A 112,906-nucleotide genomic window follows, 5' to 3' on the forward strand; every position below is an offset into this window, starting at 1 on the left:
AGCCATGAAGCAGACCAAGACCCTCAAGGTTCGAGTGAAGGACAAACACGCCGCCGAGCTTAACCGCATGGCCCGCAGCGTGAATTTTGTTTGGAACTACCTCAACGAACTGTCTTCCCGAGCCATTCGGGAGAAAGGTCTGTTTCTGTCTGCCTACGACATGCACCCCTATACCAAGGGTGCTGGCAAGGACCTCGGCCTGCACAGCCAAACGCTGCAATGCATCGCTGCTGAATACGTTGCCCGCCGCAAGCAGTTCAAAAAGCCCCGCTTGAATTGGCGCAAGTCCGGCGGTGTACGCCGCTCACTTGGCTGGATTCCGGTCAATACCGGCGCGGCCAAGTGGAAGAACGGGCAGGTATTTCACAACGGCACCTACTTCAAGGTGTGGGATAGCTACGGCCTGTCGACATACAAGTTCCGTGCCGGCAGTTTCAACGAAGATAGCCGGGGCCGGTGGTATTTCAATGTTGCGGTCGAGGTGGACGTGCAGCCGACGCTTGGGCAGGGCGCCGTTGGCATCGACCTTGGGCTCAAGGATGTGGCCACCTGTAGCGATGGAGGAAGGCTGGAAAACAGCCGCTTCTACCGCCGCATGGAAGACCAGTTGGCGACAGCCCAACGTGCCCGCAACAAGCGGCGGGTAAAAGCTATTCACGCCAAGATCAAGAACCGTCGCCAGGACGCGCAGCACAAGTTTTCCCGGAAACTCGTCAACCAGTACGGCGAAATCGTCGTGGGCGATGTTTCCTCAACCAGGCTCGCGAAGACCAGGATGGCCAAAAGCGTCTACGACGCTGGCTGGTCACAACTGAAAACGATGCTGGAATATAAATGCGCTCACGCAGGCATCGTCTTCAAGGTCGTTCGCGAAACCAACACCACCCGCGCCTGTTCGTCGTGCGGCTCGCTTAGCGGGCCGCAGGGCGTCAACGGGTTGCGAGTAAGGGTCTGGGAGTGCGTGGAGTGTGGTGTACTCCACGACCGGGACGTGAATGCGGCCCGGAATATCCTCAGCCTCGGGGCAGGACGTTGCCCTCAAGAAGTTGGAATCCCCGTCCTTTAGGGCGGGGAGGACGTCAACGTGCTGTTGATGTTCCCGCTGGTGGGCTTGATTGCCTGGTTTTTGTTGGGGCCCAAAGGGTAGCGTAACCAACGGCTAACACTGTTGAACAGTCAGGTATTAAAAAGGCAGGCCCTACGGGTCTGCCTTTTTGCGATCAGTGCGATGGACGCGCTCGAGTCAGCTGTTACTATCGCTGGGTGGGGCCTTGTAATGCCCCGGGATTTTCAACTTCTCACCGTTGGGCAGATCGCGCACCTGGGTGGGTACATAAACACGCTTGATCACACTTTTTGCCTTGCCATTTTCCATGGCGATATCCTCCTGCCATATTGTCGACAGTTGCGCATTCACATTAGCGCTTGATGGTGGAAGAATCAAGCCACCCACGGAAACGTCAGGGAGATGGGTGCTGAACGTTGATCAAGGGGCAGGCGTTACCGCAGTTTTAGGGTATCCTGAAAGCGCTCACAACCTGCTGTTGCAGAGGGGATGTGCGGGTGACAACACAAACTGCCTAAGCGGAGTGAAGGAAAAGGATGGTGGATCACTTGGAACAGCAATTTCAAGCACTTGGATCGCAGGAGGCGGTAACGCCCGACTACCCCGACCAGGATCATGTGCTGATTATTGAAGATGATCAGCGCTTGGCGGAGCTCACCCGTGACTACCTGGAAGCCAACGGCTTTCAAGTGACGATCGAAGCGGATGGTGCCAAGGGGGTAGATCGTATCCTGACGCTGCAGCCGGATCTGGTGATTCTGGATCTCATGCTGCCCGGTGAGGATGGCCTGGCCATCTGCCGCCGCGTGCGACCCAATTTCGCCGGGCCGATCATGATGCTCACCGCGCGCACCGACGACCTGGATCAGGTGCTGGGGCTGGAAATGGGCGCCGATGACTACGTACCGAAGCCGGTACAGCCGAGGGTGTTGCTGGCCCGTATGCGTGCCCTGTTGCGACGTGCCGACGGCCCTGCTCCCGACGGTGAAATGCGCCTGAAGTTCGAGAATCTGGAAATCGACAACGCCACCCGCGAGGCCTGGTTGGCAGGTGATCGCATCGACTTGACCAGCGCCGAGTTCGACCTTTTATGGTTGCTTGCCCGCAATGCGGGGCGGGTACTGACGCGTGAAGAGATTTTCAGCGACCTGCGCGGCATCAAGTACGATGGTCAGGATCGCTCGATCGACGTGCGGGTCTCCCGTATCCGACCCAAGATTGGCGATGACCCCAATCAGCCTCACCGGATCAAGACGGTGCGTAGCAAGGGCTATCTGTTCGTCAAGGACAGCTAACCAGGAGAGGTCGCCCAATGCGGCGAGTGCTGAGTCACGGCTCGTTTTTACGCTTCTACCTGCTGCTCGGGTTGGCGCTATGCGCGGTGTTTCTGATTGCCCTGGGGGGGCGCTCGTTCATCGAGCAGGTGCGTCGCGAGGATTACCGAGAGCAGCTGGCTGCACTGCCTATGTCGATGATGACTCAGCGACTGGCCAGCGTGGCTGAGGAGGAGCGGGAAGCGCTATTGGGCGAGCTCTCCGAGCGCCTGGGCATGCAGCTAGCGCTGCGTCGCATGGCCGATACCCCGCTGGGCTATTTCGAACGATCACGCATCGAGCGGGGTCGTGTGCTGGTGGCGGAATCCCCCTGGCAACTGCGCCAACGTTTGCCGGATTCTCCACGCCAGCATGAGGTATGGCTGCTGGAAGCGAATTTTGCGGCCTGGGGGGAGCGCCAATGGCAGGGTAGCCTGGTGGCGTTGGGCGAGTGGCTGGCTAGCATGCCGCCTCAGGAACGGGCCGATACCCTCAGCCACTTGCGCCCTGGTAGCTGGCCATTGACGCTGCTGAGCGCACCGCCAGAGGACCTGACTGCCGAACAGCGCTTTCAGATGACGCTCGGGGGCGTCATTACCCGACTGATGTCCGACAAGCTCGCCATCACGCTGCTCTACCAGCTCCCCGTCCCGCCGGGTGACGCTCCCCAGTGGCTACAGGCAGGACCGGTGACCCGGGGCGACACCCTGCCGCTCAACTTGCATCTTCCTTTACTGGTTGGCCTGATGGCCGTGCTCAGTCTGATCGTTTATCTGATCATGCGTAGTATCGAATCACGCATGGCGCGACTGGAGTTGGCGGCAACCCGCATCGCCAGTGGCCGCCTGGAAACCCGTGTAAAAGTGGAAAGCGGTGATTTTCTCGGTCGTGTCGGCATGGCGTTCAACGGTATGGCCAATCAGGTGCAGAGCTTGCTGCGAGGCCAGCAGGAGATGATCCGCGCGGTCTCCCATGAGTTGCGTACCCCGGTGGCGCGTATCCGCTTTGCCGTGCAGATGGTGGAAGACATGACCGACCAGCCAGCCATTCAGAGGCAGCTACAGGGCATCGATGCCGATATCGCCGAGCTGGATGAACTGGTCGATGAGATTCTGACCTATGCCCGGTTGGGGGGAGACACCCTGCACGGTGGCGAGCTTGAAATGAGTCTGGTCGACTGCCGTGCCATGGCCAACCGGGTCATCGATACCCTGGCCCCGCTGCACGCAGGCCTCACGCTTGAGCTCGACCCTGGCCCAGACATCGAACTGCTGGCCGAGCCTCGCTATCTTCAACGGGCGCTACAGAATCTGGTCGGCAATGCCTGTCGTTACAGCAAAACACAGGTGATCATTCGGCTCTGGGATGAGCCCCACCTCGTGCGCATCGATGTGGAAGACGATGGGCCGGGCATACCGCTGGAAGCCCGGGCCGATATCTTCAAGCCGTTTGCCCGGCTGGACGATAGCCGCGCCCGCAGCTCGGGCGGGTATGGCCTCGGGTTGTCCATCGTGCAGAAAATCATGAGTGGTCATGGCGGCAGCGTCACCGTGGACAGCAGCCCAGCGCTGGGCGGCGCCCGCTTTACCCTGCTCATTCCTCGTCGCGATTCGCCGGCCTGATCCCGGAGAGTACCGCAAAGGAGGTCTCCTGAGCCGTGCGTAAAAAGTCCTGCATCCACGGCGCCTCCATGGTCTCTTCACGAATGGCCGCGTACAGCGTGCTCCAGATGCCCTGTTCGCCCAGCTTGACGGCACTGACGTAGTGGCGCTCCAGATACTCGGTCAAGGCCCAGTTGGGCAGCGCGCAAACCCCACGGCCGCTGGCCACCAGCTGCATCATCATGATGGTCAATTCGGCCGTACGAATCTCCTTGGGGCGCACATTAGCGGGCGTCAGGAATTGGGTGAAGACGTCCAGTCGTGACTGCTCCACTGGGTAGGTGATCAACGTCTCTTCGGCCAGCTCGGCGGGCAGAACATAGGCACTGCCCGCCAGGCGATGCTGGCGGGCTACGGCCAACAACCCCTCGTAGCGAAACAGCGGCTCGTAGTGGACCCCTTCCAGTGGCTGTGGGTCGGCGGTGATGACCAGGTCCAGCTGCTCGCGTGCCAGGGCAGGTAGCGGGTCGAAATGGTGGCCGCTGGGGATGTCGATTTCCACCTCTGGCCAATGGTCACGAAAATAGTCCACGGTGGGCATCAGCCACTGAAAGCAGCTGTGGCATTCGATGGCCATGTGCAGGCGCCCCTGCTCGGTGCCTGCCAAGCGCGCCAGGTCTCGCTCGGCCTTGCGTACTTCGGGCAAAATATCATCGGCCAGCGCCAACAGGCGCAAACCGGCGCGGGTAAATTCCACGGGGCGCGTCTTGCGCACGAACAGCGCGCTATCGATACGGCCTTCCAGGTCTTTCAACTGGTGAGAAAGCGCCGACTGGGTGAGGTGCACGCGCTCGGCGGCTTCCACCAGCGACCCCGTTTCCCTCAGCGCCAGTAGCGTGCGCAAATGGCGTAGCTCAATCATGGTGAGTAATTTTCATGTTTTATATTAGAATATTTAGTTTGATTCACTTTTGTGCGGTGAGCAAACTGAGTGACATCATTCGCATGGGAAGGATTCATCATGACAGTGTCTCATATACTCGGCTACCCCCGCATTGGTGCACGACGTGAGCTGAAGAAAATCACCGAGGCTTACTGGCGCGGTGAGGCCGACCGAGAAGCTTTGGAGAGCACCGCTCAGGCGCTACGGCTCCATCATTGGCAAATTCAGCAGGCGGCTGGGCTGGACATGGTCAGCGTCGGTGACTTCGCCTTTTACGACCAGGTGTTGAATGTTTCGGTCATGTTGGGGGCGGTACCCGAGCGCTTTGATGCTGCCGATGAAGTCAGAGACGGCAGGGTAGACCTGGATACCATGTTTCGCATGGCTCGCGGGCGAGCACCTGACGGAAAACCCGCTGCCGCTTGCGAGATGACCAAGTATTTCGATACCAACTATCACTACCTGGTGCCCGAACTTCACCAGGGCCAACGCTTCACACTGGCCTCGGAGCGGCTGTTCGATGAGGTCGATGAAGCGCTGCAGGCAGGGTTCACCCCCAAGGTCACACTGGTGGGGCCTCTGACCTGGTTGTGGCTGGGCAAGACCAAGGGCAGCCGTTTTGATCGACTCACGCTGTTGGATAGCGTGCTGGATGTCTACAGCGATATCCTGGCGCGCTTGGCGACCCAGGGCGTGGAGTGGGTGCAGCTCGATGAGCCTGCTCTGGTGCAGGACTTGCCCGTGGCTTGGCAGCAGGCGTACGAACGCGCTTATCATCGCCTTCAGGCGGCACCGTCGAAACTGTTGCTGGCGACCTATTTTGGCGCCCTGGGCGATAACCTTGCCTTGACCACTCGACTGCCGGTCGCTGGGCTGCATATCGATGCTGTGCGTGCTCCAGAGCAGGTCGAAAGTGTCATTGACCGTTTGAGTCCGCACCAGATTCTTTCGCTCGGTTTGGTCGATGGCCGCAATGTCTGGCGGGCCGATTTGGCCGCCTTGCGTGAACGCCTGCTGCCCATCAAGGTGCGTCTCGGCCGGCGGCTCTGGCTGGCGCCCAGCTGCTCGCTGCTCCATGTGCCCGTGGATTTGGCCCAGGAAGATAGCCTGGACCCGGAGCTGCGATCATGGCTGGCCTTCGCTCGTCAGAAATTGGACGAGGTGGTCAGCCTGGCGCGTCTGATCGACAACCGCGCCACGCCTGCCGATGAGCAGCGCTTGAACGAGGCCACACGTGCGCTGGACACGCGGCGTGAGTCGCGGCGTATCCACCAGCTCGAGGTAAGCACGCGCCTCGCAGGCATCACACCAGCAGATAGCCAGCGACGGTCAGCTTACCCCCAACGCGCGCTGGAACAGCGGCGTGCGCTGGCGCTCCCACTGTTTCCCACCACTACCATTGGCTCCTTCCCGCAAACCAGCGAGATTCGTGAAGCACGACGAGCATTCAGAGCCGGTGAGCTTGGACAGTCCGATTACGACGCGAGAATGGCGCAGGAAATTGCCTATGTCATCGCACGCCAGGAAGCTCTGGGGCTGGATGTATTGGTACATGGCGAAGCCGAACGTAACGACATGGTGGAATACTTCGGTGAACAGCTGGACGGCTTTGCCTTTACCCGATTTGGCTGGGTACAAAGCTACGGTTCACGCTGCGTCAAACCGCCGATCATCTATGGTGATGTAGCCCGCCCCGCGCCCATGACGGTGCGCTGGAGTGAGTACGCCCAGTCGCTGACGCAAAAGCCGATGAAGGGCATGTTGACCGGCCCGGTGACGATTCTCCAATGGTCCTTCGTGCGTGATGACCAGCCCCGAGCCCTCACCTGTCGCCAGATAGCCCTGGCACTGCGTGATGAAGTTCGTGACCTGGAAAGCGCGGGAATTCGGGTGATCCAGATTGACGAGCCCGCCCTGCGTGAAGGCTTGCCGCTGCGCCAGAGCGAGTGGCAGCCCTACCTGGATTGGGCCGTCGAGAGCTTTCAGCTCAGTGCGGCCGGGGTTGCCGACAGTACCCAGATTCACACCCATATGTGTTACTCGGAGTTCAACGATATCATCGGTGCCATTGCGGCCCTGGACGCGGACGTGATCACCATCGAAACATCGCGCTCTGACATGCAGCTGTTGGATGCTTTCCAGGACTTTGCTTACCCTAATGAAATTGGGCCTGGGGTATACGACATTCACACGCCCAACACTCCCGAGGTGAGCTGGATGGCCGCGCTCATGGAGAAGGCGTTGGAAAAGATTCCCGCTGAACGGCTATGGGTCAATCCTGACTGCGGGCTGAAAACCCGTGAGTGGGCCGATGTGGAGCCGGCCCTGGCCAATATGGTGAAAGCTGCCCGCCAGCTGCGCCAGCAACACACGTGAGAGGGAAGTGTGCCTGAGCCGCCCCGGCTGGGCGGCGGCCTCGGCGTCAGCTCTTCGTGGCGTAAGCGTAGAGCAGTGTTTCCTGGGCGCTGATGGCATCGCCGTGGCCCGGGTCCTGAAGCTGGTAGCTGCCATCGCTCTGCAGTAGCCAGCTCTGGCAGTTATCGACCAGGTAGGTCTCCAGGTCCTTGCGCACCCGGGTGGCGAGTTTCTTGTCCAGCAGCGGGAAGCAGGTTTCCACGCGGTGGAACATGTTGCGCGACATGAAGTCGGCGCTGGAGCACCAGATTTCCGGTTTGCCGTCGTTGTGGAAGTGAAAGACTCGGGTATGTTCCAGAAAGCGGCCAATGATCGAGCGCACGCGAATGTTGTCCGATACGCCCGGCACGCCGGGTTTCAGGCAGCACATGCCGCGAATGATCAGGTCGCACTCCACGCCCGCCTGAGAGGCTCGGTAAAGCGCCTTGATCAGCTTGGGTTCGGTCAGCGAGTTGCACTTGATGATGATATGGCCACGTTTGCCCTTGCGGGCGACCTGGGCTTCCCGGTCGATCATTTCCACCAGCCGCTCGTGCAGCGTGAACGGCGCGTGCAGCAGCGTATCGATCTTGCGCGCGCGGCCCATACCCGAGAGCTGCTGGAAGACCTTGTGCACGTCGGCACACAGCGCCTTGTTGGCAGTCAGCAGGCTGTAGTCGGTATACAGCTTGGCGGTCCTGGCGTGGTAGTTGCCCGTGCCCAGGTGCGCATAGTGACGCAGCTCGCCGCGCTCGCGGCGGACGATGTGCAGCATCTTGGCGTGGGTCTTGTAGGCCATGATGCCGTAGATGACGATGGCCCCGGCTTCCTGCAGGCGCGAGGCAAGCTGCAGGTTGTCCGCTTCGTCGAAGCGTGCCCGTAGCTCGATGACCACGGTGACCTCCTTGCCCTGGCTGGCGGCATCCACCAGCGCGCTGACGATGGAGGAGTCGGCCCCGGTACGGTAGAGCGTCTGCTTGATGGCCAGCACGTCCGGATCGCGTGCGGCTTCACGCAGCAGATCTTCGATGGGGGAGAAGGCCTGAAAGGGGTGGTGCAGCAGAATGTCGTTTTTGGCAATGGCGCTGAACAGGCTGCCGCCCTTCAAGCCCTTGGGCACGCTAGGGGTAAACGGGCGATAGAGCAGCTCGGGGCGGTCCACGTCGCCCAGCACGGCCATCATGCGGGTCAGGTTCACTGGCCCCTGTACGCGGTACAGGTCGTCGTTGTCCAGCTCGAACTGGCGCAGCAGGAAGTTGATGAGCTCATCCGGGCAGTTATCGGCGACCTCCAGGCGTACGCCGCTGCCATAGCGCCGTGCCAGCAGCTCGCCGCGTAACGCCGATGCCAGGTCGGAGACCTCTTCCGGGTCGACGGTCATGTCCGCATTGCGGGTCAGGCGGAACTGGTAGCAGCCGCGCACGCGCATGCCGGGGAACAGCTCTTCGGCATGGGCATGAATGAGCGAAGACAAAAAGACATACTCGGTGTAGCCCTCTGCACACAGCTCCCTGGGCAAGGCCATCAGCCGTGGCAGCGAGCGTGGGGCGGGTAGAATCGCCATGCCGCCAGCACGGCCAAAGGCGTCTTTACCGTCGAGCTCGACGATGAAGTTGAGGCTTTTATTGACCAGCCGAGGGAACGGATGAGAGGGGTCCAGGCCGATGGGGCTGATGACCGGCATGATCTCGTTATCGAAAAATTCCCGCGCCCAGGCCTTCTGCGCCTCGGTCCATTGATCGCGGCGGCGAAAACGTAGCCCCTGGGCTTCCAGGGCAGGCAGCAGGGTGTCATTGAGGATCGCGTATTGGCGGGCGATTTGCTGGTGGGCAATGGTGGAAATCTCCCCCAGCACGGCCTTGGGTAAACGACCATCGGCGGCGGTGGTGTCATCGCCCAGCGCCATTTGGTGCTTGAGCCCCGCGACCCTGATTTCGAAAAACTCGTCCATGTTGGACGAGAAGATCAGCAGGAACATGAGACGGTTCAGCAGCGGATGCGCATCGTCCAGCGCCTGCTCCAGCACGCGAATATTGAACTGCAGGTGCGAAAGCTCGCGGTTGAAGTAGAGCTGTGGGTCATCCAGGTCGGCTTCCGAAAGCACTTCACGGGCCTGTACTCCCGTCGGTGTACGGTTGACCCGTAAAGGCAGTGCCTCGGTACTGTCGCTCACGAAAGTCTCGTTACCGGGCACGGCACTGCTGACATCGGTGGTGGAATCGGCTGAGTTGTCTTCCATGCTGGCCCCCTGCGGTAATGGCGCTTGCCTGTGCTGCTTGTTATAACGCGAATTGCGTTAAGTATGCAGGGGCAAGATGACAAACAGGTGTCACCGATTTGTCATCCTGTTGGCATCAGCGCTGCAGCAGACGTGCCGCTTCCAACGCGAAGTAGGTCAATATGCCGTCGGCCCCCGCCCGCTTGAAGCACATCAGCGATTCGAGAATCACCGGCTCTGCGGCCAGCCAGCCGTTGTCGAAGGCCGCGCGGTGCATGGCGTACTCACCGCTCACCTGATAGGCGAAGGTTGGCACCTGCAGCTCGCTTTTGACACGCCGCACCACGTCAAGGTAAGGCATGCCCGGCTTGACCATCACCATGTCGGCGCCTTCGGCGATGTCCAGCGCCACTTCGTGCAGTGCTTCGTCGCTGTTGGCGGGGTCCATCTGATAGGTGCGTTTGTCGGCCTTGCCCAGGTTGGCGGCGGAGCCGACGGCATCCCGGAAGGGGCCGTAGTAGTTCGAGGCGTACTTGGCGCTGTACGCCATGATGCGCACATTGTGCAGCTGCTCCTGCTCCAGTACCTGGCGAATCGCACCAATCCGGCCATCCATCATGTCGGAGGGGGCCACGACATCGGCGCCGGCTTCCGCATGAGAAAGAGCCTGCTTGAGCAGCGTGTCCACCGTACGGTCGTTTTGCACGTAGCCCTGGGCATCGAGAATGCCGTCTTGACCGTGGCTGGTGTAGGGGTCCAGCGCCACATCGGTGATGATACCAAGCTCTGGCACGGCTTCCTTGAGAGCACGCACGGTGCGCTGTACCAGGCCACTGGCATTGTAGGCCTCTTCGGCCAGCTCGCTTTTTTGCTCGGCGCCGATCACCGGGAACAGCGCCAGCGCCGGTATGCCCAGGGCATGGGCCTCCTTGGCTTGCTCGATCAGCAGGTCGATGGACAGACGCTCCACGCCGGGCATGGAGGCTACCGCTTCGCGCTGATTTTCGCCTTCCAGCACGAACACCGGCAGAATCAGGTCGTTGGGCGTCAGGGTCGACTCCTGCATCAAACGGCGTGAGAAGTCGTCCCGGCGCATGCGGCGCATGCGGGTGGCGGGGAAGTGGCGCGGGCTTGAGGTGTTCAACGGCTCTCTCCAGACAGTCTCGAAAAGGATGCCCCACGAGCATTGGCCAACAGCGCGGCCAACTCTCTGGGCGTGGGTTGAGTATATCAGTCATGCCATGCAGCGAAAGCCGCCTTGTGGCCGCAGGGCAGACTGACTAAAGTGAGTCACTCAGCCATTCGCATGGCTTCGACAAGGAGTAGAGGTATGACCAAGCAGGTAGCGGTGGTATTAGCCGGCTGTGGCGTGTTCGACGGTTCGGAAATCTACGAAACGACACTGACACTACTGCGTCTGGATCAGTTGGGCATCGGGTATCGCTGCTTTGCACCCGATGTAGAGCAGCACCATGTCATCAACCACCTGGATCAGACGCCGGTGGAGGGTGAGCGCCGCAATGTGCTGCAGGAATCGGCCCGTCTGGCGCGTGGCGAGATCAGTCCGATCACCGAGCTGGTGTCCGATGACTTCGATGCGGTGATCGTGCCCGGTGGCTTTGGCGTTGCCAAGAACCTGTGTGACTTTGCCATGCAAGGTGACGAGATGCAGGTGCTGGAAAGCGTCAAGGAGGCGCTGGCAGGATTCAAGGAAGACGCCAAGCCGATTGGCTTGATGTGCATTGCCCCGGTCATGGTGCCCCGGCTGTTGGGGGATGGCATCGCCGTCACGGTAGGCCATGATCCGGGCGTATCCGGGGCGATCAGTGCCATGGGCGGGTTGCACCGTAGCTGCGGCGTGGAAGAGATCGTCGTGGATCTCGAACATCGCGTGGTCACCACGCCTGCCTATATGCTGGCAACGCGCATCAGTGAAGCTGCCACGGGCATCTTCAAACTGGTGGACCGTATCGATGAAATGATGGGCTAGGCTTGCAAGCCCGCCCGTAGGGAAAAAGCCTCTGTCATCGTGGGATGACAGAGGCTTTTTAATGGCCTTGAGCATACAGGAGCGCTAGTCGGTCTACTCTTCCTCGGTGGTTTTTGGCTTGCGCACCAGGCGGCCAAACAGCAGGCCCACTTCATACAGCAGGTACATGGGAACCGCCAGCAGACTTTGGGAAATCACGTCGGGTGGGGTGAGCAGCATACCGACGACAAAGCAGCCCAGTATGATATACGGGCGCTTTTTCGACAGGCTTTCCACGGTCGTCGCGCCGGAGAGAATCAGCAGGAAGGTGGCGATGGGTATTTCAAAGGCCACGCCAAATGCAAAGAACAGCTTGAGCACGAAGTTCAGGTACTGATTGATGTCGGTCATCACCGCGACATTTTCCGGCCCCGTCTGGGTAAAAAACTCGAACAGCAGCGGAAACACCACGTAATAGGCAAATGCAGCCCCGGCATAAAACAGCGCCACGCTGGAAACGAGGATCGGAATGGCCAGCGCTTTCTCGTTATCGTAGAGCCCCGGTGCCACGAAGGCCCAGGCCTGGTGCAGTACGAAAGGAATGGCAATGAAGACCGCCACCACCAGCGTCAGCTTGAAAGGCGCCATGAAGGGCGAGGCGACCTCGGTGGCAATCATCTGAGAGCCTTCGGGCAACAGCGCCATCAGCGGCTCGGCCACGAAGGTGTAGATATCGTTGGCAAAGGCGTAGAGCCCCAGGAAAATCACCAGAATCACCACGACCGCTTTCATCAAACGCGAACGCAGTTCGATCAGATGCTCGATGAGGGGCGCCTGGCCCTGGTCGTTGTGCGGTGGCTGGGAGTTGCCAGACGTGCTCATGAGTGGGGTCTATCCTTTTGATCGGCCGTGTCGGTGTCGCTCGGCAGGTCTTCACGTACGGTCTGCAAGGCGTCATCCAGTCGTGCGCTGGCCCTGGCGACCCGCTGCTCGGTGTCTGCCTGAGCGGAGGGCTGGGCAGACGAGGCTGAAGGGGCGTCTGCAATGCTCTCGACATCCTGTTTGGCTTTTTTCAGGCTGTCATTGAGCTTGCTCTGCTGCTCATTCAGCTTCTGCCGCAGCTCTTCGGCTTCCAGTTGGGCACTGATTTCACGCTGCATACCGGATACCGTACGCTTGATCTTGCCAATCCATAAACCCGCCGTGCGTGCCGCCTTGGGCAAGCGTTCCGGGCCCAGCACCAGCAGTGCCACCACGCTGATGAGCATGAGTTCAAGAAAGCCGATATCCAGCATGGGTTATTTGCGCTCTTCGTTGCGGTCGCCAGAGTGAACGTCTGCTGCAGATTTCTGCTCAGCTTGAACGTCATAGGTGTTGCCGTTCTCTTCGTGGGCGACCTTGGCTTGAGGCTGGTCAGAGGGCTTGTCGCCGTCCTTCTCTTCCTCGTGCATGGCTTTCTTGAAGCCCTTGACCGCGCCGCCCAGGTCGGTGCCCACGTTACGCAGTTTCTTGGTGCCGAAAATCAGGATGATGATGCCCAGAACAATCAGCAGCTGCCAAATACTGATACCACCTAACATATGCGTTTCCTCATGGATGCAGGGTTAACGTTGTGATCGGGACGCTTTTTCGTCGTGACCAGAGATTCCAAACCGTCGCGCAAGCTCGTCCAGCACGGGCTGATGGTCCAGATCCAGATGCGACAGCATGACCAGGCTATGAAACCACAGGTCGGCCGTTTCGGCGATCAACGCTTGGCGGGCCTGCTCATCGCCATGCTCGGCATCCTTGGCGGCCAGCAGCGTTTCGGTGGCCTCTTCGCCCACTTTCTCGAGTATCTTGTTCAAACCCTTATGATGCAAGGAGGCAACATAAGATTCTTCTGGTTGGGCATGGCGACGCTGTTTCAAAACGTCGGCCAGAGCGTCCAGTACGGGAGCTTGGTTGGCATCTGTCATGGTGTTCTCGTTATTCATCGCAATAGAGTGTCATCCGGCACGTGCTGGAAAGGCTCACTGCCAGATCAGCAGCAGCAACCCGGCCCCGGCAGCTGCCAGAATCGGCCAATCCTGGGTGGCGGCCCAACTGCTCAGCGGCTGCCAGGCAAGCGCGATGGCCACTAGTGCCAAACCGATGCGCAGCCGATGCTGGCGTTTGCCCTGTTGTTTCAACTGGTGGCGCATCTGGCTGAGCGCGGTGACCTGCTGATGCCGCTGGCGGTGTTCATGTTCCATGCGGCTGAGCGCCTGATGTGCCAGCACCGGCAGCTCTGGCAGCTGATGCGAAAGCTCCGGCGCCTGGCGCTTGAGCGATGCCCAGAGCCCGCCGATACCGGCGCGCTCTCTCATCCACTTTTCCAGGTAGGGCTTGGCGGTGCTCCACAGGTCCAGCTCCGGGTAGAGCTGACGCCCCAGCCCTTCGATGTTGAGCAGGGTTTTTTGCAGCAGCACCAGCTGCGGCTGAACCTCCATGTTGAAGCGTCGAGCCGTTTGAAACAGCCCCAGCAGCACCTGCCCAAAAGAGATGTCCTTGAGGGGCTTTTCCAGAATCGGTTCGCACACGGTACGAATGGCCGCGGCAAACTCGTTGGCACGGGTGTTCTCGCCCACCCATCCCGACTCGATGTGCAGGGAGGCCACCTCGTAATAGTCCTGATGGAAAAAAGCCAGCAGGTTGCGCGCCAGGTAATCCTGGTCTTCCCGGGTGAGGCTGCCCACGATACCGCAGTCGATGGCGATGTACTGGGGGTCGTCCGGGTCGTCACAGTTGACGAAGATATTGCCGGGATGCATGTCCGCGTGGAAGAAGTTGTCCCGGAATACCTGGGTGAAGAACAGCTCCACGCCGCGCTCGGCGAGCTTTTTCAGATTGGTGCCGCGGGCCCGCAAGGTCTCCAGGTCGGCCACCGGTACGCCGTGAATGCGCTCCTGCACCATCACGTGTCGCCGCGTGTAGGGCCAGTAGATGGTGGGCACGAAGAGGAGCGGCGAGTCCTTGAAGTTACGCTTGAGCTGAGAGGTGTTGGCCGCCTCCTTGTAGAGGTCCAGCTCGTCGAACAGGGTGGCTTCATAGTCGCGAATGACTTCTACCGGGCGCAGGCGTCTGGCTTCTGGCACTTTGGCCAGCAGCTTCGCCACCTGGTACATCAGCCCCATGTCCTGGCGCATGATTCGGTCGATGCCGGGGCGAATGATCTTGACCACCACCTCTTCGCCACCGTGCAGGGTGGCGGCGTGCACCTGGGCAATGGAGGCCGAGGCGAGGGGCACGCGGTCGAAGGCCGCAAAGGCCTCCACCAGGGTCATGCCCAGCTCTTTCTCCACCCGGGCCGCTGCCAGCTCGCCAGCAAAGGGCGGCACCTGATCCTGCAGACGTTTCAGCTCGTCGGCAATGTCTTCCGGCAGCAGGTCGCGGCGGGTCGAGAGCATTTGGCCGAATTTGATGAAGATCGGGCCCAGTGCCTCCAGCGCCAGCCGCAGGCGCTCGCCGCGACTGCGGCTGCCCACCGGCACCAGTTGGAGGGGCGAAAAGCGAGTCAGCAGCCGCAGCCAGAGCGGCATGCGCTCGGCAGGTACGAGCGTGTCCAAACGGTACCGCGTGACTACCCAGAGAATCTTGAACAGCCGCAGGCTCATTCGCTCGGCTCCTCGGGCACGCTGGCCTTCGTCAGCTGGGTAAGGCGCCGATTCAAGCGCTGCAGTCTGGCATCCAGGCGGTCGGTGGCGATTTCCAGCTCGGTGAGGTGATCGCGCAGCACGTCGCGCTGCTGACGGCCCGGCAGCAGGCGTGCCTCTTCGAAGACATACTCTGACACATCCTGCAGTAGCTCGTCCTTGGCGCGCAGGCCCCAGCGCGCGGCTCGGCGCAACCCTTCGGCCAGCGAATGGGCGGGCATGTCGCCCAGCCAGTGCGCCAGCTCGCCTTCCCAATCGATCTCCAGGTCCAGCAGCAGCTCCCGGGTGGCCTCCAGCAAGTGCACCTGGCCTCGAATGGCCAGCTTGCCCTCGAACATCAGCCGCTCCACGGAGGCACCGCTGAGCCACTCCGAGAGGGTTTCCGGGGTCAGTTCGACCACCGCATCCACGTCGCTTTCATCGACGTCGTCGCCGTGCTGCAGGTCCAGTCCGGCATTGTGATAGCAAAGCAGCAGCGCCAGCTGTGGCTTTTCCAGACGCACCAGCAGGCGGCCGCCCGCCAGCGCGGCCAGCCGCCCAGGGGCAGCAGGGTCACGGGCAAGCAGTGCGTTCAGCGTGCGTTCACAACCGGCCAGCAGCAGGGTCGGGGTGACTAGCATGCGGGCCTCATCGTCCGGTGGGTCAGCGTGCGAGGCGTCATAGCTTGATGCCGCGGTGCAGGGCGACGATGCCGCCGGTCAGGTTGGTGTACTCCACTCGATCGAGTCCGGCGGTTTCCATCATGCCCTTCAGGGTTTCCTGGTCGGGGTGCATGCGGATCGATTCGGCCAGATAGCGGTAGCTTTCGCCGTCGCCGGCGACCAGTTCGCCCATTTTGGGCAACAGTCGGAACGAGTACTCATCGTAGGCCCTGGAGAGCAACGGGTTGTTGGGTTTGGAAAACTCCAGCACCAGCAGGCGGCCGCCGGGCTTGAGCACCCGTGCCATGGAGCGCAGCGCGGCGTCCTTGTCGGTCACGTTGCGCAGGCCAAAGGCGATGGTGATGCAGTCGAAACTGTTGTCCGGGAAGGGCAGACACTCGGCATTGGCCTGGACGTACTCGACGTTGCCACCGACGCCGTTGTCCATCAGCTTGTCGCGGCCGACCTTGAGCATGGAGGCGTTGATGTCGGCCAGGACGACCTTGCCGCGGGGGCCGACCAGACGCGAGAACTTGAGGGTCAGGTCCCCCGTGCCGCCAGCGATGTCCAGCACATGATGGCCGGGGCGAACGCCAGCACGCTCGATGGTGAGGCGCTTCCACACACGGTGGATGCCCATGGACATCAGGTCGTTCATGACGTCGTAGCGAGCGGCGACCGAGTGGAAGACATCGGCGACGCGTGAGGCTTTTTCGTCGACCGGGACTTCCTGGTAGCCAAAATGGGTGGTGCGTTTTTCCGTGGGGCTCATGGGGCTTCAGCTCCCGAGTTCGAGGCGGTAGTAGTCGACCATAAGGTCATCGCAATCATTGATTGGCAACATTGTAGCCTTCTCGAGCCTGCTTTGTCTGCGCTTCACCTGGGGCGCGGCGTCACAGCTGCTTGAATTGAATGCCCGCAGGCTCGCGGGAGGCGCCTGCTGCTTCCAGCCGCTCGAGGTAGTTGTTCCAGTAGGCGTGTTGATGCGTCGCGAGGTCGTGCAGGTAGTTCCAGCTGTAGAGGCCGCTGTCGTGACCATCGTCGAAGTGCAGCTTGAGGGCGTAGTTACCCGCCTGGGTGATGTTCTGCAGGCCGACGTCCTTCTTGCCCACTTGCAGGACCGCCGTGTCGCCACCGTGGCCACGCACTTCGGCAGAGGGGGAGTAGACGCGCAGCAGTTCCACGGGCAGCCGGTAGGTGTCGCCCGAGGCGTAGCCGAGTTCCAGCTCGCGGGCCTGCTTGTGGTAGTGCACTCGGGTGGGGACCGGGGCATCGGGGGTAGAGGGAGTGTGGGTAGACGTGTGGGTGTTGGAGGCGTTCATGGTCGGGGCACTCATGGTTGGCGTTACGTCGCTCAGGCACGAGCGACACCTGGCCAGGGTAGCCAGGTGTCGGGGTGCGACAGAGGTTACAGAATATAGCGGGAGAGATCTTCGTCTACCGCCAGTTCTCCCAGCTGCGCGTTGACGTAATCTGCATCGATCACCAGCGGGCTATCCATATCGCCGCCCTTGAACGAGGCCTCTTCCAGTAGCCGCTCCATGACCGTGTGCAGACGGCGCGCACCGATGTTTTCGGTGCCTTCGTTGACCTGCCAGGAGATCTCCGCGATGCGCTCGATGCCGTCGGGAGTGAACTCCACGTCCAGCCCTTCGGTGCCCAGCAGCGCCTGATACTGCTTGGTCAGCGAGGCGGAAGGCTCGGTGAGAATGCGCTTGAAGTCGCCGGGAGTAAGGGCATCCAGCTCCACGCGAATGGGCAAGCGGCCCTGCAGCTCGGGGATCAGGTCGGAAGGCCGCGCCAGGTGGAAAGCACCGGAGGCGATGAACAGGATATGGTCAGTCTTCACCATGCCATATTTGGTCGACACCGTGGAGCCTTCGATCAGCGGCAGCAAATCGCGCTGAACGCCCTCGCGAGACACTTCTCCACCGCTGGACTGGCCGCTGCCCTTGGCCACCTTGTCGATCTCGTCCAGGAAGACGATGCCGTGCTGCTCGACGGCCTCGACGGCGCGGGCCTTGATCTCCTCTTCGTTGACCAGCTTGCCCGCTTCTTCGTCACGCAGCAGCACCAGGGCTTCCTTGACGGTAACGCGACGCGTTTCACGCTTTTGCTGGCCCATGTTGGAGAACAGGCTCTGCAACTGGCTGGTCATCTCCTCCATGCCCGGCGGCGTCATGATGTCGATGCCCTGGCTCTGGGCGGTGATTTCGATGTCGATTTCCTTGTCGTCCAGCTGGCCTTCGCGCAGTTTCTTGCGGAACAACTGGCGCGTGCTGCTATCGTCCCGGGGCTGCTCTTCCTGGCCGCGGGGCGGCGGCAGCAGCGCATCGAGAACGCGGTCTTCGGCGGCATCCTCGGCGCGGTGGCCGACTTCTTCCTTGGCGTGCTCGCGCACCATCTTGATGGCGGCTTCCATCAGGTCGCGGATGATCGACTCCACGTCGCGGCCCACGTAGCCCACTTCCGTGAACTTGGTGGCTTCGACCTTGATGAAGGGCGCACGGGCCAGTTTGGCCAGGCGGCGGGCGATTTCGGTTTTACCCACGCCGGTGGGGCCGATCATCAGAATGTTCTTGGGGGTGACTTCCGGGCGCAGGTCATCGTCGAGCTGCATGCGCCGCCAGCGGTTGCGCAGCGCAATGGCGACGGCGCGTTTGGCATCCTGCTGGCCGATGATGTACTGGTCCAGCGCATGGACGATTTCACGGGGTGTCATCTGAGTCATAAAGGGGCCTCAACGGTCGTCGATGTTCAGCTCTTCGAGCGTGACGTGGTGGTTAGTGAATACGCAGATGTCACCCGCGATTTGCAGGGATTTTTCGGTGATTTCACGGGCGGAGAGATCGGTGTTCTCGAGCAGCGCGCGGGCGCTGGCCTGAGCGTAGTTGCCCCCCGAGCCGATGGCGATGATGCCGCGTTCGGGTTCGACCACGTCACCGTTGCCGGTGATGATCAGCGAGGCGCTGTGGTCGGCCACGGCCAGTAGCGCTTCCAGGCGGCGCAGGGCGCGGTCGGTGCGCCAATCCTTGGCAAGCTCCACGGCCGCCTTGGTGAGATGGCCCTGGTACTTCTCCAGCTGAGCTTCGAAACGTTCGAACAGTGTAAAGGCATCTGCTGTGCCGCCGGCAAAACCGGCCAGTACCTTGCCGCGATAGAGGCGGCGAACCTTGCTGGCGTTGCCTTTCATCACGGTGTTGCCCAGCGATACTTGGCCGTCGCCAGCAAGGGCGACCTGGTTACCGCGGCGAACGGAGACAATGGTGGTCATGGAGATAACTCCTTGGGGGAGACGCGCTCCCGATGACTGATCGGCCACCCTGGGTGGCCGTAAAAAAAGCGATTCCCAACAAAATGCGGGCGGCTGATGAAAAATCAACCGCCCGCTCGAGAAAGCCAAGTGATAAAACCGCGCCTTCAGGCGCGGTCAGGGGATGGATCAGTTCTGCAGCTGTATCAGCAGGGGTTCGATCCCTTGAGTGCTCATCAGGTCCTGGGCGCGGTTCAGCTCCCGGGTATCCTCGTAAGGGCCCACCTGCACGCGGTGCCAGGTGTCGCCATTGGCCTGCACTTCGCTGATCTGTGCCAGCAAACTCAGGTTGCGCAGCCGGCCGCGCAGCTGCTCGGCGTCGCTGAGGTCGCGAAACGAAGCGGCTTGCAGCATGTAGCGATTCGGCGTGCTGGAACTGCTGCTGGTGCTAGTGCTGCTAGCGGCAGGCGGCTGGGTAGCCGCCACGGCGGCCTGCTCGTTGGGCCGCGTGTTGGCGGCAATGACCTGAGCAATCGGGTCGTTGGCGCTGCTGCCGGTGCTGCCCGGCGAGGCGTCGTCCGCGGCTGCCGCGTTGCTGGCGGCCTCTGCGGCGGCTTCGGCGATCTCAGGCCGAGTGATATTGGCCGGAATGGCGCCGCCTGGGGCGATGACCTCGGTTTCGGGGAGCAGCGTGTAGAACTCGAAGGTGGGCATGGCAGGCTCGGCCGAGGCTGCCTGCCCCGTGCCCTGGGCGTCTCCGCGCTCATCGCTGGAGGGCTTGGGCAGCACCGTGGCCTGGGGCGTGCTGCTCTGCTCCTGCCACGGGGCGGTGCCGTGCTGATGCTGCGCCAGGAAGAAGCCAGCGGCCACCCCGGCCACCCCCCACAGCCAGCCGGGAATACGCCACCCGTCGCCGGAGCGGCGAGCAGATTTACGCTGCGAGGTGGCGCCTCGGCGGGAAGGCTTGTTACGCGGGCTGGCCATGAATTACATCTCCTCTGGGGCACTGACCCCCATCAGATCCAGCCCGTTGCGCAGCACCTGACGCGTGGCCAGACCGAGCGCCAGGCGGGTGTTGCGCAGCGTGTCGTCCTCGACCATGACCTTGACGGCGTTGTAACAGGTGTGGAAGTCGCCCGCCAGATCCAGCAGGTACTGGGCCACCTGCTGAGGCTCGCGGTTGCGGGTCGCATGCTCCACCACTTCCGGGTAGCGGGCCAGGCGGTTGAGCACGGCTTTTTCCTGATCGCTGTCCAGCAGCGCCAGGTTGGCCATCGCCACGCCGTGGTCGAAGGGCTGGCCTGCCTCTTCGGCCTTGCGCAGCATGCTGCATACCCGGGCATGGGCGTACTGGATGTAGTACACCGGGTTGTCGTTGGACTGGGAGCGCGCCAGATCGATATCGAAGGTCAGCTGCGAGTCGGCGCGGCGCGCGGCCAGGAAGAAGCGGGTGGCATCGCGGCCGACTTCGTCGATCAGGTCACGTATGGTGACGTAGCTACCTGCGCGCTTGGACAGTTTCACTTCCACGCCCGATCGGGTCACCATGACCATCTGGTGCAGCACGTAGTCGGGCCAGCCCTGCGGAATGCCCACGCCAAGTGCCTGCAAGCCCGCACGTACGCGGGTAACGGTAGAGTGGTGGTCGGCGCCCTGCTCGTTGATCACGGTCTTGAAGCCGCGCTGCCACTTGTTCAGGTGGTAGGCCACGTCGGGCAGGAAGTAGGTGTAGCCGCCTTCACGCTTGCGCATGACGCGGTCCTTGTCGTCGCCGAAGTCGGTGGTGCGCAGCCATAGCGCGCCATCCTGCTCGTAGGTGTGGCCGTTGGCGACCAGCGTCTCGACAGTGGCCTCGACCTTGCCGTCCTCGTAGAGAGATGATTCGAGGAAGTAGACGTCGAATTCGACGCCGAAGGCCTTGAGATCCAGATCCTGTTCGCGGCGCAGCCAGGCCACGGCGAACGCCTGAATGGCTTCCAGGTCGTCGGCATCGGCCTTGGCCGTCACCTTGCGGTCGTCGGCGGTGACCGTCTTGCCAGCCATGTAATCGGTGGCCACATCGACGATGTATTCACCGCGATAGCCATCGGCAGGCCAGCTCTCATCCTCGGGGCCCAGCCCCTTGGCACGGGCCTGCACGGAGAGCGCGAGATTGTTGATTTGCGCGCCCGCGTCGTTGTAGTAGAACTCCCGAGTGACGTCATAGCCGCTGGCTTCCAGCAGGCGGCAGAGGCAGTCGCCAATCGCCGCGCCGCGGCCATGGCCCACGTGCAGCGGGCCCGTGGGGTTGGCCGAGACGAACTCCACCTGCACTTTTTCACCCTTGCCGATCAGGCTGCGACCAAAGGCGTCGCCGCTATCCAGCACCTGGGCAACGATCTGGGCGGCGGCATCGGCGGCGGCGAAGAAGTTGATGAAGCCGGGGCCTGCGATGTCGGTTTTCTGAATGGCGTCGCTGGCGGGCAGGGCGGCTACCAGGGCGTCGGCCAGCTCTCGGGGCTTCATGCTGGCGGGTTTGGCCAGCATCAGGGCCAGGTTGGTGGCGTAGTCGCCGTGGGCTTTGTCCTTGGTGGGGTCGACCTTGATGGCCGGCTGTACATCGTTGGGCAGCACGCCTTGGTGTTTGAGCGCATCAACGGCGCCTTCGAGCAAAGCAATAATCGTGTCTTTCATGTCAATATCCGGGTGTCTTCGGTGGCGGCGTGTGCAAGCGCCCAAATGGTGCAGCGTCAAAGCGGCCATTATCGGCAATTGGCGCGCAGTTTCAAAGCCGTATTCCAGGCCGGGGCAGGCTGGGCGTCGCGGGCGTTGTCATGGCTAGGCCAGTGTTTGCGGGTCGATGTCCACGGACCAGCGCACCTTGCGCGCATCGCGATGAGCTTCCAGCCACTGTACCAGCCAGTGGGCCGCCGTGTGTCGGTGGCTGCGTTTCTGGGCCGTGATCATGACATGCAGGTGGTAGCGATTCTGGCGGCGCTCCATGGGGGCTGGCACTGGCCCCAGGCAGCGTACCGGCAGGTTGGCATCCGTGAGCCACTGGCGCAAGGCCTGTGCAGCCTGTTGAGCCAGCGCCATGGCAGCAGGCTCCTGGGGGCTCTCGACGCGCAGTAGCGCCATGAAACAGAACGGGGGAAGCTGTGCCAGCCTTCGTTCTTCCAGCAGGTTGCGGGCCAGGGCGCCATAGCCATGTTCGGCCAGCTGGCCCAGATGGGGGTCGTCGGGGTGCAGGGTCTGCACCAGCACGCGGCCTGGATGAGCGGCCCGCCCGGCTCGGCCAGCGACCTGCTCCAGCAGCTGGGCGCTATGCTCCAGCGCGCGGAAGTCGGCGGCATAAAGGCCGCCATCGGCATTGACCACCACGACCAGGGTGACATGGGGCAAGTGGTGGCCCTTGGCCAGCATTTGCGTGCCCACCAGCAGGCAGGGCTCGCCGCGATGGATCTCCTTGAGCACCTGCTCGAAGCTCTCCTTCTTGCGGGTGCTGTCGCGGTCGATACGGTGTACGACGGTGTCAGGAAAGAGCCCCTGCAGGGTCTCTTCGGTACGTTCGGTGCCGCTCCCCAGTGCGCGCAGGTCGCCGCTGCCGCACTCGGGGCAGGCATTAGGCAGGGCGCGTCGGCTGTCACAGTGGTGGCAGGCCAACAGAGGGGGCTGTCTGTGCAGCGTCATGCGGGCATCGCACTGATGGCACTCGGCCAGCCAGCCACAGTTGTGGCACGCCAGGCTGGGGGCAAAGCCGCGCCGGTTGATGAAGACCAGCGCCTGCTTGCCAGCTTTCAGCGTCTGGCGGATGGCTTGCAGCGCCCCGGGCAGAAGGCCTCCCTGGCGACGCTGATGGCGCATGTCCAGGAGTTCCAGCTTGGCGGGCGGGTGGCGGCTGGGGCGCTGGGTCAGGCGCAGGTGCCGATAGACGCCCGAGAGCGCTTGCTGAAGGCTTTCCAGCGAAGGGGTGGCGCTACCCAGCAGCAGTGGGATCTGGTGGTGGTGTGCCCGGGCCACGGCGAGATCCCGGGCGTGGTAACGAAGCCCGTCGTGCTGCTTGTAAGAGCCGTCGTGCTCCTCGTCGACGATGATCGCACCAGGCTTGGCCAGCGGTGTGAAAATGGCCGAGCGGGTGCCGATGATGACCATGGCGCGCCCGCTGGCGGCGGCTTCCCAGACGTCCAGGCGCTCCGGGTCGGTGAGGCCCGAATGCAGGGCCACCACGGGCACCCGGAAGCGGCTCTTGAAGCGCGCCAGGGTTTGCGGCGTCAGGCCGATTTCGGGTACCAGCACCAGCGATTGCTTGCCCTTGGCGGCCAGCGCCTCGATCAACTGCAGGTAGACTTCGGTCTTGCCGCTGCCGGTCACGCCTTCCAGCAGGCATGGGTGGTAGCCGTCCAGCTTTTCGTGCAGCGCCGCCAGGGCCGTGGCCTGCTCACGGTTGAGGGGTAATGACGGCGTTGCCAGCAAGCTGCCGGAGACGGGCTGCCCCGCCGTCAGGGTGATCTCCTGGGGTTCGGCCAGACCCTTTTTTTGCAGCGCCTGGAGCTGTTCACGGGTGAACCCGTGGGCACTGATGGCCCGCCCTGCCAGCCCGTGGGGGTGCTGGCGCAACAGGCGGTAGAGCTCGGCCTGCCGCGGCGCGCGCTGTAGCGGCGTGTCATCGCCTTGACGCGCATGCCACAGGGTTTGCGTGCGGCCCACCATGGGGTGGCCCTGGCGCAGGCGTGCGGGCATGGCGTGCTGCATGGTGTCGCCCAGGCTGTGCTGGTAATAGCGGGCGGTGAACTGGCACAGCCACTGCCAGTCTTCGGGGAGCGGCGCGTCGTCCAGCGCTTCACTGACCGCGCGCAGCTGGGCGCGGGGCAGCTCGCTGCCGGAAGCCAGAGAGACGACGACCCCCACCACGTCGCGGCGGCCAAACGGTACCCGCACCCGCAGCCCCGGCAGCCAGCCGCAGGCGGGCGCGCGGGGGGCTGGCAGGTAGTCGAACAGGCGGCGCAGCGGCGATGGCAAGGCCACTTTCAGCACCTGAAAAGCGCCCGGAGTACGCTCTGCCGTGGCGGACGGGGAAGAAACGGAATCAGACAATTGGCCTCCGGCGTTTAGTTTGCTAGAATGCGCGGCCGCTCTCAATCTATCGGATCGAGCGGCTAACCGGTTAGCAGTTTTTCACACCCGTATGCGGTGCCTGGCAGCGGATCAGGTGGCGGCATATAGCTCATGAGGCTCAAGATGAAACAAGGTATCCACCCGAATTACAACACGGTCACCGCCAACTGCTCTTGCGGTGCCAGCTTCCAGGTTGGTTCTACTTCTGGTCAGGACTTCTCTCTGGACGTATGCTCCAACTGCCACCCCTTCTACACGGGCAAGCAGAAGCAGGCGAGCACTGGTGGCCGCGTAGAGCGCTTCAACAAGCGTTTTGGCGCTGCCGTCAAGCGCGGCTGATCCCGACGGATTCAGCCCATCGCAGGCACGCCATGTGCCCTGTGCAAAAACCCACGCTACGGCGTGGGTTTTTTGTCCTTGCCTTATTTGGCCGCTCCCTGGCGGCACCGGCATCTGAACGCTGGCCGAACGCTGTGTGATGAAGCCATGGCCCTGAGCCTCCTGTTGCGACGTTGTCCACAGCCGCTATCTCGCGGCGGGTGTGGATAAGTCTGCTCGTCGTTTTGGAATCTATTTCCAGCTTATGCTGCAGTGCATCCATAACGAAACCGTTATGGGTCAGTGTGCTATGCATAAGTTGCAGCAAATGAAGCTGAAAAGTTCCGAATGGATGGGAAAAGCCGCTAAAACGCACGTTTCATAGGCTGGTTGACTAGCTGCTTGAGACGCTTGGGTTTTTTCTATATTCTGATATGACTTTTCTACTTTAGGCTGATTGGACCTTGACCATGACGGATGCAAATAAGCAGGCAGCTCTGGATTATCACGCTAAACCGATCCCCGGTAAGCTCTCTGTTGAGCTGACCAAGCCCACCGCGACGGCGCGGGATCTGGCCCTGGCGTATAGCCCGGGGGTGGCTGAACCGGTTCGCGAAATCGCTCGCGAAGCGGAAAATGCCTACCGTTATACCGGCAAGGGAAATCTGGTGGCGGTCATTTCAGACGGCAGTGCCATTCTGGGCCTGGGTAACCTGGGGCCGCTGGCCAGCAAGCCGGTGATGGAAGGCAAGGGCGTGCTGTTCAAGTGCTTCGCGGGCATCAACTCAGTGGACATCGAAGTGGATGCCGAGAATCCGCAGGCGTTCATCGATACCGTGGCACGCATCGCCGATACCTGGGGCGGTATCAACCTGGAAGACATCAAGGCCCCCGAGTGCTTCGAAATCGAAAAGGCGCTGATCGAACGCTGCAACATTCCCGTGTTTCATGACGATCAGCACGGCACGGCCATCGTCACCGCTGCCGGTATGCTCAATGCCCTGGATATCGCCGGCAAGCGCATCGAAGACGTGAAGATCGTCTGCATGGGCGCAGGTGCTGCGGCGATTGCCTGCATGCGCCTGCTGATCTCCTGTGGTGCCAAAAAAGAGCATCTGGTCATGCTCGACCGTCGCGGCGTGATTCACACCGACCGCGATAGCATCAACGAGTACAAGGCTGAGTTCGCCCGTGATACCGACATGCGCACCCTGGACGATGCCATCGACGGTGCCGACGTGTTCATCGGCCTGTCTGGCCCCGGGCTGCTGTCTGCCGAGCAGGTGAAGAAGATGGCGGCGGATCCGGTCATTTTTGCTTGCACCAACCCGGACCCGGAAATTCATCCAGAGGTGGCTCGGGCAGCGCGCCCAGACGTCATTATGGCCACCGGCCGCTCGGATTTCCCGAATCAGGTCAACAACGTGCTGGGCTTCCCGTTCATCTTTCGTGGTGCCCTGGACGTACGCGCCACGCGTATCAATGAAGCGATGAAGCTGGCCGCCGTGCATGCGCTGAAAGATCTGGCCCGCGAGCCAGTGCCCCAGGAAGTGCTGAACGCCTACGAGCGTACCGAGATGAGCTTTGGTCGTGAGTACATCATCCCCACGCCGGTCGATATTCGCCTGCTGGAGCGCGTCTCCTCGGCGGTGGCCCAGGCGGCGGTGGACTCCGGGGTTGCCCGCAAGCCCTACCCGGCGCACTATCCGCTCAAGACCATCAACGATGTCTACGGCAGTTGAGCGCCGCTCGACACGAGATTGGCTGTTCGAGACGTCATGACGACAACGCCCGCAGAAGCGGGCGTTGTCGTGTGTGGTGTTCGTGTGGGTGCCGGGCGTCAGGTGAGCGGGTAGCGCACCAGCCCCTCTTGTGCCGTCGAGGCAATCAGCTGCCCATCGCGGCGATAGATATGGCCTCGCGCCAGCCCTCTGGCACTGCCGCTCCAGGGAGAGTCGATGGCGTACAGCAGCCACTCGTCCAGCCGTGTATCTTCGTGCAGCCACAGCGCGTGGTCGAGGCTGGCGATGCGCAGCTTCGGGTCCGTGTACTTGATGCCGTGAGGGATCAACCCGGTGGTCAGCAGGTTGAAGTCCGACGCGTAGGAGAGCAGATGGCGATGCAGCGCGGGGTCGTCGGGCAGCGGGCCGCCCGCGAACCGGAACCATAGGCACTGCCCGGCAGGCGAGGCGCTGTCCGGATTGTTCTTCAGGTGCAGGAACTCGATGGGGTGGCCTGGGAAACGAGCATGTTTGGCGTCACCGCTCTCCAGCAGCGCTTCGGGTGTGGGCACGTCAGGCATGGCGCGCTGATGGCTGATGCTCTCTTCCGGGCTTTGAAACGAGGCGCTGCAGAAGAAGATGGGCCGTCCCTTTTGGATGGCGGTGACCCGGCGGGTGGTGAAACTGCCGCCGTCGCGAATGGTATCGACCTGATAGACCACCGGGCGATGGGGGTCACCGGGGCGCAGAAAGTAGCCGTGCTGGGAGTGAGGGCGACGCTCCTCGGGGACGGTGCGGGCGGCGGCGGCCAGCGCCTGGCCAAGTACCTGCCCTCCGTACAGCTGGGGAAACCCAAGGTCCTGGCTTTGGCCGCGAAACAGCGTCTCTTCCAGGGGTTCCAGCTCCAGCAAGCTAACCAGTGACTTCAGCGCATCGTTCATTCTCGGTATCCTTGGTGCTGTCTGCTTGATCACTGAGGAGGCCGCCCTCAGCGTTTGGCGATCACGCCATTGAAACGATCGTTTCGCTACCTTAACGGAGTTTGTCTTGATACGCAGCGATGAATTTTACATGCACCGCGCGCTGGACCAGGCGCACCTGGCGATGGCCGCCGGAGAGGTACCGGTGGGGGCCGTGGTGGTGGACGCCGAGGGGGAGATCGTCGGGGTGGGCCACAATGCGCCGCTGTCCAGCTGCGACCCCAGTGGCCATGCGGAAGTGCGTGCGCTGCGCGATGCCGGGCAGCGGCTGGGCAACTACCGTCTGGAGGGCTGTACGCTCTACGTGACCCTGGAGCCCTGCATGATGTGCACCGGTACCATGGTGCATGCCCGCATTCAGCGGCTGGTGTACGCTGCCGCCGAGCCACGGGCGGGAATGGTGGAGTCAAAGGCCAATCTGCTCGCCCAGCCTTGGTTCAATCACCATGTCGACGTCACCGGTGGGGTGCTGGCGGCGCAAGCCAGCAAGCTGCTCAAGCAGTTCTTTGCCGACAAGCGCTAGCGCCGTCCCCGGTATCACGGGGTGAGCGGCGGCACGATCTCGAACAGCAGCAGCGGCTCTTCACTGGCCGGTGTCTGCTCCAGTTGGAAAAACTGCTGTCGACTGCGCTCCACGTATTCGATCATTTCGTAGTAGCGGCGAATGTTGCGCACGTAGATCACCGGCTCTCCGCCACGGGCGTACCCGTGGCGCGTCTGGCTATGCCACTCGCGCTGCTGCAGCAGCGGCAGCGCGGCACGCACGTCCTGCCACAGGTTGGGGTCGCCGCCGCGTCGTTCGGCAATGTTGCGGGCATCATAAAGGTGGCCAAGCCCCACGTTGTAAGCAGCCATGGCCATATAGAGGCGGTCTTCGCCGGTGATGCTGTCCGGTAAGCGGTCCTTGATGCTGCGCAGATAGCGGGCTCCGCCGTCGATGCTCTGGGCGGCATCGGTGCGGTCCGAAACGCCCATCTCGCTGGCCGTAGGGTTGGTCAGCATCATCAGGCCCCGCACCCCCGTGGGGGAGACGGCGTTAGGGTCCCAGTGGGATTCCTGGTAGCCCACGGCGGCCAGCAGTTTCCAGTCGAACCCCGTGTCTCGGGCGGCCTGCTTGAAGAGCTCGGTGTAGCGGGGCAGGCGCTCATCCAGATGGTCCAGAAACGTGCGCGTGCCCACGTACTCCAGGTAATCGTCATGGCCAAAATAGCGGCTGATCAAACGGTCCAGGGTGCCGTTTTCACGCAGCTCCTGCAGGAACTGGTTGGCCGCCTCGAGTAGCCCCAGCCCGCGCCCGCTGGGCAGCGCCCAGACCAGCGAGAGGGGCTCGCCCAGATAAAAGCCGCGCTCGACATTGGGAAAGAACAGCCGGTTCAAACGAAACTGGTGATCGAAGATGATGGCCGCATCCAGGGTGCCGTTTTCTACCCTGGCCATCAATTCGGCCACTTCCAGTTCGTTGGACTCCTTCCAGCTCAGGCTGGGGTAGTCGCTTTGCAGGGCTTTCAGAGCACCGCTGGTGCCCGCTTCGCTCTGGGTGCCAATGGACAGGCCGACAAGATCTTCGGGTGCGTTGATGCCATAGAGGCCGCGCCGGTAGACCACCAGTGGCTGCATCTCGATGATCGGACGGGTGTAGTGAATGCCGGGGGTATCGGCCATCAGCGGCAGCGACGCCGCCCCCAGGTCGCCCTGTTCGCGAACGGCAGGCAAGACGCCATCCGGGTGGTGGCTGGCGTTCAGGTTGAGGCTGACCCCCAAGGCGTCTGCAAAACGGTGCATCAGTTCATATTCGAACCCGGTTGGCCCCTGGCGGCCTTCGTAGTAGGTGGTGGGGGTATTGCGGGTATGTACGGTGATGAAGTCTTTGGCCAGCACGCGGGTGAGGTGTTCGCCGTCAGGAAAGGTCGATGGGCGCGGGATCAAAACCAGCAACAAAGTCGCGATCATCGCGAAATATGCCCGATAAAAGGCGCTAAAATGTCGGCAAATCAATGTCGGCATGGTGTCTTGTCGGCGTGGGACGAGCTGCCACGATACCCAGCCTTTATCGCCGTGTCACCTTGTTGATTTCGTGTGGCCGCCGCTTTCCAGTATCATAGTGCGCAGTCCGTGTGTCGGTCGCTTAGCGGCCCGGTGATTTCCTGCTCGACTCTTCCTGCTTTAGAGGCTCCCAGATATGCTCGAACTTCGAGGCGCGCCCGCCCTTTCTGCCTTCCGTCATGAACGGCTGCTAACGGTGTTGCGTGAATGTGTTCCAGAGGTGGAAGCGCTATCCGCCCACTACGTCCACTTCATTGACCACCACGAAGAGCTCGATACCGCCTCCCAGGAACGGCTGGCCAGGCTGCTCGATTACGGCAGCCAAGCCGCCCAGGAACCCCTCGAACAAGCCCAGCGTTTTCTGGTGGTGCCGCGCCTGGGCACCCAGTCGCCCTGGTCTTCCAAAGCCACGGACATCGCCCATAACTGCGGGCTGAGCCAGATCCATCGCATCGAGCGCGGCGTCGACTACCGCGTCGCATTGCGTGGCACGGCCACGGCAGAGCAGTGGGACGCCATCGGCGCACTGCTCCACGACCGCATGACCGAAAACGTGCTGGCCGACACGGCGGCGGCCAGCCAGCTGTTTGCCCACCACTCACCGGCACCGCTGGGCAGCGTGGATATTCTGGAGGGCGGGCGTGCCGCGCTGGAAGTCGCCAACCGGGAGCTGGGTCTGGCGCTGGCAGACGACGAGATCGACTATCTGGTGGCGGCCTTCGTCGAGCTGGGGCGCAACCCCAGCGACGTGGAGCTGATGATGTTTGCCCAGGCGAACTCGGAGCACTGCCGCCACAAAATCTTCAACGCGGACTGGATCATCGACGGCGAAGCCCAGCGCCATTCGCTGTTCAAGATGATCAAGAACACCTTTGCCACCTCACCGGATAACGTGCTGTCGGCCTACAGTGACAACGCGGCGGTGATCAAGGGCAGCCACGGCGGTCGCTTCTTTCCCACACCGCTGACCGGTGCAGAGGGTGAACGCGCTCACTACGATGCTCATCAGGAGCCCATCCATATCCTGATGAAGGTGGAAACCCACAACCACCCCACAGCGATTGCGCCTTTCCCGGGGGCGGCCACCGGCTCCGGCGGCGAGATTCGCGACGAAGGCGCCACCGGTATCGGCGGCAAGCCGAAGGCGGGCCTGGCGGGTTTCACCGTCTCCAACCTGCGTATCCCCGAGTTCGTGCAGCCCTGGGAGGCCTTCGATTACGGCAAACCCGAGCGCATGCAGTCGGCGCTCAACATCATGCTGGAAGGCCCGATTGGTGGCGCGGCCTTCAATAACGAGTTCGGCCGCCCCAACCTGACCGGCTACTTCCGCACCTACGAGCAGGATGCCCTCAGTGCCAATGGCATCGAGCGTCGCGGTTACCACAAGCCGATCATGATTGCCGGTGGATACGGCAATATTCGTGCCCAGCACGTCCAGAAAGGCGAGATTCCGGTGGGCGGCAAGCTGATCGTGATGGGCGGCCCGGCGATGCTGATCGGTCTGGGCGGCGGTGCCGCGTCCAGCATGGCGTCGGGGGAGTCGAGCGCCGACCTGGATTTCGCCTCGGTGCAGCGGGAAAACCCGGAAATCGAGCGCCGTGCCCAGGAAGTGATCGACCGCTGCTGGGCAATGGGTGAGAAAAACCCCATTCGCTTCATCCACGACGTGGGTGCCGGTGGCCTCTCCAATGCGTTGCCGGAGCTGGTCAAGGACGGCAACCGTGGCGGCCTGTTCGACCTGCGCGCGGTGCCCAACGCCGAGCCGGGCATGAGCCCGCTGGAAATCTGGTGCAACGAAGCCCAGGAGCGTTACGTGCTGGCCGTGGCCCCGGAAGACCTCGACACCTTCGATGCGCTGTGCAAACGCGAGCGCTGCCCCTATGCGGTGGTGGGCGAAGCTCAGGCAGAGCACCATCTGGAAGTGCGCGATGGCCACTTCGAAACCAAACCCGTCGATTTGCCCATGAGCGTGCTGTTCGGCAAGCCGCCGAAGATGACCCGCTCGTTCGAGCGCCAGACGCCCGAGCTTTCCGGCGTGATGCTCGACAACCTGGACCTGCGCGAAGCCATGGACCGGGTGCTGCGTCTGCCCACGGTGGCCTCGAAAAGCTTTTTGATTACCATCGGCGACCGTTCGATCACAGGCCAGGTGGCTCGTGACCAGATGGTCGGCCCCTGGCAGGTGCCGGTCGCCGACGTGGCAGTGACCACCGCCAGCTTCGATACCCATGCCGGTGAAGCCATGGCCATGGGCGAGCGCCCGCCGGTGGCGCTGATCGATCCGGCTGCCAGCGCCCGTTTGGCGGTGGCAGAGGCGATTACCAATCTGGCCGCCGCGCCGATCGCCAAGCTCTCGGACATCAAGCTCTCCGCCAACTGGATGAGTGCTGCCGACCACCCTGGCGAAAACCAGGCGCTGTACGACGCCGTGCACGCGGTCGGTATGGAGCTGTGTCCGGCGCTGGGGATTGCCGTGCCGGTGGGCAAGGACTCCATGTCGATGCGTACCGCCTGGCAGGAGGGCGATGATGCCGAAGAGAAGAGCATCACCTCGCCGCTGTCGCTGGTGGTCACTGGCTTTGCGCCGGTCACCGATGCGCTGGCCACGCTGACCCCGCAGATCAACCTCGAGCAGGATGAGTCGGACCTGATCCTGATCGACTTGGGCAACGGTCAGAACCGCCTGGGCGGCTCGGCGCTGGCCCAGGTGTATGGCCAGGTGGGCGACGAATGCCCCGACGTGGACGACCCGGAGGACCTGAAAGCGTTCTTCGAGGTCATTCAGGGCCTGAACCGGGATGGCAAGCTGCTGGCCTACCACGACCGCAGCGACGGTGGCCTGCTGGTCACGCTGCTGGAGATGGCCTTTGCAGGTCATGCCGGTCTTGAAATCAAGCTCGACTGGCTGATCGACGAGCCGGTGGAAGCCTTCAATGCGCTGTTTGCAGAAGAGCTGGGGGCGGTGATCCAGGTCAATCGCCAGCACACCGAAGAAGTGCTGACCCAGTTCGCCATGGCCGGTATCGAAACCTGCGGGGTGATTGCCCGCCCGCGTTACGACGATCAGGTGCGCGTGACGCTGTTCGAAGAGCCGCTGCTGGAAACCACCCGTCAGCTGACCCAGCGCACCTGGGCCGAGACCAGCTACCGGTTGCAGGCGCTGCGCGATAACCCCGAATGCGCCAAGAACGAATTCGACAACCTGCTCGACGTGCGTGACCCCGGTCTCAGCGCGGCGCCGACCTTCGATGTCAATGACGACATCAGCGCGCCTTACGTCAACACTGCCAAGCCAGCGGTGGCCGTCCTGCGTGAGCAGGGGGTCAATGGCCAAGTGGAAATGGCCTGGGCCTTCCACAAGGCCGGGTTCGATGCGGTGGATGTGCACATGAGCGACATCCTGGAAGGTCGTGTCTCGCTGGATACCTTCCAGGGCCTGGTGGCCTGTGGGGGCTTCTCCTATGGCGACGTGCTGGGGGCAGGCGGCGGCTGGGCCAAGTCGGTGCTGTTCAACGAACGCGCCCGCGAGCAGTTTGCGGCGTTCTTCACCCGGGACGACAGCTTCTCGCTGGGGGTGTGCAATGGCTGCCAGATGCTGTCGCAGCTCAAGACGCTGATCCCGGGCGCCGAAAACTGGCCCAGCTTCGTGCGCAACGAATCCGAGCAGTTCGAAGCCCGCGTGGCCATGGTGCGGGTAGAGAAAAGCCCCTCGATTCTGCTGGCCGGCATGGAAGGCTCGACGCTGCCCATCGCCGTGGCCCACGGCGAAGGGCGTGCCGAGTTCCGCGATACGGCGCACCTGCGCAGCATGCAGTCGAGCAGCCAAATTGCCCTGCGCTACATCGACAACTACGGTCAGGTCACCACTCGCTATCCGGCCAACCCTAATGGTTCCCCGTCGGGTATCACGGGGCTGACCACGCCGGATGGCCGTGTGACCATCATGATGCCTCACCCGGAGCGGGTGACGCGGGCAGTGACCAACTCCTGGCGTCCGGCAGAGTGGACCGAGGACGGCGCCTGGCTGCGGCTGTTCCGCAATGCGCGGGTATGGCTGGGTTAAGCGACCTTAAACGGCAAGGCGATCCCTACCCTAACGGCGGCTTCTGGCCGCCGTTAGCGACTGTGCGTTCGATACCCATGGTTTGCTGTGAGACGCTATCAGGATGCGCTGGCGGGCGGCTCCTCGGTGCTGGCCGGTGTGAGCCCCAGCCTGGATTCCAGCGTTTCGAGTTCCAGGCGATAACGCTCGACGAGATACTCGAAGCGTCCCAGGTCGTGGCCGCAATCCATGCAGAAAACATGTGCCGTATCGCGACGGGTGGCGGGCAAGCGCTTCTGGCGGCTACCGCATTTTGGGCATTCGAGGCTGAAATGTTGAGTTGCCATGGTAAACCTCTTTCTCAAGCGACTGCGTAATGGAAGGAGTCGTCAGCGGGGAGCAATAGCCCCTCACTGCTCAGACGCGACGAAAGTCGCAATAGTTCAATAGCAGGCTAATTAATTTGCCGATACCCAAAACACCCACGTCCTCCCCGCAGCTGCGCGCCTACCAGCAGGAAGCGGTCAAGCGGGTGGTTCACCACTTTCGCGCCACCAGCGACCCGGCGGTGGTCGTGCTGCCCACGGGCAGCGGCAAGTCGCTGGTGATTGCCGAGCTGGCGAGGCTGGCCCGTGGGCGGGTGCTGGTACTGGCCCACGTTCGCGAGCTGGTGGAGCAGAACCACGCCAAGTACCAGGCCTATGGTCTGGTAGCGGATATCTTCAGCGCCGGGTTGAAGCGCAAGGAGGCCAGTCGGCAGGTGGTGTTTGGCTCGGTGCAGTCGGTGGTGCGCAACCTGGCGCAGTTCAACGACGCCAGCTTCACGCTGCTGGTAATCGATGAGTGCCATCGGGTGTCGTTGGAGGAGGATTCCAGCTACCGCCAGGTGATCGACCATCTGCAGCGCCAAAACCCGCAGCTGAAGATTCTCGGCCTCACCGCTACGCCCTTTCGGCTGGGCCAAGGGTTTATCTACCACCGCCACTACCACGGTATGGTGCGCGGAGGAGAAGAGAGTTTCTTCACCGACTGCGTGTTCGAACAGCCGCTGCGCCTGATGGTCAAGCAGGGTTTTCTGACTGCCCCTCGGCGGCTGGACATGGCCATTGAGGGGTACGACTTTTCGGCGCTTGCTCCCTCCTCTAGTGGGCTGTTTCGGGAAGAAGAGCTTAATCGGGTGGTGGCCGGAAGTCGCGCCACGCCGGGCATCATTGCCCAAGTGGTCGAGCAGGCGGCCGACTGCCAGGGCGTGATGATTTTTGCCGCGACGGTCGCCCACGCCGAAGAGATCATGGGGTATTTGCCTGCCGACCAATCCGCGCTGATCACCGGCGCGACGGTCTCCGCCGAGCGCACCGCGCTGATCGATGCGTTCAAGGCGCGCAAGCTCAAGTATCTGGTCAACGTGGCGGTATTGACCACCGGGTTCGATGCCCCCCATGTGGATCTGATCGCGATCCTGCGCCCCACCGAGTCGGTGAGCCTCTATCAGCAGATCGTGGGGCGCGGACTGCGCCTCTCGCCGGGGAAGGAGGCGTGCCTGATCCTGGATTATGCGGGCAACCCCTGGGACCTCTATGCCCCTGAGGTAGGCGAGCCGCGTCCCGACAGCGATAGCGAGCCGGTGCAGGTCGAGTGCCCCGAGTGTGGGCATGCCAACCTGTTCTGGGGCAAGCGCGACGGCGAGCTGGTGATCGAGCATTTTGGCCGTCGCTGCCAGGGGCTGGTGGAGGACGGCGCCGGACGCCGTAGCCAGTGCACCTTTCGCTTTCGCTTCAAGGTCTGCGATGCGTGCGGGGCAGAGAACGATATCGCTGCCCGCCGCTGCCATGGCTGCGAGAAGCTGCTGGTGGATGCCGATGACAAGCTCAAGGAGGCGCTGCGGCTCAAGGACGCCAAAGTGCTGAGGGTGAGCGGCATGCAGCTGGAGGCGACCACCAACGGGCGCGGCTTGCCGCGCCTCAAAGTGACCTACCATGACGAAGACGGTGCCAGCCTGAGCGAATGGTTTGCCCTGGAGACTGCCGCCCAGCGCCGCGCCTTTTATGCGGTCTTCTTGCGCAACCACCTGCGCGCGCCGGGCGTGCCGTGGCAGCCAGCAACGCCAGACGACGTGGTGGCTGCCCAGTCTCGCCTGCGCCATCCCGACTTTGTGGTGGGCAGAAAGGTAGGCCGCCACTTTCAAATCCGCGACAAGCTGTTCGACTATCAGGGCCGCTATCGTAAAGCCGTCGAGGCGGCCGAGATGCCGCATTGATGGAGCGCTGTTACACTGCCGTTTTCAACTGACAAGGACTCGACCCGCGTGAGCGAGACGCCCAGCGCCGTGCAGGATCAAGACGCGATGCCCTCTACGGTGGAGCCCACCGTAGAGGGCCTTGGGCGCCTGTTCGATGAGCCCATTACGCAGCTGCCGGAAGACCTCTATATTCCCCCCGAGGCGCTACGGGTTTTCCTGGAAGCGTTCGAGGGGCCTTTGGATCTGCTGCTGTATCTGATTCGTCGGCAGAATCTCGACATTCTGCGTATCAACGTGGCGGTGATCACCCATCAGTACATCGAGTACGTGGAGATGATGAAGGCCATGGAGATCGAGCTGGCCGGCGAGTACCTGTTGATGGCGGCCATGCTGGCCGAGATAAAATCACGCACGCTGCTGCCGCGCCCCCCCAAGGCGGAAGGCGAGGAAGAAGAGGACCCCCGGGCGGAGCTGATACGCCGATTGCAGGAGTACGAGCGTCTCAAGGAGGCCGCTGAAGCGCTGGATGCCCTGCCCAGGGTGGGCCGGGACTGGTTCAGCGTGCAGGCGGGCCTGCCACCGCTGGAAACCCGCGTGATTCATCCCGATGTCGAGCTGGACGAACTGCTGGGCGCGCTGTCGGACATTCTCAAGCGGGCCGAGCTGGCTCAGGCCCACCAGATCAGTCGAGAGGTGCTCTCGACCCGGGAGCGCATGCTGAAGATCATGGAGCGCTTGCACGAAGATGGCACCCATGGGCGCTATACCCCCTTTGAAGCGCTGTTCTCCCTGGAGGAGGGGCGGGCAGGGGTCGTCGTGACGTTCATGGCCATTCTGGAGCTGGCCAAGGAGTCGATGATCGAAATCGTCCAGAACGCGCCGCTGTCGCCGATCCATGTGCGTGCTCGGCAGGCGGCGCTGGCCGATGAGGACGAGGACCCCTTTGCGCGGGAAAGTGATGACCCTGCGGACGAAGAGTCTGCCTTCGAACCTGACGAGGAGTCACGGTGAGAGACACCACGTTGGACGATATTGTCGAAGCCGCGCTGCTGGCGGCCGGAGAACCGCTGCCCGTGGAGCGGCTGGAGACGCTGTTTCTGGCGGATGAGTGCCCGTCTCGCAAGGCGCTGCGCGACGCCCTCGCGCGGTTGGCCCGGCGCCACGAGGACGGGGCGCTGGAACTGGTCGAAACGGCCTCGGGCTTTCAGCTGCGCATTCGCCCGCGGCTGTCGCACTGGGTGTCGCGGCTGTGGGATGAGCGCCCCCAGCGCTACTCCCGTGCCTTGCTGGAAACCCTGGCGCTGATTGCCTACCGTCAGCCGGTGACCCGGGGCGATATCGAAGAAGTGCGGGGCGTCAGCGTCAGCAGCTCGATCATTCGCACGCTGATGGAGCGGGGCTGGGTACGCATCGTCGGGCACCGCGACGTGCCGGGGCGTCCCGCCGTGTATGCCACGACGCGCAGCTTTCTGGATGACTTCGGGCTCAAGACGCTGGATGCCTTGCCGCCCATGCACACGCTGGTGGCCGCCGACGAAGCAGCATTGGCTGAGGAACCGCCCGCTGCGACGCATGTCGCACTGGACGAAGCCGTCGAAACCGTGCAGGATGCGCCACCCCAGCAAGATCAGAACACGTCGGCAGCGAGTGCCGACCCCCACGCCGAGACGGCGTTAACCCAGCCGCTGAGCTTTGCCGATCTGGAGGCACGGCTTGCGGCACGTGCCCAGCGTCGAGATGAGGACGCGGGCACGCAGACCAACGATGTGAGGTCAGACGACCATGAGTCAGAGTAACAACACCACGCCGCCCACCAGCGAAAAACTGCAGAAAGTGCTGGCCCGTGCGGGCCTTGGCTCCCGCCGTGAAATGGAAACCGCGATTGCCGATGGCCGGGTGAAGGTGAACAGCCAGGTGGCCAAGCTGGGTGACCGCGTGGAAGCCCGCGACAAGGTCAGCTTCGATGACCGCCCGGTCACGCTGCGCCCGGAAGAAGAAGTGCCGCGTCGGGTCATCATGTACAACAAGCCGGAAGGCGAGCTGTGTACCCGCAAGGACCCGGAAGGCCGTCGCACGGTCTTCGAGCGTCTGCCGCGCCTGAAAGGCGAGCGCTGGATTGCCATCGGGCGGCTGGATATCAATACCAGCGGCCTGCTGCTGTTCACCACCGACGGTGAACTGGCCAATCGCTTGATGCACCCCTCCACCCAGGTGGAGCGTGAGTACGCGGTACGGGTCATGGGCGACGTCAAGCGAGAGCATATCGTCGCCATGGTGGATGGCGTCATGCTGGAAGACGGCCCCGCCCGTTTCACCGACGTGCAGGAGTTTGGTGGTGAAGGCATCAACACCTGGTTCCACGTGGTGATTCTGGAAGGCCGCAACCGCGAAGTGCGCCGCTTGTGGGAGTCCCAGGGGCTCACCGTCAGCCGCCTGAAGCGCGTGCGCTACGGTAATATCTTCCTCGACAAGCGTGCCAAGGCGGGCGAGTGGGTAGAGCTTTCCCAGGACGAAGTCGACGATCTGGCGACCCTGGCCCACCTGGAAACCCGCAAGGTGCCCGAGCTGACGCCGGACGAGAAAAACCGCTGGAGTCGCGACAAGCACAAGCGTCGCCCGGTTCAGGCCATGCGCAAGCCCAAGCGTCGTTAAGCGATGCTCGCCGCGCGGTGTGGGGACACCGAGCACCGCGCGGTTTTTTTAGACGAAAGACAAAAAAGGCTTGCTATTGTCGGGTGTGATCCGTACTATATGCATCCGTTCGGACGGGTCGTTAGCTCAGTTGGTAGAGCAGTTGACTTTTAATCAATTGGTCGTAGGTTCGAATCCTACACGACCCACCATTCGAACAGCGGCGATGTTATCAGGTGATACACTACGGTAACGCCGTACAGAGCGGCGAAAGCCCTCAGAAAAGCAGCAGGATTTGGGTCGTTAGCTCAGTTGGTAGAGCAGTTGACTTTTAATCAATTGGTCGTAGGTTCGAATCCTACACGACCCACCAAATTCAACGCCCCTGGTAGCTTGCTGCCAGGGGCGTTCTGCTATGCGCGTTCTGCCCTGGCGATGGGCAGGGTGCATCGGCAAATCATGCCGCACTGCAGCGTGCGGTTCTGCTTGCAGCAGGCAATACTTGTCCACCACAATGGACCTGTAACGATGTGTGGATTTGGCTGTCGATCATGCTCGGCAGCGCTGGCCCGCAGTAGCAGGCCAGATCGGCAACCGGCGAGTGCGACAGACGCAGCGGCCAGTTGCCCCGAGGGCGGCGCATGCGGAGCGCATACGTCGCAACTGGTGTTTAACGGGGGGATTCCCTGTTCGTCACAGTGGTAGACACGATGACTATTCTGACTTCTCAAGTGGCGCTGGAAGCACCGCTTCCCAGCCCATACTGCCCAACGCGCATCCCGGCGGAAGACGAAGCCCGCGTGGCCGAGATCAAACAGCTGCTCAAGGCCCACAACGCCGTTCTGGTGGCGCACTACTATACCGATGACGCCATTCAACAGCTGGCCGAAGAGACCGGTGGCTGCGTGGCAGACTCCCTCGAAATGGCCCGGTTTGGCGCTCGCCACGACGCTACTACCCTGGTGGTGGCTGGGGTACGCTTCATGGGCGAGACAGCCAAGATCCTCTCCCCGGAAAAGCGGGTGCTGATGCCCACCCTGGAGGCCACCTGCTCACTGGATATCGGCTGCCCCATCGACGAATTCAGCGCGTTCTGTGACGCCCACCCGGACCGCACGGTGGTGGTCTACGCCAACACTTCGGCGGCCGTCAAGGCGCGTGCCGACTGGGTCGTGACCTCCTCGATCGCCGTCGAGGTGATCGAACATCTGCAGGCCAAGGGGGAAAAAATTCTCTGGGCGCCCGACAAGCATCTGGGGGGCTACATCCAGAAAAAAACCGGCGCCGACATGCTGATGTGGGATGGCGCCTGCATCGTCCATGAGGAGTTCAAGGCCAGGGGGATCGAGGACCTGAAACGCCTGTACCCCGAGGCAGCCGTGCTGGTGCACCCGGAGTCGCCGGAAGCGGTCGTCAAGCTCGCCGATGTGGCTGGTTCGACCTCGCAATTGATCAAGGCGGCGCAAACGCTGCCCAACGACAAGCTGATCGTGGCCACCGACCGCGGCATCTTCTTCAAGATGCAGCAGGCCGTGCCGGGCAAGACGCTGTTCGAAGCGCCGACCGCAGGCAATGGAGCCACCTGCCGTAGCTGTGCCCACTGCCCGTGGATGGCGATGAACGCGCTGGATAACCTGGCGGGCGCGCTGCGCGAAGGCAGCGGCGAAATTTTCGTCGATGCGGCCTTGCGTCAGCAGGCGCTCAAGCCGCTGGAGCGGATGCTGAACTTCAACGCCTAGGTTCTGCCTGGCGTGAATGCACAAGGCCCGGCGCCCTTTGGCGCCGGGCCTTGGCGTATTTGGCTGAGCGGTGGCTGGGCGGCGTGGCTAAAATTTTTCCAGCGCTTCCCGGTACTCGATGAACGCTTCGCGGCGCTGCTCGATGCGCGCCAGTGCCTGCTGGTCGTTCTCCTGCTGGGCAGCGTCTCGGGCGATGCCTAGCTGGCGAATGCCGCTATCCATTCGGCCGGTGAGCTGCAAATGTTCGGCCCGGGCCAGGTGCCCCCAGCCATTGTGGCCACTGCGGCCAGCCGCTTCCGCCAGCAGGTTGAACCCCTGAGGGTTGTCCGGGTGGCGCGCCGTGACTTCTCGCAGCAGCGTGTAGGCTGCCTGAGGGTCGCGCTGCAGCTGCGCTTCTGCCAGGGTGAGCTGAGCGGGCAGGTAGTTGGGCATCAGCCGCAACAGCCGCTGGCTGCGCTGGATGGCATCGTCATAGCGCTGGGCCTGCAGGGCCACCTGGGCGGCCGAGGCGGGCAGCATGGCGTAATCCGGCAGCTCGCTGGCCAGCCGATCCAGAGTCTGGAGCGCCTGATCGGTCTGGCCATTCTGCGCATCGATCAGGGCTGAAACATAGCGCAGGGCGGGCTCCTCGGCGCTCTCCTGTTCGAGACGGGCCGCCGCTTGTTGAGGGCTGTTACGATGGATGCTGAGCAGTGCTCGGGCGCGCATCATGTCGTACAAGGTATCGCTGGTGTATCGATTGGCGACGCTGAGCTGTGCCGCCCGGGCCTGGGCATCGCTCAAGCGGCTGTCGGAGACCGGGTGGGTCAGCAGAAATTCCGGGGGCGTGCCGCCCTGCAGGCGCGCCATGCGCTGCATGGCGCCAAACATGCGCACCATGGCTTCGGGGTCGTAACCGGCGGCGGCCATGGCTTGCAGGCCCACACGGTCGGCCTCCTGCTCGAAGCGCCGCGAGTAGCTGAGCTGGTCCTGAATCAGCGCCGCCTGGGAGCCCATGGCGGTGGCGATACCGGCATCGCCACCGCCGCTGGCGGCAATCAGCATGCCCGCCAGCATGGCGGCCATGGCGGGCAGTTGCGTCTGCTCCGCCCGAGCGCTGCCGCGCGCGTAGTGGCGCTGGGAGAGGTGCCCCAGCTCGTGGGCAATGACCGAAATGAACGCGCCTTCATCCTCGGCAAAGGCAAACAGCCCCGAGTTGATGCCCACCACGCCACCGGGCACGGCAAAAGCGTTGAGCGAGCGGTTATCGACCATTACCGTGGTCGTCTGCAGATTGCCCAGCTGGCTATGGGGCGCCAGCCTGGCCACCAGGCTCTCCAGGTAGTCGTTGACGATGGGGTCCTGCCACTGAGGGGCATGGGCCCTGAACTGGCGCAGCCAGGCACGGCCCAGGCGATACTCCTCGTTGCTCACCGAAGTGGAGGCGCCCCCCAGGGTGGGCAGCTGATAGCTGTCACTGCTCTGAGCAGGCGCGCTGAGGCCCACAGTGCCCAACAGCAGGGCCAGTGCGCAGGCCAGGCGTGGCGTAACAGTCTTAAGGTGCGCCATGGCATCCCTCGTGATGGTTCTCGATTCGCACGATCATTGCGGTGATGGATGTTGCAAACACAGGCTGTGACATTGATTCAGGCAAGGAAGTGCCGTTAAATCGAGACAGGCTGGTCATCGTCCGAACAGTGTATGCAACAATACCGTGGTTATGTAGCGGTGAACGGTGGTCGTTATGAATCGCTGTATGAATAGCTGTGTCATGGGTCGTTTTGTTATGGGTAAAAGCGCTTTCACAAGGGAGAGGGTATGTCTGAGCAAATAGCATCCGCGCTGGCCGAGGGGGTAGAGCCCGATGCGGTACTGGACGCTACCGGGCTGCACTGCCCGTTGCCGCTGTTGAAGGCCAAGCAGGCGCTAGCCGGGTTATCGGCAGGCCAGTTGCTGGAGATACGTGCCACCGATGCGGGCTCCTGGCGCGATGTCGCTTCCTTCGCCGAGCTGAGTGATCATCGGCTGGAAGCCAGAGTTCAGCAGGGCGAGATCTACGTGTTCTGGCTGCGTAAAGCCGGGGCGGCTCGCTCATGACCATGCGCGCCATTCTCAGAAGCTGGATCGAACGCTATTTCTCCGATGAAGAGGCACTGGTCCTGCTGGTGGTGCTGATCGCGGGGCTGGCAGCCATCGTGCTGTTTGGCCGCATGCTGGCGCCTTTCTTCACCTCATTGGTGCTGGCGTTTTTGCTGCAGGGGCTGGTCAGTGGGCTGACCCGGCGAGGCGTGCCCCACTTGTTGGCGGTCATCATCGTGTTCGTGGCCTTTGTCAGCGTGCTGCTGTCCATGGCGTTCATTCTGATGCCGTTGATATGGAACCAGCTGGTGGGGCTGGTGCAGGAGACGCCACGCATGTTTGCCACGGCGCAGATATGGCTGGACGAGCTGCAGGCGCGCTTCCCCAACCTGATCACGCCTGATCAGATGCAGAGCTGGATCGGGGTGGCCGGACGCGAGATCAGCCAGGTAGGGCAGCGCGCCTTGACGCTGTCGCTGTCGTCGCTGGGTAACGTGATGTCGTTGATCATCTACCTGGTGCTGGTGCCCATTCTGGTGTTTTTCATGCTCAAGGATCGCGAGGCGCTGGTAGGGTTTGCGCTCTCGCTGCTGCCGCAAAAGCGCTCGCTGTTGACGCGTATCTGGCAGGAAATGGATCGCCAGATCGCCAACTACATCCGTGGCAAGGCCATCGAGATCGTGATTGTCGGTACGGTCTCGTATCTAACCTTTGCCCTGTTTGGGCTGCCCTATACGGCGCTATTGGCCGTGCTGGTGGGCTTCTCCGTGTTGGTGCCTTACATCGGTGCTGCGGTGGCCACCATTCCCGTGGCGGCGGTGGCGGTCTTTCACTTTGGCGTCAGCGAGCAGTTTGCCTATGTGCTGCTGGCCTACGGCATCATTCAGGCCCTGGACGGTAACGTGCTGGCGCCGGTGCTGTTTTCCGAGACCAACAACATTCATCCGGTGTCGGTCATTCTAGCGGTGCTGTTTTTCGGCGGTATCTGGGGGTTCTGGGGGGTATTCTTTGCCATTCCCTTGGCCACCCTGTTGAAAGCCCTGGTGACCGCATGGCCCAGAGGGTTGGAAGGGCACCAGGAGTTGCGTGACCAGATAGAGCTGAAGGCCGACTAGCCCCAACAGGCTGACGGCGTCGAGGGGCTCGATGCCGTCAGCCCGAGTTGTCAGAACGCGTTATTCGCCATTCAGTGCCTGAGCGGCTGCCAATACCTCCTCCGCGTGACCGGGGACCTTGACGCCACGCCACGCTTTGGCGAGCTTGCCATCCCGGTCGATCAAAAACGTGCTGCGCTCGACCCCCAGGTGCTCCTTGCCGTACATCTTCTTCAGTTTGATGACGTCAAACAGCTGACAGACCGCTTCGTCCTTGTCCGAGATCAGCGCAAAATTGAAGTCCTGCTTGGCCTTGAAGTTCTCCTGGGCGCGCAGGCCGTCTCGAGAAATGCCGATGACCACGGTGTTGGCGGCATCGAAGGCCGCCTTGCGGTCACGGAAGTCGCCGCCTTCGGTGGTACAGCCCGGGGTGCTGGCCTTGGGGTAGAAGAAAATCACCACCTGCTGGCCGCGTAGTTCGGACAGCGTGATGGTGGTGTCGCCAGTGGCGCTGGCCGAAAAGTCGGGAACGGGTTGACCGAGTTCGAGTGACATACAAGCTCCTCACAGATAGGGGTTCGCCAAGATTACACGCATGCGCCGCCGTGCTGTCAAAGCGAATCGTTCTGGTTTGGCCCGGCTCAGTGGTAAACTCTGCGTGCTTTACGCTGTACAGGCTCGAATCGCCTGAGTACCATTTGCTGTTTACAGGCGGGGTCATCGTGTTCCTTCGAGGTATCCGCGCCGCGTCTTTTACTCGATCATGGGCCATGCCACCCCGCCTGGCCGGGCGAGTTCCACTTTTTTGCAGGTGAGGAAAATACGGATGATCACAGGCAGCATTGTCGCCCTCGCGACGCCGATGAAGGTCAATGGCGACATCGACTGGGAGGCGCTTCGTCGCCTGGTGAACTTCCATCTCGAGAACGGTACCGATGCCATCGTGGCCGCAGGCACTACCGGTGAGCCCACCACCATGTCGTTTGCCGAGCACTTCGATGTGATCCGCAGCGTCGTGGAAGAGGTCAATGGGCGTATCCCGGTCATTGCCGGTACCGGCGCGAATGCCACCTCCGAAGCGGTCGAGCTGGCGCGCTATGCCAGCGAAGTAGGCGCCGATTACTGTCTCTCCGTGTGCCCTTACTACAACAAGCCTACTCAGGAAGGCCTGTACCAGCACTTCAAGGCGGTGGCCAAGGGCAGCAAACTGCCGGTCATCCTCTATAACGTGCCGGGACGTACCTGCTCGGATCTCTACAACGAAACCGTCATTCGCCTGGCCGAGGTGGACAATATCATCGGCCTGAAGGATGCCACCGGGAACCTTGAGCGCGCCGAAGATCTAATCTCTCGCCTGAAGGGCAGCGACTTCATGCTCTACTCCGGTGACGATGCCACGGCCTGTGATTTCATGCTGATGGGTGGCCATGGTGATATTTCGGTCACCGCCAATGTGGCGCCCAGGGCGATGCACGAGCTGTGCGCCGCCGCGGTGGCAGGGGATGCCGACAAGGCGCATCAGATCAATACGCGCCTGATGCCGCTGCATACCAACTTGGGTATCGAGTCCAACCCGATCCCCGTCAAGTGGGCGCTGAATCGCATGGGTTACATGGAGCAGGGCATCCGCCTGCCGCTGACCTGGCTGTCCGAAAAGTACCACGGTACGGTAAACGAAGCGCTGCAACTGGCGGGTTTGATCAAGGAGTAACCCCAGGCGCTGCGAACGCATTTGCTACCCGGTGACGATGTACCTGCCGGGTAAATGACCTGATGACTGTTAAGGTGGCTTGATGAGCTCTGTGCTAGAAAAACGTGCGCTGAAATGGATTCCGCTGGCGCTGGCTGCAACCGTCACGCTGGCGGGCTGCGCGCGTGACGGGTACTACCACGACCGTAACCTGGACTACACCGAAGCCGCGCCAGCGCCGCCTCTCGTTTTGCCGGAAACGCGCAATACTCAGCGTTATCGGGATGCCATGCCGGTTCCTCAAGCGGGCCTGCAAGGGTCGCGTGTCGATGAAGCCGCGCGTATCGGTCCGCCACCTTCTCTGGCGCTAGGCAGCGGGCTGGAGCCGGAGTACGTCGAGCGGCGTCAGGCGGGTGACCAGGTCTGGCTGGTGGTAGCCGCAGACCCCGGCGCGGTATGGCCTCAGTTGGAGGGGTTCGTGCGCAGTCGCCAACTGGGTGTTCAGGAGAGCAGTGCGACCCAGGGCGTCATCGTGACGCCTCAAGCCACGTTACGCTTGCAGAGCGCCCTGCGTGCCGGCAGCAGCGAAGTGCGCTGTGAGCAGGGTGGGCAGAGCGTCGAGAGCTGTGTGGCGGCGCTGGAGCAGTACCTCGGTGCGCGTAGCGCAACGGCCAGCGCTTCCTCCTGGACTGCGCAACGCCTTGCCAGCGAGCAAACGCTGCAAATGCGTCAGCAGGGCGATGAGTGGGAGGTCCTGATTCCGCAGCCCATCGAGCGCGTCTGGGCCGAAATGAACCACTACCTGGCGCTGGATTTCACCCAGGAAGGCCAGCGTGATCTGCTGGAAGCCTCGGCTGACGACTATGAGTTCCTGGTCGAATACATGACCCAGACCGAGCGTGGACGTAACCCGCTGCAGATCGTGTTCAGCCAGGACGTGCGCCGCATGTCCCAGAATATTCGCCTCGTGCTCCAGCCGGAGGGCAACCAGACCGTGCTGCGTGCCGTCAATGCCAGCGAGCGTGGATTCAGTGCAGATGACCAGCGCGAGTTGCTCGAGCGTGTCTCCGGCTACTTACGTTAACTCTTAGACCTTGATTTTAGACGGAGCCCCCATGGAAAAGCGCCAGGAACTCTATGCCGGTAAGGCAAAATCCGTATACACCACCGACGACCCTGACTTGCTGGTACTGCATTTTCGTGACGATACCAGTGCCTTCGATGGCAAGAAGAAAGAGGCGCTCGCCCGTAAAGGCATGGTGAACAACATCTTCAATGCCTACATCATGCAGCGCCTGGAAGAGGGCGGCATCCCCACCCACTTCGAACAGCAGATTTCCGACACCGAAAGTCTGGTCAAGAAGATGGAGATGATTCCCGTCGAGTGTGTCGTGCGTAACATTGCCGCGGGTGGGCTGGTGAAGCGTCTGGGCGTGGAAGAGGGCATTGCGCTCAACCCGCCTACCTTCGAGCTGTTCCTGAAGAACGACGAGAAGGGCGACCCGATGATCAACGAGTCGCTGGCCGAAACCTTTGGCTGGGCCACGCCGGAACAGCTGAGCAAGATGAAGGCGCTCACCTTCAAGGTGAACCACATCCTCAAGCAGCTGTTCGCCGAAGGCGATATGCTGCTGGTGGACTACAAGCTGGAGTTCGGTCTCTTCAAGGGTGAGGTCGTGCTGGGTGACGAGTTCTCCCCGGACGGCTGCCGCCTGTGGGATGCCAATACCCGTGAGAAGCTCGATAAGGACCGCTTCCGTCAAGGGTTGGGCGGGGTCATCGAGGCCTATGAAGAAGTCGGCCGTCGCCTGGGTATCACCTTCCCCGCCTGATCCGTCAGGCTTGCCATGGGGCCGCTCGCTGGCGCCATGGTCACTTGCGGTCTTCGGGCTCTATCGCCACCACCTCCAGGGTGGTGGCGTCGTTTTCGGCGGCGGTCAGCGCCCGAAAGCGCACATCGACATTGCGCAGGCGCACCCCGTAAAGACGTTCGGCCTGTCCGCCCCGCTGATAAGCAGGGCGGGGGTCCTGGCCCAGCACCTGCTCGATCAGCGCCCGCAGCGACGCGCCATCCTGGCGTAGGGATAGCACGCCGTGAGCCTCTGGCGAGAACACCACGGCCACCGTCTCCGGCGGTTGAGGGGCAAACCCCGCCTGGGCGCTGGGAATGGCCTCTGCCCAGGGCAGGTAGGGCTTGATGTCCACCACGGGGGTGCCGCTGACCAGATCACAGCCCGCCAGGTGAAGCGTTACGCCGGGCCCGGTCTCGATGCCGGAGAGTGCGACCAGCGACAGCCCCAGCCGATTGGGGCGATGGGTGCTGCGGCTGGCGAAGACGCCCACTTTGCGATTCCCCCCCAGCCGAGGCGGGCGTACCAGGGGCGACCAGCGTTCGGGGCTTTGGTGAAAGATGAACGATAGCCACAGGTGGCTGAAGTCTTCCAACCCGCGTACGGTCAGTGGGTCGTCGAAAGGGTGGGCCAGTACCAGGCGCGCATGGGCTGCCGGGGCCAGGCCAGGCTGGCGAGGCACGCCAAACTTGTCCGGGTAGTCGCTGATGATATGGCCAATGGGCGTGATCGAAAACGGCCCGTGGCCCCGAGAATCGTGCATGGCACTCCCTTTTGCGTGTCAGCGCGCTTGTGCATGGTGGCATGGCGACGCACGCTCGATGAATTCAAGCTCGGCTGGCACGGGTTGCCCGCCAGGGCGATGAGTATAGACTAGCCAACGGAACCGACACAGCGCTGCGCTTGACGGCCAGCGGTCACCCCATTGAGGCAACGTATGTCCAACATCGACCCTTCTTCACCGGCATCCACGCCAACGGCCCGCGTCACGTATCGCGCGGCGCTGGCCAAGGACGCCGCCGACCAGGCCGAAGTGTTCTACCACGCCGTCATGCAAGGCGCAGCCAACCATTATGGGCTGGCCGAGCGGCGCGCCTGGGCCCATGCGCTGCCCCGTGAAGGCACCGCCTGGGCGGCGCGTCAGGCGCTCTACACGACGCTGGTGGCCGCCTGCGATGGCCGCTGCGTTGGCTTTCTCGAGCTGGACGTGAGCGGTGGGCGCATTGAAACGCTTTACGTCTGGCCGTCGCTGGCGGGGCGTGGCATCGGCACCACGCTGTTGATCCATGCCGAGCGCATTCTGCTGGAACATGGCGTGGCGCAAGTGGAAATCGAGGCCAGCCGGATGCTGCTCGAACGACTGCAGCGCCGTGGCTACGATAACCTCGGCGAGCAGTGGGTCGAGCGCAGTGGTGAGATGCTCCAGCGCTACCGGCTGGTCAAGCAGCTCAGCGCGGTGGAAACCTGACGATCAAACGTTGAAGGTTTGAGTGATGCGCATCGACAGATCGACGGAGGCCACATCCTTGGTGAGGGCGCCGCTGGAAATGCAGTCCACGCCGGTGTCCGCAATGGCTTTCAGCGTCGAGTCATCGACGTTGCCGGAGGCTTCCAGGGTGGCGCGACCCCCATTGATCTCTACCGCTACGTGCAGGTCTTCGATGTCGAAATTGTCCAGCATGACGATATCGGCGCCCGCTGCCAGCGCTTGGTCCAGCTCTTCGAAGGTTTCGACTTCCACTTCCACCGGTACGTCGCTGGCCAGCTTGCGGGCCTGCGCCACGGCGGCCTGAATGCCACCACAGGCCGCGATGTGATTCTCCTTGATCAAGAAGGCATCCCACAGGCCCAGGCGGTGATTATGGCCACCGCCGCAGGTGACCGCGTACTTTTGTGCCAGGCGTAGCCCCGGCAGCGTTTTGCGGGTGTCCAGCAGGCGCACACTGGTACCCTCGATCAAGTCCACGTAGCGGCGGGTGGCGGTGGCCGTGGCAGACAGCGTCTGCAGAATGTTCAGCGCGGCGCGCTCGCCGGTCAGCAGGCTGCGGGCGGGGCCTTCGAGCTCCAGAAAGCAGTGCTGGGCCTCCAGCAACTCGCCATCGCTGGCCTGCCAGCGTAGCGTGACGCGCTCGTCCAGACAGCGGAAAATTTCCTCGACCCAGGCAACGCCGCAGAGGACCGCCGGTTCGCGGGTAATCACCTTGGCGGTGGCCCACTGGTTTTCAGGGATCAGCTGTGCGGTGATGTCCCCGGTGCCCAGGTCTTCCGCCAGCCAGCGGGGAACGCAGGTGCGAATCTCTTCATCAAGCGCGGTTTGATAATGCATAGCAGTGGGTTCTCGAAGCGTGATCTTGGGTGAAAGGCATTATAGTGAAACACAACGCGAACGTAGAGGAGCAAGTCAGCCGAATGAACCAACTCGCATCCCAGGGCCAGTGGGCCAAGGCTCGACAGGTCGTGTCACCCAACCAGGATGCGCGGCCCGAGCAGGAAGTGTCGCTGCTGTTGCTTCACGCGATCAGCCTGCCCCCCGGGCAGTTCTCGGGTCACGCCATCGAGGCGCTGTTCACCAATCGGCTGGTGCCCGACGAGCACCCCTTCTTCGCTACGATTGCGCACCTGCGGGTGTCGGCGCACCTGCTGATTCGCCGCGATGGCGAGTGCGTTCAGTTCGTCGACGTCGACCAGCGCGCCTGGCACGCCGGGCAATCGCGCTGGTGGGACCCGGCTGCGCAGGCATGGCGGACACGCTTGAACGACTTCTCCGTGGGAATCGAGCTGGAGGGCGATGATCAGACATCGTTCAGCGAGGCGCAGTATGCGTCACTGGTCGAGGCCACGCACTGGCTGATGGCGCGTTACCCGGCGTTGACCGCTGAGCGGATCACCAGCCATGCCCATGTAGCACCTTTGCGCAAGACCGATCCCGGGCCCGCCTTCGACTGGGCCTATTTCCGCCAGCGCCTGTTTCCGCCAGCGCTTGATGGCGCCCACCCAATAGACGGTTAAACGGGGCAAATAAGTGGTTCTTTTAGCAACAAATGAAACGGTAGTTTGGTTACACGAAGGTATCCTAAGTCGTAGCGACCAAGGTCCTATAAAGCGCTTATGTTGCAGTGCAATAGTTTGTTTTCGAGTAACTATTCAGGTGGCTGCGGATGGGATATCGCCAACCACCTGATTTTTCTGGTATAGTGTGCCTAATCCTTCGGCATATCTATGCGGTGACATGACCATCAGCGATATCAACGTCGACGAGGCTCTGGAGCGGGTCCGACAGCAGCTCAAGGAAGACCAGACGGTCTCTCCGTCGCTGCGTGCGGCCATCGATGTGCTGATGTTGCTGGTCAAGCTCATGGCCGATCGCCTGGCCACCAGTAGCCGCAACAGCAGCAAGCCACCGTCCCAGGATCCCAATCGCCAGCGCCGCTCGCGCGCCAAAGGCGAGCGGCGCCCCGGCGGACAGCCAGGGCATGAGGGTAAGACGTTGGCGCCGGTGACGGACCCCGACGAGGTGGTCAAGCTCCGTGTCGATCGTCGGCAACTCCCCAAGGGGCGTTCTTACCGCCCGGTCGGCGTCGAAACGCGCCAAGTGCAGGACATCGTAATCCAGGCCGTGGTCACCGAATATCAGGCTGAGGTCCTCGAAGATGATCAGGGGCAACGCTACGTGGCGCCATTCCCCGAGGGCGTGACTCGCCCCATCCAGTATGGCCCTCGCCTCAAGGCGCATGTCGTCTATCTCTCCCAGTATCAGCTGTTGCCCTATGCGCGTATCCGCGAGTTGCTCACCTCGCAGTGCGGCCTGTCGCTGAGCACCGGCACCCTGTTCGCCTTCAACCAGGAGGCCTACCAGCGGGCCGAGGCGTTCGCCGAGTGGGTGATCCCGGCGCTACGTGAAGCAGCCACCGTCCATGCCGATGAAACCGGAATGCAGGTCGGTGGCAAACGCTACTGGCTACACAGCGCCTCCAACGAGGCCCTGACCTGGTTGGCCCCGCACCCCAAGCGCGGCCAGGAAGCGATGGACGCCATCGGCGTATTGCCCTTCGTGCGTGGCGTGCTGGTGCATGATCACTGGAAGCCCTACTACCGCTATCCGGATTGCCGGCACGCGCTCTGTAATGCGCACCACCTTCGGGAGCTGACAGCGGCCTGGGAGAACGATGGCCAGGCATGGGCCAAGGCCTTGCATGACCTGTTGTTGGAGATGCATCGCGCCGTGGAGGTGGCCGACGGCTGCCTCTCGGCCGATGAGACCCGAGCCTGGCGGCAGCGCTATCGAGATTGCCTGGCGAAAGGGGACGCCGAGAGCCCCCCGCCGGTGAAACCGCCACCTGGAACGCGAGGCCGGGCCAAGCGCACCAAGTCGCGCAACCTCCTGGAACGCCTCCAGGCGTACGAGGACGACGTGTTGCGCTTCCTCGACGACCCTGCCGCTCCCTTCACCAACAACCAGGGGGAACGCGATCTGCGAATGACCAAGGTCCAGCAGAAAATCTCGGGCTGTTTCCGCTCCTGGGAGGGGGCGGAGATTCTTCTGCCGGATGCGCAGCTTCCTCTCGACCGCCGTCAAGCAAGGGGTGGCGGCGCATACCGCACTGGAGCAACTGTTTGCGGGTGATGTGCCAGCCTTCATGCAGCAAGAAGCCCCGACTCAGCCAACCGGTGCTGAATAGTTACGTTTTCGATGGCTTTTTGCGGCGTGCCGCAATTGGCAGCGTGACGACTTTGCGGTATCTTCGCATATACAAAAGGCTAATTTTTACCAAAAAACTGTAGCTTAACTACATTCATGAAAGCGTAGCTCATTGAATGTAGGGTGAAAATCCCCTGCTCGATGCATCGCGTCGGCTATTCACAGGCCTGTGGTGGCCACACACCGCAGCCGCCCCAGGCCCGAAGGGTTGGCGGGGCTCATTGTCATTTATCGTCATTCGGAGAGACCTCTATGAGTCTGGAGACAAGAGAAGATCTCGATCCGGTCGAAACCACGGAGTGGCTGGAATCCCTGGAATCGGTGCTGGATCGTGAGGGCGAAGATCGCGCCCGCTACCTGATGACCCGCTTGGCGGATCGCCTGCGCCGGGACGGGATGAAGGTGCCCTTCTCGGTGACAACCCCCCACCGCAACACGATACCGGTTCATCGCGAAGCCCCGATGCCTGGCGATCTGTTCATGGAGCGTCGTATTCGCTCCCTGATCCGTTACAACGCCATTGCTCAGGTCATTCGTAACAACCGTGCCAATCCTGGGCTGGGTGGTCACATTGCAAGTTTCATGTCGTCGGCCACGCTGTACGATGTGGGCTTCAACCACTTCTTCCGCGCCCCCAAGGGGGATTTCGAAGGCGACCTGATCTATATCCAGGGCCACGTGGCACCGGGTATCTACGCGCGTTCCTACCTGGAAGGTCGTCTGACCGAAGAGCAGATGGACAAGTTCCGCCGTGAAGTGGATGGTGACGGCCTGTCGTCATACCCCCACCCCTGGCTGATGCCTGACTACTGGCAGTTCCCCACGGTGTCCATGGGCCTTGGCCCGATTCAGGCCATCTATCAGGCTCACGTGATGAAGTACCTGCATCACCGTGAACTGAAAGACATGAAGGACCGCAAGATCTGGTGCTTCATGGGCGACGGCGAGTGCGACGAGCCGGAATCGCTGGGTGCCATCTCGCTGGCTGGCCGCGAAAATCTGGACAACCTGATCTTCGTCATCAACTGCAACCTGCAGCGTCTGGACGGCCCGGTACGCGGCAACTCCCGCGTCATGGACGAGTTCGAAGGCGTCTTCCGCGGTGCCGGCTGGAACGTCATCAAGGTGGTGTGGGGTCGTCACTGGGATCCGCTGTTCGAGAAGGACAAGAAAGGCATCCTTCAGAAGCGCATGGACGAAGCGGTCGACGGCGAGTACCAGAACTACAAGGCCAACGGTGGCTCCTATACCCGCGAGCATTTCTTCGGCAAGTACCCGGAAACCGAAGCGATGGTCAAGGATCTCTCCGACGAGGATATCTGGAAGCTCAACCGTGGCGGTCACGACCCGTTCAAGGTCTATGCGGCCTATCACGAAGCCGTCAACACCACCAACGGCAAGCCCACGGTGATCCTGGCGCATACCGTCAAGGGTTACGGTATGGGGAGCGGCGATGGCGAAGCGGCCAACGAAGCGCACCAGGTCAAGAGCATGGAATACGAAGCGCTGAAGAAATTCCGCGACCGCTTCGGCATTCCGCTGACCGACGAACAGCTCAAGGAAGTCCCGTACTACAAGCCGGAAGAAGACTCTCCCGAGCTCAAGTACATGCACCTGCAGCGCGAGCGTCTCAACGGCTACCTGCCGAGCCGCCGCAGCGATTTCGAAGCGCTGGAAATCCCCAGCCTGGAAGACAGGACGTTTGCTTCCCAGATGGGCGGTTCCAAAGGCCGCGAAATCTCTACCACCATGGCCTTCGTGCGTATCCTGAACGGCCTGGTGAAGGACAAGCAGCTGGGCAAGCAGGTCGTACCGATCATCCCCGACGAAGCGCGTACCTTCGGTATGGAAGGCATGTTCCGTCAGCTGGGTATTTACACCTCGGAAGGTCAGAAGTACGAGCCGGTCGATAAAGGCCAGATCATGTACTACCGCGAGGACCAGAAAGGTCAGGTTCTCGAAGAGGGTATTTCCGAAGCTGGCGCCATGTCCGCGTGGATTGCGGCCGCTACTTCCTACAGCAACAACAACGTCACGCTGCTGCCGTTCTACATCTACTACTCGATGTTCGGCTTCCAGCGTATCGGTGATCTGGCCTGGGCCGCAGGCGACCTGCAGGCACGCGGCTTCATGGTCGGCGGTACCGCCGGGCGCACCACGCTGAACGGCGAAGGTCTGCAGCACCAGGATGGCCACAGCCTGATCCAGGCGTCTACCATCCCCAACTGCCGCAGCTACGACCCGACCTATGCTCACGAAGTTTCGGTCATCGTGCAGGATGGTCTGAAGCGCATGTTCACGGACAAAGAGAACTGCTTCTACTACCTCACCGTCATGAACGAGAACTACGAGCACCCCGAGCTCGAGAACGTCCCCGCCGACGATATCGTCAAGGGCATGTATCTGCTCAAGGAGACTCAGGGCGACAAGGGCCGCGTTCAGCTGCTGGGGTCGGGCACCATCCTGCGTGAAGTCGAAGCCGCTGCCGAGCTGCTGGCCAACGACTGGGACATCGGGGCCGATATCTGGAGCGTCACCAGCTTCAACGAGCTGCGCCGCGAAGCGCTGCTGCTGGAGCGCGAAGCCTTCCTGAACCCGGACGCCGAGGCCAGCAAGCCTCACGTGACCCAGTGCCTGGAAGGTCGTGATGGCCCGGTGATTGCCTCTACCGACTACATGAAGCTGTATGCGGACCAGGTACGCGCCTGGGTACCCAACGACTACACCGTGTTGGGCACCGATGGCTTTGGCCGTTCCGATACCCGCGAGAAGCTGCGCTACTTCTTCGAAGTGGATCGCTACTTCGTGACCGTTGCGGCGCTGCGCGCGCTGGCCGATCGCGGTGAGATTGATCGCAAGCACGTTGGCGAAGCGCTGAAGAAGTACGGCATCGATGCCAACAAGCCGAACCCGCTGACCAGCTAAACCGCTGCCCGGCGGGCCACTGCCCGCCGGCTCGATCCGATTTGGAAGGAGCGCGACCTTGAGTAGCGAAATCATCAAAGTTCCCGATATCGGTGGCGATACCGATGTCGAAATCATCGAGATTGCGGTGTCAGAAGGCGACGTCATTGAAGCGGAAGACACCCTGATCACTCTGGAATCCGACAAAGCCAGCATGGATGTACCGGCCCCGAAAGGCGGCAAGGTGGTCAAAGTGTTGGTGAAAGAGGGCGACAAGGTCTCCGAAGGCGACGACATCGTCGAGCTGGAAGTGGAAGGTAGCGGCGATGCCGAACCGGAAGCAAAAGCTGACAGCGCCGCCGAGGAAGCCCCCGCGCCCAAGCAGGAAGAGGCCCCTGCACCGGCAGCGAAAAAAGCCAGCGGTGGCAAGCAGACCGTTGACATCAAGGTGCCTGACCTGGGTGGTTCCGACAACGTCGAGATCATCGAAGTGGCCGTTGGCGAAGGCGACGACGTCAACGCCGAAGACACGCTGATCACGCTGGAGTCCGACAAGGCTTCCATGGACGTGCCCAGCCCGCATAGCGGGAAAATCGTCTCCTTGACCGTCAAGGAAGGCGATACCGTGTCGGAAGGCGATGTCATCGGCAAGATGGAAATCGCCGGTGGCGATGACGCTGCCGACGAAGAGCCTGCCAAGGCCGAACAGCCTGCCCCTGCCAGCGAGCCCGCCGAAGAAGAAGCGGCTGAAGAAGAGAGTGGCAGCGGTGAGCCAGAGCGCAAGGAGATCCGCGTGCCGGATCTTTCCGGCTCTGCAGACGTGCCCATCATCGAGATGGGTGTGTCGGTAGGCGACGAAGTCGACGTCGAAGACCCGCTGATCACGCTGGAGTCCGACAAGGCTTCCATGGATGTGCCCAGCCCTTACAAGGGCAAACTCGTCGAGCTGACAGTCAAGGAGGGCGATACCGTCTCCGAAGGCGACGTGATTGGCTACATGGAAGTGGCGGGCGCCAGGAAGGCCGCGCCGAAGAAAGCGGCGCCTGAAAAGGCATCGCAAAGCAGTGCCAGCCCGGCCAGCGCCAAGCCTGCGGCCAGTGGCGGCACGCCGAGCCCAGAAGCGCAAATGGCAGCACACAAGCCCCGTGACGGCAAGCTGGTACATGCTGGCCCGGCGGTACGCATGCTGGCCCGCGAACTGGGTGTCGACCTGGGGCTGGTGAAGCCCAGCGGCCCGAAAGAGCGCGTGCTCAAGGAAGACGTGCAGGCCTACGTCAAGCAGGTGTTGGCCAACCAGGGCAGCGCCCAGGCCGCCGCACCGGCAGCGTCAGGTGGCGCGGGTATTCCTGCCGTGCCGGAAGTCGACTTCAGCCAGTTCGGTGAAGTGGAAGAGAAGCCGATGGGCCGCCTGCTCAAGATGGGCGCGACCAATCTGCATCGCAGCTGGCTCAACGTGCCTCACGTCACCCAGTTCGACGAAGCCGATATCACCGAGCTGGAAGACTTCCGCAAGGCGATGAAGGCCGAGGCCGAAGCCCAGGGGGCGAAGCTCACGCCGCTGCCATTTTTGGTCAAGGCGTGCGCCTTTGCTCTGCGCAAGTACCCGCAGTTCAACGTCAGCCTGAAAGGCGACGGCGATACGCTGGTCTGGAAGAAGTACGTGCATATCGGTATCGCGGTGGATACGCCGGATGGCCTGATGGTGCCCGTACTGCGCGATGCCGACAAGAAATCCTTGATCGAGATCGCCAAGGAAATGGCAGAGCTGGGCAAGAAAGCGCAGACCAAGAAGCTCAAGCGCGACGAGATGACCGGTGGCTGCTTCACCATTTCGAGCCTGGGCTCGATCGGTGGCACGGCCTTCACGCCTATCGTCAATGCGCCTGAAGTGGCGATCCTGGGCGTGTCGAAAGCGCAAATGAAGCCGGTGTGGGATGGCAGTGCCTTCCAGCCGCGCTTGATGATGCCGCTGTCGCTCTCCTATGACCACCGGGCGATCAACGGTGCAGATGCGGCACGCTTTACTGCCTTCCTGGCAGACGTGCTCACCGATATCCGTCGTCTGTTGCTGTAATCAGACCACGAGCAAGCCACAAGCGGCGCCCCTATGGGCGCCGCTTGTGTTTCTATGGCGTCAGCAGCAAACCAGCGTGACCAAAGTACTAGCCATCGCCACTTTGCTGTTTTCGCTTGAAAAAACGCAAAATAATCGGCCTTTCAGGCTTTTGGGGAGTTGTGTCGCCTGAACGGCACGGTTATTGTCGATTCATTGATTTATTCGATCACCACCAATCAAGTACGAACATTCAAGGAGCAGTGCCATGCGTTTAATCCTGTTGGGTGCCCCCGGCGCGGGGAAGGGGACTCAAGCTCAGTTTATTTGTGAGCAGTTCAAGATTCCCCAAATTTCCACCGGGGATATGCTGCGCACCGCCATCAAGGACGGCACTGAGCTGGGTCTCAAGGTCAAGGAGATCATGAACAGTGGTGGGCTGGTGTCCGACGAGATCATCATCGACCTGGTCAAGGAGCGAATTAGCCAGCCGGACTGCGCCAACGGCTTCCTGTTTGACGGGTTCCCCCGCACCATTCCTCAGGCCGATGCCATGAAAGAAGGCGGCGTGAAGCTCGATCACGTGCTGGAAATCGCCGTGCCGGACGAAGAGATCGTCAGCCGCCTTGCCGGACGTCGTGTTCACCCCGCCTCGGGCCGTGTCTACCACATCGATCACAATCCGCCCAAAGAGCCGGGCAAGGACGATGTCACCGGGGAAGCCCTGATCCAACGGGAAGACGATCAGGAGTCTACCGTGCGCAACCGCCTGTCGGTGTACCACGACCAAACGGCTCCGCTGGTGGACTACTACCAGCAGTGGGCCAAAGAGGACCCGGCCGCTGCACCCCAGTACCACCGTGTGGAAGGGGTGGGCAGCGTGGCCGATATCACCCGCCAAGTGAAAGAAGCGCTGAACTGAGCCTGGTAACAGACTGCTCGACTGACGATGGCCCGCAGGTTCCCTGCGGGCCATCGTCGTCAAGGCCGCCAGGCGGTATACTGGCGGCCTATTTATTTCGGAGTGCCACACGGTTATGTCGTCGCGATATCTTCTGGCATTGGATGCCTCCTCCAGTGCCTGCTCTGCCGCGCTGCTGCGTCAGGAGAGTGATCAGTCCGAGTGCCTGGCGCGTTACGAAATGACGCCGCGCGCCCATACCAAACGCTTGATGCCGATGGTCGACGAGCTGCTGGCTACCGCTGCCATTGCGCCCGGGCAGCTGGACGCCGTCGCGTTTGGCCGTGGGCCGGGCTCCTTTACCGGCCTGCGCATTGCCGCCGGAGCGGCCCAGGGGTTGGCCTTCGGCCTGGAGCGCCCGCTGCTGGGTATCTCTACCCTGGAAGCGCTGGCCCTGCAGGTGCATCGCCGTTATCACTTTCGCCATGTGGTGACCGCGCTGGATGCCCGAATGGGTGAAATTTACGTGGCCAGCTGGCACTGCCTGAACGACGTGGTCAGCCCGCAAAGCGAGGAGCGTGTGCTGGCCCCAGGCGCTTTTAGACTGCCATCCGACGAAGCCGACTGGGTCGGAGTCGGCTCGGGCTTTGCGCTTTGGGACGCTTTCGATGTGGGAGTGCATGTGGGCATGACCCAGCACCTCAGCGACGACCTGGAGCCGCGGGCCGAAGAGATGGCCTGGCTGGCCGCGCGGGACCTGGACGCGGGGTTGGGTGTCGCCGCCCATGAAGCGCAGCCCGTCTACCTGCGTAACGACGTGGCCTGGAAAAAGCCGGCATGAGCCCGGCGCGCCCACCGATAGCGCTGCCCGCCGGTCTGACGCTGGAAGAGCGCGATGGCCGGTTGGCACTGGTCGGCGACGAGCGCCAGTACGGCAAGCCCTTGAGCGTCGATTTCGTGTCCGGCAAGGCAGCCCATCGGCGTCAGTTCGGCGGTGGGCGCGGCCAGCTGGTGGCCAAGGCGTGCGGGCTTTCCAAAGGCGTGACGCCGAGCATCGTGGACGCCACGGCAGGGCTCGGGCGTGACGCGTTCGTGTTGGCCAGCCTGGGTGCCGAGGTGCTGATGGTCGAGCGCGTACAGGCCATTGCCGCGCTGCTGGAGGATGGCCTGGCCCGGGCGGCCAGGGACGCCGAGACGGCGCCCATCACCGCGCGCATGCAGCTGCGTCATGGGGATGCCTGTGAGGCGCTGGCGGCGCTGGTGGCCAGCGCCGAGTTCACCCCGCAGGTCGTGCACCTGGATCCCATGTTTCCCCATCGCGAGAAATCGGCGCTGGTGAAGAAGGAAATGCGCCTGTTTCGTGAACTGGCCGGGGAGGACGATGACGCCCCGCGCCTGCTGGAAGCGGCGCTGGCGGTGGCCACTCACCGGGTGGTGGTCAAGCGCCCCCGTAAAGCGCCGCCTATTGCTGGCCCTGCGCCGCAGCATACAATCGAAGGCAAAACCAGCCGCTATGACCTGTACGTTCACCGCTCCTTGAGCCGCTGAGGCGGCCTGCAGGCAGGGCGCAAGAGAAGGAGTCTCTATGCAGTACGCGTGGCGAGAAGGTAACCGTGTGGCGCTTCTGCCGGAAGCGTCGCGCTTTCTGCCAGCCATGTTCGACGCCGTCCATCAGGCCCAGCACTATGTTTTCGTAGAGCTTTACCTGATGGAGTCGGGGGCGTTGGCCGACCAGATGATCGACGTGCTGGTGGCTGCGGCCGAGCGTGGCGTGCAGGTGTATGTGCTGCTGGATGGCTATGGCGCCATGGGGCTGAAGCGCGAGGATCGTGAACGGCTGCAGGAGGCCGGTGTAGCCTTGCAGCTGTTCAATCCGATTGGCTTCCACTCGCTGGCACGCAACCTGAGCCGTGACCATCGCAAGATCGTGGTGGTGGATGGCGAGGTAGCCTTCACGGGCGGGTTTGGCGCGGTGGATGAATTCCTGGAGGCCTGGTACGAAATCGCCGCCCGGGTCCAAGGGCCCGTGGTGGCCGATTGGGAGGCGCTGTTTCGTCGCTTGTGGCGTTCGCGGCTGACCCGTTATGCGTCCCCGCAAGGGCCGCGTCTGGCACTGCCGGAGGCGCGGGTAGCCGAGCCGCACGAAGAGGGCGTCAGGGGCAGGGTCATCTCGGGTCGTGGCTATCGCTACCAGGCCATTCGGCACTCACTCTACGCGCGGGTCCACCAATCTCGCCAACGACTGTGGCTATGTACGCCCTATTTCGTGCCGACCTTTTCGCTGCGTCGGCGGCTGGTGCGCGCGGCCCGGCGCGGGGTGGACGTTCGCCTGCTGCTGCCCGGTGCCAAGCATGATCACCCTGGGGTGCGTTACGCAGGCCAGCGCTTTTATCACAGCCTGCTGAAGGCGGGCGTGCGTATCTTCGAGTTCCAACCCACGTTCATTCATGCCAAGTTTGCGCTGGCAGACGACTGGGTGAGCCTGGGCTCCTGCAACTTTGACCACTGGAACCTGCACTGGAACCTGGAGGCCAATCAGGAGGTGGAAGATGCTGCCTTCGCCAACGACGTGCGCGAGCTGTTCGAGCGCAATTTTGCTGCCAGTGACGAGGTGGATGCCCAGGCCTGGGCCGCGCGGCCCTGGTGGCAGCGCGCCCGGGAGTGGGTATATGGCGCGCTGGATGGCCTGGTGACGCGGCTCAAGTAACGGTTTACCTGCGCTTTTTGCCTTTGGCTGGGGTTTTCTTGCGGGGCTTGGGTTTGGGCGTTTCCGGGGGCACGCGGTAGTGCAGGTAGAGGTCGAGCACCAGTTCGGGGAGCTGGGCCACCAGCGCTTCCTGATTGGCCTGGTCGCTGGCCATCTCGGCCATGTCGGGTTCGTCGTCAAACAGACCCGAGAGCAGCATGAAGGGCAGCAGCAGGGTGGCCGCAGCCTCTTCGTCCTCCTGGAACCAGGCGCTTTCGTCGCTGAACACGCCTTCCATGAAGCCTGCGCACCAGTCGCCGATGGGCGTCTCTTCGGCGGGCAGGCCATCCAGGGTCAGCTCGAAGGGCAGCTCCGGCAGACCGCCTTGCTCCAGCACCGCCATGGCGTTATCACGCAGCAGGCAGAGGAGGTGCGTGACCTCGTCGCGTTCAGCGTCGTCCTGGTAGTTGGGCTCGCCTTGAAAGAGCTCGGCAAGCCATGCGTCGCGTGGCTGTTCGCTGGGCGCCACGGCCAAGGCCACCAGGAAGCCATGGGCCGAGATCAGGTCCAGGGCATCTTCGCCCACGCGGTCCGAATCGAGAAAGTCGTCCAGCCTGTCCAGCTGCTCATCTTCCAGCAGCGGCTGGGGAGGCAAGCTGTCGGAAGCGGTTGCGGGGGGCTCGTTGTTGCGCTCTGCCATGAAAAGCCTCATCGGGTATCTTGAATCGAACAACATCTTGACGGTTAGTTTATCACTAATGAACACCACACCACTGCCTTCCTGGCCTGCTGATGAGCTGGCGGCGTTATCGCCACCCGCGCTGGCTTCCGCCGCCCGTGAAAGGGTCGCGGAAGCGCTGGCCCGCTGTCGGGAAGTGTATCCGACGCTACCTACTCCCGGCGTCTGGTTCGATCTGAAGGGGGCAGGGGCTGGGCAGGCCCACTGGGGCCGACAAGGGCTACGCTTCAATCCCGTGCTGATGGCGGCCAACCGCATGGCCTTCTTCGATGAGGTGATTCCTCACGAAATGGCCCACTGGCTGGTCTTTCACTTGGCCAACGGCACCCGTTTGAAACCCCATGGCCGGGAGTGGCAGACCGTCATGCGTGACCTGTTTGGGCTGGAACCCCGGGTTACCCACCGTTTCGATATCGGCCAGGCGCAGTCGCGGCCCTACCGCTACCAGTGCGCCTGCCAGACCCATGCTTTTACGGCCAGACGTCATGCCTTAGTGGTAAAAGGGCAGCGATATCGCTGCCGACATTGTCATCAGACCTTGGTCTACAGTACTTGATGAATCCCGGAAATGTGTTTTAAGTACATGTTTTTTAAAATAAAAATGTTAATACCAATGTCTAAGGGGAAGCCGTCATCGGGAGGTTTATGCTAGGTAAAGATTAGCCGGGTCGGTGCCACCAATAACAAGACCGACACAACTTCCACGAGAGTGCATTTTCACGGACAGAGGCAATTTCATGAGCGAGCATCAGAACGTCTATCCAGTGCGCGATAGCATCGCAGCCAAGGCATGGGCCGACAAAGACAAGTATGCGGCAATGTATCAGCAGTCCATGGAGGACCCTGAAGGCTTCTGGGCCGAGCAAGCCAAGCGTCTCGACTGGATCAAGCCCCCCAGCAAGATCAAGAACACCTCGTTCGCCCGCGACAACGTCGATATTCGCTGGTTCGAAGATGGCGAGCTGAACGTCAGCGCCAACTGCCTGGACCGCCATCTGGCCACGCGTGGCGACCAGACGGCGATCATCTGGGAAGGCGATGATCCCAGCGAATCCAAACACATCACCTACCGTGAGCTGTACGAGCGTACCAACCAGCTGGCCAATGGCCTGAAATCGCTGGGCATTCAGAAAGGCGATACGGTCACGCTGTATATGCCGATGATTCCCGAAGCCGCCATGGCCATGCTGGCCTGTGCGCGGATCGGCGCGGTGCACTCGGTGGTCTTTGGTGGCTTCTCCCCGGACGCCGTGGCTCAGCGCGTGATTGGTGCGGACTCCAAGCTGGTGATCACCGCCGATGAGTCGGTGCGCGGTGGCAAGCATGTGCCGCTGAAAGAGAACGTCGACTCGGCGCTGACCCGTGATGGCACCGACGTGTGCAAGAACGTGCTGGTCGTCAAACGCACCGGGGGCGATATCGACTGGCAGGCAGGCCGTGACCTGTGGTTCGACGAGCTGGTCGATCAGCAGTCGACCGAGTGCCCGGCCGAACCCATGAACGCAGAAGATCCGCTGTTTATTCTGTATACCTCAGGCTCTACCGGCGCACCGAAAGGGCTGAAGCATACCACTGGCGGCTACCTGACCTATGCCGCCATGACACATCAATATATTTTCGACTACCAGGAAGGTGAGATCTACTGGTGTACCGCCGACGTGGGCTGGGTCACCGGGCATAGCTATATTGTGTACGGGCCGCTGGCCAACGGCGCCACGACGCTGATGTTCGAAGGCGTGCCCAGCTATCCGACCCATGGCCGGATGGGCGACATCGTCGACAAGCACCAGGTCAACATCCTCTATACCGCGCCGACCGCCATTCGTGCACTGATGGCCCATGGTGACCGCGTGATGGATTCCAGCAAACGTGACTCGCTGCGCCTGCTGGGCTCGGTGGGTGAGCCAATCAACCCGGAAGCCTGGGAGTGGTTCTACCGGGTTATCGGCAACGAGAAGTGCCCCATCGTGGATACCTGGTGGCAAACCGAGACGGGCGGCATCATGATTGCGCCGCTGCCGGGGGCCACTGACCTCAAGCCGGGCTCGGCCACGACACCGTTCTTCGGGGTCAAGCCAGCGCTGGTGGACAGCGAGGGCCAGATGCTGGAGGGGGCCAATGAAGGTAACCTGGTGATTCTCGACTCCTGGCCGGGGCAGGCGCGCTCCATCTGGGGGGATCACGAGCGCTTCGTGCAGACCTACTTCTCCACCTACGACGGCATGTACTTCACCGGTGACGGCTGCCGCCGCGACGAGGACGGCTACTACTGGATCACCGGCCGTGTGGACGACGTGCTCAACGTCTCTGGCCACCGCATGGGCACCGCCGAAATCGAGTCGTCGCTGGTCGCTCATTCCGCCGTGGCCGAGGCCGCCGTGGTGGGCTTCCCCCATGACATCAAGGGTCAGGGTATCTATATCTACGTGACTTTGAACGATGGTGTGGACCCTACCGACGAACTGAAGAAAGAGCTGACCCAGTGGGTGCGTAAGGATATCGGCCCCATTGCGTCGCCGGACGTCATCCAGTGGGCGCCGGGGCTGCCCAAGACCCGTTCGGGCAAGATCATGCGACGCATCCTGCGCAAGATCGCGGCCAACGAGTGTGATGGGCTGGGCGATACCAGTACGCTGGCAGACCCGTCGGTGGTCGATGATCTGATCGAACATCGTGCCAACCAGTAAGGGAAGCACCCCCATGAATCGTCTTGTGGGGGCTGCTTTCAATGACCAGCGTCACGCCTGGATTTATTAAATCAGGGCAAACTGCGTTAGTCTGTTGCGGTGCCGGCCATGAGCCGGCACCGCTGTTTCTGTTTGAATGACGTTCCAATGACAAATTGTGCATGTGATGCTTGGGCATGATGAAGCCCATGGGGTACCATGCCTCAACCGTATGAGCCTAGCGTCGCGGCGGCAGGCAACCCCGCTGCTCGAGGAACCGGAGGAAAATCCATGGCAGTAGCCCATAAGTTTATCGTCGCTGACGACCATCCGCTGTTTCGCGCAGCGCTTACCCAGGCGTTGCGCCAGTTGGCCCCCCAGGCCGAGATCGTCGAAGCCGACACCATGGAAGCCACCACAGAGGTCGTCAACCGACATCCCGATGCGGATTTGATCCTTCTGGATCTGCACATGCCGGGAGCCCACGGCTTTTCGGGGTTGATTCAGCTGCGCGGGCAGATGCCCGATATTCCCGTTGCCGTGGTGTCCGGCAGCGATGAGCCTTACGTGGTGCGGCGTGCCATCGACTACGGGGCGTCCGGGTTCATCCCCAAATCCTCCTCACTGCAGCTGATTGCCGAAGCCGTGGGCGAAATTCTGCAGGGGGAAGTCTGGTTGCCTGAAGCGCTGGCCAACGTACTGGAAGAGACCAGCGAAGAGGAGTCGCGTTTTGCCGAAGCGATTGCGTCGCTGACTCCCCAGCAGTTCCGGGTATTGAACATGCTCACCGAAGGTCTGCTCAACAAGCAGATTGCCTATGAGCTGAATGTCTCGGAAGCCACGATCAAGGCGCACGTCACGGCGATTCTGCGCAAGCTGGGCGTTCACTCGCGCACCCAGGCGGTCATCGCCGCGCAAAAGCTGGAAGTGGAGCCGCCCAAAGTCGAGTCCTGATCGCGACGGTAGGCAACCAAAACGCCGCGCCTGGAGAACTCCAGGCGCGGCGTTTTGTTAGCTGTGGCTTTGTCAGGGTCAGGGTTTGGCCCGACTGGCCTGCAGGGTGCGTGTCAGCAGAGCACGTAGGGCGGCGGGTTTCACGGGCTTCAGGAGCATGTGGTACCCCGCCCGCTTGATCTCCTCGGCCACGGTTTCGGTGCGGTCAGCGGTGATCACGATGCCCGGCACGGCCCCTTCGAAGCGCTCGCTGAGGGCTTCGAGGGCCATCAGGCCGGTGACTTCGTTATCCAGATGGTAATCCGCCAGAATGGCATCCGGGTCGCCATCCATGTTGCGCAGAATCGACTTGGCCCCTCCGATGCTGGTGGCGGTGAAGACCTCACAGCCCCAGCCGCTCAGCATGGCGGTCATGCCCTCCAGAATCAGGGTTTCATTGTCGATACAGACGATGCGGGTGCCCGCCAGCTTGTTGCCACTGCGGCGATGGCCAGCCTCTTGCTCTATCGGCGCAATCGCCTTGGCCGCCACGATGGGCACGCTCACCGAAAAGACCGTCCCGATGCCTTCCCAGGAGCGTACCTTGATGGGGTGGTCCAGCACGCGACTCATGCGGTCGGCGATGGACAGTCCCAGCCCCAGCCCTTTTTCGCTCTCCTTGTGACGTGACACCTGATCGAGACGACGAAACTCCTGGAAAATCTCGGTGAGCTTGGACTCGGGAATGCCGGGGCCGCTATCCCATACCTCGATCAGCAGCCGCTCGCCCTGGCGGCGGCAGCCCAGCAACACGCGCCCTTCCTGAGTGTAGCGAATGGCGTTGGAGAGGAAGTTCTGCACGATACGGCGCAGCATTTGCGGGTCAGAGTCGACCCACTTCTGGGTGGGGACGACGTCCAGGTCCAGACCGCGGTCGTCGGCCATGACTTCGAACTCGGCCCGCAGCGGGCGGAAGATGTCGGCCAGCGCGAAGTGGCTGCGGCGTGGGGTCAGCGCGCCCGCATCCAACTTGGAGATATCCAGCAGCGTACCCAGCAGCTCTTCGGCGGCCTGCAGCGAGTTGTCGATATGCCCAATGGTGCGCTGGGTATCGCTGGCGGTGACGTTTTGCATCAGCGCCGAGGTAAACAGGCGCGCGGCGTTCAGTGGCTGCAGCAGATCGTGGCTGGCGGCAGCCAAAAAGCGCGTTTTCGAGGCGTTGGCATCCTCGGCCAGCTGCTTGGCCTGGCGCAACGCTTGCTCCGCTTCTGCGCGCACCCGGTTCTCCTGACGCAGGGCGGCATTGGCCTCTGAAAGCGCCTGGGTGCGCTCCCTGACGCGCTCCTCCAGGGTTTCATTGGTCTCCTTGAGCGCAATCTCGGCCTGGCGGCGTTCGGTAATATCCTGATACAGCGCAAAAAAGCCCAGAATCGACTGGCTGTCGCCAAAGTGGGGCGTATAGGTCACCAGCATGTAGCGCATGGCGTCATTGACGCGCATGGAGACTTCGAAGCTGACACGCTCACCGGCCAGCGTTCGCTGTACCCAGGGCAGCCGCTCTTCGGCCTGCTTGACCGGCAGGACGTCTTCATAGCGACGCCCGATGACCGCGTTACGATCGATGCTGAAGGCCTGCTCGTAGGCGCGGTTGGTGAACAGGTAGCGGCTCTCCTTATCGAAGTAGGCAATCAGCGCCGGTACGTTATCGGTGTAGATACGGATATTGTTTTCAGAGCGAATCAGCGCCTCTTCGATGCGCTTTTGCTGGGTAATGTCCTGATAGGTGTAGACGAAGCCGCCCCCAGGCATAGGATTGCCCTGCACTTCCAGCACGCTGCCATCCTGGCGGTAACGCACGTAGCGGTGGGGCTGGCCTGCCCGAATGTTGTCGATCAGCAGCTGGACATGCTCCTCCGGGTCGCCGGGGCCATACTCGCCATTATGGGCGTTGTAACGGAAGATGCGGTCCATGGGGGCGCCGACCCGAATCAGGTGGTCGGGGAAGCGGAACAGCTCCAGATAGCGCTGGTTCCAGACCACCAGCCGCAGATTCTGGTCGACCACGCTGATGCCCTGATTGATGTTTTCGATGGTGGCCTGCAGCAAAGCGCGGTTGAACTCCAGCACCTGGGAGGCTTCATCGACGATGGAGATCACATCGGAAATGCCGATGCCGCGCCCCTGCAGCGCCGAGTTCACCACGATACGCGCCGACGAGGCGCCCAGCACCGACGCCAGGAAGCGTTCGGTGAACTGGATGACGTCGATGGAGGCGCGGGTGCCATCGTCCAGCGGTTTGCCCGCCCGGCGGGCGTAGTCTTCGAAAGCGCGATCCACCTGGCCTGCACCGAGGAAGCGCTCACACAGTACCTTCAAGTCGCCTACCGTGGTCGCGCCCGTCCAGGGGCGGTTCACCGAGGTCTGGCGGGTCTCGACGCTATCGACGAACAGCGACGCCTGAATGCGCTCGACCACGCGCTGGGAGGTGATCTGCGAGACGAAGATATAGCAGAACAGATTGATGCCCAGCGAGAGCATTACCCCGTGGGTGAACGGGTCGCCCAGGTTGAGGCCGAACAGGGCCGTGGGCGAGAGCCACGAGATGCCCAGTGGCCCGCCGAACAGCCATGCCTGGGGCAGCACGCCGGCGTTGATCATGGCCGGCATCAGCAGGCTGTAGGCCCAGATGGCAAAGCCGGCATTCATGCCGATGACGACGCCCAGCCGGTTACCGCGCTTCCAGTACAGCCCACCGATCAAGGCAGGCGCAAATTGTCCGGCCGCGGCAAACGAGAGCATGCCGATGGAGGCCAGCGAGGTGAACTCACCAATCAGCTGATAGAAACCGTAGGCCATGGCCAGCACGGCGATGATGGTCAGGCGGCGAGCGCGCAGCACCAGCCGTCCGTAGTCTCGGGCCTTGGTGTCGAACCAGCGCAGCCGGAACAGGGCCGGAATGACGATTTCATTGGAGATCATGATGGACACCGCCACTGCGGCCACGATAACCATGCCGGTGGCTGCGGAAAAACCGCCAATGAAGGTCAGCAGGGTCAGCCACTGCTGGCCTGAAGCCATGGAGAGCGCCAGCACGTAAGTGTCGGGCTCGACGCCGCTTTCCGAGAACAGCATCAGCCCTGCGGCGGCTAGCGGTACCACGAAGAAGGCAATGGCCAGCAGGTAGAGCGGGAATAGCCAGCGCGACTTGCTGGCGTCGTCCGGGTGAATGTTTTCGACTACCGCCACGTGAAACTGACGTGGCAGGCAGAGGATGGCCAGCATGGCCAGTAGCGTTTGTGCCCAGAAGCTCTGGCCGAAATCCTGGTTGGCCAACTGGCGCTGCAGCTCCAGCTGGCTTTCCGCATGGCCCATCAGCTCTCCCAGCCCGCCGAACATGCCCCAGGTGACGAAGGCCCCCAGCACCAGGAAGGCCAGCAGTTTGACCAGTGACTCGAAGGCGACCGCGTGAATCAGCCCCTCATGGTGCTCGGTGGCATCGGTATGGCGTGTGCCAAACAGGATGGCAAAGATCGCCATGACGATGGCCACATAAAACGCCGTATCGGCAAACAGCGGGGTGTGAGTGATGTCCTGTGCATCGGTCAGCACGCTGAAACTGGTCGAGACGGCTTTTAGCTGCAGGGCGATATAGGGCAGCGTACCGATCAGCGCCACCAGGCTGGCAAAGGCAGCCAGCGACTGCGTCTTGCCGTAACGCGATGCAATGAAGTCGGCGATGGAGGTGACGTTCTGGTGCTTGGCAACGCGAATCATCTTGGCCAGTACCGGCCAGAACAGCAGAAACGTCAGAATTGGCCCGACGAAAATGCTGGCAAACGACCAGCCTGCCGTGGCGGCCTGGCCCACCGCGCCGTAAAACGTCCAGGACGTACAGTAGATCGCCAGCGCCAGGCTGTAGATGATGGGGCGGCGGCGGCTGGCGCCATGGGTGCGCGCCCGGCGGTCGCCGTACCAGGCAATGCCGAACAGCACGGCAATATAGAGTAGTGATACGGCTACCAGCAGCCCGCCGTGAAACATGCTTCTCTCCCTGTCTTGTTATCTGCGCCCCATGCGGCGGTGCGTTCGGTGAGGCTCCATTCTAGGGGAATTGCCCTGCAGCGCCAGTGCTCAAGATGAATGAGCAGGCTCGGCGCAGGCTTGTTCGAGCAGCGTGGAGGAGGTGCGCAACGTGCGGATGCCGGTGATGTCCGGCGAACGGGTGTCGATATCCACCGGCACCAGCTCACGGCTGCTGCAGTTCAATAGGTAGGCCTGGGGAATCACCAGGTCCGTATGGTGGCGCTCGAAGTGGTAGAGCATGAACTCGGCCAGCGTGGCGCCCTCGTGCTGGGTGCGCTGCAGGCTATCGCGGTCGAGCACGCTGAAGCGCGTGGTCATGGGAAACACGAAGGTCCAGGGGCGCCATACTTCGGTGCCGGTACTGCTGTCCACGACCACCGCCGAGACGGGCAACTGCTGCTGCTTGTGATCGAACCAGGAGTACTCCACGTGAATCTGGTAGCTCAGCATGCCGAGTCCGGCAAAGACCGGCACGATCCATTTGGGCAGACGGCGTCCTGACAGGTGGCGCAGTATCAGGGCAATACCCGCCGCCGCCAGGGCGGCGAAGACAGCGGCAATCAAGTGCCAGATCATAACGATGCTTCCTAAAACAGCTCGGGCTTCCCATGGGAAGCCCGATGCGTGATGGGTTCCAGGGCTAGCCCGTTGGCTAGCCAGGAACGATTATGGCTTAGTGATCGACAGCGGCACCAGCCCCTTTCGGGTAACGCACACTCTCGACAAGCTCCTGAATCTCCTTGGGCGGCGCTGCCGTGACGCTGGAGACAGCGAAGGCGACCGCAAAGTTGATCAGTGCGCCGACGGCACCGAAGGAGAGCGGTGAAATGCCGAGGAACCAGTTGTCAGGCGTGTTCGGCAGCATGTTGGTACCGGGGATGAAGAACCAGCCCAGGTAGGTGAAGATGTACAGCAGGGTAGCCACGAGGCCCGCCAGCATGCCGCAGATTGCGCCAGCGCTGTTCATGCGGGTGGAGAAGATACCCATCATCAGCACGGGGAACAGCGAGGCTGCCGCGATACCGAAGGCCAGGGCGACCGTCTGTGCCGCAAACCCGGGAGGGTTCAAGCCCAGATAGGTGGCCAGCAGAATGGCACCCCCCATCGAGATCCGTGCCGCCAGCATCTCGTTTTTCTCGGAAATGTTGGGGTTGATGGTGTTCTTGATCAAGTCATGACTGATGGCCGAGGAGATCGCCAACAGCAAGCCTGCGGCCGTGGAAAGGGCTGCGGCGATACCCCCTGCCGCGATCAAACCGATGACCCAGCCGGGCAGGTTGGCAATCTCCGGGTTGGCCAGTACCAGAATGTCATTGTTGACGTTCAGCTCGTTGCCTTCCCAGCCGCGTGCTTCGGCGGTGGCTGCAAACTCCGTGTTGGTGTCGTTGTAGAACTGGATACGGCCATCGTTGTTCAAGTCATTGAAGGTGATGAGGCCGGTATCTTCCCAGGTTCTGAACCAGGTGGGACGGTCTTCGTACAGCAGAGGCTCGGCCGCTGCCATTTCGTAATCCTCTACCTGTCCGGTCATCTCGGGATAGACGGTGGTCATCAGGTTCAGACGTGCCATGGAGGCCACCGCAGGCGCGGTGAGGTAGAGCAGGGCGATAAACACCAATGCCCAGCCAGCCGACCAGCGCGCGTCAGCCACCTTGGGCACCGTGAAGAAGCGAATGATGACGTGGGGAAGACCCGCCGTACCGATCATCAACGACAGGGTGAACAGCACCATGTTCAGCTTGTTGTCCACATCCGCCGTATAGTCCTGGAAGCCTAGTGCATTGACCACATCATCCAGCTTTTGCAGCAGCGGTACGCCCGACTCGGTGTGGGTGCTGAACATGCCGAACATCGGGATCGGGTTGCCGGTCAGCTGCATGGCGATGAACACCGCCGGAATGGTGTAGGCCACGATCAGTACGATGTACTGAGCCACCTGGGTGTAGGTGATGCCTTTCATGCCGCCAAACACGGCGTACAGGAAAACGATAGCTGCGGCGATCCAGATACCCCAGGTGCTGGGCACTTCGAGGAAGCGAGAGAACGCCACACCAGCGCCGGTCATCTGGCCGATAACGTAGGTCACTGACGCGATGATCAGACACACCACCGCTACCACGCGGGCGGTGCGGCTGTAGAAGCGCTCACCGATGAAGTCCGGCACGGTAAACTTGCCGAACTTGCGCAGGTAAGGTGCCAGCAGCATCGCCAGGATAACGAAGCCGCCCGTCCAACCCATCAGGAAGGTGGAGTTGGCGTAGCCACCCGAGGCAATCAGGCCTGCCATGGAGATGAACGACGCGGCAGACATCCAGTCGGCGGCCGTGGCCATACCGTTGGTCACGGGGTGAACACCTCCCCCCGCCACGTAGAAGTCCTTGGTAGACCCGGCCCGCGCCCATATCGCAATGCCGATATAGAGCGCGAACGATGCGCCTACGAACAGAAGGTTAATGGCAAATTGGCTCATGCTTGCTTACTCCCCCAGGCCAAATTTCTTGTCGAGCTGATTCATTCTCCAGGCATAGAAGAAAATCAGGCCGATAAAGGTAAGAATGGAGCCTTGCTGAGCGAACCAGAAGCCCAGGTCCGTACCGCCAACGGGAATGCTGGCCAGCAGGGGGCGGAAGAGGATGGCGCATCCGTAAGAGACGAAGGCCCAAACGATCATGCACCCGAAGATCAGGCGTACGTTGGCCTTCCAGTACTCAGCAGCATTGGTCTTGTCGTCTGCCATTGTGTTGCTCTCCAGTTGTGATTTTTAGGGTTGGAAAGTGAACTCAAGATAGCGTGTGATCCATCAGGGCAACGTAGACAAGAGATCCTGTCGGTGGTGGATTCCTTGAATGGCGTTACCAGGCACGTCACCTTATTATTGTTAAGCCGTCAGCGTTGAGGTGTTCTCGAGTGGTTGTCAGCGGCTCTGGATACATGGCTAGGGTGGTGTGCTTTAACCCTGTATGACTCACTAATAATACTGGGCAATAAATACAAAAAATAAATCCCAGACTTTGGTATCACGTCTTGGTAAGGGCTTTTTTTGAACCTGTGTTGTTTTTATATCTTACTGTTTTTTAGAGGATAAGCGACCTTTTTTGCAAGCTGGGGTATGACGATAGGACAATGGTCTATGGCTCTGGCTAAACCAATGTTTGCTACCTTGGTAAAAGTGACCAAAGAGCGTTAAGAGAGAGTAAAAGGCGCGACTTTAGTCGCTAAACAAAAGTCGTTAAGACGTTAGCGTTATAGCAGAAAGTAGTAGGGTATAAAGCGGGTCAAAGAGAGTGACAGGTTAATAATAATCACAAAAGCCATTGCGTGGCGCGAGACAAGGCGCTTGATCGAGGTTGCTACATGGTAGAAGTAGAGCTGTCTCAACTGCCCTTCACCCTGCTGGACGAGGAGGGTCGGGATCACGTGCGCCGGGGCATGGACCTGGCCTATTTCGAACGTGATGAGGTCATTCTGGAAATGGGCCAGCCTGGCGCCTCGGTGTTTCTGATTCACAAGGGCGAGGTGGCCGAGCTGGACCCCTCGCTGCCGGCTGCCAGTGCGCGTATCGGCCACTATACGGCGGGTGATCTGTTTGGTGCGATCAGCATCCTGAATGGCAAGAGCCGCTACCGCTTTCAGGCCGAAGACGAGTGCCTGTGTTACGTCATGCCCAAGGCGCTGTTCAGCCAGCTGTGTCGGCACTACCCGGCGTTCGAGCAATTCTTCAAACAGTCGCTGTCTCACAAGGCGCGCCTGTTGACCGAAAAGCGTGCCGATGGGGGAGTCACCATGGCAGGGTTCATGTTGGCCCGGGTGAGCGAGTGCATGCGTTTGCCGCTGATGATGGATGCCCAGGCCTCTGTTCAACAGGCCGTCCAACAGTTGAAAGATAGCCATGCCGACAGCCTGCTGGTGGCCACCGACGACGGGCCGGGCATGGTCACCAAGACGGACCTGCTAAATGGCCTGGTGCTCGAAAACGCCTCGTTGGAGACCCCGGTGGCGTCACTGGCCAATCGGTCACTGGTCACCGTTGCTCCTGGGCAGTACCTGTTTGATGCCTTGATCACCATGACCCGCCATCAGGTCTCGCGGGTGGTGGTGATGGAAGAGGATCAGGTGCAAGGGGTGGTGGAGCTGACGGATGTATTGGGGTTCTTCTCTAGCCGTAGCTATGTGGTGAGCTTGCAAGTGGAGCAAGCCGATAGCCTGCCTGCCCTGGCATCGGCCAGTCAGCGCACGCCCGAGCTGGTCAAGGCGCTCATGGCCCAGGGGGTCAAGCTGCGTTTTGCCATGGACCTGCTGGCCGCGTTGAATGGCCGCATCATGAGCAAGGCGTGGACCTTGACCGTGCCCGAGCAGTACCACCCGCAAAGCTGCCTGATGGTCATGGGCAGTGAGGGGCGTGGCGAGCAGATTCTCAAAACCGATCAGGACAACGGGCTGATCCTGGCTGACGATTGCCAGTGGCCGGACGTGGCCGAGTGCATGAACACCTTGTCAGAGACGCTGGTGCAGCTGGGCTACCCGCCGTGCCCTGGCAATATCATGGTGTGTAACCCTGAGTGGGTGGGCACGGTGTCGACGTGGGAGTCGAACATCGCCAGGTGGGTGTCGGCCCGGGATGGCGACAGTCTGATGAAGCTGGCCATTTTGCTGGATGCCCACGGCGTCGCGGGCAACCCCGCGCTGCTGGACCGTGTGCGCGAGGCGCTGTTTGCGCGCTGTTCCCATGATGAGCTGCTGCTCTCCTATTTCGCCCGCGCGGCGCTGCGTTTCTCGACGCCGTTGACGCTGTTTGGCTCGCTGAAAAAGCCCCAGCACGGCATCGATATCAAGAAAGGCGGCATTTTTCCGATTGTTCATGGAGTGCGCACCATGGCGCTGGAGCGGCGCATCAAGGCGACCTCTACGCTGGATCGGCTCGATGCCTTGGCCGCTGATGGCCGTCTGGACCGCCGCTTTGCCGACGACCTGGGTGAGGCGCTGGCGCTGTTTACCGAGCTGCGTCTGAAGCAGCAGTTGCAGGAGCTGAAAAGCGCGGGCGCCCGCGATGCCGATACCGGCAAACGCACCAACCGGGTCGTGGTCCAGGAGCTTTCATCGCTGGAGCGCGACCTGCTGCGCGAAGCGCTGCACATCGTCAAGGACTTCAAGCAGCGGCTTTCCCATCGTTATCATCTGGAGTATTCGTGAGCGGAATGCGGCTATTGGATAGGCACGTGGGTCTCTTGAGCGGTTCACTGAGAACCCTGGTGCAGCGTGAAAGCGATCGACGGCGGTTCGCGGACACGCCGCATGGCTGGCTATTTCAGCCCTATATGGGCGAAGAAGCCGTGGCGTTGGCGTGTCGTGAAAGCCAGGCTCGCCCGGGCGAGCTGCGCGTGGCCGCTGTCGTATTGACGCCGCGCCGGGTGTTGACCAGCCATGCCTGGAGCGACACGCTGACCACGAAAGGCGAACACATGCCTCATCGTCAGGAGCGAGACGACGCATCTGCTTCGTCAGTTGACTCGGGAGCTCGGATCGAAGCGCTGGCGGAGTTTATCGGTAATCGGCCCGTGGTGGGGTGGCAGTTGGATGCCCTGCTGGCGCCGCTTGGCCGGATGTTCAAGGCCTCGCTGGGGTTTGGGCTACCCAATGCTCAGGTCGACCTGGCCAGGCTGCACGCTCGTCAGCTACGCCGTTTGCATCCCCAGGCGGAGGTCGGCCCGAGCATCAACGAAGCGCTGTCATGCTGGTCTCTGCCGCTGGCCTGGCCCTCGGTGCATAGCGAGGCCACGGCGGCGGCGCTGCTCTATCAACGCCTGCAGAGTGAGCGCCTTTTCACGGTGTGAGCCGACGCGCTGCCGCTCGGTGTGGCCAGAGGCCGACGATGGGTTTGTATTGGGTCGCGCCTGCGAGTCTTGTAGAATAGCCGCTGCTCCTTCACCCATCGGCAGTACAACGACCATGTTATCACCTGATTTTTTCGACCCCTCCTCGGCGACGCGTGCCACCAAAGCGGCGTCTGAACAGCAGCCTGAACTTCAGGATGCCAAACAGAAGCGCGAATTCAACAAGTTGCAGAAGCGTCTTCGTCGTGAAGTGGGCAACGCCATCATCGATTACAACATGATCGATGAGGGGGATCGGGTCATGGTATGCCTGTCGGGCGGCAAGGACAGCTACACCATGCTGGAAATCCTGCGCAATCTGCAGCGCAATGCGCCGGTCAACTTTTCCCTGGTGGCGGTCAACCTCGACCAGAAACAGCCGGGCTTTCCCGAGCACGTGCTGCCCCGTTACCTGGATCAGCTGGGTGTGGAGTACCACATTCTGGAGCGGGATACCTATTCGGTGGTGAAGGAGAAAACCCCAGAAGGCAAGACCACCTGCGCGCTCTGCTCGCGACTGCGTCGCGGGTCGCTCTACGGGTTTGCCGAGGAGATCGGCGCCAACAAGATTGCCCTGGGCCACCACCGGGAAGACATCCTCGAGACGCTGTTTCTCAACATGTTCTTTGGCGGAACCCTGAAGGCCATGCCGCCCAAGCTGCTGTCCGACGACGGCAAGAACATCGTGATCCGCCCCTTGGCCTACTGCAAGGAAGCGGACATTGCCGAGTTCTCACGGCTGATGGAGTTTCCGATCATTCCCTGCAACCTGTGCGGGTCGCAGCCCAATATGCAGCGTCAGATCGTCAAGGACATGCTGGCCGAATGGGACAAGAAGCACCCGGGGCGGCTGGAGAGCATGTTCAAGGCCGTCACCAATGTAGCGCCTTCCCAGTTGGCCGACCGGGCGCTGTTCGACTTCGTCGGGCTGGAAGCCAAACAGGCGGCGCTGATGGAAGGGCGGATTCAGGCGTTCAACGTGAGCTGATTGCCTGCTCCTCTTCTTCGGCCAGGGTGATGAGCCGCTGCAGGTCGAGAATATTGACCTCTCGGCCCGAGACGGCCACTACGTTCTGTTGCTGAAAGCGGCTCAGGATACGGCTGACGGTTTCGACGGCCAGCCCCAGGTAGTTCCCCATGTCGGCGCGAGACATGGAGAGCCGGAAGCTGTAGGGCGAGTAGCCGCGTCTCCGGAAGCGATCAGAGAGGGTAATCAGGAAGCTGGCCAGCCGCTGGTCGGCGGTCTTGCGCGATAGCAGGCGCATCATGCGCCGATCATCACGCAGCTCTTTGCTCATGCTGCGGTAAAGCTGGCCGCGCAGCTCCGGCAGCTCTTCCGATAGGGTGTCCAGGCGGTCGAAAGGAATCTCGCACACCGTGGTGGTTTCCAGGGCGATCACGCTGCCGGGATACTGCTCTTCATCGATACCATCCAACCCCACCAGCTCGCTGGGCAGATAGAAGTTGGTCAACTGATCGTTGCCGTTGCCTTCGCTGGTCACCTGTTTCAGGCTGCCGGAACGTACCGCATAGACGCTGGTGAACGCATCGCCCTGGCGAAACAGCGGTTCGCCCTTCTTGAGCGGTGCGCGGCGGCGGATGATGGCGTCGAACTGGCTCATATCCTCCAGCTCCAGGGCGAGCGGTAGGCACAGCGAGCTGAGGCTGCAGGTCTGGCAGCGCGCCTCTTGCAGCAGTGAACGTCGTTGGCTGGCAGGATATGGCATGTTGTTCTCCCTTTTCATTAGCCATCATAGGGTCAGGGGGTGGATGTCTCAAGGTGCCGTTTATACGATCTTCGAGTAACGCTGGGAGGGTTGCCCCGGCAGGCGCGCATCGAACGCCATGGCCAGGTGGCGAATCAGCAGCCGCCCGGTCGGTGTTGCCCGCAGGCGGTTCCCTTCGCGCTGCAGCAGGCCATCCCGCTCGGCGGGCTGCAGGCGCTCCAGCGCGCTGGCGAAGTAGGCGGGCGCGTCGATGTGCCAACGTTGGCCAACGCTGGCCAGGTCAATTTCCATATCGCACATCAGGCGCTCGATGACGTCTCTCCGTATTAGGTCGTCCTTATTTAAACGTACTCCTTTGACGGTTGCCAGCCGACCTTCATCCAATGCCGCTTCATAAGCGGCCAGCTGGGTGGGGTTCTGGGCATACAGATCATCGATACGGGAAATGGCCGAAACGCCCAGGCCAATCAGGTCGCACTGGGCGTGGCTGGAGTAGCCTTGGAAGTTACGCTGCAGAGTGCCCTGGCGCTGGGCCTGGGCGAGGCTGTCGTCCGGGCGGGCAAAGTGGTCCATGCCGATATGCACGTAGCCTGCCTGAGTGAGCATCTCGATGGTGGTGCGCAGGATCGCCAGCTTCTCGTCGGCGCTGGGCAGGTCTGTTTCGCTGATGCGCCGCTGGGGGGCAAAGCGGCTGGGCATGTGGGCGTAATTGAACACCGACAAGCGGGCCGGGTTGAGGTCGATGACCTGGCCAAGCGTGTCGGCAAAGCTCTGCTCGGTCTGAAACGGTAGCCCGTAAATCAGATCCAGATTGAGGGAACGAAAGCCCAGCCGATGCGCTTCGTCCATCAGGGTTTCGGTCATGACCTTGGGCTGCACGCGGTTGATGGCCGCCTGCACCCTGGGGTTCAGGTCCTGGACGCCCAGGCTGAGGCGATTGAAACCCAGCGACTGCAGGTGGCGCAGGGTAAAGACATCCGCTTCGCGGGGGTCGATCTCGATGGCGTAATCGCGGTCAGGAGCGTTGGAGAGCCCAAATCTCGCGTCCAACCTGTCTACCAGGTCGCTCATTTGCGCCAGGGTCAGGAACGTTGGGGTGCCACCGCCCCAGTGCAGTTGCTGCACGGGCCGCCGAGTATCCAGATGGCGCGAGGTCAGCACCATTTCACGATCGAGGCGCGATAAGTAGGGTTCGGCCAGCTGGGTGTTCTTGGTGGCGATCTTGTTGCAGGCGCAGTAAAAGCAGATCTTGCGGCAAAAGGGCACGTGCACGTACAGGGAGAGCGGCCGTTGGCTGGCATTGCTGCGCGCCAGGGCTTCAGTGACGTCGTCGGCACCGATGTCTGCGTCAAAGGAGAGTGCCGTAGGGTAGGACGTATAGCGTGGGCCGCTGGTGTCGTAACGGCGCAGCAGGGCCTCGTCCCAGGCAGGGGTCTCGGCCGCTGCGAGGTGAGGAGGTACGGTGGCAGCAGAGGCAAGGGGCATGAAGAGACGCTCCGTGGTAACAGGGCAAAGTAGCCAGGTGGTGGGCCACCGGCCGACATATGCCTGCATGCTAAGGCATCGAAGCGGGCAAAGCGTTGAGCTATATCAAGCTATGGGTGGAGGGCCGTCGGCAGCAGCGACCACAGTTGCCACAGGGCAAAGCCGATGATGGTCAAGGCGGCCACGGTACGCGTGGCGGGGTGGCGAATGAGCTGGCCCATCTGGCGCGCCGCCAGGCCGGTGGCCAGCAGGGCTGGCAGGGTGCCCAGTCCGAAGGCACCCATCAGCAACGCGCCCTGCTGCGGGTCGGCCGTGGCCAGGCTCCAGGCCAGCATGGAGTACACCAGCCCACAGGGTAGCCAGCCCCAGATCGCGCCCAGGGCGAAGGCCTGGGGTAGGTGCACGACGGGCATCAACCGTCGGCCCAGAGGTTCGAGATAGCGCCACAGGTAGCGCCCGGCGGCCTCGACTCGGAGCAGGCCTTTCCACCAGTTGGCGATGTACAGCGCCATCAGAATCAGCATGACCGCCGCCACCACCTGAAGGCCCACTCGGGCGGCTGGGGAGAGTGCGACCAGCGTGCCCAGCGCGGCTACCAGCGCACCGGCCACCATGTAGCTGAGAATGCGCCCCAGGTTGTAGCTCAACAGCAGCCCGCCCAGACGAGCAGGGTGGCGCATGCTGGGCGGCACGGCGAAGGTGAGGGCGCTCATGATGCCACCGCACATGCCGATGCAGTGCGCCCCGCCCATGAGGCCAAATACCCAGGCCGCCAGCAGCGGCGGCAGGTCCAGCCCGGTCGGGTTCATGGCGGGGGCTCTTGGTCGCGAGGCGGCCTGGCCCTGTTTTTTCGCTCGGCGCGCTGTTCAGGCGTCAGGTCGTTTTCGTCGTCATCGAACAGGATGCGGTGGGCAGGGCCTTCCAGGTCTTCGAACTGGTCGTGCTTCACCGCCCAGAAGAAGGCCCAGACCGCAAGGCCGAGCAGGATCAGCGATAGCGGAATCAACAGGTACAGAATGCTCATGCAGTCACCGGTTTGGCGGGGGCGATGCTGGGGGGTGGAGCACTGCGCCAACGCGATAGACGCAAGGCGTTGCCCACCACCACCAGCGAGCTCAACGACATGCCGATGGCGGCCAGCCAGGGCGGAATGAGCCCCATGGCGGCCAGCGGCAAGGCCGAGAAGTTATAGCACACCGACCAGATCATGTTTTGCCGCATGATGCGGCGGGTGGCCTGGGCAATATCCACGGCATCGTGGATGCGCATCAGGCGCGGGCTCATCAGTACCGCATCGGCGCGGGTACGCGCCAGGTCGGTGGCACCGTTCATGGCAATCGCGATATCGGCCCCGGCCAGCACGGGCACATCGTTGATGCCATCGCCAATCATTACCACTCGTTCGCCCTGGGCCTGCAGATCGCGCAGCCGGTTCAGCTTGTCCTCAGGGGACTGGCCCGCGTGCCAGGTCTCTATATTGAGCTGATCGGCCAGGCTTTCCACGGCTTCCCGGGTATCCCCGGAGAGCAGCTCCACCGCCAGACCGCGTGCTTGCAGGGCCGCCACGGTTTGCGCGGCGTCTTCCCGAATGCCGTCATGCAGCTTGAACCAGGCGCGCGGCTGGTGATCTTCGCTCAGCAGCAGCCACTGCCCGCTGTCCGGCACCGCGATGCTTTGCTGGCTGGCGAAGTCGGGTTTGCCCAACCGCCAGACGGCTCCATCGAGGGTGCCCTCGAGGCCGCTACCGGTATGGCTCTTCACATGGCGAGCCTGAAGCGTGGCATCGCGGAAGGGGCGGAAGGCGCGGGCGATAGGGTGCTCGGAGTGGGCCTCCAGCGCGGCGGCAATGGCGCGTAGATGCTCGCTATCGTGATGCCCCTGCGGCTGGGTCTGGGTGAGCTGCATTTCACCGCGGGTCAGCGTGCCGGTCTTGTCGAAGATGACGCGGGTAACGTTGGACAGCGACTCGATGGCATCGGCGCGAGTAATCAGCACGCCCCGCTGGCGCAGCTGGCCGTGGCCGGCGGTCAGCGCCGTGGGCGTGGCCAGAGCCAGTGCACAGGGGCAGGTGACCACCAGCACCGACAGCATGATCCAGAGCACTCTCGACGGGTCGATGATCCACCAGGCGACCGTCACACAGACCGTCACCAGCAGTAGCCGAAGAACGAACAGGTGGGCCATGCGGGCGGCCATTTGCGCCAGGCGGGGTCGGCTGGCAAAGGCGCGGTCGGTCAGGTCGACGATGCCCGCTACCCGAGCCGTATTTCCAGGGTGGGTGACGCGCATGGTCAGCGGGTTTTCCATGTTCTGGCTGCCGCCCACCACGCTATCGCCGATACGCCGGGTCACCGGCAAGTACTCGCCGGTCAGCATGGATTCGTCGAGGCTGGATTCGCCCTCTTCGATCACGCCATCGGCAGGGACGCCGTGGCCAGGCTTGATCAAGACGCGGTCGCCAATCGCCAGTTCGCTGGCGGGCAGAATACGCTCACTGCCATCCGCCTCCAGACGAATGGCCGAGACCGGCAGTACGCCGCTCAGCGCATTGCCGCTATGTCCGCTACGGCGCCGCGCGCGGCCCTCCACGTAGCGGCCAAACAGCAGAAAGAAGGTGAACATGGCCACGGAGTCGAAATACACCTCGCCGACATCGAACAGCACCGCATAGCTGCTGGCCAGGTAGGCACCGCCAATGGCCAGCGAGACCGGCACATCCATGCCCAGTACACCGCTCTTCAGATCGCGCAGGGCATTGCGGAAAAAGGGCTGTGCCGAAAACAGCACCACTGGCGTTGCCAGCGCAAACGAGAGCCAGTGGAACAGGGCATAGAAGTCGGCGCTCAGCTCCCCGGGGCCCGACACATAGATCGGTATCGAGAACATCATCACCTGCATCATGCCCACGGCGGCCACGATCAGACGGCGCACGTTCATGCGCTCTTCGTGCTGCAGGCGCGCCTGGGCCTGATCGGGCTCGTAGGGCTGGGCGTCGTAGCCAATGCTGGCCAGCTCGGCAAACAGCTGGGAGAGCTTGATGCGTGCCGGGTCCCAGCACACGCGCAGGCGGTGGTGAGACAGGTTGACCGCGCTGGAGCTGACGCCTTCCAGGGCGTTCAGGCGGTGTTCGATGAGCCAGGCGCAGGCGGCGCAGGTAATCCCCTCTACGGCCAGGGTTGCCCGCAGGTGGCCGTCATCACCTTCCGGGTGGGTGAACTGGGCCTGCAGCGCCGGGTCGTCGAACACCGACCAGGTCTCTGCTTTGCTGGCCTGACGCTCGTCGGGACGCTCCGGCAGCTCGGTGCGGTAGCGGTAGTAGCTCTCCAGGCCGCCTTCCACGATGGCGTGGGCGACGGCTTCGCAGCCGGGGCAGCAAAGCGGCTGGGGCGCTTCGTCAATGACGATTTTCCACGGTGCCCCATCAGGCACCGCGTTGCCGCAGTGGTAGCAGCTGGCTAGAGGTGCAGTACTCATTCGCTCTGCGTGCGGCCTCCGGGTAGAAGGGCGACACTCTCTTCATTGGGGAAGCGCGCCTCACCGATCAGCCGCCAGTCGGCGTCGGTTTGCTGGGGTTGCAGCTGAATGTACCAGCGGTAGCGCAGGTTGTCGGGGCCCTGGGTGATGTAGCGGCCTTCGCGCACGTGCTGCAGCACGAACTCCTGATCACGGTCATCCTGGGTCGGGAAGATCAGCGTCAGGTAGAGGGTCTCCGGGCGGTCGTCGCCGGTCAGGTCCAGCACGATATCGCTGGTGAGCGGATCAATGCGCAGCTCGGCGGAAAGCCCCAGCTCGTTGGCACGCTCCTGCTTGGCCAAAATCATGTTGATGGCCTTGCCGTGTTCGTAGTAATCCTCCTGGACCACCATGCCGTCGGCGGTCTTGACCGACAGTACGGCAAAGGTGGTGCTGACCACGATGGACGAGGAGAGCAGTGCCAGCAGGAACCATGGCCAGAACTGCTTGTACCAGGGCTGAATCGGGGTGTTGGACATGGGGACTTATCTCCTAACGTCGCCCAGGAAACGTGTCTCACGCTCCGAGCGAATGGTGTTGTCTTGCTGAGACTGCAAGATAAAGGTAATCGATTGGCTGGGCTCTCGTAGCTCCGCCGGGTCGGCCAGGACGGTCACGATCTGGGTGCGTGTCTCACCGGCAGGCACTTCGATCGATGTGCGGTCCAGGGAGAGCGTCTCGAGCCCGGTCGCGCTCAGCTGATAGGTGTGGGCCCTATTGTCCAGATTGCGAATCGTCAGGTTGTAGACGTTGCTGACCTGACCGTCTCGCGTGATCTGGTAAAGCTGGGTGCGCTCCCGCTCGGCCTCGAAGCCCAGCGGCATGCGGTCGTTCACCGCCCAGGCGAACGTGGCGATCATGACCAGCAGCGCGGCCAGATAGCCCAGCAGGCGGGGGCGCAGCACATGGCTCTTCTTGCCTTCAAGCGCGTTCTCCGTGGTGTAACGAACCAGCCCGCGGGGGTAGCCCATGCGATCCATGACGCTGTCACAGGCATCGATACAGGCGGCGCAGGTGATGCATTCGTATTGAAGGCCGTCGCGAATATCGATCCCGGTAGGACATACCTGTACGCAAAGCTCGCAGTCGATACAGTCACCGTATCCTGCCGCCTGAGCCTGGGAGTGGCTGAGGGTCTTCTTGCGGTGGCCGCGTGGCTCCCCACGGGCCGCATCGTAGGAGACGATCAGCGTATTGCGGTCGAACATGACCGACTGAAAACGGGCGTAGGGGCACATGTAGATACACACCTGCTCACGCAGCCAGCCCGCATTCAGGTAGGTGAACACCAGGAAGAAGCCGACCCAGAAGTAGGACCAGCCGTGGGCCTCCAGCGTGGGCAGCTCGACCACCAGCGAACGAATGGGCGTGAAATAGCCCACGAAGGTCACGCCGGTGGCCAGAGCGATCAGCAGCCAAGCGCTGTGCTTGGCGGTCTTGCGCCACGCCTTGCTGGCGTCCATGGCCTGTTTGTCCAGCTTGATGCGCTGATGGCGGCTGCCTTCGATACGATGTTCCAGCCAGATGTACAGGAAGGTCCAGACGCTCTGCGGGCAGGTATAGCCGCACCAGACACGACCGGCAAACACCGTGATGAAAAACAGCCCAAAGGCACAGATGATCAATAGCCACGAGAGCAGCACGAACTCTTGCGGGTAGAAAGTGGCCGCAAAGATATGAAACTCACGCCCGGGCAGGTCGAACCATATGGCCGGTCGGTCTCCCCAGTTCAACCAGGGAAGTAGAAAAAAGGCCATCATCAGCGCCCAGTTGGCGCTGCGCCGGATCTTTTGAAACAGGCCTTTGATTTCACGCACGTAGATATGCCGCCGCTTGGCGTACATCTCCTGGGTCTCGTTCTGGCCAGGCGTGTGGTGCCCAACGGTTGGCGGCGTAATATCGTGGCTAGGTATTTTTTCCATGGCGGTGATCGCAGCTCAGTGAGGCAGACGTGGGCGGCAGCCGAGTGGTGGTTGCGGGCGTTGTAGCGTTATGCCGTGTCGCTAAATCTGTGTCGATAAACCTGTTTCGATAAACAATAGTGTAACGGATCGCCGAACGGCTGAGCGGTTGCTGGATGTAGAAAGGGTGCGGTATGAAACCGCACCCTTGGTACACGCTGGCGTCAAACGCCTGATAGCGGGATCAGTCGCGGAAGCGCAGGCTGTACACGTAAGCGGCCACCAGGTGGACGCGCTCTTCACCAATGTACGCCGCTTGAGCAGGCATGTGGCCGTTACGGCCATTGCGCAGCGTTTGGCGAATGGAGTCGGCAACGCTCTGACCCGGTGCCTGATACAGCCAGATATCGTTGGTCAGGTTGGGCGCGCCGAGTGCCGTGTTGCCGGTGCCGCTAGGCGTGTGACAGGCGGCACAAGCGGCCAGGTACGTGCTTTCACCGCTGGCGGCGCGCTCTTCGTCGTGCTCCAGGTTGGAGAGCGACAGCACGTACTGGGTCAGGTTCTCGATGTTGTTTTCACCGAGCTGCTGCCAGGAGGGCATCAGGCCGTTACGACCATTGTTCAGAGTCGCGAGAATGTTCTCGGGCTCGCCGCCATACAGCCAGTCGTCGTTGGTCAGGTTCGGGAAGCCGTAGCCGCCCTGCGCATTGGAGCCGTGACACACCGCGCAGTTGTTCAGGTAAATGCGCTCGGCCACCTGCATGGCCTCGGCATCCTGTGCCAGTTCGGGGATCGGCACTTCCTGGTACTGAGCAAAGATCGGTGTGAAGCGCTCGTTGGCCTGCGCCACTTCCTCTTCCCACTGGCCTTCCTGGGTCCAGCCCAGTACACCTGCATAGTTGCCCAGGCCTGGATAGAGCACCAGATAGCCCAGCGCAAAGACCACGGTCAGGATGAAGAGCTTGAACCACCATTGGGGCAGGGGGTTGTCGTACTCTTCAATGCCGTCAGCCGCATGGCCAGTGGTCTCTACGTTGCCATCAGCATCCGGGGTCTTGTCGGTGCGGCGGTTGGCCATGAGGATCCAAACGCTCAGCGCAATCGTGCCCAGAGTGATGACGATGATCCAGGCGCTCCAGAAGCTGGATAGGGAGTCACCCCATAAGTTATTCATCTATTCTTATCTCCCCTGTCGTGGCGGGAATCCGCTTCGCCCTCTGGCGAAGCATGCTTGTCACGGGTCGGTTGCTTATCGTTTTCATCGTCGGCAAAGGGCAGGTTGGCCGCTTCATCGAAGTCGGGTTTGCGCCGCCTGGAGTAGGCCCAGAAGAAGATGCCTACGAAAGCGACAATGAGAATGAACGTGATAAGTCCGCGGAAAGTTCCCGTATCCATAACTTAACGAGTGCCCTCGAGCACGGTTCCTAGCTGTTGTAGATAGGCCACCAGCGCAGTGATTTCCTGCTGGCCGCGTACTTCGGCGGTGGCGTTGGCGATATCTTCATCGGTGTAGGGAACGCCCAGCTGACGCAGCACGCGCATCTTGCGCGGTGTTGCTTCGCCATCCAGGGTGCGCTCGAACAGCCAGGGGTAAGCCGGCATGATGGACTCGGGCACGACATCGCGTGGGTTGTACATATGGGCGCGGTGCCAGTCATCGCTGTAGCGGCCGCCTACGCGCGCCAGGTCTGGCCCCGTACGCTTGGACCCCCACAGGAAGTTGTGCTCGTACACCTGCTCACCGGCCACGTTGTAGTGACCGTAGCGCTCGGTTTCGGCGCGGAACGGGCGAATCATCTGGGAGTGGCAGCCCACGCAGCCTTCGCGGCGGTAGATGTCTCGACCTTCCAGCTCCAGCGCGCTTAGCGGGCGCAGCCCCTCCACGGGCTCCGTCGTATCCTTTTGAAAGAACAGTGGCACGACTTCGGCCAGGCCGCCAAAGCTGATCGCAACCAGGATCAAGACGGCGAGTAGGCCAACGTTCTTTTCGACAATCTCATGTTTCATTGGTCTGAACTTCCCCGGTTTAAGCGGCTTGTGGTGCCGAGTAGCTGATGGCTTCACGACGCTTGACGGTCATGTACACGTTGTACGCCATGATCAGCATGCCGACTACCCAGAACAGACCGCCTATCAGGCGAACGAAGTAGCCTGGCCCGCTGGCCTCGACAGACTCAACGAAGGTGTACATCAGCGTGCCGTCGGCGTTGATGGCGCGCCACATCAGGCCCTGCATGATGCCGTTGACCCACATGGCGGCGATGTACAGTACGGTACCGATGGTGGCCAGCCAGAAGTGCACGGCGATCAGGCTGACGGAGTACATTTCGGTGCGGCCGAAGACCCGCGGAATCAGGTGGTACATGGAGCCGATGGTGATCATCGCTACCCAGCCCAGCGCCCCGGAGTGCACGTGGCCGATGGTCCAGTCGGTGTAGTGAGACAGCGCGTTGACGGTCTTGATGGCCATCATCGGGCCTTCGAAGGTCGACATGCCGTAGAACGACAGGGCCACGACCAGAAAGCGCAGGGTCGGGTCGGTGCGCAGTTTATGCCAGGCGCCCGACAGGGTCATCATGCCGTTGATCATGCCGCCCCAGGAGGGTGCCAGCAGGATGATCGACATGATCATGCCCAGCGACTGCGCCCAGTTGGGCAGGGCGGTGTAGTGCAGGTGGTGCGGGCCTGCCCACATATAGATCATGATCAGCGCCCAGAAGTGGACGATGGACAGACGGTAGGAGTAGATCGGACGCTCGGCCTGTTTCGGCACGAAGTAGTACATCATGCCCAAAAAGCCTGCCGTCAGGAAGAAGCCCACTGCGTTGTGGCCGTACCACCACTGCACCATGGCATCCACGGCACCCGCATAGATCGAGGTGGAGTACATCATGGTGACGGGAATGGCGGCGTTATTGACGATGTGCAGCACGGCAACGGTCAGGATGAACGCAGCAAAGAACCAGTTGGCCACATAAATATGTGACGTGGCGCGCTTCTTGATCGTCATCAGGAACACGATGGCATAGCTGATCCAGACAACGGCAATCAGAATATTGATTGGCCATTCCAGCTCAGCGTACTCTTTCGTGGTGGTGTAACCCAATGGCAGAGTCACCACGGCGGAAAGAATCACCGCCTGCCAGCCCCAGAAGGTGAACGCGGCGAGCTTGTCAGAGAACAGTCGCGTCTGACAGGTACGCTGAACGACGTAATAGGACGTCGCGAACAGCGCCGAGCCACCGAAGGCAAAGATGACGGCGTTAGTGTGTAACGGACGAAGACGCCCGAAGCTAGTCCAAGGTAAGCCGAGGTTCAGTTGCGGCCAAACCAGCTGGGAGGCGAGGATGACGCCAATCGTCATGCCCACGATGCCCCACACAACGGTCATGATCGCGAACTGCCGAACTACCTTGTAATTGTAGGTCGGGTGTTCCAGTGCTGTGCTCATTTCATGTTCCCATCGAACGCGGTTAGGGGGTAACCCGTAGCAGTGTGCATGCGCATTTTGCCCGGGTGCGGCCACCCGCTTGATGATGCAGGTCAAGATCCGGCCTAGATTCTAGCGCAGCCGAGGCATAAGCTGAACACGCCAATGGATGTAACGCTGAATTAACAGGAGTTGCCGTTGTCTCACTACGCTGGTTTGGGGTTCGAATGCCTGACCCCAGAGGCATTATCGGAACAGGTTGCCAGCCCCGCTGTTCAGCGCTTTAACGTGGAAGGTTATGGGCCGGTGAGCGTTTCTGGCCTGCCGAGGCAGGGCCGTGTGCTGTTGATGCACGGCGCTGGCGCCGGGCACTTATCCGACTTCATGCGTCAATTTGCCGCGACGCTGTCGCAGAATGAGGTGCAGGTATGGGCCATTGATCTGCCCTACATGCAGCAAATGAACGAGCAGGGCAAGCGCCGCCCGCCACCGCCCGTGCTGAAAAGCGTGGCCTGTGTCGCTCGCTGGTATTCTCTACTTGCGCCGCTGAACTCGCTTCCTTTGTGGGTGGGCGGCAAGTCCATGGGCGGACGCCTGGCGTCGTTGTTTGCCAGTGAGCAGCCGTGCCCGGGCGTGATTGCCGTGGGGTACCCGTTTCATCCGCCGAAAAAACCGGACGTGCTGCGTACAGAGCACTTTGCATCGTTGAGCTGCCCAATGCTGGTCATTCAGGGGGAGCGAGATCCTTTTGGCACCCGTGCGGAGGTGGAAAGCTACTCTCTGCCCGCTAGTGTACGGGTCGAATGGCTGGCCGAGGGGGACCATGATTTCACACCACGCAAATTATCCGGCCTCGAACAAAAGGTTTTGATTGACGAGGCGGCCCGGATTGCGGCATCCTTCGTCCGCGCTCAGGGAGCGGAAGTCGGTGATACGTGCAGCACACTGGTTTAAATGCAAAATTTAAACGTCTTGTGTTGACATTTGAACAGGCTTCTGTAGAATGCAGCGCCACGTGACCAGCGGGTGGTTAGCTCAGTTGGGAGAGCACCAGCCTTACAAGCTGGGGGTCACTGGTTCGAACCCAGTACCACCCACCATTGACATGGTGTCCTGGAAACGTAAGCAGCAAGTGATGCATTTGTGGACCGGTAGTTCAGTCGGTTAGAATGCCGGCCTGTCACGCCGGAGGTCGCGAGTTCGAGTCTCGTCCGGTCCGCCATCATCGCTCAATGTTGCACATCAGTTATCGTAATTCGGACCGGTAGTTCAGTCGGTTAGAATGCCGGCCTGTCACGCCGGAGGTCGCGAGTTCGAGTCTCGTCCGGTCCGCCACGATAACCTGAAGCAGTCGATTGATCAGCCATTGGCTGTCAATGATCGGGTGGTTAGCTCAGTTGGGAGAGCACCAGCCTTACAAGCTGGGGGTCACTGGTTCGAACCCAGTACCACCCACCATTCAAGCAGCGTGCATGGCGACTGAACCGCTTTGATAACGCCCTTGCAATGGTTTTGAAGTGCCTTAACGTGGACCGGTAGTTCAGTCGGTTAGAATGCCGGCCTGTCACGCCGGAGGTCGCGAGTTCGAGTCTCGTCCGGTCCGCCATTAAGCACTTATCGGTCATCAATGTGCATGAAAGCACGTCGATAAAGCCGAATACATTCCAAAAGCCCGGATCCTTGATCCGGGCTTTTTTGTCGTTTCTATTTCCAGATATCTATGTTCAGGCGCGCATGACGCCGTTTATCACGGCGTCATGCGGTGCTCAGTGGTCAGGCGATAGCGCTGACACCGGCTTTGGCGATCTGGACGTCCTGGTCCGGCTTGACGCCAGAAATCCCCACGGCACCCACGACCTGGCCATCCACGATGATCGGTACGCCGCCGGACAGCAGGCCCTGCAGCGGTGCCGAGACAAACGCCGTACGACCCCCGTTGATCATCTCTTCGAAGACTTGCGTCTCCTTACGGCCCAATGCCGCGCTGCGCGCTTTTTGGGTCGCTACTTCGGCGCTGAACGGGGCAGCGCCATCCAAACGACGCAGGGCCAGCAGGTGGCCGCCATCGTCGGTGACGGCAATGGTCACGGGCCAGCTGTTGCGGTCAGCTTCTTGCTGGGCAGCGTCCAGTACTTGAATGACGTCGGCTTGGCCTAAAACGGCTTTGGTTTGCATCAAAGTATCCTTCTTATCATGGGGGTTGAGACGCGGCGCCTGACGGGCAAGGCGTGATGCCAGCAGCCGCAATTATTTAGGTTATACCAGGGCAGCGTCCACGACTTCTACCCAGTGGCGGACTGGCGTGCGATTGGCACTGGCCAGATGCGTCTGACAGCCGATATTGGCGGTCACGATCACTTCGGGGTTGCCTGCTTCCAGAGCATTGAGTTTGTTGTCGCGCAGCTGGGTGGCGAGCTCCGGCTGCGTCACCGAGTAGGTGCCTGCGGAACCGCAGCACAGGTGGGCATCCTTGACCGGGGCCAGCGTAAAGCCGAGTTTGCCCAGCACGCTTTCCACCGCGCCGTTGAGCTTCTGGGCATGCTGCAGCGTACAGGGGCAGTGGAATGCCAGGCGCTGGTGCTCCTTGAGTTGCAGGGCCTCCAAAGGCTCGTCGCGCAGAATCTCGACGATATCCCTGGCCAGTGCGCTGACGCGCTGGGCCTTTGCCGCGTAGGCAGGGTCGTCCTTGAGCATGTCGGCATACTCTTTGACGAAGGCGCCGCAGCCGCTGGCGGTTTGCACGATGGCTTCGGCCCCTTGCTCGATGTGAGGCCACCAGGCGTCGATATTGGCGCGCATGCGCTGGCGACCGGCTTCCTGTGCATTGAGGTGGAAATCGATGGCACCGCAGCAGCCCGCTTCACTGATCGGTGTGACGCTGATGCCCAGGCGGTCGAGCAGACGAGCCGTCGCCGCATTGGTGTTGGGCGAGAGACCTGGCTGCACACAGCCTTCCAGGATCAATACCTTGCGCGCATGGCGCTGGCTGTCGGGGCGTTGACCTGCATCCACCGGAGCGGGCGGCATTTTGCTGCGCAGCTTGCCAGGCACCAGCGGTTTGAAGGTTTGCCCCAGACTCAGCAGCGCCTTGAAGCGCTTGGGGTCCACCAGCATTTTACGCAGGGCGTAGCGTTGGGCGCGTTCGGCGGCTGAGCGGGGCACGCGGCGCTCGATCTCGGCGCGTCCTATATCCAGCAGCTTGTGATACTCGACGCCCGAGGGGCAGGTGGTTTCACAGTTGCGGCAGGTCAGGCAGCGGTCGAGGTGCAGGCGAGTCTCTTCGGTGACCTGGTCATCGTCATCGCGGCTCTCCAGCAGCTCTTTCATCAGGTAGATACGCCCGCGCGGCCCGTCTCGCTCATCGCCCAGCAGCTGGTAAGTGGGGCAGGTGGCGTTACAAAAGCCGCAGTGTACGCAGGTGCGCAGAATGCGCTCGGCTTCCTGAATATGCGGTTTCTGGCGGTCGGCATCGGTAAAGTGCGTCTGCATGTCAGCTCTCCTGATTAAAATGCCGCATAAAGACGACCAGGATTGAAAATGCCGTAGGCATCCAGTTCGGCCTTCAGGTTGCGATGATACTTTTCCACGACTGAATTCAGTGGCGTGAACGGTGACTCCGCACCGCCCTGATGATGCGGGGTGTAGCAGGTGGCGTGGCCGCCTGCCTGCTGGCAGGCATCGCGCAGGGTTTGCGCGGGCAGTGGGGTTTTCACCCAGCGCTGGCTGCCGCCCCAGTCGTAGAAGATATCGCTTTCATCGACGGCAATTTCCAGCGGCGGCGTATGGGGCGGTAGCGACAGGCGCCACAGAGCTTGGCCCTCGGCCAGGTTGAAAAAGGCGTGCTGCAGGTCGCGTAGCTGCTGCCAGAAGTCTGCCGAGAGGGCGTCGCCGCCCAGCCGTTCTTTGGTCGCCTTGACCGAGCTTTCGCCGCCTTCCAGGCGAATGAACAGCTCGCCCGCGTGCCAGGCCGCAGCGGTGATCGGCAGCGGCTGGCGGCCCAGCTCGGAGAGCTTTGCCAGGGCGTCTTCCAGACCCATGGAGAGGCGCAGGCTATGGCTGGCGGTGGGAATCGGCAGCACCTTGAAAGAGATATCGGCCAGTACGCCCAGCGTGCCCTGGGCGCCGGTCATCATGCGGGAGAGATCGTAGCCCGCCACGTTCTTCATGACTTCGCCGCCAAAGCGCAGCAGTTTGCCTTCCTGGGTGATTACCCGGGTGCCCAGCACGAAATCCCTGGCAGCCCCGGCCCAGGGGCGGCGGGGGCCGGACATGCCAGTGGCGACCGCACCGCCAATGGTGCTGGCTTCGCCAAAGATCGGTGGCTCGAAAGGCAGCATCTGATGCTTCTCGGCAAGTGCTGCGTTCAGCGCGTCAAGCCGTGTGCCGGCCCGCACGGTCACCACCAGCTCCACGGGGTCGTAGGAGACGATGCCGCGATGGGCAGCGACATTGAGCTCCGCGCCTTCTACCGGGCGGCCATAGAAAGCCCGGGTGTTTCCCGCCACGATGCGTAGCGGGGTGCGATCGGCGTAGGCGCTGCGCACCTGTTCGCACAGTTCAGCGGCGATATCCTGGTCAGCGTGTATCGCTAGTTCGGTCATGGTCGGTCCTTGTGGCATCAGAAGCGTGGCAGCTCCGGATGCGGTAACTCGTTGTTATGTACATGCATGGCGCCAAATTCGGCGCAGCGCGCCAGGGTCGGAATGTTCTTCCCCGGATTGAGCAGCCGTTGCGGGTCGAAGGCCGCTTTCAGAGCGTGAAAGACCGTCAGTTCGTCGGGCTGAAACTGGCTGCACATCTGATTGATCTTCTCGCGCCCCACGCCGTGCTCGCCGGTAATCGAGCCTCCTGCGGCAACGCACAGCTCCAGGATCTTGCCGCCAACGTCTTCCGCCAGGGCCAGCTCACCCTCTTTGTTGGCATCGAACAGAATCAGCGGGTGCATATTGCCATCGCCCGCGTGAAACACGTTGGCCACGGCCAGGCCACTCTCCTCGGAAAGCGCGGCAATGCCCTTGAGTACCCGGGGCAGCTCGCGGCGGGGAATGGTGCCATCCATGCAGTAGTAGTCCGGTGACATGCGGCCTACCGCTGGGAAAGCGTTCTTGCGCCCGGCCCAGAATTTGGCGCGCTCGGCTTCGTCCCGGGCCTGTTGAATATGGGTGGCCCCGGCCGTTTCCAGTACCCGGCGAACGGTCTCGCAGTCGTCGTCCACGTCTGCTTCGACGCCGTCCAGCTCGCAGAGCAGAATGGCTTCGGCCTCCACTGGGTAGCCCGCCTTGATGAAGTCTTCTGCGGCCTGAATGGCGAGCTTGTCCATCATTTCCAGGCCACCGGGAATGATCCCGGCGGCAATGATGTCACCCACTGCGCGACCTGCCTTTTCGATATCGTCGAAGCTGGCCATGAGGACCTTGGCGGTTTCCGGCTTGGGTAACAGTTTGACGGTAATCTCCGTGACCACCCCCAGCATGCCTTCGGAGCCGTTCATCAGCGCGAGCAGATCAAAGCCTGGCGCATCCAGTGCTTCGGAGCCCAGCGTCATGTGCTCGCCTTCGATGGTCAGTACGTCCACGCGCAGTACGTTGTGCACGGTCAGGCCATACTTGAGGCAGTGCACGCCACCGGCATTTTCGGCGACGTTACCGCCAATGGAGCAGGCAATCTGAGAAGACGGGTCGGGCGCGTAATACAGGCCATAGGGCGCCGCCGCCTCGGAAATCGCCAGGTTGCGAACGCCGGGTTGTACCCTGGCCAGACGGGCATCGGGGTCGACGCTGATGATCTGATTGAAGCGCGACATGACCAGCAGCACGCCTTGTTCCAGGGGCAGGGCGCCGCCGGAAAGCCCGGTGCCTGCGCCGCGGGTCACCACCGGTACGCCCAGGGCGTGACAGCGCTTGAGCAGGCCTTCCACCTGGGCCAGCGTTTCCGGCAGGGCGACCAGCATGGGCAGCACCCGATAAGCCGCCAGGCCATCGCATTCGAATGGGCGCAGGTCTTCTTCGCGGTGCAGCAGGGTCAAGGTAGGCACAGCGCTTTGCAGGTCGCTGAGCACCTCGGCTTTATCACGGTGGACGAGCTCGCCATCGAGGCGCTCGTCGAACAGGATATTCATCGCGACATCCTTCATTTTTATCGTTGAACAGAGCAGCAGGTTGCCGCCGCTTGACGCCAATCTGAGCTTTTTTCAGGCGCCTGTCCAGCCTGTGGTGCAGTGGTCTGACCAGTAATTGGTCGATAGTCGCAAGGTTCATGGCATACTCACCCCAAACAGCTACTTGGTCTTACCGCCAGGAGGCGTTATGGCTCAAGCAGAGAGGAGGGCAAGTGGTACTCAACAACGATGACATCGCCATGGGCAAACGCACGCCCGAGCACGTGGCGGCCAGGCTGGAAGAGCTGATTCTCGAGGGAGTCTTTCGACCGGGCCAACTGCTGCCTTCCGAGCGGCGGCTATGTGAGCGTCTGGGCGTTTCTCGTGCCTCCCTGCGTGAGGGGCTGAGGATCTTGCGCAGCAAGGGCATCATCAACACTCGCCAGGGCCATGGTTCCACCGTGGCGTCCCTGTTGCCGAGCCAGCACCAGAGCCCGCTGATGCATCTGTTCCGCGACCATCCGCGGACGCTGTTCGACCTGCTGGAAGTGCGCGCGCTGCTGGAGGGCGAGTCGGCCTATCTGGCGGCTCGGCGTGGCACGTCCATGGACCGCGTGCTGATCACGCGCCGCTATCGTGAGATGGCCGAATACGCTGCCCAGACGGATACCCTGGAAGTCGAGCAGTTGGCGCGGCTGGACCACGCGTTTCATCTGGCCATCTCCCAGGCCTCCCACAACCCCGTGCTGGTGCATACGCTGCAAGGGTTGACCGATCTGCTGCTCAGCTCGGTCTTTGCATCGGTCAAGCACCTCTACCACCGGCCCGGCCCCAGAGAGATGATCAATCAACAGCACGCACGCCTGCATGACTCGGTAGTCAGCGGCCACGCCGAGCAGGCGCGGCAGATTGCGCTGGAGCACCTCACCAGCATCAGTGAACTACTGAGAGAGCTGGAGGCGGAGCACGATCGCCTGGAGCGCTCCGCCATGCGTCTGGATCAGTGGCAGTAATCATGACACTCTCCATGAGCGAATAACCAACAAAAGGAGCCTCACGTGGCCATCTATCAATTTGGCGAGCATCGGCCCGCTATTCATGAAGACGTATACATTGCCGACACGGCGGACGTCATCGGTCAGGTTACCCTGAAGGCACGCGCCAGCGTGTGGTATCAGGCGGTACTGCGCGGCGATAGCGATCATCTGGAAATCGGTGAAGAGAGCAACATTCAGGATGGCGCCGTGCTGCACGCGGACCCCGGCTACCCGCTGAAGGTGGGAAAAGGGGTGACCGTCGGGCACCAGGCGATGCTGCATGGCTGTACCGTGGGGGATGGCTGCTTGATCGGCATTCAGGCGGTCGTGCTCAACGGCGCCGTGATTGGCGAGAACAGCCTGGTAGGCGCAGGGGCCTTCATCAAGGAAGGGGCGGTCTTTCCGCCAAACTCGCTGATTGTCGGCTCGCCTGCCAAAGTGGTCAGGGAGCTGTCGGCAGAGGCGGTGGAAGCGCTGAAGCTGAATGCACAAAGCTATGTGATACGAGGCCAGCAACACGCTGACTCGCTCAAGCGCATCGATTGAGCCTGACTGAAACTGAAAACGCCCACCCCAGGCATGGCCTGAGGGTGGGCGAGGTGGTCTGATCCGAACTGAGGTTACATCAGCGGGTCAGTGATACCCAGCACGTAGAACGCGATCAGCGCGATGATGCCGGTGAATACCAGGTAGTAGATGGTCGGAATGATCGTTTTACGAATCGTGGTGCCTTCGCGGCCCAGCAGGCCAACGGTTGCCGAGGCGGCGACCACGTTGTGAATGGCGATCATGTTACCCGCTGCAGCACCCACCGCTTGAAGGGCGACCATGACGGCGGTTGAGAGTCCCAGGGTTTGCGCAATGCTGAACTGGAACTCGGCCAGCATCAGGTTGGAAACCGTGTTGGAACCGGCGATGAAAGCGCCCATGGCGCCCACGGCGGGAGCAAAGAAGGGATAGACACCACCCACGCCGTTGGCGACGGCCTGAGCCATCATGACGGGCATGGAGACCAGGTCTGCGCCATTGACGCCCGAGTTGATCAGGATGCGCACCATCGGCACGGTGAAGATGAGTACGAAACCCGCACCAAAAATGGTCTTGGTGGACTCTGAAACCGCAGCGCTCATCTGGCGCGGATTCATCTTGTGCAGGAAGTAGGTCACGAACACCACGGCTAGAATGATGCCGCCCGGCAGGTAGAGCGGCTGGAGGCCGCCGCTGACGCCGGTTTCACCGAAAATGTTGGTCCAGTTCAGGTTCACGGAAGTCAGTGCCACACGCAGGGGCTCGACGGTACGGGAGGCCACCAGGAAGATCGCCAGCAGTACATAGGGAATCCAGCCTTTAAGCGTCGAAATCGGCGTCTTGCCTACCACGTCATCCAGCTTGATCTGCAGATTGCCGATCCACTCATCCGGCCAGGAGGTGGCTTCCGGGAAATCCCAGGTGTCTTTCGGCAGCAGGAACCCTTTACGCGCGGCGGGTACGACAATGGCCAGACCGACCATGGCACCGATCATCGAGGGGAACTCTGGCCCCAGGAAGACGCCTACCAGCATGTAAGGCACGACGAACGCGATGCCCGTGAAAATGGCGAACGGAGCAATGGACAGCCCCTCTTTCCAGGAGCGGTTGGCGCCAAAGAAGCGCACCATGATCAGCACCAGGATCAACGGCATGAGAATACCCACGATGCCGTGAGTGATCGCCGTGGTGCTGGTGACCTGTTGGAAGAAGGCTTCCCAGGTGGAGCCGTTGGCTTCCAGCTGCGCCGTGATACCGGCACGGTCCAGGCCGCTGCCTACGCCCACTACAATCGGGGTGCCCACTGCGCCAAACGATACCGGGGTCGACTGAATCATCATGCCTACCACGACGGCTGCCAGCGCCGGGAAGCCCAGGGCGACCATCAGCGGTGCAGCCACGGCGGCAGGAGTACCAAAGCCTGAAGCACCTTCGATAAAGCAGCCAAACAGCCACGCGACGATCAGCGCCTGCACACGACGGTCCGGGCTGATGCCTGAAAAGCCGTTACGAATGGCCGTGATGCCACCGGAGTGCTTGAGGGTGTTCAGCAGCAGGATGGCGCCAAAGATGATCCACAGCAGACCAGCGGTCTGGATCAACCCTTGAACGGTGGATGCCGCGACACGGCTGAACGACATGTCCCATGCGGTCAGGCCGATAATGGCGGCGGTGAGGAAAACGATCGGCATTGCTATCTTGGCGGGGATTTTAAAGCCTATGAGCAATATCCCGGCCAGCAACAGCGGCAGAAATGCCAGAAGAGCTAATATATTTTCATTCATGGGAGGAACGGCCCCTTGTTATTGATTTGGTGTGCTCCGCGAAAGCCAACGCATCATTTTCAATGATAGTTGGGACAGCGTGAAAGATACGGTCAGGCGCCCGGAATGACTATATTGGAAAATTGGTCTTACCAGTGAGGAGGGCTTTTTTTATCCTGGCTCATGGCATTTTTTTAGTATCAAGTAGTTGTTATTCATTGCTTTTTTAATGCTTTTAGAAAGCCCCGTGACGACATTGTTATTAGACTAATAGACAGTTCAGTGACGGCGTAAAAAGGCAGTACACAGAGAAGGGCGCTCTATGCCTAGCGCAGGGACTGTGACAACGTAGCGCGTAGGCGCAATCTTTACCTCTTTTCAGGAGTCGTTCGACCATGGCCATCACGCTTTATGATTTGTGCGGTCGCGATGATCGCTTGAGATTTTCTCCCTACTGCTGGCGCGTGCGCATGGCACTTGCTCACAAAGGGCTGGCATACACTACGGTGGCCTGGCGGTTTCAGCAGAAAGAGGCGCTGGCATTTGCCCACTACGACAAGGTGCCGGTGTTGACCGATGGCGACACGGTGGTCACCGACAGCTTCGACATCCTGCGCTACCTGGATACCACTTACCCTGAGGCTCCGGTGCTGGGCGATGGACTGGGCTTGCAGCGTGTCACGCTATTCAAGCAACTGGTGGACCGCAGCATTACGCCCGCGCTGTTTCGTATCGTGGTGCTGGATCTGCTGGAAGCCATTCACCCGGAGGATAGGGAGTACTTCCGCACCACCCGTGAAGCGCGCTTTGGGGCCAGCCTCGAGGCGGTTCACGACCCCGATAAAGGCCGCCAGCAGCTGCACCAGGCGCTGGTACCCGTCAGTGCGCAACTCAAGGAGATGCCTTTCCTCGATGGTGACTCCCCTGCCGGAGCAGATTACCTGCTGTTCGGCAGCATGATGTGGGCCTATAGCGTCTCGACCGAAACGCTGGTAGAGGAGCGTGACCCCGTGGCCGGATGGTTCCAGCGCATGCTGGCGGTACACGATGGCGTGGCGGGCAAGGCCATGACCATTCGTGATCTATACTAGGCAAAGCGGTAATCGCCGCTGACATTCACAGGCAACATGAAGGGCCACACCCTGTATGGGCACGCCCTTCATGGACAAGGAGATGGCAATGATTGACCTGTATTACTGGACAACGCCCAACGGCCACAAAATCTCCATCATGCTTGAAGAAGCGAAGCTCGCCTATCGTGTAAAGCCCATCAATATCGGGCGAGGCGAGCAGTTCGACCCCGAATTCCTGGCCATTGCGCCCAATAATCGCATTCCTGCCATCGTCGACCATGCCCCGCGCGACGGGGGGCAGCCTATGGCGCTGTTCGAATCAGGGGCGATTCTGGAGTACCTGGCAGACAAGAGCGGTCAGTTCCTGCCAGCAGAAGGGCGCGAGCGCTATGTGGTACTGCAGTGGCTGCACTGGCAGATGGGTGGGCTAGGCCCCATGGCCGGGCAAAATCATCACTTCTGCCACTATGCGCCCCACAAGATCGACTACGCCATCGAGCGCTACGTGCGTGAAACCAATCGGCTTTATAGTGTGCTGGATCAGCGTCTTTCTCAGCAGCACTATGTGGGCGGCGACCGTTACTCGATTGCCGACATGGCTATCTACCCGTGGATCGTGCCCTGGGAAAAACAGCGCCAGACGCTGGAGGAGTTTCCCGACCTGGAGCGCTGGTTCGAAGAGCTTTCCCAGCGTCCCGCCATTCGCAAAGCCTATGCATTGGTCGAGGATGTGAACCCCCAGGCAGGTGCTCCCATGGATGACCTGGCGCGTAAGCACTTGTTCGGTAACCGCTAGTAATGATTAACCGCGAGTGAGCTATTGGCCGTGCGAGTGAGGCGTGGGTGATGGTGAAAAAAATCATGTTGCGCTGCACAAAAAGCGCTGCTAGCTTTGATATTAGCAACGGCAACCGCCCATCAAGATGCGCCGTTGAGCGCATCGTACCGCTAGCTCACTCAAGGAGATTTAGTGATGAACAAGACAGCAGAAAAAACCAGCCAGCAGTTTGAGTCCGTGTTTGTTTCCCCCATGCGCTCTTACACACTGGCAGCGCTGGACTACTACGAGCAGCTGGTCGGCGCTCAAATGGATGCTGCACGCGCCTATTCCGACATGACCATCGCCCAGGCGCGCACCTGGCTCGACGTCAAGGACGCCGATAGCTTCAAGAAAGCCATGGAAAGCCAGCAGAAAGCGGCCAGCGACATGATGGAGCGCATGAAAGGTGACTCCGAAAAAGTGACCTCTATCAGCCAGGGCTTCCTGCAGGAAAGTCAGAAAATGGCGGAAGAGACCACCAAGAAAGCAGCCGATACTGCCAAATCGTAACGGTTGCTCCATGAAAATGCCGCGCCCTGAAGCGCGGCATTTTTTTATCCAGAGAACGGGCGTTAGGTGGCGTCGCCTGCACGCGCTCTCAGCCGAAACCGTGCAATCCTGATGATTTGCTCGATGGCCGTTTTTCTTTCTTGTACCGGATCGTTGTCCAGGCGCTTTTCAAAGGCCTCCAGAATGGCATAGCGGTCCAGGCCCTTGACGGCAATCACGAAGGGAAAGCCAAATTTCTCCTGATAAGCGGCGTTCAACTGCTCGAAGCGGGCAAACTCTTCCGGTGAACACTGATCGAGCCCAGCACCGGCCTGTTCGCTAGTAGAGTCGTGGGTCAGCTCCCCGGCCAGCGCGGCTTTGCCGGCCAGATCAGGGTGTGCCTGAATGACGGCCGTCTGCTGCTCGGGAGATGCCTGTTGAAGCATCTTGCCCATCAGTTCGGCCAGCGCATCCGGGGCGTCGTGAGTCTCTTCCAGGCCGTGTTGCCAGGCGGCCTTGGCCACCCAGGGAGAGTGTTCATAGACATCGCCATAGTGGGCCACGAAGGTTTCCAGGCTGCTTTGGCTCGGGGCAGGGGACAGTCGCAAAGGCGTTTCAGTCGGCACAAGGGTTCTCCAAGCGTGCGAAAAGGGAATTGCTGTATACAATAAATAGCATCAACGGTACTCTTTGACCAATAGGTCAAACCTGCCAACAACACCAATAACCCTGCCAATATGAGGAGTGACGATGGGACGCTTGACTACCCACGTGCTGGATACCGCCAAAGGGCAGCCCGGTCAGGGCATCATCATCGAGGTCTTTCGGTTGACCGGTGGCCAGCGCGAGCCGTTAGCGACCACCGTCACCAACAGCGACGGCCGCTGTGATGCGCCGCTGTTGGAAGGCGCGGCGCTGACCGCTGGCGAATATGAGCTAGTGTTCCATGCGGGAGACTATCTACGCCAGCAGGGGGTCGAGGCTGCCGAGCCCCGCTTCCTGGACGTCATCCCGCTGCGCTTTGGCGTGGCCGATGCCAGCCAGCATTACCACGTACCGCTGCTGCTCTCGCCGTATGGCTACTCGACCTATCGCGGTAGCTGAGGGGGCTTCACATGCAAGCGTATACTATCGAATTTGCCAACCTGCTGCTGCGCTGGCTCCACGTGATCGCCGCCATTGCCTGGATCGGAGAGTCGATCTATTTCGTCATGCTGGATAACAGCCTGCGCACGCCCAAGGCTCAGGAAGATCGTGACAAGGGCGTGTTTGGTGAGATGTGGGCGGTGCATGGCGGTGGTTTCTATCATAACCAGAAATACGCCACGGCCCCTGCCAAGCTCCCCAACGACCTGCACTGGTCGTTCTGGAAAGCCTACACCACATGGCTCTCTGGCTTTGCGCTGTTCGTCATTCTTTATATGGTCAATCCGGGCTTCTACCTGGTCAACTCCAACAGCAACTGGGCCTGGGCGGCCAACCTCACCGGTTGGCAAGCCAACCTGCTGGCATTGGGCTTCCTGCTGGGCGGCTGGGTGGTCTATAACGAGCTTTGCAAGCGTATCAGCCCGGATATGCAGCGTGACGGCCTGCTGAGCATTGCCGTGGCGGTGATGATGGTGGTCGTGGCGTATTTGAGCACCCAGATGTTCACCGGGCGGGCCGCCTTTCTGCTCACCGGGGCCGTCATGGCCACGGCCATGTCGGCCAACGTCTTCTTCTGGATCATTCCCGGCCAGCGCCGCATGGTCAAGGCCATGAAAGCCGGAGAGGCCCCCAACCCGCTAGATGGCAAGCGCGGCAAGCAGCGCTCGGTGCACAACACCTACTTCACGCTGCCGGTGGTGCTGCTGATGGTGAGTAATCACTACTCTTTTCTATACTCCCATGAGCAGGCCTGGATCGTCATGGCCCTGTTCATCTTTGCTGGCGCGTTGATTCGTCAGTTCTTCGTGCTGATGCATGCGGGCAAGGTCCAGCCTGCCTATCCTGCGATAGGTGTAGGGCTCATTCTGCTGGCGTTCTGGGTAGCAGCCCCCAGCCCGCGCGCCGCCGTGGAAAGTACCAGCGCGGCCCCCGACCAGGCTCAGGTCACCGCTCTGGTGGAGCAGCACTGCACCCTGTGTCATGCGCGTAACCCTGAGCACGCCGGGTTCTCCGCGCCACCTGCGGGCTACGCCTTCGATCACTGGGAAGAGATACTGGGCCACAAGGCGCAGATTCAGCGGGTCGTCGACACTCGCTACATGCCGCTGGGCAATATCACCAACATGAGTGACGAAGAGCGCGATATCATAGCGGCCTGGGAGGAGTAAATCGGTTCGCAGAGAGGAGACCCCATGAGCGAAGCGCAGACGGCGTTGAAACGGCGGCCCACGGAAAAAGAGGGTGACGAGCGCCACGAAGCCATTTACCGGGCAGTGAGCGATGCCATCGTGGAGCAACGCCTCAAGCCGGGTGCCCGGCTGCGCGAAGATGCCCTGGCAGAGGTGTTTGGCATCAGCCGCACGGGGATCCGTAAAATCCTGCAGCGGCTGGCGCTGGAGCAACTGGTGACCCTGACGCCGCGCCGTGGGGCCAGCGTGACGCGCCCTACCGCCGATGAAGCCAAGGACGTGTTCGATGCACGCCAGCTCATCGAGTGCGGCTTGATGCCGGACGTGGCAAGGCGCATGGATGCCAAGGCGGCTGCCGAGCTGCGAGACATGGCCAGGCAGGAGCGACAGGCCCTGCGCAGCGGCCAGCAAAGCGTGGCCATCCGTCTCTCGGCCGATTTCCACGTGCGCCTGGCGCAGCTCTCCGGCAACGCCACCCTGGCGGAATTCGTCGAGCGCCTCTGCTCGCGCTCTTCACTGATCCTCGCCGTGTATGGGCATCGCGGCCACCTGGGCTGCGAGTCCCACGACCATGACGACCTGATCGGCTACCTGGAAGCAGGCAATGGCGAACGCGCCAAGGCCTTCATGAGCCGTCACCTCAAGGCCATCGAAGCGTCGCTGTCCATGGTCGAGGAGGAAGAAAATGTGCCGGACTTGCAGCAGATTTTTGGCGCATAGCGACGATAGTGCACAGCTCGATTGCCGCCAGCAGAAAAAACGCCACCGGAGACGATCCGGTGGCGTTGCTGAGACAGGCGCTCCTGCCGCGCTGGCGAACCGGCTTAATGAGCCCGCTGCTCAGCAAGCGTCGGCGCTGCCTTGAACTGCTTCATTAGCCCGTAGTAGAACACTCCCCCCAGGCCTGCACCAATCAACCACCCGAAGCCGTCGAGGCCGCTCAGGGCGGGGACGATGACGGTGGAGAGCGAGAATAGCGCGGCACCGCCAAAGGCCAGAAGGGCCCGGGTGTTCCAGCCGTTGACATAGTAATAGGCACCCCCGGGAGCTGAGGAGAAGAGCTCCTGCATGTTGAGATGCTGGCGCTTGATCAGGTAGTAGTCCACCACGATGATGCCGTAGAACGGAGCCACGATGGCGCCCAGTGCGTTCACAAACCCTGGCACGCCAATCTGGCTGATCACCGAAATCCATAGGGCACCCACGAAGAAGGCAATCACCGCCGTGATCAGGCCGCCCATCTTGAAGCTGATCCTGCTGGGGAACAGGTTGGCCAGATCGTAGGCAGGGGGGATGAAATTGGCGACCAGGTTGATGCCCACGGTTGCGGCAAAGAAGGTGAGGGCGGCCACGATGGTCAGCGGCAGCGAATCGACGCGCTCGACGATATCCGCTGGGTTGGTCAACGCTTCGCCAAACAGGACCAAGGTGCCCGCGGTAATGATCAGCGCAATGAACGAGAAGAACGCGACGTTCAGGGGCAGGCCCAGAAGGTTGCCCAGCTTCATCTGGCGCTCGGTTTTCACAAAGCGAGTGAAGTCGCCGAAGTTGATCACTACCGCCGCGAAATAGGCCACCATGGTGCCCACAATGGCCAGAAATGCCCCTATTCCTGCCTGCTCGCCGCTGCTATTGAAAATCGTACCGATGGCGGGGAGCAGCTCACTGCCTGCCTGTACCCAGACAATCACCATCAGCACGACCATGACCAGATAGACCAGCGGGCCTGCCCAGTTCAAAAAGTGTTTGATGCGCTCGATGCCCTGCCAAAAGATCGCAATCTGAAACAGCCACACGATCACGAACGACAGCCACGCCACTCCGGAAAGGCCGAGGAAGGAACCGCCATTGCCTGTGCCAAACAGGGCGGTGATCAGCAGTGCCACGGCCGTAGAGGCAAAGTAGGTCTGCACCCCGTACCAGAAAATACCCACGATGGCGCGCATCATGGCGGGTAGATTGGCCCCTCGTACGCCCATGCTGGCGCGCACCATCACCGGGAAGGGAATGCCATATTTCACACTGGGTTTACCGGTCAGGTTGACCAAAAACATCACGATGACACCGGCCAGAATAATGGCGGCCATCACTGCCCAGCCGTTCAATCCATAGGTAAGGAATAGCGATGCCGCCAGGGTGTAGCCAAACAGGCTCTGGATATCGTTGGACCAGACGTTAAAAATTTCAAACGACCCCCAGGTGCGGTGCTGTGGTTTCAGCGGGGCCAGGTCGTCGTTATAAAGGGTGGGGTCGATCTGCTCGATGTTCAGGTCGCTTGGGGCGGGTTGCTCATTCATGGCAAGACTCGTGATCGGGTAATGGTCGCCCGCCACGCAAGGTGGCAGGCAAGGGCAGGGCGGATTACTGAGTGAAGCGCTGGCAAGCGGGCCAGTGTTTCATCAGCAGGTAGTAGGTCAGCCCGGCGGGGATCAGGCTGGCGTACCAGGAGACCGATGAGAAAGCGAGGGCGGCTGCGATGCCGACGGCCGTGGCGATCAGTGCGGCCTGGTTGATGCCCTGATAAGGGCCGTTTTCATCGTAGAGCTTGCCGATGTCCAGCGTGCGGCGACGGATGACGTAGTAGTCCACGACCAGGATGGCGAAGATGGGGCCGAGGAAGGCCGAGTAGGTTTGCACGAACAGCTGCAGGCCTGCGGCCGACTCCGGCTGCACCAGTTTCCAGGGGAAAGTCGCAAAGGCCAGCAGACCGACGATCACGGTGGCCACCGGAAATTTGAGCTTGAAGACGTCCATCAGCACGTAGGTGGGCGGCACCACGTTGTTCAGCACGTTGGTGGTCACCTGGGCAAAGGCGATGAAGAGCAGGGTGATCATCAACAGCGGGGTGTTATCCACGGCGTTGGCGAACACCTGAATGGGGTCGGCGGTGCCGGTGGCCTGGGACACCATGTAGCCGATCAAGCCCATGAACAGCGTGCAGGGCAGAATCGACATGGCGTAAAGGGTGGTCAATAGCCCTTGTCCGGTGCCCTTTTTATGTTCACGCGAGTAATCGCTTACATTCAGCATCATGGTGCTGTAAATGCCTAGAAACAGCATAGTGGCGCTCCAGAAGGGCATGCCCCAGGAGCCTTCCATGGTCAGCAGGCTGGCCGACAGCTCATCGCCATAGCGCTGCACGGTGGCGTAGAACATGTACATCAGCGAGCAGAGAATAAAAGCGCTGCCGATATTCTCCAGCCACTTGATGCCCTGAAAGCCGAGCACCGAGAGGCCGATCTGCAAAAACTGAAAGGTGATGAAGTAGAAGATCAGGTTGTCGAAGCCGAACAGCGTCGCCGACACCATGTTGAGGGCACCGGCCCCAATCCAGCTCTGGAAGCCATACCACACGATGGCAGGCACGGCGCGCACCAGCCCGGGGATACGCGTTCCGGTAAACCCAAAGGCACTGCGCGCCTGCACCATGAACGGAATGCCGTACTTGTAACCGGCGGCGCCATTGATGGCCAGCGCCACGCCGATCACAAAACAGCCGATGGCAATGGCCAGGGTGGCTTGCAGCAAGTTGAGCGTGCCCACCACGCTGGAGCCCATGGCGAAGGTGCCAATCGACACGCAGCCACCAAACCAGGCAAGAAAGTAGGAGGTGCGCCCCATGATACGGGTGCTTTGCGGCGCCAGGCTTTCTGCCCCGACGGCTTTGCTGGCGGCTGACTGCGCCGCGTTGGGTGCTTCTTCTGAGGTAAGAGCAGAGGTAGAAGTGCTCATGTTACCGTCCTCGCAAGATTATCGATGTTATTGGTAACCCGGGCAGTAGGCTACCCGGGAGACGCTTGCGGCGTGGCGTGCTGATGCTGATATTCGTCGTGTTGTTATGGTTTTTTGTAGGCGTGCTTTCTTTTACGGCCGCTTGCTGGTGTCAGCTCTTCACTGGCGCGTGGGTGGCAGCGTCAGGTCAGAAAAATCTGAAAACTTGCCGGTAAAGGTTTTGCGGCGCGGGTAGTCCAGGTCGCCGTATTTACTGGTCTGCAAGCCCAGCCCGACGAGCGATTCGGCCAGTTTCAGCGCGGCGCTCACCCCTTCCACCACGGGCAGGCCGACTTCGCGGCTAATGGCCTGGGTCAGGTTGGCCATGCCCCCGCAGCCCAGCACGATGGCGCCAATGCCATCTTCGTCGCGGGCACGGCAGCACTCCTGCACGATACGGCTGAACGCCGCGTCCGGATGATCTTCCAGATCCAGTACGGGGATCTCGGCGGCGCGGATGCGGCGGCAGTGGTGGCGAAAGCCGTACTGCTCCAGCAGGTGCTCGGCGATGATGCCGGTGCGTCCCAGCGTCGTCACAATGGAGAAGCGAGTGCTGATCAGCGTGGCCATATGAAAGGCGGCTTCGGCAATGCCGATCACCGGAGCGCGAGTCAGCTCGCGGGCGGCCAGCAGGCCAGGGTCGCCAAAGCAGGCCACCACGTACGCATCGATACCGCCTTCGCGTTCGCCTTTCAGAACTTCTTCGGCAACGCCTACTGCGCTCACCGCTTCATCGAAGTGGCTTTCGATGGAGACCGGGCCAGCCTCGGGTTGCGTCGCGCTGATGAGGGTCCCCGGTGCTGCCTGCTTGTCGGCGGCTTGACGAATGGTTTCCGTCATGGCCGCCGTGGTATTGGGGTTGATCAGACGTATATGCACGTTCGGATACTCTTATGTGAACAATATTTTCTATCTTGTATACAAAAATAGGGCGGTTTTTAGCCAAGTGCAAGGGGCTAATGCACTTGATGCTCTCGATATGGGTTGACCAATCGTTCAGGTTTCAATAGCTTGGGCCAAGTGGGGCCGTTAAAGCGTCGAGAACTCAAATGATTAGCCCTGCGCTGCATTGCAGGCGCCGGTTAAAATGACTATTTTGTATACAAACTAAAATGCGCTGCCTCGCTAAAGGAGCCCGACCATGTCTTCCCATTACCCACGTGACCTGATTGGCTACGGCCAAACGCCCCCTCATGCCCAGTGGCCCAACGGCGCCAAAATAGCCGTGCAGTTCGTACTCAACTACGAAGAGGGCGCGGAGAATTGCGTGCTTCACGGGGATGCGGGGTCCGAGCAGTTCCTTTCCGAGATCATCGGGGCAGCCAGCTATCCGGACCGCCACCTGAGCATGGAGTCCATATACGAGTACGGCTCGCGGGCTGGCGTGTGGCGCATTCTTCGCGAATTTGAGCGTCGTGGGCTGCCGCTCACCGTGTTTGGGGTGGCCATGGCGCTGGAGCGCCACCCGGAGGTGGCGCAGGCGTTCAAGGAGCTGGGCCATGAAGTGGCCTGTCACGGCTACCGCTGGATTCACTATCAGGAAACGCCCGAGCACGTAGAGCGCGAGCACCTGCAAAAAGCCATGGAGATTTTCCAGCGTCTGTACGGTGAGAAGCCACAAGGCTGGTACACCGGCCGCGATAGCCCCAATACGCGGCGCCTGATAGTGGATGAAGGCGGGTTTCTCTACGACAGCGATTACTACGGCGACGACCTGCCCTTCTGGACCCGCGTGAGTGACAGCCAAGGCGCCGAGCACCCGCATCTGGTGGTGCCCTACACCCTGGATACCAATGACATGCGTTTTGCGGCGCCGCAGGGGTTCAATACCGCCGACCATTTCTTTACCTACCTGCGCGACGCCTTTGATGTACTGTATGCCGAAGGGGAGGAGGCGCCGAAAATGCTCTCGATTGGCATGCACTGCCGGTTGCTGGGCCGCCCGGGCCGTTTTCGTGCGCTTCAGCGCTTTCTGGACCACATCGAAGCGCATGATCGAGTATGGGTCGCCCGCCGGGTCGATATCGCTCGTCACTGGGCCGAACACCACCCCGCACCGACTCAGTAACCCAAGGATGCGATAGGACACCATGACGCCCCACATAGGACAACGGATTGCCGCCCAATTCGATGCGCTGACGGCCCAGGAGCAGCGGGTCGCCACGTTCATTCTCGACCATTTCGATGACCTGGCGGTCTACAGCGCCGCCGATCTGGCGCGACTGACGGGGGTATCCAAGTCCACGGTGAGCCGTCTGTTCAAGCGGCTGGGGTTCGAGAGCTTTCGCACGGTCAAGACCCACGCGCGGCAGCTGCGCAACCTGGGGGTGCCGCTGGTCATCGATGACGATGCCATGCAGGAGGAGGGCGGCGCACCGTTTCAGCGCCACCTGCAGCGCGAACAGGAGAATCTCCAGCGCTGCCTGGCCAGTCTGCCCCCCGCCACGTTTGCCGACTGCGTCGATGCGCTGGCGGCTGCCCAGCAGATCGTGGTCATGGGGTTTCGCAACAGCTATCCGCTGGCGTTACATCTGCGCCAGCAGTTGATTCAGGCGCGTGGGCGAGTACGCCTGGCGCCTCAGCCCAACCAGTCGCTGGCGGAAGAGATCGTCGATTTGACCGAGCAGGACACCATCGTGCTGTTCGGCTTTCGTCGTCGGCCCACGGCCTTTGCGGCACTGGTGACGGCCCTGGAGCGTTCGCCCGCCAGGGTGCTGCTGATCGCCGACCCCACCGCCGCCACTTTTGCACCGCAAGTGTCGTGGTTCATGGAAGTGCCTCTGGAGAGCTTGTCGGCCTTCGACAGCTACGCCACCGCCAATAGCCTGATTTGCCTGCTGGCCAATGCGGTGCTGCATCACAACCTGAGTGATGGGCGAGAGCGCATCAGTGACATCAGCGACCAGTACGAGGCGCTGAGTGAGCTGGCAGCGCCAGTGATGAGCGTGGATTGGGACGCTCACCAATAATGGTGCGTGCTGGTTCTTGATGCACCAAATACGAACGTTGAGGCCTGTCGAAGCGTTGCTTCGACAGGCCTCTGCCTGCCTGAAAAACTCTCAACCTGCTGTTATCCATGTGCTTTTTGCCTGAGTGGCCCTGTAATTGCTCTGCTGAGGCTGTGAAACAAAAGTTTCGGTCTGTACTTGCTTGCAACGAAGCTTTCATCACGGCGCTATTCATACGCGACTGTCGCACTCGCTGGCTTGGCCAATCGCATAACTGCAGGAGAGCATCATGGGCACGACCCCTCAGGGCTTTACACAATCTATTCAGCACTTCTTGAAACGTTGCCAATCCGGCGTGCTGGCCACCGGTGTGACCGCTGCGCTGGCCGTGGGTGGCGTGGGTGCCAGCACCGCCGTGCAAGCGGATGCGCTGGAAGCCATCGAATCCCGTGGCACCATACGCATTGCGGTCCCGCAGGACTTCCCGCCGTTTGGTTCGGTCGGCACCGATCTGCAGCCGCGCGGCTACGATATCGACATGGCCAACTACATTGCCGATGAGATGGGCGTGACGCTGGAGCTGATTACCGTGACCAGTGCCAACCGCATTCCCTACCTGCAAACGGGCCAGGCGGACCTGGTGATCTCCAGCCTGGGCAAAAACCCGGAGCGTGAAGCAGCAATCGATTTCTCGGAGGCCTATGCGCCTTTCTTCCTGGGAGTCTTCAGCGCTGACGCCGATGAAAGTATCGCCGGCCCCGACGAGCTGGCCGGTAAAACCATCGGCGTGACGCGGGGCGCCGTGGAAGACATGGAGCTGACTGAGGTCGCCCCCAGCTCGACCACCATCCGCCGTTTCGAAGATAATGCCACCACCATCTCGGCCTTTCTGTCTGGCCAGGTGGACTATGTCGCGACCGGCAACGTGGTGGCCGCAGAAATTGCCGAGCGCAACAGTCGCCGCGCACCGACCTTGCTGTATCAACTGCGTGATTCCCCCTGCTATATCGGCTTGAACAAGAACGAAGCAGCGCTGCAGGCGGAAGTGAACCGGTTGATTGCCCAGGCGCTCGAGGACGGCACCCTGAACGAGTTTTCTCAGCGTTGGTTCAGTGCCGACCTGCCTGACGGCTTTGGTAGCTGAGGATCGTCATGGGGCCAACACTCGATTTCGTGACCCTGTTGCCCTACGTCGGTGAGCTGATCAAAGGTTTGACCACCACGGTCATCTTGACCGTGGTGACCACCTTGACCGGTTTGGCACTGGCGGTAGCGGTAGCTTATCTGCGGGTAAACGGGCAGCCCTGGGTACGTTGGGGGCTGGGCGGTTACGTCGAAGTCATTCGTAACACTCCGTTCATCGTGCAACTGTTCTTTATCTTTTTTGGTCTGCCTGGCCTGGGCATCAAGCTGGATGCCATCACCGCGGCGTTTATCGCCATGACCCTGAACCTTGCCGCGTACAGTGCTGAAATCCTGCGTGCGGGCATCAGTGCCACGGCCAGGGGGCAGCTGGAAGCCGCCAGAGCGCTGGGCATGAACACCCTTCAGGGGTATCGCCATGTGGTACTGGTACCGGCTTTTGCGCGTGTCTATCCGTCACTGATCAGCCAGTCGATCATCGTCATGCTGGGGTCGGCGGTGGTGTCGCAAATTTCGGTCTTCGATCTCACCTACGCGGCCAACTTCATTCAGTCTCGCAACTTCAGAAGCTTCGAAGTCTATTTGCTGATCACCTTGATCTACCTGCTGCTGGCGTTCGTGATGCGCCGCGTCTTCATGCAAGTGGGTAAACGAGTCTTTGCCTACCAGCAAGGAGAACAACGATGATCGAATTCACCTTCTGGGATATTTTGCGCAACCTGCTGCTGGCGGCCCGCTGGACCGTGGTGCTGTCGTTGATCGCCTTTGTCGGCGGGGCCACGGTGGGGCTGGTATTGACCTTCATGCGCCTCTCCAGCTCGCGCTGGCTGCAACGCCTCACCGCGCTCTACGTGGATGTGTTTCAGGGCACCCCGCTGCTGATGCAGCTGTTCCTGATCTTTTTCGGTGCGGCGGCGCTGGGGTACCCCGTGTCTGCCTGGCTGGCGGCCTCCGTGGCCCTCACGCTGTTCAGCAGCGCCTTTCTGTGTGATATCTGGCGGGGTTGCCTGGAAGCCGTTGCCAAGGGGCAGTGGCATGCCGCTCGGGTGCTGGGCATGAACTACTTCCAAACCATGCGCCATGTCATCCTGCCCCAGGCGCTGCGGCTTTCGGTACCGCCCACGGTCGGTTTTTCGGTACAGGTCATCAAGGGCACCGCGCTGGCCTCGATCATTGGCTTCGTCGAGCTGACCAAGGCGGGCACGATGCTCAATAACGCCACCTTCGAACCGTTCACCATCTTTGCCCTGGTGGCCCTTCTGTATTTCGCGCTGTGCTACCCGCTGTCCTGCTACGCGCGCCATTTGGAGAAAAAGCTCTATGACGCTGGTCTGCGTTGATAACGTTCACAAAGCCTTTGGTGACCTGGAAGTACTCAAGGGAATCGACCTCTCCGTTGCCCAAGGCGAAGTAGTGGCCATCATTGGCCGGAGCGGCTCGGGCAAAAGTACTCTGCTGCGCTGCCTCAATCAGCTCGAACAGCACGACAGCGGCGAGATCACCATTGCCGGTCAAGCGCTGGATGCGGGTGTCATGTCCCCCCGTGAGCTGAGCGAAAACGTAGGCATGGTCTTTCAGAGCTTCAACCTGTTTCCCCACAAAACGGTGGGGGAAAACGTGTGCCTGGCCCCCGTCGTGGTGCGCGGGGAAAAGCGCGACGAGGTCGAGAAAATCGCCCGTGAAGTGCTGAGCAAGGTCGGCCTGGCCGACAAGTACGATGCCTACCCGGCACAGCTGTCCGGTGGCCAGCAACAGCGGGTGGCCATTGCTCGGGCGCTGGCCATGCGGCCCAAGGTACTGCTCTGCGACGAAGTGACCTCGGCTCTGGACCCGGAGCTGGTGGGGGAGGTGCTGCGCGTGCTGGAGGCGCTAGCGGCGGAAGGTATGACGCTGATTCTGGTCACCCATGAAATGGGCTTCGCCAGAGACGTGGCAGATCGCGTGGTATTCATGCACCAGGGGCGCATCCATGAAGAGGGCGAGCCGGGCGAACTGTTCAGCCGCCCCCAGACCGCCGAGCTGAAGCAGTTTATCTCGGCGGTGCTGTAGTAGTTGAGGCCTCGGCGTTAGCGGCCTCAGGGTCAGACCGGGAGCCCGGTACTGCCAGCCCTAAAGGGTTGAGCAGTGCTAGTTGGGAATCTAGAGCGCTATTTTTATGAAACTAAAGTTTCTATATTTGTCATATTTGGGAGCTTTGTTTCATGCGTGGTTCGGTATAAGCTTCCGGTCAGTGCCATATTCTCGTATACAAAAACGTCAGGGAGGCCCCCATGCCAGCCAATTACTATGCGCCCACCGGCGGACACCCGCCGCAAACTCAGTTGACCGCTGACCGTGCCGTTTTCACGGAAGCCTATGCGCTGATCCCCAAAGGGGTGATGCGCGATATCGTGACCAGCAACCTGCCTTTCTGGGAAGGCACGCGGCTGTGGGTATTGGCGCGTCCGCTGTCCGGGTTTGCAGAGACGTTCTCTCAATACATCATGGAAGTGCAGCCCGAGGGCGGCAGCGACAAGCCTGAGCTGGACCCTCAGGCAGAAGGGGTGCTGTTCATCGTGGAAGGAGAGCTGACGCTGACATTGGCTGGCGAGCGTCATCTCATGGGCCCTGGCGGCTACGCCTTCATTCCCCCCGGCAGCCACTGGCAGGTTCGCAACGAGTCCCGCGAGCCGGTGCGCTTCCATTGGGTGCGCAAGGCCTATGAGTTCGTCGAGGGGCTGGACGTACCGCCGGCCTTCGTCACCAACGAGCAGGAGATCGCACCGATCGAGATGCCGGGCACGGAAGGGCGCTGGGCAACGACGCGCTTTGTCGAACCTGGCGATGTGCGCCACGACATGCACGTCAACATCGTGACGTTCCAGCCCGGTGGCGTGATTCCGTTCGATGAAACCCACGTGATGGAGCACGGGCTCTACGTGCTGGAAGGCAAGGCGGTCTACCACCTCAACCAGCAGTGGGTAGAAGTGGAAGCGGGGGACTTCATGTGGCTACGGGCGTTCTGCCCTCAAGCCTGTTACGCGGGTGGGCCTGGTCCGTTCCGTTATCTGCTGTACAAGGATGTGAATCGTCACGCGGCGTTGCGCCTTGGCGCTCGCTAACGCTGGCGCACAAGCACACTGAACTCCAGGAGCCATCATGCTGACACTCGAAGCAAAACCCCTGACACAAGCAGCATTTGAACCATTTGGCGAGGTGCTCGATGCGCGCATCTCGCCATCGTTTCCGATCAACGCAGGGCGTACCCAGCGGCATCACGACCTGGCGCGGGTCGAGACGCTGGGCGACAACCCACGCACCCTGGTGAGCATCTTTGTCAGCCAGCCGGTGTCGCTGCCGTTGACGCTGACGTTTCTGGAGCGCCACCCGCTGGGCAGCCAGGCCTTCATGCCGCTGCACGAAGAGCGTTTCATCGTGGTGGTCGCCCCGCCCGGCGACACCATCGCGCCCCAGGACGTTCGGGCCTTCGTGACGGATGGCCGCCAGGGGGTGAACTACCGAGCAGGTACCTGGCACGCCATTCAGTCGGTGCTGGAGCGGGAAGGCGAGTTTCTCGTGGTGGACCGTGGCGGAGATGGCAACAACTGTGACGAGTACCCGCTGTCCTTGTGCGTGCACGTGGCGCCGTAATCGCCGACATTGGCCGTTGCAACAAGTACATGCGAGTGTCATCTTGCTTGGGGTATGCTGATACGCGAACATTTCCTCTTTTACTGGTCAGGACATTTATGAGCACAAACACCCATATCCCCCTTCGTCGTACCAAGATCGTCGCTACCCTTGGCCCTGCCAGTGACCGCGAGGGCGTACTGGAGGCCATGCTGAAGGCAGGGGTGGATGTGGTGCGCTTGAACTTTTCGCATGGCACCGCCGACGACCATCGGCGTCGCTTGGCCCGGGTGCGTGAGATTGCTGCCCAACTGGGCCGCAGCGTAGCGGCGCTGGGCGACCTGCAAGGCCCCAAGATCCGCGTTGCCCGTTTCAAGGAGGGCGCCGTGTATCTGGAAGAGGACCAGGACTTCGTGCTCGACATGGCCATGGACAGCGATGCCGGTACGCAGCAGGGCGTCGGTTGCGACTACAAGACCCTGGCCGATGACGTCACGACCGGCGACCGCCTGCTGCTGGACGATGGCCGCGTGGTGCTGGACGTGACCCGTGTCGAAGGCAAGCAGGTACACACCCGGGTGGTCGTGGGGGGCAAGCTCTCCAACCACAAGGGGATCAACAAGCAGGGGGGAGGCCTCTCCGCGCCGGCCTTGACCGAAAAAGACAAGGCCGACCTGAAAACGGCGGTGGAGATCGGCGTCGATTACCTGGCGATTTCGTTCCCGCGCTCGGCAGAAGACATGCGTGAAGCACGTCGGCTGCTGGGCGAGGAAGGCAAGGAGATTGGCCTGGTGGCCAAGGTCGAGCGTGCCGAGGCCGTGGCCGACGAGGCGACGCTGGATGGCATCATCGAAGCCTCCGAAGCGGTCATGGTAGCGCGTGGTGACTTGGGCGTGGAAATTGGCGATGCCAAACTGGTCGGCGTGCAGAAACGCATGATCAAGCGCGCCCGTTCGCTCAACCGGGCCGTGATCACGGCGACCCAAATGATGGAAAGCATGATTTCTGCGCCGCTGCCTACCCGAGCAGAAGTGTTCGACGTGGCCAACGCCGTGCTGGATGGCAGCGATGCCGTGATGCTGTCGGCAGAAACGGCGGCGGGCGACTACCCGCTGGAAACCGTCGAGGCCA

General features: G+C 61.6%; 100 protein-coding genes, 7 tRNA genes and 1 pseudogene (1 of these 108 cut by a window edge). 59 read left to right on the forward strand and 49 right to left on the reverse strand.

The window, feature by feature from the left end; genetic code table 11:
• The coding region (locus tag HSS18214_RS19620) for an RNA-guided endonuclease InsQ/TnpB family protein (RefSeq protein ID WP_016914995.1) at window positions 1-1,066 on the forward strand (1,066 nt) is incomplete at its 5' end.
• A gap of 177 nt (window positions 1,067-1,243) precedes the next feature.
• On the opposite strand, the gene HSS18214_RS19705 is transcribed toward HSS18214_RS19620, so the two are convergent.
• Window positions 1,244-1,375: a hypothetical protein gene (locus tag HSS18214_RS19705; RefSeq protein ID WP_016916118.1), complete on the reverse strand. Its 132-nt coding sequence runs from the start codon at window positions 1,373-1,375 to the stop codon at window positions 1,244-1,246.
• Window positions 1,376-1,602: 227 nt separating this feature from the next.
• Here HSS18214_RS19705 and HSS18214_RS0115145 point away from each other — a divergent pair, with 227 nt between their 5' ends.
• Together HSS18214_RS0115145 and HSS18214_RS0115150 are read left to right on the forward strand one after the other, a co-directional pair.
• Window positions 1,603-2,361 carry a winged helix-turn-helix domain-containing protein gene (locus tag HSS18214_RS0115145; protein WP_016916119.1) on the forward strand — a complete coding sequence of 253 codons (759 nt, stop codon included), beginning with the start codon at window positions 1,603-1,605 and terminating at the stop codon, window positions 2,359-2,361.
• 17 nt (window positions 2,362-2,378) lie between these two features.
• A complete protein-coding gene (locus tag HSS18214_RS0115150; RefSeq protein ID WP_016916120.1) occupies window positions 2,379-4,001 on the forward strand; it encodes an ATP-binding protein in 1,623 nt (540 codons plus the stop codon).
• Here the strand turns inward: HSS18214_RS0115150 and HSS18214_RS0115155 are convergent.
• Window positions 3,973-4,902 carry a LysR family transcriptional regulator gene (locus HSS18214_RS0115155; RefSeq protein WP_016916121.1) on the reverse strand — a complete coding sequence of 310 codons (930 nt, stop codon included), beginning with the start codon at window positions 4,900-4,902 and terminating at the stop codon, window positions 3,973-3,975. The two genes, HSS18214_RS0115150 and HSS18214_RS0115155, sit on opposite strands and share 29 nt — an antisense overlap.
• A 99-nt stretch (window positions 4,903-5,001) precedes the next feature.
• On the opposite strand from HSS18214_RS0115155, the gene metE reads away from it, so the two are divergent.
• Window positions 5,002-7,299: a 5-methyltetrahydropteroyltriglutamate--homocysteine S-methyltransferase gene (gene metE / locus HSS18214_RS0115160; RefSeq protein ID WP_016916122.1), complete on the forward strand. Its 2,298-nt coding sequence runs from the start codon at window positions 5,002-5,004 to the stop codon at window positions 7,297-7,299.
• A gap of 46 nt (window positions 7,300-7,345) precedes the next feature.
• Here metE and ppk1 read toward each other — a convergent pair whose 3' ends face one another.
• The gene (gene ppk1 / locus HSS18214_RS0115165; RefSeq protein WP_016916123.1) at window positions 7,346-9,556 is read right to left on the reverse strand and encodes a polyphosphate kinase 1; all 2,211 of its coding nucleotides are present in this window, start codon (window positions 9,554-9,556) and stop codon (window positions 7,346-7,348) included.
• 115 nt (window positions 9,557-9,671) lie between these two features.
• Window positions 9,672-10,679, reverse strand: coding sequence for a porphobilinogen synthase (gene hemB / locus HSS18214_RS0115170; protein ID WP_016916124.1), 1,008 nt, complete (start codon window positions 10,677-10,679; stop codon window positions 9,672-9,674).
• A gap of 186 nt (window positions 10,680-10,865) precedes the next feature.
• On the opposite strand from hemB, the gene elbB reads away from it, so the two are divergent.
• The gene (gene elbB, locus HSS18214_RS0115175) at window positions 10,866-11,525 is read left to right on the forward strand and encodes an isoprenoid biosynthesis glyoxalase ElbB (protein ID WP_016916125.1); all 660 of its coding nucleotides are present in this window, start codon (window positions 10,866-10,868) and stop codon (window positions 11,523-11,525) included.
• 93 nt (window positions 11,526-11,618) lie between these two features.
• Here elbB and tatC read toward each other — a convergent pair whose 3' ends face one another.
• The 13 genes from tatC to HSS18214_RS0115240 all read right to left on the reverse strand — a co-directional run bounded on the left by tatC (window position 11,619) and on the right by HSS18214_RS0115240 (window position 24,145).
• A complete protein-coding gene (tatC, locus tag HSS18214_RS0115180) occupies window positions 11,619-12,386 on the reverse strand; it encodes a twin-arginine translocase subunit TatC (RefSeq protein ID WP_016916126.1) in 768 nt (255 codons plus the stop codon).
• Window positions 12,383-12,799 (reverse strand): Sec-independent protein translocase protein TatB, encoded by a 417-nt coding sequence (gene tatB / locus HSS18214_RS0115185; protein WP_016916127.1) that lies wholly within the window; start codon window positions 12,797-12,799, stop codon window positions 12,383-12,385. Before tatB ends, tatC begins: the two co-directional genes overlap by 4 nt.
• A gap of 3 nt (window positions 12,800-12,802) precedes the next feature.
• Window positions 12,803-13,084: a Sec-independent protein translocase subunit TatA gene (gene tatA, locus HSS18214_RS0115190; protein WP_016916128.1), complete on the reverse strand. Its 282-nt coding sequence runs from the start codon at window positions 13,082-13,084 to the stop codon at window positions 12,803-12,805.
• 24 nt (window positions 13,085-13,108) lie between these two features.
• Entirely contained in the window at window positions 13,109-13,462 is a 354-nt protein-coding gene (locus HSS18214_RS0115195) for a phosphoribosyl-ATP diphosphatase (RefSeq protein ID WP_016916129.1), read from the reverse strand.
• A 54-nt stretch (window positions 13,463-13,516) separates the two neighbouring features.
• Window positions 13,517-15,139 carry a ubiquinone biosynthesis regulatory protein kinase UbiB gene (gene ubiB / locus HSS18214_RS0115200; RefSeq protein WP_016916130.1) on the reverse strand — a complete coding sequence of 541 codons (1,623 nt, stop codon included), beginning with the start codon at window positions 15,137-15,139 and terminating at the stop codon, window positions 13,517-13,519.
• A complete protein-coding gene (locus HSS18214_RS0115205; protein WP_016916131.1) occupies window positions 15,136-15,798 on the reverse strand; it encodes a ubiquinone biosynthesis accessory factor UbiJ in 663 nt (220 codons plus the stop codon). Before HSS18214_RS0115205 ends, ubiB begins: the two co-directional genes overlap by 4 nt.
• 37 nt (window positions 15,799-15,835) lie before the next feature.
• Window positions 15,836-16,591 carry a bifunctional demethylmenaquinone methyltransferase/2-methoxy-6-polyprenyl-1,4-benzoquinol methylase UbiE gene (gene ubiE, locus HSS18214_RS0115210; RefSeq protein WP_016916132.1) on the reverse strand — a complete coding sequence of 252 codons (756 nt, stop codon included), beginning with the start codon at window positions 16,589-16,591 and terminating at the stop codon, window positions 15,836-15,838.
• A gap of 121 nt (window positions 16,592-16,712) precedes the next feature.
• Entirely contained in the window at window positions 16,713-17,141 is a 429-nt protein-coding gene (locus HSS18214_RS0115215; RefSeq protein ID WP_016916133.1) for a gamma-butyrobetaine hydroxylase family protein, read from the reverse strand.
• Window positions 17,142-17,227: 86 nt separating this feature from the next.
• Complete coding sequence (gene hslU / locus HSS18214_RS0115220; RefSeq protein WP_016916134.1) at window positions 17,228-18,550, reverse strand: ATP-dependent protease ATPase subunit HslU; 1,323 nt, start codon at window positions 18,548-18,550, stop codon at window positions 17,228-17,230.
• Window positions 18,551-18,559: 9 nt separating this feature from the next.
• Entirely contained in the window at window positions 18,560-19,093 is a 534-nt protein-coding gene (gene hslV, locus HSS18214_RS0115225; RefSeq protein WP_016916135.1) for an ATP-dependent protease subunit HslV, read from the reverse strand.
• A gap of 168 nt (window positions 19,094-19,261) precedes the next feature.
• Entirely contained in the window at window positions 19,262-20,056 is a 795-nt protein-coding gene (locus HSS18214_RS0115230; RefSeq protein WP_016916136.1) for an SPOR domain-containing protein, read from the reverse strand.
• A 3-nt stretch (window positions 20,057-20,059) separates the two neighbouring features.
• Window positions 20,060-21,745: an arginine--tRNA ligase gene (gene argS / locus HSS18214_RS0115235; RefSeq protein ID WP_016916137.1), complete on the reverse strand. Its 1,686-nt coding sequence runs from the start codon at window positions 21,743-21,745 to the stop codon at window positions 20,060-20,062.
• 144 nt (window positions 21,746-21,889) lie between these two features.
• Complete coding sequence (locus HSS18214_RS0115240) at window positions 21,890-24,145, reverse strand: primosomal protein N' (protein WP_156808536.1); 2,256 nt, start codon at window positions 24,143-24,145, stop codon at window positions 21,890-21,892.
• A gap of 144 nt (window positions 24,146-24,289) precedes the next feature.
• Here HSS18214_RS0115240 and rpmE point away from each other — a divergent pair, with 144 nt between their 5' ends.
• Window positions 24,290-24,505 (forward strand): 50S ribosomal protein L31, encoded by a 216-nt coding sequence (rpmE, locus tag HSS18214_RS0115245; RefSeq protein WP_016916139.1) that lies wholly within the window; start codon window positions 24,290-24,292, stop codon window positions 24,503-24,505.
• A 449-nt stretch (window positions 24,506-24,954) separates the two neighbouring features.
• Window positions 24,955-26,226: a malic enzyme-like NAD(P)-binding protein gene (locus tag HSS18214_RS0115250; protein WP_016916140.1), complete on the forward strand. Its 1,272-nt coding sequence runs from the start codon at window positions 24,955-24,957 to the stop codon at window positions 26,224-26,226.
• 98 nt (window positions 26,227-26,324) lie between these two features.
• Here the strand turns inward: HSS18214_RS0115250 and HSS18214_RS0115255 are convergent, their stop codons facing one another.
• Window positions 26,325-27,146, reverse strand: a complete 822-nt coding sequence (locus HSS18214_RS0115255; RefSeq protein ID WP_016916141.1) for an acyl-CoA thioesterase — start codon at window positions 27,144-27,146, stop codon at window positions 26,325-26,327.
• 109 nt (window positions 27,147-27,255) lie between these two features.
• Here HSS18214_RS0115255 and tadA point away from each other — a divergent pair, with 109 nt between their 5' ends.
• Complete coding sequence (tadA, locus tag HSS18214_RS0115260; protein WP_026001979.1) at window positions 27,256-27,708, forward strand: tRNA adenosine(34) deaminase TadA; 453 nt, start codon at window positions 27,256-27,258, stop codon at window positions 27,706-27,708.
• A gap of 14 nt (window positions 27,709-27,722) precedes the next feature.
• Here tadA and mltF read toward each other — a convergent pair whose 3' ends face one another.
• Complete coding sequence (gene mltF / locus HSS18214_RS0115265) at window positions 27,723-29,189, reverse strand: membrane-bound lytic murein transglycosylase MltF (RefSeq protein WP_026001980.1); 1,467 nt, start codon at window positions 29,187-29,189, stop codon at window positions 27,723-27,725.
• Window positions 29,190-29,364: 175 nt separating this feature from the next.
• On the opposite strand from mltF, the gene purL reads away from it, so the two are divergent.
• Window positions 29,365-33,291 carry a phosphoribosylformylglycinamidine synthase gene (gene purL / locus HSS18214_RS0115270; protein WP_026001981.1) on the forward strand — a complete coding sequence of 1,309 codons (3,927 nt, stop codon included), beginning with the start codon at window positions 29,365-29,367 and terminating at the stop codon, window positions 33,289-33,291.
• 98 nt (window positions 33,292-33,389) lie between these two features.
• Here the strand turns inward: purL and HSS18214_RS0115275 are convergent, their stop codons facing one another.
• Entirely contained in the window at window positions 33,390-33,617 is a 228-nt protein-coding gene (locus HSS18214_RS0115275) for a hypothetical protein (protein ID WP_016916145.1), read from the reverse strand.
• A gap of 116 nt (window positions 33,618-33,733) precedes the next feature.
• Between HSS18214_RS0115275 and radD the strand changes: the two genes are divergently transcribed.
• The 7 genes from radD (at window position 33,734) to nadA (ending at window position 39,879) form a co-directional block, all read left to right on the forward strand.
• Window positions 33,734-35,527 carry a DNA repair helicase RadD gene (radD, locus tag HSS18214_RS0115280; protein ID WP_016916146.1) on the forward strand — a complete coding sequence of 598 codons (1,794 nt, stop codon included), beginning with the start codon at window positions 33,734-33,736 and terminating at the stop codon, window positions 35,525-35,527.
• Window positions 35,528-35,575: 48 nt separating this feature from the next.
• Window positions 35,576-36,520, forward strand: coding sequence for a segregation and condensation protein A (locus HSS18214_RS0115285; protein WP_016916147.1), 945 nt, complete (start codon window positions 35,576-35,578; stop codon window positions 36,518-36,520).
• A complete protein-coding gene (gene scpB / locus HSS18214_RS0115290; RefSeq protein WP_016916148.1) occupies window positions 36,517-37,305 on the forward strand; it encodes an SMC-Scp complex subunit ScpB in 789 nt (262 codons plus the stop codon). The genes HSS18214_RS0115285 and scpB overlap by 4 nt, the downstream gene beginning before the upstream one ends.
• Complete coding sequence (gene rluB / locus HSS18214_RS0115295) at window positions 37,292-38,161, forward strand: 23S rRNA pseudouridine(2605) synthase RluB (protein WP_016916149.1); 870 nt, start codon at window positions 37,292-37,294, stop codon at window positions 38,159-38,161. Before scpB ends, rluB begins: the two co-directional genes overlap by 14 nt.
• Before the next feature lie 115 nt (window positions 38,162-38,276).
• A tRNA-Lys gene (locus tag HSS18214_RS0115300) sits at window positions 38,277-38,352 on the forward strand.
• A gap of 85 nt (window positions 38,353-38,437) precedes the next feature.
• Window positions 38,438-38,513, forward strand: a tRNA-Lys gene (locus HSS18214_RS0115305).
• 337 nt (window positions 38,514-38,850) lie between these two features.
• The gene (gene nadA, locus HSS18214_RS0115310; RefSeq protein ID WP_016916150.1) at window positions 38,851-39,879 is read left to right on the forward strand and encodes a quinolinate synthase NadA; all 1,029 of its coding nucleotides are present in this window, start codon (window positions 38,851-38,853) and stop codon (window positions 39,877-39,879) included.
• Window positions 39,880-39,966: 87 nt separating this feature from the next.
• Here nadA and HSS18214_RS0115315 read toward each other — a convergent pair whose 3' ends face one another.
• Window positions 39,967-41,427: a M48 family metalloprotease gene (locus HSS18214_RS0115315; protein WP_016916151.1), complete on the reverse strand. Its 1,461-nt coding sequence runs from the start codon at window positions 41,425-41,427 to the stop codon at window positions 39,967-39,969.
• A 249-nt stretch (window positions 41,428-41,676) separates the two neighbouring features.
• Here HSS18214_RS0115315 and HSS18214_RS0115320 point away from each other — a divergent pair, with 249 nt between their 5' ends.
• Both HSS18214_RS0115320 and HSS18214_RS0115325 read left to right on the forward strand, forming a co-directional pair.
• Entirely contained in the window at window positions 41,677-41,955 is a 279-nt protein-coding gene (locus tag HSS18214_RS0115320; protein WP_016916152.1) for a sulfurtransferase TusA family protein, read from the forward strand.
• A complete protein-coding gene (locus tag HSS18214_RS0115325) occupies window positions 41,952-43,052 on the forward strand; it encodes an AI-2E family transporter (RefSeq protein ID WP_016916153.1) in 1,101 nt (366 codons plus the stop codon). The genes HSS18214_RS0115320 and HSS18214_RS0115325 overlap by 4 nt, the downstream gene beginning before the upstream one ends.
• Before the next feature lie 60 nt (window positions 43,053-43,112).
• Here HSS18214_RS0115325 and HSS18214_RS0115330 read toward each other — a convergent pair whose 3' ends face one another.
• The gene (locus HSS18214_RS0115330; protein WP_016916154.1) at window positions 43,113-43,586 is read right to left on the reverse strand and encodes a peroxiredoxin; all 474 of its coding nucleotides are present in this window, start codon (window positions 43,584-43,586) and stop codon (window positions 43,113-43,115) included.
• Between the two features lie 271 nt (window positions 43,587-43,857).
• Here HSS18214_RS0115330 and dapA point away from each other — a divergent pair, with 271 nt between their 5' ends.
• The 3 genes from dapA (at window position 43,858) to purC (ending at window position 46,553) form a co-directional block, all read left to right on the forward strand.
• Window positions 43,858-44,742 carry a 4-hydroxy-tetrahydrodipicolinate synthase gene (gene dapA, locus HSS18214_RS0115335; protein WP_016916155.1) on the forward strand — a complete coding sequence of 295 codons (885 nt, stop codon included), beginning with the start codon at window positions 43,858-43,860 and terminating at the stop codon, window positions 44,740-44,742.
• Between the two features lie 82 nt (window positions 44,743-44,824).
• Window positions 44,825-45,805 (forward strand): outer membrane protein assembly factor BamC, encoded by a 981-nt coding sequence (locus HSS18214_RS0115340; RefSeq protein ID WP_016916156.1) that lies wholly within the window; start codon window positions 44,825-44,827, stop codon window positions 45,803-45,805.
• 31 nt (window positions 45,806-45,836) lie between these two features.
• Window positions 45,837-46,553, forward strand: coding sequence for a phosphoribosylaminoimidazolesuccinocarboxamide synthase (gene purC / locus HSS18214_RS0115345; protein ID WP_016916157.1), 717 nt, complete (start codon window positions 45,837-45,839; stop codon window positions 46,551-46,553).
• A 40-nt stretch (window positions 46,554-46,593) separates the two neighbouring features.
• Here the strand turns inward: purC and tsaA are convergent, their stop codons facing one another.
• Window positions 46,594-47,334: a tRNA (N6-threonylcarbamoyladenosine(37)-N6)-methyltransferase TrmO gene (gene tsaA / locus HSS18214_RS0115350; protein ID WP_016916158.1), complete on the reverse strand. Its 741-nt coding sequence runs from the start codon at window positions 47,332-47,334 to the stop codon at window positions 46,594-46,596.
• Window positions 47,335-47,508: 174 nt separating this feature from the next.
• Between tsaA and HSS18214_RS0115355 the strand changes: the two genes are divergently transcribed.
• Window positions 47,509-48,039: a GNAT family N-acetyltransferase gene (locus HSS18214_RS0115355; protein ID WP_016916159.1), complete on the forward strand. Its 531-nt coding sequence runs from the start codon at window positions 47,509-47,511 to the stop codon at window positions 48,037-48,039.
• Window positions 48,040-48,042: 3 nt separating this feature from the next.
• Here the strand turns inward: HSS18214_RS0115355 and nadC are convergent, their stop codons facing one another.
• Entirely contained in the window at window positions 48,043-48,897 is an 855-nt protein-coding gene (nadC, locus tag HSS18214_RS0115360; RefSeq protein WP_016916160.1) for a carboxylating nicotinate-nucleotide diphosphorylase, read from the reverse strand.
• 83 nt (window positions 48,898-48,980) lie between these two features.
• Between nadC and ampD the strand changes: the two genes are divergently transcribed.
• The 8 genes and pseudogenes from ampD (at window position 48,981) to HSS18214_RS0115400 (ending at window position 59,835) form a co-directional block, all read left to right on the forward strand.
• Window positions 48,981-49,580, forward strand: coding sequence for a 1,6-anhydro-N-acetylmuramyl-L-alanine amidase AmpD (gene ampD / locus HSS18214_RS0115365; RefSeq protein ID WP_016916161.1), 600 nt, complete (start codon window positions 48,981-48,983; stop codon window positions 49,578-49,580).
• Window positions 49,581-49,800: 220 nt separating this feature from the next.
• Window positions 49,801-51,250: pseudogene (gene tnpC, locus HSS18214_RS18345) on the forward strand (IS66 family transposase).
• A gap of 272 nt (window positions 51,251-51,522) precedes the next feature.
• Window positions 51,523-54,195, forward strand: coding sequence for a pyruvate dehydrogenase (acetyl-transferring), homodimeric type (gene aceE, locus HSS18214_RS0115375; protein ID WP_016916162.1), 2,673 nt, complete (start codon window positions 51,523-51,525; stop codon window positions 54,193-54,195).
• Window positions 54,196-54,253: 58 nt separating this feature from the next.
• A complete protein-coding gene (gene aceF / locus HSS18214_RS0115380; RefSeq protein WP_016916163.1) occupies window positions 54,254-56,248 on the forward strand; it encodes a pyruvate dehydrogenase complex dihydrolipoyllysine-residue acetyltransferase in 1,995 nt (664 codons plus the stop codon).
• Between the two features lie 247 nt (window positions 56,249-56,495).
• Window positions 56,496-57,149 carry an adenylate kinase gene (adk, locus tag HSS18214_RS0115385; RefSeq protein WP_016916164.1) on the forward strand — a complete coding sequence of 218 codons (654 nt, stop codon included), beginning with the start codon at window positions 56,496-56,498 and terminating at the stop codon, window positions 57,147-57,149.
• Between the two features lie 115 nt (window positions 57,150-57,264).
• Window positions 57,265-57,969, forward strand: coding sequence for a tRNA (adenosine(37)-N6)-threonylcarbamoyltransferase complex dimerization subunit type 1 TsaB (gene tsaB, locus HSS18214_RS0115390; protein WP_016916165.1), 705 nt, complete (start codon window positions 57,265-57,267; stop codon window positions 57,967-57,969).
• Entirely contained in the window at window positions 57,966-58,676 is a 711-nt protein-coding gene (locus HSS18214_RS0115395) for a class I SAM-dependent methyltransferase (RefSeq protein ID WP_016916166.1), read from the forward strand. Before tsaB ends, HSS18214_RS0115395 begins: the two co-directional genes overlap by 4 nt.
• Before the next feature lie 37 nt (window positions 58,677-58,713).
• Window positions 58,714-59,835 (forward strand): phospholipase D-like domain-containing protein, encoded by a 1,122-nt coding sequence (locus HSS18214_RS0115400; RefSeq protein ID WP_016916167.1) that lies wholly within the window; start codon window positions 58,714-58,716, stop codon window positions 59,833-59,835.
• 4 nt (window positions 59,836-59,839) lie between these two features.
• On the opposite strand, the gene HSS18214_RS0115405 is transcribed toward HSS18214_RS0115400, so the two are convergent.
• Entirely contained in the window at window positions 59,840-60,514 is a 675-nt protein-coding gene (locus HSS18214_RS0115405) for a YecA/YgfB family protein (RefSeq protein ID WP_016916168.1), read from the reverse strand.
• Between the two features lie 58 nt (window positions 60,515-60,572).
• Between HSS18214_RS0115405 and HSS18214_RS0115410 the strand changes: the two genes are divergently transcribed.
• The 3 genes from HSS18214_RS0115410 (at window position 60,573) to HSS18214_RS0115420 (ending at window position 64,173) form a co-directional block, all read left to right on the forward strand.
• Window positions 60,573-61,109 carry a SprT family zinc-dependent metalloprotease gene (locus tag HSS18214_RS0115410; protein ID WP_016916169.1) on the forward strand — a complete coding sequence of 179 codons (537 nt, stop codon included), beginning with the start codon at window positions 60,573-60,575 and terminating at the stop codon, window positions 61,107-61,109.
• A 181-nt stretch (window positions 61,110-61,290) separates the two neighbouring features.
• Entirely contained in the window at window positions 61,291-63,240 is a 1,950-nt protein-coding gene (gene acs / locus HSS18214_RS0115415; RefSeq protein ID WP_016916170.1) for an acetate--CoA ligase, read from the forward strand.
• A gap of 270 nt (window positions 63,241-63,510) precedes the next feature.
• On the forward strand, window positions 63,511-64,173 hold the full coding sequence (locus HSS18214_RS0115420; RefSeq protein WP_016916171.1) for a LuxR C-terminal-related transcriptional regulator: 663 nt from the start codon (window positions 63,511-63,513) through the stop codon (window positions 64,171-64,173).
• A gap of 78 nt (window positions 64,174-64,251) precedes the next feature.
• On the opposite strand, the gene HSS18214_RS0115425 is transcribed toward HSS18214_RS0115420, so the two are convergent.
• The 4 genes from HSS18214_RS0115425 to HSS18214_RS0115440 form a co-directional block, all read right to left on the reverse strand.
• A complete protein-coding gene (locus HSS18214_RS0115425) occupies window positions 64,252-68,193 on the reverse strand; it encodes a hybrid sensor histidine kinase/response regulator (RefSeq protein WP_016916172.1) in 3,942 nt (1,313 codons plus the stop codon).
• A gap of 90 nt (window positions 68,194-68,283) precedes the next feature.
• A complete protein-coding gene (locus HSS18214_RS0115430; RefSeq protein WP_016916173.1) occupies window positions 68,284-68,811 on the reverse strand; it encodes a hypothetical protein in 528 nt (175 codons plus the stop codon).
• A 97-nt stretch (window positions 68,812-68,908) separates the two neighbouring features.
• Window positions 68,909-70,705 carry a sodium:solute symporter family protein gene (locus HSS18214_RS0115435; RefSeq protein ID WP_016916174.1) on the reverse strand — a complete coding sequence of 599 codons (1,797 nt, stop codon included), beginning with the start codon at window positions 70,703-70,705 and terminating at the stop codon, window positions 68,909-68,911.
• Between the two features lie 6 nt (window positions 70,706-70,711).
• A complete protein-coding gene (locus HSS18214_RS0115440) occupies window positions 70,712-70,972 on the reverse strand; it encodes a DUF4212 domain-containing protein (RefSeq protein WP_016916175.1) in 261 nt (86 codons plus the stop codon).
• Window positions 70,973-71,589: 617 nt separating this feature from the next.
• Here HSS18214_RS0115440 and HSS18214_RS0115445 point away from each other — a divergent pair.
• The 3 genes from HSS18214_RS0115445 to ttcA all read left to right on the forward strand — a co-directional run bounded on the left by HSS18214_RS0115445 (window position 71,590) and on the right by ttcA (window position 75,093).
• Window positions 71,590-73,425: a DUF294 nucleotidyltransferase-like domain-containing protein gene (locus HSS18214_RS0115445; protein WP_016916176.1), complete on the forward strand. Its 1,836-nt coding sequence runs from the start codon at window positions 71,590-71,592 to the stop codon at window positions 73,423-73,425.
• A gap of 26 nt (window positions 73,426-73,451) precedes the next feature.
• Window positions 73,452-74,066: a 3'-5' exonuclease family protein gene (locus tag HSS18214_RS0115450; RefSeq protein ID WP_237718639.1), complete on the forward strand. Its 615-nt coding sequence runs from the start codon at window positions 73,452-73,454 to the stop codon at window positions 74,064-74,066.
• A gap of 115 nt (window positions 74,067-74,181) precedes the next feature.
• A complete protein-coding gene (gene ttcA / locus HSS18214_RS0115455) occupies window positions 74,182-75,093 on the forward strand; it encodes a tRNA 2-thiocytidine(32) synthetase TtcA (protein ID WP_016916178.1) in 912 nt (303 codons plus the stop codon).
• Here ttcA and fnr read toward each other — a convergent pair.
• From fnr to ccoN, 11 genes are all read right to left on the reverse strand, one after another.
• Window positions 75,080-75,832, reverse strand: coding sequence for a fumarate/nitrate reduction transcriptional regulator Fnr (fnr, locus tag HSS18214_RS0115460; protein WP_016916179.1), 753 nt, complete (start codon window positions 75,830-75,832; stop codon window positions 75,080-75,082). The two genes, ttcA and fnr, sit on opposite strands and share 14 nt — an antisense overlap.
• A gap of 60 nt (window positions 75,833-75,892) precedes the next feature.
• Complete coding sequence (hemN, locus tag HSS18214_RS0115465) at window positions 75,893-77,317, reverse strand: oxygen-independent coproporphyrinogen III oxidase (protein ID WP_016916180.1); 1,425 nt, start codon at window positions 77,315-77,317, stop codon at window positions 75,893-75,895.
• Window positions 77,318-77,427: 110 nt separating this feature from the next.
• Complete coding sequence (locus HSS18214_RS0115470) at window positions 77,428-78,126, reverse strand: sulfite exporter TauE/SafE family protein (RefSeq protein WP_016916181.1); 699 nt, start codon at window positions 78,124-78,126, stop codon at window positions 77,428-77,430.
• The gene (gene ccoS / locus HSS18214_RS0115475) at window positions 78,123-78,341 is read right to left on the reverse strand and encodes a cbb3-type cytochrome oxidase assembly protein CcoS (protein WP_016916182.1); all 219 of its coding nucleotides are present in this window, start codon (window positions 78,339-78,341) and stop codon (window positions 78,123-78,125) included. The genes HSS18214_RS0115470 and ccoS overlap by 4 nt, the downstream gene beginning before the upstream one ends.
• The gene (locus tag HSS18214_RS0115480) at window positions 78,338-80,791 is read right to left on the reverse strand and encodes a heavy metal translocating P-type ATPase (RefSeq protein WP_016916183.1); all 2,454 of its coding nucleotides are present in this window, start codon (window positions 80,789-80,791) and stop codon (window positions 78,338-78,340) included. Before HSS18214_RS0115480 ends, ccoS begins: the two co-directional genes overlap by 4 nt.
• Entirely contained in the window at window positions 80,788-81,309 is a 522-nt protein-coding gene (locus HSS18214_RS0115485) for a FixH family protein (RefSeq protein ID WP_016916184.1), read from the reverse strand. Before HSS18214_RS0115485 ends, HSS18214_RS0115480 begins: the two co-directional genes overlap by 4 nt.
• A 6-nt stretch (window positions 81,310-81,315) precedes the next feature.
• Window positions 81,316-82,752, reverse strand: coding sequence for a cytochrome c oxidase accessory protein CcoG (gene ccoG, locus HSS18214_RS0115490; protein WP_026001983.1), 1,437 nt, complete (start codon window positions 82,750-82,752; stop codon window positions 81,316-81,318).
• A gap of 223 nt (window positions 82,753-82,975) precedes the next feature.
• Window positions 82,976-83,905: a cytochrome-c oxidase, cbb3-type subunit III gene (gene ccoP, locus HSS18214_RS0115495; RefSeq protein ID WP_016916186.1), complete on the reverse strand. Its 930-nt coding sequence runs from the start codon at window positions 83,903-83,905 to the stop codon at window positions 82,976-82,978.
• On the reverse strand, window positions 83,902-84,126 hold the full coding sequence (locus HSS18214_RS0115500) for a CcoQ/FixQ family Cbb3-type cytochrome c oxidase assembly chaperone (RefSeq protein WP_016916187.1): 225 nt from the start codon (window positions 84,124-84,126) through the stop codon (window positions 83,902-83,904). Before HSS18214_RS0115500 ends, ccoP begins: the two co-directional genes overlap by 4 nt.
• A gap of 3 nt (window positions 84,127-84,129) precedes the next feature.
• Entirely contained in the window at window positions 84,130-84,738 is a 609-nt protein-coding gene (ccoO, locus tag HSS18214_RS0115505) for a cytochrome-c oxidase, cbb3-type subunit II (RefSeq protein ID WP_016916188.1), read from the reverse strand.
• Window positions 84,739-84,757: 19 nt separating this feature from the next.
• Window positions 84,758-86,182, reverse strand: a complete 1,425-nt coding sequence (gene ccoN / locus HSS18214_RS0115510) for a cytochrome-c oxidase, cbb3-type subunit I (RefSeq protein ID WP_016916189.1) — start codon at window positions 86,180-86,182, stop codon at window positions 84,758-84,760.
• A 177-nt stretch (window positions 86,183-86,359) separates the two neighbouring features.
• Between ccoN and HSS18214_RS0115515 the strand changes: the two genes are divergently transcribed.
• From HSS18214_RS0115515 to HSS18214_RS0115540, 6 genes are all read left to right on the forward strand, one after another.
• A complete protein-coding gene (locus tag HSS18214_RS0115515; protein ID WP_016916190.1) occupies window positions 86,360-87,115 on the forward strand; it encodes an alpha/beta family hydrolase in 756 nt (251 codons plus the stop codon).
• Between the two features lie 70 nt (window positions 87,116-87,185).
• A tRNA-Val gene (locus HSS18214_RS0115520) sits at window positions 87,186-87,261 on the forward strand.
• 45 nt (window positions 87,262-87,306) lie between these two features.
• Window positions 87,307-87,383, forward strand: a tRNA-Asp gene (locus HSS18214_RS0115525).
• A gap of 36 nt (window positions 87,384-87,419) precedes the next feature.
• Window positions 87,420-87,496, forward strand: a tRNA-Asp gene (locus tag HSS18214_RS0115530).
• Between the two features lie 47 nt (window positions 87,497-87,543).
• Window positions 87,544-87,619 (forward strand) — tRNA-Val (locus tag HSS18214_RS0115535).
• 71 nt (window positions 87,620-87,690) lie between these two features.
• A tRNA-Asp gene (locus tag HSS18214_RS0115540) sits at window positions 87,691-87,767 on the forward strand.
• Between the two features lie 167 nt (window positions 87,768-87,934).
• On the opposite strand, the gene HSS18214_RS0115545 is transcribed toward HSS18214_RS0115540, so the two are convergent.
• The 4 genes from HSS18214_RS0115545 to glcD all read right to left on the reverse strand — a co-directional run bounded on the left by HSS18214_RS0115545 (window position 87,935) and on the right by glcD (window position 92,279).
• Complete coding sequence (locus HSS18214_RS0115545) at window positions 87,935-88,336, reverse strand: heme-binding protein (RefSeq protein ID WP_016916191.1); 402 nt, start codon at window positions 88,334-88,336, stop codon at window positions 87,935-87,937.
• Between the two features lie 81 nt (window positions 88,337-88,417).
• The gene (gene glcF / locus HSS18214_RS0115550; RefSeq protein WP_016916192.1) at window positions 88,418-89,650 is read right to left on the reverse strand and encodes a glycolate oxidase subunit GlcF; all 1,233 of its coding nucleotides are present in this window, start codon (window positions 89,648-89,650) and stop codon (window positions 88,418-88,420) included.
• Window positions 89,651-89,664: 14 nt separating this feature from the next.
• Window positions 89,665-90,762, reverse strand: a complete 1,098-nt coding sequence (glcE, locus tag HSS18214_RS0115555; RefSeq protein ID WP_016916193.1) for a glycolate oxidase subunit GlcE — start codon at window positions 90,760-90,762, stop codon at window positions 89,665-89,667.
• Between the two features lie 17 nt (window positions 90,763-90,779).
• Window positions 90,780-92,279 carry a glycolate oxidase subunit GlcD gene (gene glcD / locus HSS18214_RS0115560; RefSeq protein WP_016916194.1) on the reverse strand — a complete coding sequence of 500 codons (1,500 nt, stop codon included), beginning with the start codon at window positions 92,277-92,279 and terminating at the stop codon, window positions 90,780-90,782.
• Between the two features lie 212 nt (window positions 92,280-92,491).
• Here glcD and glcC point away from each other — a divergent pair, with 212 nt between their 5' ends.
• Window positions 92,492-93,271 (forward strand): transcriptional regulator GlcC, encoded by a 780-nt coding sequence (gene glcC / locus HSS18214_RS0115565; protein WP_016916195.1) that lies wholly within the window; start codon window positions 92,492-92,494, stop codon window positions 93,269-93,271.
• Window positions 93,272-93,316: 45 nt separating this feature from the next.
• On the forward strand, window positions 93,317-93,841 hold the full coding sequence (locus HSS18214_RS0115570; protein ID WP_016916196.1) for a gamma carbonic anhydrase family protein: 525 nt from the start codon (window positions 93,317-93,319) through the stop codon (window positions 93,839-93,841).
• Window positions 93,842-93,915: 74 nt separating this feature from the next.
• On the opposite strand, the gene HSS18214_RS0115575 is transcribed toward HSS18214_RS0115570, so the two are convergent.
• A complete protein-coding gene (locus tag HSS18214_RS0115575; RefSeq protein ID WP_026001985.1) occupies window positions 93,916-95,607 on the reverse strand; it encodes an L-lactate permease in 1,692 nt (563 codons plus the stop codon).
• A 374-nt stretch (window positions 95,608-95,981) separates the two neighbouring features.
• Between HSS18214_RS0115575 and HSS18214_RS0115580 the strand changes: the two genes are divergently transcribed.
• From HSS18214_RS0115580 to HSS18214_RS0115590, 3 genes are all read left to right on the forward strand, one after another.
• On the forward strand, window positions 95,982-96,677 hold the full coding sequence (locus tag HSS18214_RS0115580) for a glutathione S-transferase family protein (protein WP_016916198.1): 696 nt from the start codon (window positions 95,982-95,984) through the stop codon (window positions 96,675-96,677).
• A gap of 88 nt (window positions 96,678-96,765) precedes the next feature.
• Window positions 96,766-97,455, forward strand: a complete 690-nt coding sequence (locus HSS18214_RS0115585) for a glutathione binding-like protein (protein WP_016916199.1) — start codon at window positions 96,766-96,768, stop codon at window positions 97,453-97,455.
• Between the two features lie 177 nt (window positions 97,456-97,632).
• Entirely contained in the window at window positions 97,633-97,989 is a 357-nt protein-coding gene (locus HSS18214_RS0115590) for a phasin family protein (RefSeq protein WP_016916200.1), read from the forward strand.
• A gap of 62 nt (window positions 97,990-98,051) precedes the next feature.
• Here HSS18214_RS0115590 and uraD read toward each other — a convergent pair whose 3' ends face one another.
• The gene (uraD, locus tag HSS18214_RS0115595) at window positions 98,052-98,594 is read right to left on the reverse strand and encodes a 2-oxo-4-hydroxy-4-carboxy-5-ureidoimidazoline decarboxylase (RefSeq protein WP_016916201.1); all 543 of its coding nucleotides are present in this window, start codon (window positions 98,592-98,594) and stop codon (window positions 98,052-98,054) included.
• A gap of 124 nt (window positions 98,595-98,718) precedes the next feature.
• On the opposite strand from uraD, the gene uraH reads away from it, so the two are divergent.
• The 3 genes from uraH to HSS18214_RS0115610 are packed head-to-tail and all read left to right on the forward strand — an operon-like array spanning window position 98,719 to window position 101,024.
• Window positions 98,719-99,072, forward strand: a complete 354-nt coding sequence (gene uraH / locus HSS18214_RS0115600) for a hydroxyisourate hydrolase (protein ID WP_016916202.1) — start codon at window positions 98,719-98,721, stop codon at window positions 99,070-99,072.
• Window positions 99,073-99,083: 11 nt separating this feature from the next.
• Window positions 99,084-100,283: a urate hydroxylase PuuD gene (locus HSS18214_RS0115605; RefSeq protein WP_016916203.1), complete on the forward strand. Its 1,200-nt coding sequence runs from the start codon at window positions 99,084-99,086 to the stop codon at window positions 100,281-100,283.
• A gap of 24 nt (window positions 100,284-100,307) precedes the next feature.
• Window positions 100,308-101,024: a GntR family transcriptional regulator gene (locus tag HSS18214_RS0115610; protein WP_016916204.1), complete on the forward strand. Its 717-nt coding sequence runs from the start codon at window positions 100,308-100,310 to the stop codon at window positions 101,022-101,024.
• A gap of 104 nt (window positions 101,025-101,128) precedes the next feature.
• Here the strand turns inward: HSS18214_RS0115610 and HSS18214_RS0115615 are convergent, their stop codons facing one another.
• From HSS18214_RS0115615 to HSS18214_RS0115625, 3 genes are all read right to left on the reverse strand, one after another.
• On the reverse strand, window positions 101,129-102,601 hold the full coding sequence (locus HSS18214_RS0115615; RefSeq protein ID WP_016916205.1) for an NCS1 family nucleobase:cation symporter-1: 1,473 nt from the start codon (window positions 102,599-102,601) through the stop codon (window positions 101,129-101,131).
• A 64-nt stretch (window positions 102,602-102,665) separates the two neighbouring features.
• A complete protein-coding gene (locus HSS18214_RS0115620; RefSeq protein ID WP_016916206.1) occupies window positions 102,666-104,036 on the reverse strand; it encodes an NCS1 family transporter in 1,371 nt (456 codons plus the stop codon).
• A 159-nt stretch (window positions 104,037-104,195) separates the two neighbouring features.
• Window positions 104,196-104,954: an aspartate/glutamate racemase family protein gene (locus HSS18214_RS0115625; RefSeq protein ID WP_016916207.1), complete on the reverse strand. Its 759-nt coding sequence runs from the start codon at window positions 104,952-104,954 to the stop codon at window positions 104,196-104,198.
• 262 nt (window positions 104,955-105,216) lie between these two features.
• Here HSS18214_RS0115625 and puuE point away from each other — a divergent pair, with 262 nt between their 5' ends.
• The 9 genes from puuE to pyk form a co-directional block, all read left to right on the forward strand.
• Window positions 105,217-106,143: an allantoinase PuuE gene (puuE, locus tag HSS18214_RS0115630; protein WP_016916208.1), complete on the forward strand. Its 927-nt coding sequence runs from the start codon at window positions 105,217-105,219 to the stop codon at window positions 106,141-106,143.
• Between the two features lie 22 nt (window positions 106,144-106,165).
• Window positions 106,166-107,044 (forward strand): MurR/RpiR family transcriptional regulator, encoded by an 879-nt coding sequence (locus tag HSS18214_RS0115635; protein ID WP_016916209.1) that lies wholly within the window; start codon window positions 106,166-106,168, stop codon window positions 107,042-107,044.
• Window positions 107,045-107,312: 268 nt separating this feature from the next.
• Window positions 107,313-108,167 (forward strand): transporter substrate-binding domain-containing protein, encoded by an 855-nt coding sequence (locus HSS18214_RS0115640; protein WP_016916210.1) that lies wholly within the window; start codon window positions 107,313-107,315, stop codon window positions 108,165-108,167.
• Window positions 108,168-108,175: 8 nt separating this feature from the next.
• Complete coding sequence (locus tag HSS18214_RS0115645) at window positions 108,176-108,853, forward strand: amino acid ABC transporter permease (protein ID WP_016916211.1); 678 nt, start codon at window positions 108,176-108,178, stop codon at window positions 108,851-108,853.
• Entirely contained in the window at window positions 108,850-109,506 is a 657-nt protein-coding gene (locus tag HSS18214_RS0115650) for an amino acid ABC transporter permease (RefSeq protein ID WP_016916212.1), read from the forward strand. The genes HSS18214_RS0115645 and HSS18214_RS0115650 overlap by 4 nt, the downstream gene beginning before the upstream one ends.
• A complete protein-coding gene (locus HSS18214_RS0115655) occupies window positions 109,487-110,215 on the forward strand; it encodes an amino acid ABC transporter ATP-binding protein (protein WP_016916213.1) in 729 nt (242 codons plus the stop codon). The genes HSS18214_RS0115650 and HSS18214_RS0115655 overlap by 20 nt, the downstream gene beginning before the upstream one ends.
• Before the next feature lie 221 nt (window positions 110,216-110,436).
• Window positions 110,437-111,267 (forward strand): bifunctional allantoicase/(S)-ureidoglycine aminohydrolase, encoded by an 831-nt coding sequence (locus HSS18214_RS0115660; protein ID WP_016916214.1) that lies wholly within the window; start codon window positions 110,437-110,439, stop codon window positions 111,265-111,267.
• A 37-nt stretch (window positions 111,268-111,304) separates the two neighbouring features.
• Entirely contained in the window at window positions 111,305-111,796 is a 492-nt protein-coding gene (locus HSS18214_RS0115665) for an ureidoglycolate lyase (RefSeq protein WP_016916215.1), read from the forward strand.
• A 98-nt stretch (window positions 111,797-111,894) separates the two neighbouring features.
• A protein-coding gene (gene pyk, locus HSS18214_RS0115670; protein WP_016916216.1) for a pyruvate kinase crosses the window boundary here: on the forward strand, window positions 111,895-112,906 show its 5' portion. It continues 473 nt past the right edge of the window; only the first 1,012 of its 1,485 coding nucleotides appear in the window; it begins with the start codon at window positions 111,895-111,897; its stop codon lies beyond the right edge, outside the window.

Origin of the sequence: Vreelandella stevensii S18214 (genome assembly GCF_000275725.1) — a bacterium.
Classification (GTDB): domain Bacteria; phylum Pseudomonadota; class Gammaproteobacteria; order Pseudomonadales; family Halomonadaceae; genus Vreelandella; species Vreelandella stevensii.

What these genes read in the sequence shown, in the direction of transcription:
- HSS18214_RS19705 (WP_016916118.1), bottom strand. Translation starts at nt 1,375, where the DNA reads ATGGAAAATGGCAAGGCAAAAAGTGTGATCAAGCGTGTTTATGTACCC.
- HSS18214_RS0115145 (WP_016916119.1), top strand. Translation starts at nt 1,603, where the DNA reads ATGGTGGATCACTTGGAACAGCAATTTCAAGCACTTGGATCGCAGGAG.
- HSS18214_RS0115150 (WP_016916120.1), top strand. Translation starts at nt 2,379, where the DNA reads ATGCGGCGAGTGCTGAGTCACGGCTCGTTTTTACGCTTCTACCTGCTG.
- HSS18214_RS0115155 (WP_016916121.1), bottom strand. Translation starts at nt 4,902, where the DNA reads ATGATTGAGCTACGCCATTTGCGCACGCTACTGGCGCTGAGGGAAACG.
- metE (WP_016916122.1), top strand. Translation starts at nt 5,002, where the DNA reads ATGACAGTGTCTCATATACTCGGCTACCCCCGCATTGGTGCACGACGT.
- ppk1 (WP_016916123.1), bottom strand. Translation starts at nt 9,556, where the DNA reads ATGGAAGACAACTCAGCCGATTCCACCACCGATGTCAGCAGTGCCGTG.
- elbB (WP_016916125.1), top strand. Translation starts at nt 10,866, where the DNA reads ATGACCAAGCAGGTAGCGGTGGTATTAGCCGGCTGTGGCGTGTTCGAC.
- tatC (WP_016916126.1), bottom strand. Translation starts at nt 12,386, where the DNA reads ATGAGCACGTCTGGCAACTCCCAGCCACCGCACAACGACCAGGGCCAG.
- tatB (WP_016916127.1), bottom strand. Translation starts at nt 12,799, where the DNA reads ATGCTGGATATCGGCTTTCTTGAACTCATGCTCATCAGCGTGGTGGCA.
- tatA (WP_016916128.1), bottom strand. Translation starts at nt 13,084, where the DNA reads ATGTTAGGTGGTATCAGTATTTGGCAGCTGCTGATTGTTCTGGGCATC.
- HSS18214_RS0115195 (WP_016916129.1), bottom strand. Translation starts at nt 13,462, where the DNA reads ATGACAGATGCCAACCAAGCTCCCGTACTGGACGCTCTGGCCGACGTT.
- ubiB (WP_016916130.1), bottom strand. Translation starts at nt 15,139, where the DNA reads ATGAGCCTGCGGCTGTTCAAGATTCTCTGGGTAGTCACGCGGTACCGT.
- HSS18214_RS0115205 (WP_016916131.1), bottom strand. Translation starts at nt 15,798, where the DNA reads ATGCTAGTCACCCCGACCCTGCTGCTGGCCGGTTGTGAACGCACGCTG.
- ubiE (WP_016916132.1), bottom strand. Translation starts at nt 16,591, where the DNA reads ATGAGCCCCACGGAAAAACGCACCACCCATTTTGGCTACCAGGAAGTC.
- HSS18214_RS0115215 (WP_016916133.1), bottom strand. Translation starts at nt 17,141, where the DNA reads ATGAACGCCTCCAACACCCACACGTCTACCCACACTCCCTCTACCCCC.
- hslU (WP_016916134.1), bottom strand. Translation starts at nt 18,550, where the DNA reads ATGACTCAGATGACACCCCGTGAAATCGTCCATGCGCTGGACCAGTAC.
- hslV (WP_016916135.1), bottom strand. Translation starts at nt 19,093, where the DNA reads ATGACCACCATTGTCTCCGTTCGCCGCGGTAACCAGGTCGCCCTTGCT.
- HSS18214_RS0115230 (WP_016916136.1), bottom strand. Translation starts at nt 20,056, where the DNA reads ATGGCCAGCCCGCGTAACAAGCCTTCCCGCCGAGGCGCCACCTCGCAG.
- argS (WP_016916137.1), bottom strand. Translation starts at nt 21,745, where the DNA reads ATGAAAGACACGATTATTGCTTTGCTCGAAGGCGCCGTTGATGCGCTC.
- rpmE (WP_016916139.1), top strand. Translation starts at nt 24,290, where the DNA reads ATGAAACAAGGTATCCACCCGAATTACAACACGGTCACCGCCAACTGC.
- HSS18214_RS0115250 (WP_016916140.1), top strand. Translation starts at nt 24,955, where the DNA reads ATGACGGATGCAAATAAGCAGGCAGCTCTGGATTATCACGCTAAACCG.
- HSS18214_RS0115255 (WP_016916141.1), bottom strand. Translation starts at nt 27,146, where the DNA reads ATGAACGATGCGCTGAAGTCACTGGTTAGCTTGCTGGAGCTGGAACCC.
- mltF (WP_026001980.1), bottom strand. Translation starts at nt 29,189, where the DNA reads ATGCCGACATTGATTTGCCGACATTTTAGCGCCTTTTATCGGGCATAT.
- purL (WP_026001981.1), top strand. Translation starts at nt 29,365, where the DNA reads ATGCTCGAACTTCGAGGCGCGCCCGCCCTTTCTGCCTTCCGTCATGAA.
- HSS18214_RS0115275 (WP_016916145.1), bottom strand. Translation starts at nt 33,617, where the DNA reads ATGGCAACTCAACATTTCAGCCTCGAATGCCCAAAATGCGGTAGCCGC.
- rluB (WP_016916149.1), top strand. Translation starts at nt 37,292, where the DNA reads ATGAGTCAGAGTAACAACACCACGCCGCCCACCAGCGAAAAACTGCAG.
- nadA (WP_016916150.1), top strand. Translation starts at nt 38,851, where the DNA reads ATGACTATTCTGACTTCTCAAGTGGCGCTGGAAGCACCGCTTCCCAGC.
- HSS18214_RS0115315 (WP_016916151.1), bottom strand. Translation starts at nt 41,427, where the DNA reads ATGGCGCACCTTAAGACTGTTACGCCACGCCTGGCCTGCGCACTGGCC.
- HSS18214_RS0115320 (WP_016916152.1), top strand. Translation starts at nt 41,677, where the DNA reads ATGTCTGAGCAAATAGCATCCGCGCTGGCCGAGGGGGTAGAGCCCGAT.
- HSS18214_RS0115325 (WP_016916153.1), top strand. Translation starts at nt 41,952, where the DNA reads ATGACCATGCGCGCCATTCTCAGAAGCTGGATCGAACGCTATTTCTCC.
- HSS18214_RS0115330 (WP_016916154.1), bottom strand. Translation starts at nt 43,586, where the DNA reads ATGTCACTCGAACTCGGTCAACCCGTTCCCGACTTTTCGGCCAGCGCC.
- dapA (WP_016916155.1), top strand. Translation starts at nt 43,858, where the DNA reads ATGATCACAGGCAGCATTGTCGCCCTCGCGACGCCGATGAAGGTCAAT.
- HSS18214_RS0115340 (WP_016916156.1), top strand. Translation starts at nt 44,825, where the DNA reads ATGAGCTCTGTGCTAGAAAAACGTGCGCTGAAATGGATTCCGCTGGCG.
- purC (WP_016916157.1), top strand. Translation starts at nt 45,837, where the DNA reads ATGGAAAAGCGCCAGGAACTCTATGCCGGTAAGGCAAAATCCGTATAC.
- tsaA (WP_016916158.1), bottom strand. Translation starts at nt 47,334, where the DNA reads ATGCACGATTCTCGGGGCCACGGGCCGTTTTCGATCACGCCCATTGGC.
- HSS18214_RS0115355 (WP_016916159.1), top strand. Translation starts at nt 47,509, where the DNA reads ATGTCCAACATCGACCCTTCTTCACCGGCATCCACGCCAACGGCCCGC.
- nadC (WP_016916160.1), bottom strand. Translation starts at nt 48,897, where the DNA reads ATGCATTATCAAACCGCGCTTGATGAAGAGATTCGCACCTGCGTTCCC.
- ampD (WP_016916161.1), top strand. Translation starts at nt 48,981, where the DNA reads ATGAACCAACTCGCATCCCAGGGCCAGTGGGCCAAGGCTCGACAGGTC.
- aceE (WP_016916162.1), top strand. Translation starts at nt 51,523, where the DNA reads ATGAGTCTGGAGACAAGAGAAGATCTCGATCCGGTCGAAACCACGGAG.
- adk (WP_016916164.1), top strand. Translation starts at nt 56,496, where the DNA reads ATGCGTTTAATCCTGTTGGGTGCCCCCGGCGCGGGGAAGGGGACTCAA.
- tsaB (WP_016916165.1), top strand. Translation starts at nt 57,265, where the DNA reads ATGTCGTCGCGATATCTTCTGGCATTGGATGCCTCCTCCAGTGCCTGC.
- HSS18214_RS0115395 (WP_016916166.1), top strand. Translation starts at nt 57,966, where the DNA reads ATGAGCCCGGCGCGCCCACCGATAGCGCTGCCCGCCGGTCTGACGCTG.
- HSS18214_RS0115400 (WP_016916167.1), top strand. Translation starts at nt 58,714, where the DNA reads ATGCAGTACGCGTGGCGAGAAGGTAACCGTGTGGCGCTTCTGCCGGAA.
- HSS18214_RS0115405 (WP_016916168.1), bottom strand. Translation starts at nt 60,514, where the DNA reads ATGGCAGAGCGCAACAACGAGCCCCCCGCAACCGCTTCCGACAGCTTG.
- HSS18214_RS0115410 (WP_016916169.1), top strand. Translation starts at nt 60,573, where the DNA reads ATGAACACCACACCACTGCCTTCCTGGCCTGCTGATGAGCTGGCGGCG.
- acs (WP_016916170.1), top strand. Translation starts at nt 61,291, where the DNA reads ATGAGCGAGCATCAGAACGTCTATCCAGTGCGCGATAGCATCGCAGCC.
- HSS18214_RS0115420 (WP_016916171.1), top strand. Translation starts at nt 63,511, where the DNA reads ATGGCAGTAGCCCATAAGTTTATCGTCGCTGACGACCATCCGCTGTTT.
- HSS18214_RS0115425 (WP_016916172.1), bottom strand. Translation starts at nt 68,193, where the DNA reads ATGTTTCACGGCGGGCTGCTGGTAGCCGTATCACTACTCTATATTGCC.
- HSS18214_RS0115430 (WP_016916173.1), bottom strand. Translation starts at nt 68,811, where the DNA reads ATGATCTGGCACTTGATTGCCGCTGTCTTCGCCGCCCTGGCGGCGGCG.
- HSS18214_RS0115435 (WP_016916174.1), bottom strand. Translation starts at nt 70,705, where the DNA reads ATGAGCCAATTTGCCATTAACCTTCTGTTCGTAGGCGCATCGTTCGCG.
- HSS18214_RS0115440 (WP_016916175.1), bottom strand. Translation starts at nt 70,972, where the DNA reads ATGGCAGACGACAAGACCAATGCTGCTGAGTACTGGAAGGCCAACGTA.
- HSS18214_RS0115445 (WP_016916176.1), top strand. Translation starts at nt 71,590, where the DNA reads ATGGTAGAAGTAGAGCTGTCTCAACTGCCCTTCACCCTGCTGGACGAG.
- ttcA (WP_016916178.1), top strand. Translation starts at nt 74,182, where the DNA reads ATGTTATCACCTGATTTTTTCGACCCCTCCTCGGCGACGCGTGCCACC.
- fnr (WP_016916179.1), bottom strand. Translation starts at nt 75,832, where the DNA reads ATGCCATATCCTGCCAGCCAACGACGTTCACTGCTGCAAGAGGCGCGC.
- hemN (WP_016916180.1), bottom strand. Translation starts at nt 77,317, where the DNA reads ATGCCCCTTGCCTCTGCTGCCACCGTACCTCCTCACCTCGCAGCGGCC.
- HSS18214_RS0115470 (WP_016916181.1), bottom strand. Translation starts at nt 78,126, where the DNA reads ATGAACCCGACCGGGCTGGACCTGCCGCCGCTGCTGGCGGCCTGGGTA.
- ccoS (WP_016916182.1), bottom strand. Translation starts at nt 78,341, where the DNA reads ATGAGCATTCTGTACCTGTTGATTCCGCTATCGCTGATCCTGCTCGGC.
- HSS18214_RS0115480 (WP_016916183.1), bottom strand. Translation starts at nt 80,791, where the DNA reads ATGAGTACTGCACCTCTAGCCAGCTGCTACCACTGCGGCAACGCGGTG.
- HSS18214_RS0115485 (WP_016916184.1), bottom strand. Translation starts at nt 81,309, where the DNA reads ATGTCCAACACCCCGATTCAGCCCTGGTACAAGCAGTTCTGGCCATGG.
- ccoG (WP_026001983.1), bottom strand. Translation starts at nt 82,752, where the DNA reads ATGGAAAAAATACCTAGCCACGATATTACGCCGCCAACCGTTGGGCAC.
- ccoP (WP_016916186.1), bottom strand. Translation starts at nt 83,905, where the DNA reads ATGAATAACTTATGGGGTGACTCCCTATCCAGCTTCTGGAGCGCCTGG.
- HSS18214_RS0115500 (WP_016916187.1), bottom strand. Translation starts at nt 84,126, where the DNA reads ATGGATACGGGAACTTTCCGCGGACTTATCACGTTCATTCTCATTGTC.
- ccoO (WP_016916188.1), bottom strand. Translation starts at nt 84,738, where the DNA reads ATGAAACATGAGATTGTCGAAAAGAACGTTGGCCTACTCGCCGTCTTG.
- ccoN (WP_016916189.1), bottom strand. Translation starts at nt 86,182, where the DNA reads ATGAGCACAGCACTGGAACACCCGACCTACAATTACAAGGTAGTTCGG.
- HSS18214_RS0115545 (WP_016916191.1), bottom strand. Translation starts at nt 88,336, where the DNA reads ATGCAAACCAAAGCCGTTTTAGGCCAAGCCGACGTCATTCAAGTACTG.
- glcF (WP_016916192.1), bottom strand. Translation starts at nt 89,650, where the DNA reads ATGCAGACGCACTTTACCGATGCCGACCGCCAGAAACCGCATATTCAG.
- glcE (WP_016916193.1), bottom strand. Translation starts at nt 90,762, where the DNA reads ATGACCGAACTAGCGATACACGCTGACCAGGATATCGCCGCTGAACTG.
- glcD (WP_016916194.1), bottom strand. Translation starts at nt 92,279, where the DNA reads ATGAATATCCTGTTCGACGAGCGCCTCGATGGCGAGCTCGTCCACCGT.
- HSS18214_RS0115575 (WP_026001985.1), bottom strand. Translation starts at nt 95,607, where the DNA reads ATGAATGAAAATATATTAGCTCTTCTGGCATTTCTGCCGCTGTTGCTG.
- HSS18214_RS0115580 (WP_016916198.1), top strand. Translation starts at nt 95,982, where the DNA reads ATGGCCATCACGCTTTATGATTTGTGCGGTCGCGATGATCGCTTGAGA.
- HSS18214_RS0115585 (WP_016916199.1), top strand. Translation starts at nt 96,766, where the DNA reads ATGATTGACCTGTATTACTGGACAACGCCCAACGGCCACAAAATCTCC.
- HSS18214_RS0115590 (WP_016916200.1), top strand. Translation starts at nt 97,633, where the DNA reads ATGAACAAGACAGCAGAAAAAACCAGCCAGCAGTTTGAGTCCGTGTTT.
- uraH (WP_016916202.1), top strand. Translation starts at nt 98,719, where the DNA reads ATGGGACGCTTGACTACCCACGTGCTGGATACCGCCAAAGGGCAGCCC.
- HSS18214_RS0115605 (WP_016916203.1), top strand. Translation starts at nt 99,084, where the DNA reads ATGCAAGCGTATACTATCGAATTTGCCAACCTGCTGCTGCGCTGGCTC.
- HSS18214_RS0115610 (WP_016916204.1), top strand. Translation starts at nt 100,308, where the DNA reads ATGAGCGAAGCGCAGACGGCGTTGAAACGGCGGCCCACGGAAAAAGAG.
- HSS18214_RS0115615 (WP_016916205.1), bottom strand. Translation starts at nt 102,601, where the DNA reads ATGAATGAGCAACCCGCCCCAAGCGACCTGAACATCGAGCAGATCGAC.
- HSS18214_RS0115620 (WP_016916206.1), bottom strand. Translation starts at nt 104,036, where the DNA reads ATGAGCACTTCTACCTCTGCTCTTACCTCAGAAGAAGCACCCAACGCG.
- puuE (WP_016916208.1), top strand. Translation starts at nt 105,217, where the DNA reads ATGTCTTCCCATTACCCACGTGACCTGATTGGCTACGGCCAAACGCCC.
- HSS18214_RS0115635 (WP_016916209.1), top strand. Translation starts at nt 106,166, where the DNA reads ATGACGCCCCACATAGGACAACGGATTGCCGCCCAATTCGATGCGCTG.
- HSS18214_RS0115640 (WP_016916210.1), top strand. Translation starts at nt 107,313, where the DNA reads ATGGGCACGACCCCTCAGGGCTTTACACAATCTATTCAGCACTTCTTG.
- HSS18214_RS0115645 (WP_016916211.1), top strand. Translation starts at nt 108,176, where the DNA reads ATGGGGCCAACACTCGATTTCGTGACCCTGTTGCCCTACGTCGGTGAG.
- HSS18214_RS0115650 (WP_016916212.1), top strand. Translation starts at nt 108,850, where the DNA reads ATGATCGAATTCACCTTCTGGGATATTTTGCGCAACCTGCTGCTGGCG.
- HSS18214_RS0115655 (WP_016916213.1), top strand. Translation starts at nt 109,487, where the DNA reads ATGACGCTGGTCTGCGTTGATAACGTTCACAAAGCCTTTGGTGACCTG.
- HSS18214_RS0115660 (WP_016916214.1), top strand. Translation starts at nt 110,437, where the DNA reads ATGCCAGCCAATTACTATGCGCCCACCGGCGGACACCCGCCGCAAACT.
- HSS18214_RS0115665 (WP_016916215.1), top strand. Translation starts at nt 111,305, where the DNA reads ATGCTGACACTCGAAGCAAAACCCCTGACACAAGCAGCATTTGAACCA.